The following is a 115,343-nucleotide window of genomic DNA, read 5'->3' as shown; positions in this document are numbered from 1 at the left end:
CGCTTACCTTCCTATCGGAATTGGAGACCAAGGACGAACTGACTCAGAAGATACGGGGGTAACTCCAGCAATCGTAAACTATAAAAATGTCACACTCAAAACTTCTGCAAAGGTTATTTGTCTGCATACTAACCCTTCAGGAAAAGTAGTCAAAGCCGTACAAGCAGAAATTGGTGGACGCTCCTACCTTTTTATGGGAGATATTATTGTTCTTTCATGCGGTGCAGTTAACTCCGCAGCTTTATTATTACGTTCGGCAAACGAAAAACACCCCCAAGGGCTTGCAAATACTTCTGATTTGGTCGGACGAAATTTAATGAAACAATTGATGACCGTGGTAGTACAACTTACCCCAACATCTAATTCTGGATTGTTTCAAAGAACCCGTTATATTAATGACTTTTATTGGGGGGATAAAGATTTTTCTTACCCAATGGGTCATATTCAAAATTCAGGTGGGATTTTACAAGATGTAATTTTTTCTGAGTCACCACCGATTTTATCTATTGCTGCTAAATTAATGCCAGGATTTGGGTTGAAACAATTAGCCAAACGTTCAATTGGTTGGTGGTTGCAAACTGAAGATTTACCAAGACCCAAAAATCAGGTGTATTTACAAAATTCCAAGCTTCACATAGATTACACCCCCAACAATACTGAAGCACACGATCGCCTGATTTATCGCTGGATTGATGTACTCAAAGCTGTAGATAAACATCGACAGAATATCTATCCCCGTGGCGAAACGCCCATTCAAGTATTAGCTCATCAATGTGGTACCTGTCGATTTGGAGAAGATCCAAAAACTTCAGTCCTTGACCTCAATTGTCGAACCCACAATCTAGATAATCTTTATGTTGTAGATAGTAGTTTTTTCCCTTCTAGTTCTGCAACTAGTCCCGCATTAACAGTTATTGCGAATGCTTTGCGAGTGGGAGAACATTTGATTGAAAGGTTAAAAGGTTAATTAATTGGTTAATGGTAATTGGTAATTGGTAATTGGTAATTGGTAATTGCTCTTTTTATTACTTATTACTTATTAGTTTTTACTCATTACTCATTACTTATTACTCATTACCAACAAAATTAACGGGGGCGTCCCAATGTCGTAATATACAAAACAACTTCATCCCCAGGAATACCTAATACTTCATTGACCTGGTCATCAAAGAAACCACCAATTCCACTCACACCCAAATTCAGGTGAATTGCAGCTAAATTAAGTTTTTGTCCCAAATGACCTGCATCCATATGCAGGTAGCGGTAAACGCGATCGCCATACAACGAAACAGCAGTTTTTAGATCCGCAGTGTGGAACAAAACTACCGCAGCATCACGCCCTAAATTTTGTCCCAGACAAAGAAAATGTAATTCTCGACGGAAGTTTTTAAAACGGATTTGTCTTAATTCTTGGGCTTTTGGTGCGTAATAGTAGCACCCTGACTCCAATCCTTCCACACCAGAAACAGCAATAAATGTTTCTATTAAATTCAGATCGCAATAATCGGGGGAAACATCTAAATTTTGAGCCGTGTAGTTTTGTGGCTGGTAAGTAAAATCTAGCAGAGCTTTGAGTTCGTCAAGTTTTAAATTATCACCACTGTAAGCGCGGGTAGAACGGCGCTTAAGAATAGTGTTTTCCAAACCTGTAAGTTTTGTAGCCCAATTGATAGGTTGTGTTGTAGCGGTAGAAATTTTTTGACAGAAAGGAAAATTATATTTATCCTCCGAGGGATTTTCTTTCTTGACAAAAGGTGGCTCAGTCTTATCTGTTTTACTTGCTGGGATGTAAGTAGCCTGATGAAAATAAGTTAATAATTCTCCATCAGCAATTTTGGGATAGTCTGTTTCAGTTGCTGAAGATAAAGAAGTTCTGGATGGAGTTAAATGTTGGTTACTGTCAAGTAAATCTGCTAAGGGAATAACTGCAGTTGACCCCTCTTGACTCGTGTCAAGATAAAGTATTTCATTTACTGCTTCATCAGCAAATCCGGCAATTAGGTGTGGACGATAATCATTCATCGCACTTGCCAGTTCGATATTACCCAATAAATGCCCAGTATCGAGAAAAATTCGCCGATAAGCCCTATCTTCATAGCGCCACGCCGAACGATAGAAAACAGCAGTTAAAATAATTGCTATTTCGGTTTTTTCTAAAGCCTCATGCTGAAAACAAGCTTCTTGTAAAGATTGCCAAACATCACTTTCCCAATAATGCATCAGGGAATGATTGCGAGATTGGTAGTTATACAATCCGGGTGGTAATAATCGCGTTCCACGGGATACTAGATATACTTCTGCTGGATATAAACCCCCAGCGCTGGGGGCAGCACGCAAGTATACAGCACTACCCATGGAAGGCATTCTGGCGGTTACTCCATAACTACAATGAAGTAACCGCGATAACCTCCGCCACCATAATTCATCAGGTCGATCCAACAACGCTTCTGGTTGTTCTTGAAGATAAGATTTTAGGTCGAAAGACGAACCAATTTTGTATTCTTTAAATGGTACTGGTTGTTTTGACCAGTCCAAACCTTGATTCTTTGCAGCTATAGTTTGCGGATCGTACTTTGTCCGCTCATGATAATGCTGCGCAATAGAAAGGCGTAATTCTGGCATAGGAGTTCAAATACGCGTCTGGTACATATCTTGGCATTCATTAGCCTTGTCATTTCGTTAGAATTCGTACAAACTGCCAATAATGGTAGTGTATGATTCTCAAATGATATTTGCACTCAGCGCTAAAAAGTAGCATTTTAAATATAGATTGGCTTTTCTGTCATCTGCCAAAATTTTAGCTTGAATTTACAAATACACAAGTGTTTTGTATCTGTTAATACTTTGCTTCTCAAGGTCTGATCTAGAGTTAATCTCGCAAGTAATATAATTCAAAGGTTATGAGCCTCATTATAAAAACTTTTGAAATATAACTAAACTTTTGAAATCTAACTACTGAATTTGAACTCTTTTAAAAACAATATCCTAAGGACAATAATTTATTAGAAAATGGTATATGTTTCCCATGTGAGTTATTGAACTTTTGGTGGGGGAAGAATCTTGCTGAAAACTGTTAAACAGTTAGTAGCACTAGAGGTTTGCGACAAATATGGAAATTAAATACCCACAAAAAGCTGTGACCACCCCTATCAATATTGATTTGAGTACCACATTTGTATCTGCATCAACAATACATCGGGAGTCTATTGAATCTAAATCTATCGAGTGTTAGCAGTTCTTCGTAATTCTCAATGTTATTGTCTAACGTTGACAATTCTCTAAATGTAAATAAGCCTAATTTCAGCAAAATAGCATAATAATACTGAGTTGAATGCGTAGTATTAAATCGTACCGCCAAATTCTATATCACCCTCTATTACTTGATTGGGGGTGGTTCTTTGCTTTTTTAGTAATGTGTGTTTTCAATGGTTGGTTGTTAAGAGTAGCCGAAGCAGGGTGGTATTTAATAGCTTTATTTATTATCTTTCCTCTATTCTTTACTTTTGGTCTTGTTTTCAAGAATAATCTGGCACTGATAACTTCTCTTATCCTTCCCCGTCTACTTTTGGCTGTAACTCTTTGTTTTTTCGTTAAGTTCTCTGATGTTCAATTTTCAGGAGTCACATCTTTTACGATCGCACTTTTTTGTATAAACCTTGTTTTCTTTACCTTTGTAGCATATTTTGTAGCACGAACGAGAGGGATCCTCGTTCCTGCGCTAATAGTCACATTAGCAATATTCCTATGGATTTCAATTGGTTGGGAAGTGGTCTTTGACTTAGTGTGGTACTGCAATTTTATGATTACTGTTAACAAAGCAGGAAGAAAGCTACGCCAAACTTTTGATAGTTTTTTCGGTGCAATGATAGCTCTTACTGGAAGTAGTGGGTTGGGAATATCTCTTGGTTGGATTGCAGCGAATTTTAAGCTATAGAGTTTTTACAATTATCAGTTAAAGCCTGATTTTGCGGTAAAATCATACCCTTGCAATGATATCAGGATGCTTGCTGACAGGAGAAGCTTCTATGGCTCGGATGTATTACGATGAAGATGGAAATTTAGACCTTTTAGCTGAAAAAACTATTGCCATAATTGGTTTTGGCTCTCAAGGTCACGCTCATGCTCTCAATCTCAAAGATAGTGGCATGAATGTCATTGTGGGGCTTTATCCTGGGAGTAAGTCGGCGAAAAAAGCAGAATCTGCAGGTTTAACGGTCAAAAATGTGGCAGATGCTGCAGCTGCTGCTGATTTTATTATGATTCTTTTGCCTGATGAGGTACAAAAAACTGTTTACCAACAGGAAATTGCACCCCATTTAAAAGAAGGAAATATCATCGCTTTTGCTCACGGTTTTAATATCCATTTTGGTCAGGTGGTTCCACCGGATAATGTTGATGTGGTGATGGTCGCACCTAAGGGTCCCGGTCACTTAGTTCGCAGAACTTACGAGCAAGGACAGGGAGTTCCATGTTTATTTGCGGTGTATCAGGATGCTAGTGGACAAGCACGCGATCGCGCGATGGCTTATGCGAAGGGTATTGGTGGTACTCGCGCAGGTATCTTAGAAACTAGTTTCCGTGAAGAAACCGAAACAGATTTATTTGGCGAACAGGCTGTTCTTTGCGGTGGTTTGAGTGCTTTAATTAAAGCCGGATTTGAAACTTTAGTAGAAGCAGGCTATCAGCCAGAATTAGCTTACTTCGAATGTTTGCATGAAGTAAAACTAATTGTTGATTTGGTCGTTGAAGGTGGATTGGCGCAAATGCGTGATAGTATCTCCAATACGGCTGAATATGGGGATTATACTCGCGGACCTCGCATTGTGAATGACCAAACCAAAGCCGAAATGCGGAAAATTCTCTCAGAAATTCAATCCGGTCAATTTGCACGGGAATTTGTGTTGGAAAACCAATCTGGTAAACCTGGATTTACCTCTATGCGTCGTCAGGAAGCAGAGCACCCAGTTGAAGAGGTAGGTAAAGATTTGCGGGCGATGTTTAGCTGGTTGAAAAAAGTGTAGAATTTTACTTCCACATCTAATTCGAGAATATCGATCAAGAACTAAATTATCCAATTAATTCGATTCTGGTAGGAGTATTATATCGCTCCTACCTTTGGATATTTTTTTAGTTTGTGCTTGTATCTTTTTCTAATTTCTCCAAAGCTTTCCTGGTACGTTCGTGGGGTTTTTGTTTCGGTTGCCAAGCAGGGAATAAACCAATAGTAAATTTGTTTATAGTTGTACGAGTATTGTAGCTAGCAGTTTTTAAGGGTTCTGGTAAAACTGAATCGCCGAGAGCAGTAAATAATAAAAAAGCTAGCATTAACAGGAAAATACTGGGTTTTATATTCATTTTTTATGTTTTATTTTTAATTTAAATTTATTTTGCTTTTAGGTTACCCAGCTAATTTGAAAATATTTCGTTTGTCTCCCACTTATTTTTAACCTGGGAAGCCAGCTTATTAATCAACTACAGTTGGTACTGATTTCAGTTGTCTTGGTAAACCAAGATTGTCCTTTTTTGGCGGTTACTAGTTGCAGGTACAAAATTATACTTAGGGCTTGCTGAAAAAGTAGACTTTCGCGACTCTAGAAGCCACAAAGCTTGCAAAATATTAGTTTCATCCCGCTTGTTTCTAATTTACCCAGGGATATCGGGGACTAAAGTGCAAGGTTTTTGAAACTCTAAACGTTATTTCCTTGCATCTATTTGGGATAAAAAAGCTTAAAATCCTTGCCTGCTATAGTTTTTAATTTAATTCAGCAAGCCCTACTTATAAAATTACTGCAAAAACATATGCTCAAGTTATTAACTATTTTGCTCTTCCTTTTACCTCTTGGTTTAAGTAACCCAGTCAAAGCACAATCGCAGAACACAAAACTTTTACCATTTTTCGATAATGTCAATAACCCAGTTCCCGTGGGTTTTCCTCCAGGAAAAAATTTAGATATTTCCCCTCCTGCACCCAAGCTAAATTCCTTCGATCTAGCAATACTCAAAACCTGTGGGGCAATTGGAACACGAGTCAAACCCAAACGATTTAAACAACTTTTATCTCAGTATCCAGATGTAGTAGAAAAACTCCAACAAATAACAGCGGGTGAGTTACGTCCAGGTCGCCGCAGTAGATCGGAGTTTATCAATGATCTAACCGATATTTGGTTTAAACGTAAAGGTTTTGAACATATATTTTGTGGTGAAATTTATAACCAAAATGATATTGGTGGCTTGCATTTTTACGGTAGATATTTGCAGCTGCAACAACAAGAAATCGGTGGAAGATTACCAAACAATACTCGAAGACAGGAAGTTGTCCCAGGTATCATTTACACCATGGGTGTAGTAATTAAGCAAAAGGGTCGTACCGTCACAGATGTAATTAAAGGTTACGGTTATTTGAGTAACGCCTTAGAAATTCTTTTGGACGTCACCCAAATTCATAAACTTCAGGAAAATTCTGAAGGTGCATGTATTTACCAGGTTCGCGATCGCGATACGGGAAAAACTTTTCCAGCGGTATTTGTTAGAAGAGAACAAGCAATAATTACTTTTTACCCGGACGCGACTCCTAAAGGAAGACAATGTAAAACAAAAAGCAAAATATGATCATAAATTTAATTTGTTTACAAGCTTATACTTGTGATTAGTTCTTGAAATTCTTTACTTGTTTTAATAGCGTCAAAATCTGAATCTGTTTGAGCAAAACTCAGAAACTGTCCAGGACTTATGTGAAGAGTTCGTTCTAAATAATCAAGTGCTAAATATTTTTTACCTTGCAACGCTGCACAACAAGCACAATTGTACCAAGCATATTCATCTTCTGGATTCAGTTTTACTGCTTTTTGGTAACTTGCGATCGCATCTTGATAACGTTGGAGAAATCTAAAGGTATCTCCCTGCTTATAATGACTCCAAAAATCATCCGGACGAATTTCTAAAGCGCGATCGTAACTGAGTATTGCTTCATCATATCGACCCAATTTTCTTAAAGCATCACCACGTCGAAACCATCCCCAATAATCATTACCGTAGCTAGATAAAGCTTGATCGTAACTGGCGATCGCTTGTTCGTATTTACCCAAATGTCTTAAAGCATCCCCAAGGCGAAAACACGCCCAATAGTCATTTTTGCGGATAGTGAGGGCATTCTCAAATGCTGAAATTGCTTTTTCAAATTCGTCTAAATCTTCTAAGAATATGCAGCCTTGATTGTATCGACTCCAATAATCATAGGGACGTAACTTTAAGGCTTTCTGAAAACTAGTAATTGCTTCGTGATAATATCCTAATTCCCGTAAAGCACTACCTCGGTCGTACCATAACCAATACTCATCAACACCATTAGCCACTGCTCGGTCGTAGCAAATTACCGCTTCTTCATAAAACCCTTTTCGCTCCAGATTTTTACCTTCTTGATACCAAAAATAACGATCTCGACCGATTTGAGGTAAACTACCTTGCATATTAACAGGACTAGCTTTAACCATATTCAATTCCCCTAAATAGTTATCCTCGCTACAAAAAAGTATATTCTTTTTTTGTTTGAACGACAGTCAGAGATAATAACGACAGTCAGAGATAATTTTGAAATGCATCACATCACAAAAATTCCCCAGTTATCCAACTTAAAAAGGAATTATTAACCTCTGAAATCATACGAGATAAGGCTTCTCTTGCTTAGATATGTTTCCTAATCAGTTTAGAAGCCCTATCCCCTGAAAAAAAATAGGAGACTTAAACAAAAATTATCGGTTTTGGTCGCGTTTACAGTAATTAAAAATAGTTTTTAAGGTTTAAACTGCTTTACTCCTTCCCAAGCAGAATTTACTTCCTCCTCGAAGAAGTCTGTTAAGGAATGTCCCCAACTGCTTCGAGAATGAATGGGACGCATAAACGGAATATCATCAACGTCTGGTTCTGTCATTGCAGGATAAGTACTTGGTTCGTAATTTGGAGTAGGAGAAGCTGCAGGTTCAAAATTTGGTTGGGGAACGTTCCCAAATTCATTATTTCCAGGACTTGGTGTTGCAGCTGGTACGGGACTATTAAATGTTGGTTCGGGAGATTTGGTTTCAAAAGATGTTCCAGCTGATTGTGCTGCAAAACTAGGATTTGCAGCAGTTGGCGACATATTTTCCATTCCTGTTGCTGTACTAATATTTGCACCGGATGTTAAGGGATAAATACGTTGCACTGTCAGTTCAGCCCGTTTTTCCTTAAAACCTTCGGGACGTTGAATTGTACTCATTCCCAAACGTCCTTCCAAGATCACTCGATCGCCTTGATGATAATTTTGTTGGATTTCTTTGGCTGTATTACGCCAAGCAACCACTTTTAAATTAGATGGACTTTCTCCTTCTCGCACAGATGCGAACTGCACCATCATCTCCATGACTTCCAAGTTATCGGAGGTGTAGCGTAGTTGTGGTGGTTGAATAATTTCCGCCATTAAAATACAACTATTCATGACATTAGCCCTGTTTTCAAATCGATTTGTACTAGTTCCTTTGAGCCACTCATTTACTCTCAAGAGAGGGTTAAGTGTGGAAGATTAATAATCTTCCTAGTCCTCTTAACCTAACAAAAGCGGATATTATTGTACGAAGAAACATTATATGATTCCTTTTTTGTTCTTTCCTTTTGTGATTTTTTTTAACATCAATCCTTAAAATCATTCCAATCCATGTAGTACCTTAGTACTATTTAATCTTAAATGCTCCGCTTACAAGAATAAAAATTAGGACTCACGCAACCTGCACATTTTTCGTCTAGGGTGCGTGACAATTGCGTAAGTCTTGAAGATATGAATTAATAGCAGATTACAGGATATTGCTTTAGCCATAACGCACCGCGAGCAAAGCTACAACAGCCCATAACTTTATAATTTAAATTAAATTGCTTACCAATAAAATATTTGACTAAAAATAAATTATACGGCTTGCAGACTCCTACTATATTATGGTATTCGTATCCTCTAAACTCTATCTTTAAAGGGTCTCAATGGTAATCGTAGTATCTTGACATCTAAAATGAAATCATCTTTTCAGTAAAAAATGTATCTATAGGTAAAATATTTTAGTCAGTAAAATTAATTTATGAGCGGTTATTGGTTATTGTTTGCCATCGATACATACTATTAACTGTTTTTAGTCATAATTAACTAATGTTCGAAAGCTAAAAATTATCTTAAATTCTTGTGGCGCAAGTTATTTTAGAAAATATTTACAAAAGTTTCCCCCGACGTAAAAGGGAAGCTAGTATTTCTCCATCAGGCTCGAAAGATCTAACAAAATATAATAGAGATTATTCAAATGGCAATCGTAACGAAAATGTTAGTGTATTGCGGCGAATTAATTTGTCAGTAGCTGATGGCGAATTTATGGTGTTACTTGGTTCTTCTGGATGTGGTAAAAGTACACTTCTACGTCTGATTGCTGGGTTGGAACCGATCGCAAGCGGTAATATTTGGGTAGGGAAGGATTTAGTAAATAATCTCTCTGCAAGAGAAAGAGATATTGCAATGGTCTTTCAAGACTACGCTCTTTATCCCCATATGACGGTCTTTGATAATATAGCTTTTGGTCTCAGACTCAAGGAACAACCAGAGAAACTCCAACCCTCAACAAATTTTTGGCAAAATTTACTGTCAGGTGGGGCAAAAAAAATGCCCGAAGAATTACATCATAATTCTCATAATTCTCGTCAAGAAAAATTCATTATAAAAAAAGTTTATGAAGTAGCCGAATTGCTACAAATAAAAGAATTATTACATCAATTCCCCAAAGAACTATCTGGAGGACAAAAGCAAAGAGTTGCATTAGGTAGAGCGATCGCGCGCAACCCTAAAGTATTTTTGATGGACGAACCACTTTCTAATTTGGATGCAAGATTGCGAGCAGAAACCCGCGCCCAAATAGTTAAACTACAACGTCAATTAGGAATTACAACAATTTATGTGACCCATGATCGCACCGAAGCAATGACAATGGGCGATCGCATTGCAATTTTAGATCGCGGACAAATTCAGCAAGTAGCCCCTCCACTGGAAATTTACAACCGTCCAGCAAATTTGTTTGTAGCAGAGTTTATTGGATCGCCACCGATGAACTTTATCCCTGTAATTTTTCGCGCACCGTTATTAATCACTCATGGTGATTTTCGTATGACTTTACCGGCGACATGGGAAAATGCTTTACAAAAATATGATGGATGTAGCTTAATTTTGGGTATTCGTCCAGAAAATTGGAGTATTGGGGTACCTGCAACCAAAAATTTGCCCGCACAAGTCGAATTGGTGGAAAATCTGGGAAATGATGCTTACATTTCTTTTAAACTTTTACTTTCAGACTCTCCAGAACCTGACTTTTCCAGAAGAAATAATTTGCTACAAGCGCGAATCTCTCCAGAGCGCATACTTCAACTTGGTGAAGAAGTTTGGTTATCAATAAATCCTGAAAAAATTCATTTTTTCGATCCTGAAACTAAATTAGCAATTTTCCCTCGAAGCCGTTCCCTATCTTTGCCATTTGAAAGCTAATATTTTGCTCATTTTCAGATATATTGAAGAATTTTTTGGGAAAAATTTTTCCCTTCTCTCTGCTCTCTTACCAGAAAATTAACATATCTAAATCCATACAACTTATACGATAAACTCCAGTTTTAATGCTATGAATACAAGTCATTACTTGAATCTGATGCATCAAACCCACAACTAAATACGGTGTAACCACTCCGCAGACTAGTCATGGGTTTTTGCTAGGATGCATCGAGCAAAAAAGCTTATCTCTAAGCCATTCTTGCTTTGTTTTCTGTCAGATCCAATAACATAAAAACTGGAGTTTCCTTGGAAGGAAATGCAGGATTTTGGCAGGTTGATTTTTATGCGATCCACCAACACAGTAGATACAATCGGTTTAGTTTATGGATTATATTTTTTAGTTAGTCGCTTTTCTGGTAAATTCAGCTTTTTACGAAACTGAGGACTGTACACAGCTTTTTCCCAGTTTTTCGCTTGTTTAATTTGTTCCGGAGTTAAATTAATTGCTTCTCCTAATGTTTTGTCCCACAATGTGGTGTCGCTAAGGTCTGCGTTCAAAAGTTTGGCTCCACTAAGATCTGCACTTCTAAGATCCACACCACTAAGATTTGCATTTCTGAGGTCTACACCACTGAGATCCGTAGCTATAAGCTTAGCCCCGCTCAAATCAGTGTGCATTAGCTTCGCTCCACTCAAGTCAACTCCGCTAAGGTCAACACCACTGAGATCCACACCACTGAGATCGGTTCTTCGAAGTTCAGTATGTCTGAGTTCTATATGCTTGAGGTCTTTGCGTTTGAGATTCCTACCACCCAGTTCGAGAGTAGTAAGTTCTGGATTATCTAACTTTACATCGGTGATAGTAGCAACACCAAATAAAACAGCTATAACAGCAGGAATTCCAACTAAAGCGTTCAATCCTAAACTCGAATATTTTCTTGCTTTGACCTTAAACTCTTGCTCTAAATCCAGCCCCCCAAAGCTTAAAATATCCTGGTGAATCTTACTTGCTGGTTCTCCCATAATATTTTCCATAGCTACAAGATATTCTTGGTAAGCTGAATCAAAACCTTCCTCCCATAACTGCCAAGAAATATCAATATTCGTTTTTGGTCTTGACAAATCCCTATTAATAATCAGGGTTCTTTTTTCCCTAGCTTTTTCAACTTTTCTTCTTAAGGAGTCGCTCATTCCCATTCGAGCTATCCTTGCCTTACATCCATCGGAATGCTTTTTAATACCCTTAATTAATGCCTTATAGTATTCATTTGATTTTGTCATAAAACCTCACAGGAGTTAGGAAACCATCCATTCTAGGAATGAGAAAAAAGCGGTCAAACCGAGAACAACTTGAGTTGCATTCGCTACAGCCACCTAGTTACTGTTAATGGGTATCCTAAGGTGATAATGCTGACCAAGAGGAATGAGAAGTGTTTCTTAAGCGTCAGTTAGTTAATTGTTTGATAATTTGTACCAGCAAGAACGTTCTCACTAGGGCAAGTAACATAAGCTAGAATGGAAACCCGAACCTATCAGATTTGAGAACGACATAAGCTGACTTAACTGACGATACAAACAAAACATTTAAAACTCCTAGCCAAGGCATTTTGAAAACACACAATTTGCAATTAAACTGTAACTCTTACCCCAATAGAGTTTTAGAATCATATACTAGGAACATATTCCTTTAGTGAAAATGGGGTTTTTACCCTCATTTTTAGTTACAGTAAGTCGTCATTTAAACGACCTAAAATAACACTCTGAAGCTGGATATGTTACTAAAAAGTTCGTCAATTAAACGAGCTTTTGAGTCAAACGAATGAAGAGTATCTTAGCCGAATTATATACCAATACATTTTAATTAATAGCGTGCCTGCCATCAGGATGTATCAGTTTTCTTTTATCACTCTCTAAAGAAAAAATAAAATCTTTGCAATGTAAGACTTTCAGGCAAAGCTATAGTTCTAGTAAAATAATCAGAAAATAAATCAATAAACCCTTGCTAGTTTCGCGGGCAAAGATTTTTGATATTTATTTTATTTGACTGACCAAACATAGTTAATTACCGCTTATTTGCAAGCAGGTATATACCAAATTCAAAATTTATACCAAATATAGTGAAATTAATAAATCTTGATCCTATTATTTTATTTTAGGGACTAAGTTTTTGTTTTAAGGCAAAGCCGTGTGACTAACGTCACGCTGTCGCTAACATCGCAGACGCTTCTAACGCTAGACGCTAATGACTTGCTCGTATCACTATTTTCCCAACCTCACTTTTCATAGGGACGTAGGATCCTACGTCCCTAAAATTATTGGCAATAGTAATTATTGCAACAAGGCACTACACTTGGTTTTCCAACTAGGTTTAGTTTCTAAACTTCGGTGGTTACTTGTTCTTCTTCTTTCTCAACAAATTCCTGTACGCGGGCGCGATATTCTCTTAGAGCTTCATCTGCCCATTCGCGATCATTGCCATTTACATACAAATGTACTATTGGCTCGCTAGCATCCGGTAGAACTAATACCCAATTATCTTCGTAGGGTTGACAAATCTTCACTCCATCAATCAATTCAAGGTTTTGGGCTGGATGAGTTTCTACTAAATAACGCATTAATGCTCCTTTAGCAGTCCAGGGACAACGAATGGTGTAGTTTTTGTGCATCAAGCGAGGTAACTCTGCTCGTACTGATACTAAAGATCTTTCTTGAATTGTCAGCATTTCAACCAACTTGGCAATGCAATACATAGCATCAAATCCCGGATGTAAGTCAGGAAAAATGAAGCCTGTATCACCGCTACCACCTAAAACTACATTGGGATTTTTCTGTGTTGCTTCCATCAAAGCTGTGGGGTTTGCCTTGGTGCGAATGACTTTACCATCATGGCGACGGGCTATTTGTTCCACAGCAGAGGAGGCATGAACTGGTACAACCACGCTTCCTCGAGGATTAGCTGTAAACACCATGTCAACCATTAATGCTGTCAGCATTTCACCACGAATCGGCATACCTGACTCATCTACTAGAATCAGCTGCTCCCCATTGGCAGATACCTGAACGCCAAAATTTGCTTTTAGTGCTTCCACTACGTGACCCAACTGAGTTAGTAGTGCTTCCCGCTCATCGCCTGAGATAGCAGTTGTATTTAAACTAGCATTTAGTACAACTGCATCTGCACCAAACTTATTTAGCATTTGTGGCAGAACAGCACCAGATACTGCGTATACATAATCAATAACCACCTTCGACCGACTATTGCGAAGGGTATCAACATGCAACAGATTTTCAAAGGCGTTACAGTAGCGATCTATAACTTGGCTGGGATAGGACACATTACCTATCTCATGAATTTGCGATCGCCGCATATCCTCTTTGAAGTAAGCTCCTTCAATTTTCTTTTCTTTGGATTTGGGAATATTAATTCCCTTTGCATCCATAAACTCAATCAGAATATAGTCGGGGCGATGGGGATGAACGCGAACGTGAATACCACCAGCAACATCTATCATTGGTATGACGGTTCTGGCGATCGGTATAGCCGCAGCATCTAGGTTTTGAATATTTACACCTACTGACATCAAGCCAGCGATTAAAGATCGCGTTACCATTCGTGAAATATTACGTTGGTCACGGGAAACTGTTACCTGAGAACCAGGTTTTAAAGTAGAACCAAAAGCGGCTCCCAATTTAACTGCAAATTCGGGAGTAATATCAATATTGGCTAAACCTTGCACCCCTCGTTGTCCAAACAGATTTCTTTGGGCCGTATTACCCCAAATTAAATTGATATTTAGAATTGCTCCAGATTCAATTTTCTTACTGGGCCATACCCTTACAGAAGGACTGATTTGCGCTTCTTCTCCTACGGTTGACAGGGAACCGACAACTGCACCTTCAAGAACGCGAGCGCGTCTGTCTACACGGGTACCACGGGAAATTACACAAGCTGACAACTGAGCTTCTTCACCAATAATTGCCCCATTCCAAACAACCGGGCGTTTGAGATTGGCATCGGCACCAATGGTTACATTATCGCCAATTACCGTTCCCGCTTCGATGTGAACTCTGGCACCAATTCGACAATTATCGCCAATGATTGCTGGCGCTTCTATTTCAGCACTAGGATCGATAAAAGTATTCTGACCGATCCATAAGTCAGAAGATTCATCTTTTTTATAGGCAAAATCAGCTTCTACTTTACCCGCTAAGATATCGTATTGTGCCTCACGATATGCTTCCAAATGACCGACATCACACCAATACCCTTGGGCAACGTAGCCATACATTGGCTCTCCTTTCTCCAGCAGTAAGGGAAATAATTCTTTGGAGAAATCACATTCTTGGTTAACAGGTAAATATTCTAAAACCTCTGGTTCAAGGATATATGTTCCTGTATTGACAGTGTCAGAGAAAATTTCACTAGTAGAAGGTTTTTCTAAAAAGCGATTAATCCGACCTTCTTCGTCAGTAATAACCACTCCAAACTCGATTGGGTTAGGAACACGGGTCAAAATCAATGTAGCTTTTGACTTTTTCGACCGATGAAAATCAATTGCTGCTTGGAGGTCAAAATCTGTGATACTGTCGCCACTAATAACCAAAAAAGTATCGTCGAGAAGCTCGGCAATATTTTTGACGCACCCTGCCGTACCCAAAGGTTGGTCTTCCTCTACCGCATAGGTAATTTGTACGCCGAAATCACTGCCATCTTGAAAATAATCTCTCATCGAGTCGGGCAGATAATGTAATGTTGCAACAATTTCTGTAATATTGTGCCTTTTGAGAAGATTGATGATATGTTCGGCGATTGGTCGGTTGAGAATGGGCACCATAGGTTTGGGCAGATCGCAAGTTAATGGACGCAGTCGTGTTCCAGAACCGCCTGCCATCAGTACTGCACGCATAAATCCTCCATGTAACAGTTTGCACCATTCGATGCCATTTGAACTATAGGATATTTGTATCCCTATATATTTAGTGTCCTATGAATGAGGTTATTTGAAACACTTAAACAACATTCATTACTCAAAAAATTTGCTGGACATGTCCGCTACCGTAACTTGTTTCTTGATAAAAAACCAACTCGATAAAGCAATCGTGGCTTATAAATCTTTGAGATTTAAGTTTCTTTTTCAGAATAGTTTCGGATACGATTAATGAATCAAGAGTGTGAAAAAAATAATCAGGAATCGAGATATTGATGAATAATGTACCGAGCCTTAGCTGGAAATTTGATATTATTTTGGAATAAATTTTCCGATCAATAGGTTAAAAGAACAGGATTCAAGGACTAAATATTTTTTGGCGAATAATTAACTAATTGTCTCTGTTTCATGCTTTCCCATATATTTCACTGTCTTAGTAAATATCACTATGACCAGCACATCACTGAAAGTAAAAGTAAAACTATAAAATATCCTTTCATTTTGCCAATAAATATCCCAAATACTGAGAAAATGTTATTTGCCTGGCTTTTTTCTTAAATGTTCAATACAGTTAAGTCAATTCGGTATTAAAAGATTTAACTATTCAGGGAGTTGATTTTATGAGCCAAATTATTGCTATATTATTAATCATTGGTTATTTTGTTGGTGCGAGAAAATTCTGGAAAGGATTTAGAAATACAAATTTTTCTCCTGAGACAAATCGCCTTTTTTTATCATTGCTTTGGCCTATTTTATTTGTGGCAAATAAATCTTATCGGAAGAATTTTAAAAAGGCATTAAAAGATTAGAGAATCTATCCACTTGGCAATCAAATACCTTCCACTCATATTGAAATCTGAACAATACTCAATTCGTAGATATTTATTAAGGATTTGCAAGGAATATGGGTTTATACCCTGCATTTGACTTGTGATCAACAGTTAAAATGCAGGGTTTTGCTGTGGGCTTATTGTTATTTAATCTTGGCAAAATTTCTTGGTAAAATTTGAAGGTACCCTTTTAATGTGCCCTTTGAAAATATCCATTGTAATTTTCAAGCTGTGTCCTGAAGATAGAGCGAACATCCGGAGGATACAGCCAGTAATGCTTCAAAAAGCCTGAATCCATTCTTTGACAGTGTACTCAGTCCAAATACCGTTTTTCCAATACGGATCGTTTTCCACTAATTGACGCACAGTCCCTTCATTTTCGGCTTCATAAATTCCAAAAACTTGAGTCGTATCCTTTGTGGGACCAAGGGTAATTAATACTCCTTCTGCTTTTTGTTTTGCAAGTCCATCTAAATGTGCTTGACGATAGGGAGCACGTTTTTCCAGAACATTTTCGCAGTAGCTTCCCCACATGATGTATTTAGCCATGGCTTTTTTCAGTTATCAGTTATCAGTTATCAGTTATCAATTATCAGCTATCGTTGGTTGTTATCCAAAAAACTCTACTTCTTCTGGAACTATAAGCTAGTAATGGTTCCCTAGACGAGGTGTAAATAAATTTCAGTCGAAAAAGGTGCGACAAAAGCTTATAACTGATAACTGATAACTGATAACTGTTAACTTCTCAGTTCGACACCAAACTTCTCAACTAAAGTATCGCGAACTTTTTGATGTACTGGTTCAACTTCTGTATCAGTTAAAGTTCGATTCTCTGCGCGATAAATCAAGCGAAATGCTAGACTGCGTTGTCCTGTGGGGACATTTTCCCCACGATATTCGTCAAATAATTCTACGGAACTAAGTAAACCTTTACCTGCTTTAGTAACTGCTTTTTCGATTTCAGCAACTCTGATATTCACAGGTGCATAGAAAGCTAAATCGCGATCGGAAGTGGGATAATTGGAATAATTTTGGAATTGTGGAATCAGAATTTCATCGGAGTCAAGAGCATCCAAGAGTACTTCCAGATCCATCTGAAAAACATAGATCTCATCTGGTAAGCTGCGTTCTTGTCTAAATTGGGGATGCAGTTGTCCAAAAATACCCAGCTTGTTACCACCCAACCACAGGGAAGCTGTACGACCTGGATGAAAACGACCATCGCTACAATCAGGTTGATATTCAACCTGCAAACCCATTTTGTCAAAGACGCTTTCTAAAACTCCTTTAGCTTCGTACCAAGTCATGGGTTCTCTGCGATCGCTTCTAGTCCATCTACTGGAAGTAGTATCGCCACCCATTATTCCAGCGATTGCTTCTTCTTCTTTTAAGCCATCTTCTGTTTCGTAGAACAAGCTCCCAATTTCAAAACCGTTGAGATCGCCGTTTCCTTGTTCTAGATTGTACTTATAAGCATTAACTAACCCAAAAATTAAATCGGTTCGCAATGCCGAATATTCTGAAAGCAGGGGATTGGCTAGTACTATTTGTCTTGATTCCCCTGGCTTGACCAAAGAATAGTGCATTAATTCCGTCAATCCTTCAGCACGGAATGCTGCGCGCAAGCAGCGTTTTAATTCTTGGTCTAATGGTAAATAACCAGCTTCTGATTCCTCTGGTAGGGTATCGCAGAAGTTATCGTAACCATATAGACGAGCAATCTCTTCAATTAAATCGATTTCTCGCTCCAAATCTCGATAACGATAGGAAGGAACGGAAACCATCCATCGTCCTTCATCTTCTAAAGTTAATTTGCAACCCAATGTGGTAAGAATTCTTTCTACATCTTCGCTAGTTACTTCTGTATTTTCCTCTTGGGAGTTGGTTGGTCCTAAAATTTGATTTACCCGTTCCAAACGTAATTCAATGGAACGAGACCAACTAGAAGGATCTGGGCGACTGTCAGAAACAGCTTGGTAAACAATATTTCCACCAGTTAACTCTTGCAATAACAATAAAGCTCGATTGCAAGCGATTTCCAATTCTGCACGATTTACTCCCCGTTCGTAACGACCAGAAGACTCGCTGCGCAAACCAACACTGCGGGAGGAACGACGAATCGGAACATTATCAAATAATGCAGCTTCTAAAACTAAATTTTGCGTACCTTCATGAACTTCTGTTTCCTCTCCACCCATAACACCCGCGATCACAACAGGTTGATCGCCGGCAGTAATTAATAAGTTTTGGGTAGAAAGTTTACGCGTTTGACCATCTAAAGTTTTGATTTCTTCCCCTGCATTAGCAAAACGTACGCCAATAGTAATATTTTGCTTTCCACCAGCTACAACCTGCAAGCGTTCTCGGTCGAAAGCATGTAACGGCTGTCCCCATTCCAACATTACATAATTAGTGATATCCACGACATTATTAATCGGTCGCACTCCAGCTGAACGCAAGCACTGTTGCAACCAATCAGGAGATGATGATATTTTGACATTTTCAATGATCGTACCAAAATATGCCGGACAAGCTTTTTTATCCTCAACATTAACGTCCAAAGTGCTTATATCTTGAGAAAAAGCAACTTTTCCAGGTAGGGGTAAACTGAGTTTTCCGCCAGTCAATGCAGCAACTTCCCTAGCCACACCAACCATACTTAAAGCATCAGCTCGATTTGCTGTAGTAGTTACATCCAAGACAACATCATCTAAACCCAAGAGGGGACGAACATCACTACCTAATTGCAAATCTTCCCCAGTAAAAATATGAATTCCGTCTATATCTGCAGGTAAACCAAGTTCCTTCAAGGAACAAATCATCCCGTAAGACTTAACCCCGCGTAATTTAGCAGGTTTAATTTTTAAATCTATATTGGGTAAGTAACAACCCACAGTTGCAACTGGTACGTATATATCTGAGCATACGTTGGGAGCACCGCAAACAATATTTAAACTTTCACCAACACCAACATCAACTTGACAAACACTCAACTTGTCTGCGTTTGGATGGGGTTCTCGTTCTATAACTTTTCCTACTACTACACCATCAGCCCAAGTCCGACGATCTTCAATATCTTCGACTTCAAACCCTGCCATTGTCAGAGTTTCAGCTAATTCTTCTGGGTCAAGCTTTAACTCTACCAGTTCCCGCAGCCAATTGAGAGAAATACGCATAAAATTTGCTGGCTCGTTCTAAAAATTTTAATGATTCCTCTAATTGTATGCAGAATTCACTACTCATTGGTTATTTGTCACTGGTCATTTGTTCCTTGCTATTTTTAGGAGACAGTTGTTCGCGTATGACTAACTATTGGCATTGGAGAATCTAAAACCGATTTTAATGCCTGAATTAATTCTTGTTTGCTGAAGGGTTTAGTTAAGTAGATATCTGCGCCCTGTCTCATTCCCCAAATTTTATCTATTTGTTTGTTTTTGGAACTGCAAATGACGATTGGTAAATTTTGGGTGACTGGGTTTCTTTTTAATTGGCGACAAAATTCAAAGCCGCTCATTCCGGGCATTACAACATCAGTTAGGATAATATCCGGTTGATAATTTTCTGCTTTGAACAATGCATCTTTTGCATCGCTAGCAGTAATAACATGATAACCACCATCTTGTAAATAAACATTCATCAACTCCAACTGCGATGGAGTATCATCGACAACTAAAACTGTAGCCATACAAGTACCCCCAACAAATCATTAAAATGGATAATTTTTGGACATCAATAATGTTGATGAACTTACATGTTCACCCAAGAATAAATACTTATTAGTATTCATCTTTAGTAATATATATTTCTCAACTTATCATTAAAATTAAGCATTAATCATGAAATAATCAAGCCCAAAAATCATCAAGTCAAATGCATGAATACCATTTTTAATAAATCGGCTCGAGTGAAGGGCTTGGTTAGATATCCAGATGCACCTACAAGTCTTGCTTTGACTTTGTCAACAATTCCCTTACTACCAGTAACCATAATAATGGGAGTTTTCTTAAACATGGAATTATTACGAATAATTCGGCATAGTTCATACCCATCAATTCCTTCCATGTGCAAATCTAAAAGAATCAAGTCTGGTTTGTAGCGAATGATCAACATCACAGCTTTAACTGGGTCATTAATCGTAATCACAGAGAAATTTTCATCTTCCAAGAAACGACTAATTTCTTTGAGAAATGTGGGACTGTCATCTACCGAAACGATAGTATAATTCTTTTTACCAGTATTTTTTGCGTGCTTGCCTTTTCGAGAACTATTGCTTGGTTTAGTTACTGTAGTAGAATATTTAATATTTTCTTCTTTTGAAGGAGAAGGTTGAACTTCTTCTTCATTGGTAACTAAATTAGTAATAGGTAAAATTACATTATTAATGGGAGTTACTTTATTTTGTAATTCCTTTATATTGACAACTTGATACTTATTCAATTGATGATGATAAATTTGTGCTTTTAATCTTTCATCAAAAGTTTTTGGTAAATTATCAAAAGGAGGATCTGGTTCGTGTAATAAAATTGAACCATTAAGAATGTAGGGATACAAACTGTGGGTTAACTGTACTTCATCTTGGTTCATAATTACTGCAAGATGTCGCAAGCTAAACCCTTTCATCCAGTTAGCTAATTTCTGTTGAATTCCTGGTAAATTTCCATGATTGCCATCAGCCTTCATAAATAAATAGGGGCGTTGAAAGGGAGATGTAATTTGGGGAGCAAAGGACCGCCAATGCTGTAATCTCTCGTGTGAATAGACAAGCAACTTATCTATACTCAGCTTACTTAAAACTGGAACTATACCATCAAAAAGAGTCAGTTCATATTTACCTTCTTTGATTAAAAGAAATGACTCTATAACTTCTTTAACAAGTTCTTGAATGATTAAAGCTGCTTGTTTCGGTTGTAGATATTTTTCGCTTACCAACCAAGAAATGGCTTCATATTCTGGATGAATTAAAGGTGGAATGTGGGTCTCTGATTCGAACTTCAGCCGAACTTGTGCTCTTAATTCATTATCTAAGGTGGGAACTTGATAACTCAAACGACGCAGATGACGTTCCAACCTATCAAAAGGTTCTACAGAATGAGTTGCGTAGATAATTTTCCCGTTTTCGATATAAATCGTCCAAGTAACTGATTGACTGAATGCTTGCAAACAAACATTTTCAGAGGCATTCGTTAGGTGTCTTAGCAAGCTCGGCGGACGCAGTTTCGTAAATGTACCTAAATTTTTCATCTACTTAAAGGTTATGATTATAACTACAAAAAAAGCCAAAAAATATACATAGCTACGAAACAGGACTTTGCGTTTCCAAACATCACAAATAAACACACTATCCACAAACGCACCCACAATAAAAGTTATATCCGATTATCTTTTTAACGGCTCGTTCCCACTACTAACTTTGTTAATTTTCAATTTTTTTTAAATGTAAATACTTAAAATTATATTTCTGTAGTACTCAATCTGGCTATATGAATTCCAGTTAATTAGTTCATGCAAAATCAGTCTTTTCTACACAGAATCTTTAAATACATGTATGAACTAAGTTGTGAGGCTATTGTATTCTATATTTGTGTATAAATTACCGTGAATACACTATCAGAGAAAGTAAATTTATCTGTACTATTCACTTTTATACAAACATATTTTCATTAAGATTTCTTTAAAGTGTGAGGTATTCCTGTAGTATTATTTTTTTTTAATGAAAAGTAAGTTAATAAGGGACAAGCACCAAAAAGATTTCATCAGATTGGGGCTTTGAAATTATATACTTTTATCTGAAGGAAATTAAGCTTTGGAGTTTAATATAGCAGCACAAAGTTATGCTCGACACATTAAAACTTGATGAAGTAGTTGAATTTGCTGAAAATCCAGAGCCACGTTGTCCTTGTGTCTTGTTACTAGATACATCTGGTTCGATGCAGGGAATGCCTATCGAAGCTCTGAATCAAGGTCTGCTCAGTTTCAAAGATGAGTTGACTAAAAGTTCTTTGGCGTCCAGAAGGGTCGAAGTAGCTATCATAACTTTTGATAGTAATGTAAATGTCGTCCAAGACTTTGTGACTGCCGATCAATTCAACCCACCCATACTTACCGCTCAAGGACTTACAACTATGGGGTCAGGGATTAATAAATCCTTGGATATAATTCAAGAACGAAAAGCTCAATATCGTTCTAATGGTATTGCCTACTATCGCCCTTGGGTTTTTATGATCACAGATGGGGAACCCCAAGGTGAGATGGATGATATCGTAGAGCAGGCGTCGCGTCGCTTGCAAGCGGATGAAGCAAATAAACGCGTGGCATTTTTCACTGTAGGTGTTGAAAATGCTAACATGACGCGTTTGAACCAAATCTCTGTACGTACACCTTTGAAACTAGAGGGCTTAAATTTTGTAGAGATGTTTGTGTGGCTTTCAGCTAGTATGTCGACGGTATCCCAATCAAAGGTAGACGAGCAAGTAGCACTACCACCTATTGGTTGGAACTCGGTATAACATCAAGTTCGCGACGACCGAATGCACCCACAACTGTTAGAAAACTGTTTATGGAAATTTCGGAGCAAATACTTAATTGGCGGGTAGTTGCTGCATCGGTATGTGGTACTAGTCACGTAAAGAACAAGCAGTTGTGTCAAGATGCTCATCATTGGCAATTGTTGCCAGATAATATCTTGGTAGCAGCAGCGGCAGATGGTGCTGGTTCTGCAGTCCAAGGTAAAGTTGGAGCAATGATTGCTGTAGAAACTGCAGTCGAGAGTATCTCAAACAAGGAGATTACTCAAGAAACACTGATTGATGATGCGCTAGTGCGATCGGTTTTGGCAGAAGCAATGCTTTCAGCAGCAAAAGCTGTGGAGGAAGAAGCAGTAGCTTGCGAGAAGCAGCCAATGGATTTGGCGACTACTTTGATTATTATGATTGCTACGCCCGAACTTGTTGCTGTGGCGCAGGTGGGTGATGGTGTAGCAGTAGCAAAAGATGAAGGGGGTAATTTACTAGCGCTTACCATCCCTGATAACGGTGAATATATAAATGAAACCACATTTTTGACCTCTCCAGCTGCGTTAAAAACTGCACAGTTGAAGATCTGGCGTCAACCGATAGTAAATGTTGGCATGATTACAGATGGGTTGGAAATGTTAGCCATGAACATGGCTGTCGGTGCACCTCATAAACCTTTTTTTATGCCATTATTTGAGTTTGTCGCCAATGCTCAAGATAAGTCTGTCGCTCAAGAACAACTAGTCAAATTTTTACGCTCGGATAAAATAACCCAGCGTACCGATGATGATTTAACTTTAATCATAGGTGCATTGAGAGACTAGGTAGTTTTTGAACTATGAGAATAATCTATTTTTTATCTTCTGTTTAAACCAAATCATATCATGCAGGTACTACGTCGTCTTCCTGACAATAAGAATATTTCGATTAATCTCACAGTCAGTTTAGGACGTGGTGGGGAAGCTTGTGTTTATGCTGTACCCACAGATAGCAGTTCGGTGGCAAAAATTTATCATAAACCAACCGAAGAGCATGGGCACAAGCTTGAAGTAATGATTGCCCACCCCCCAGACAACCCCACGGCAAGTTTGGGGCATATTTCTATTGCTTGGCCTACCGAGGCATTATATTCAAGCCATGGGAATGATCGGATTGTTGGCTTTTTGATGCCACGTCTGAGAGGAATGCGCCCAATTATCGATTTTTATAATCCCAGAACGCGACGACAACATTGTCCTTTATTTAATTATCAGTATCTGCTCCGTACTGCTCGTAATATGGCAGCAGCATTCGCGTCATTACATGCAAGTGGTTATTGTATTGGCGACGTTAATGAGTCAAATATACTTGTGAGTGATGCTGCTTTGGTTACAGTGGTTGATACCGACTCATTCCAAGTTTCAGACCCCAGCCACAAAACTGTTTATCGCTGTAAAGTAGGTAAACCGGAGTTTACTCCACCAGAACTACAGAATAAGAACTTTAGTCAGCACGAACGTAGCGAAACTCATGATTTATTTGGGTTGGGAGTGTTAATCTTTCAGTTATTAATGGAAGGAACACACCCATTCTCCGGTATATATCAAGGTACTGGAGAACCTCCGGCTTATGAAGTCCGTATTGCTGAAGGTCATTTTACTTACAGTCAAGGACGGAGAGTCCCATATGTAGCTACCCCAATTGCACCAAACTGGGAAATTCTCCATCCGACTTTACAGCAACTATTTGTTCGTTGTTTTGAAGATGGTCATTACGACCCCAAATTACGTCCTAGCGCTCAACATTGGTTATTAGCACTTGCAGAAGCGGAAGAAGCTTTAGTTACTTGTTCTAGTAATCCTCAACATATACATAGCAACCATTTACATAAATGTCCTTGGTGTGAGAGAACTTCACGCTTGGGAGGACGCGATCCATTTCCATCACCAGAAGCAATTGCGGCTAAGGAGCATCTAAAACCTAGAATTAAGTCTAAAAGACCTTCCTATCAGCCTCAGAGGTTACCACAGAATACCATTCCTTGGAAGGCAACAAACTTTCCTCAAAGGGGAAGTGCTCAAAATGTTCCTTATTATCAACCAATCAAAAAGCGTCGCCTATATCCAATGATGTTTTGTTTGGTTGGCTTTGGTCTTTTAGGTTATCTGGATTGGATGATAAAACTCACTAATCGTCCATTTATTTCTCAGAGTGCTTACACGCAACAAGTTTTAAAACAAACTCAAGCTGCAGCTAACAATTATACTTTTGATGACTACTACAAGCAGGGTCATGCTCTGTATAAAATTCGAAATTATCAAGAAGCCGTAGAAAAGTTTAGTAAAGCAATAGAGAAAAAAAGCGAGCATTCTAAAGCTTATGTGAATCGAGGGAATGCTCATTATAACCTCAAAGAATATCAAGCAGCTTTAGCAGACTATAACAAAGCAATAGAAATTAACCCGTCAGAAATTAAAGCCTATGTCAACCGGGGTAATGTTCATCATATGCTGGCTGAATATAGCACCGATCCTGATGAAGAATATAAGCTAGCGATCGCAGATTACGATCGGGCATTAAATATAAATCGTAAAGATGCTGAAGCATTTATCAGACGGGGAATAGTACGTTCCCAGATGGCAAAATATAGTGGGGATTCACAAAATGATTTTAAGAAAGCAATCAATGACTTTAATTACGCGATAAATATTAATCCAAAACGAGCAGAAGCATACTATCAGCGTGGTTTACTCCGCTATCAAATTGCACAATATAGTAGTAGTTTTGAGTCTGAGTATAAACAAGCCATTAATGATTTTTCAAAAGCCTTGCAAATTAACTCTCGTTTGGCAAAAGTTTACTTAAAACGTGGCGTCGTTCGTTATGAACTTGCACAATATGGTTTAGCTAAAACGGGTAAAAACCATAAGAAGGCAGTTGATGATTTACAAAAAGCTGCGAAGATTTCCTTAGAACAGGAAGATATGGATAATTACCAACAAGCACTGAGCAGTATTTGTGTGGTTCTAGAAAATAGATGCGATACTTTCTTCCAAAATAGTAACGTACTTGGTAAAAGTAGCTAGTCAAAACAGTTTGTGAGAATCTTACTGCCACTCGTATATTCTCATGACATTTTCATGGGTGCTTTCTATTCATTAGAATTTTTATTTCATAGTTCAAATATTAAATATTTTAGGTGTTCGGGATAAAATTTATGTAACAATATTTTTTTGATTTGAATGCGACAGAGAGAAGCTATATCAGCAAAAGTTAAAAATAAATTTAGATAATATTTCAACATCTTCCGCTTCCCTATTTTGGAAAGTGGATTTTTAATAGATTTTGTTTTTCTTTAGAAATTAGATATATACTTACAATTTCAGGTTAGGAAATTTCCTTTTCCCTGCTCCCCATTCCCTTCTTCGCAAAATATAATGTCCTAAGCGAAAAACATAGCAATACACGTGTAACAAAGTTTTCTATTACTTGATGTATAAATAGGGCTTTAACCCTTAGTTAAACAAACTTTAGTGTTTCTCAAAGTACCTTGCAATAAAAATAAATATAATGATGTATGAGAGTTGATTTTGACTCTTAGCAAGGGATTAGCATGACAGCATCAATTGTTGCCAAGGCAAAAATATAACTAAGTATTTTTTATATTACCCAATTATTGTATAAGAATATTAATACAAAATCATTTTATACATTTCAACATTTTTTCTTAAAAAATACCTATATATTTCGAGCTTAATTAAGTACTTCAGTGTTAACATCATATGTATTATATTTTTAGTAAACTTTTTCTATTTTTTACACGCTGAACTATTTTATTTACCTTTTCTTTATCCCTGTGGATAATAATATAGTTAAATTTATTACTAACAAAATTAATATTTATTTTTGTATTGTAATAAAAATAAGCAGTTTTATACTAACCTGCTCAACATGCAAATAAAATTAGAGGTAGTTTTATGAAGGTAGTAATTTTAGCAGGGGGTCTTGGTACTCGCCTCAGCGAAGAAACTAGTGTCAGACCAAAACCAATGGTAGAAATTGGTGGCAAACCAATTTTGTGGCATATAATGAAAGTCTATTCAGCCCATGGCATAAATGATTTCATTATTTGCTGTGGTTATAAAGGTTACGTCATCAAAGAGTATTTTGCGAACTACTTCTTGTATATGTCAGACGTGACTTTTGATATGCGTTACAACCAGATGAATGTTCACTCTGGTAATGCAGAACCTTGGCGAGTTACTTTGGTAAATACTGGCGACACTACGATGACAGGCGGACGCTTAAGGCGGGTCAGAGAACATCTTGGTAATGAAACTTTCTGTTTTACCTACGGTGATGGTGTAAGCAATATAAATATCACAGAAGCAATTAATTTTCACAAACAACAAAATACTTTAGCAACATTAACGGCAGTTCAGCCACCAGGACGCTTTGGTGCTATTGTCTTAGGTCAAGAACAAACAAAAATTACCAATTTTCGTGAGAAACCGGAAGGTGATGGAGCGTGGATTAATGGTGGGTATTTTGTATTAGAACCAGCAGTTATCGACTTAATTGCTGATGATAGTAGCGTTTGGGAAAGAGAACCATTAGAAAAATTGGCAGAAATGGAACAGTTGTCTGCCTATAAACATTATGAATTTTGGCATCCGATGGATACCTTAAGAGATAAAAGATATCTTGAGGGGCTGTGGAATAATAATCAAGCTCCCTGGAAAATATGGTAACCGATACAAATAATTAATTCATTATCTGAGTAGGGATTGGGAATATTAAATAAGCAGGGGAGTAGAACATTAATGTACGATTTTGCAATTATTGGTGGTGGGATTGTCGGTCTATCCATCGGTATGAAATTAAGCCAAACTTACCCAGAAGCAAGTATATTAGTTTTAGAGAAAGAAAATCAATGGGCTGCCCATCAAACTGGCAATAATAGTGGCGTAATTCACTCTGGTATTTATTATAAACCTGGAAGTTTCAAGGCTAAATTCAGTCGAGATGGTTGTCGTTCAATGGTTGAATTTTGCCAAGAGCATAATATTGACCATGAAGTTTGTGGCAAAGTAATTGTTGCAACAGATAGTTCGGAATTACCCCGTCTGGAAAATCTTTACCAACGCGGTGTAGAAAATAGTATTGAAGTCAAAAGAATTAGTCCACAAGAAGTTAAAGAATTTGAACCCCACGTTAATAGTGTTGGTGGAATATATGTAGCATCAACTGGCATTGTTAATTACAAGCAGGTCTGCTTGAAATATGCCCAAATAATCGCAGAGGGTGGTGGAGATTTACGTCTTAACACCAAAGTTCAAAAAATCTTAACTCGGGGTAATTCTCAAGTACTTGAAACTAATAATGGTGCATTTGAAGCGAATTTTATAGTTAACTGTGCTGGTTTATATAGTGATCGCGTCGCTAAGCTCGGTCACGTCAATCCTCAAGCTAAAATAGTACCTTTCCGCGGAGAATACTATGAGTTAACTCCAGAAAAACGTTATCTAGTCAAAGGATTAATTTACCCAGTACCAAATCCAGATTTTCCTTTCTTGGGTGTACATTTTACCCGCATGATAGATGGTAGTGTTCATGCCGGTCCCAACGCCGTTCTTAGCCTCAAACGTGAGGGTTACAAAAAATCAGACTTTAGTTTACGTGATTTTGCTGAGGTAATGGCATATCCTGGCTTCTGGAAATTAGCAGCCAAACATGCAGATGAGGGCATCAAAGAAATTATTCGCTCTTTCAGTAAAGCGGCTTTTGTGCAAAGCCTGCAAAAATTAATTCCTGAAGTTCAAGCACAAGATGTGATTCCAACCCATGCAGGGGTTAGAGCTCAAGCATTAATGGGAGATGGGAAATTGGTGGATGATTTTTTGATTGTTCAAGGTCAAAATTCAATTCATGTTTGCAATGCGCCTTCACCTGCTGCAACTTCTTCTTTAGAAATAGGTAAAGCCATTGTAGAAAGGATTAAAGAACAGTCTTCGTTACAGCCTGTATTGAGTTAATTCTCTCGTAAGTATTGCTTGCGTCTGACAAACAAAAATTGGCGCAGGCACATCTAAATGATAAGTGGGTAAAATAATTTTTAATTATACATCTATTACATCATTAATAGCAAGTTTGGGAGATAGTTTATTGGCACAACAAAAACAGCTTAATTGCTTGTTGTAAAACTATATTGCCTGGAGAAAAATATCATTCTATTCGGCTTGCTGATACCAGTTATTGCTTATGTAGTCAGTGTTATGCAAACACACTTTCTGAAACTTTTATCAAGAAACATGGATTGTAAAAATTGTGTCAATAAATACTATTAACATTTAAAATTTGTTGACATATGGGTCGACTAAAAGTTAGTCTAATCGCCAGGTAAATAGCTTGACAAAAGCAAAAATAGAACTGAACAAATTAACTAATAGGAATTGGTATCTATGAAAATTCTTGTCACTGGAACCGAGGGTTACCTAGGGTCATTATTACCTCCTTTATTATTAGAAAAAGGTCATGAAGTAATTGGTGTAGATACCGGTTTTTATAAATCTGGTTGGTTGTATAACGGTACTACACTAACAGCCAAGACCTTAAATAAAGATATTCGCAATATAACCAAGGAAGATTTACAGGGTGTAGAAGCAGTAGTCCATATGGCAGAGTTGTCCAACGATCCAACTGGACAACTTGCGCCAAACATTACCTATGAAATTAATCATAAAGGTTCTATTCGTCTTGCTGAATTAGCAAAATCAGCTGGGGTGCGTCGATTTGTATACATGTCTTCATGTAGTGTTTACGGGGTAGCAACTGAGGGTGATGTCACAGAAGAATCTCCAGTAAATCCTCAAACAGCTTATGCGGAATGTAAAACTTTGGTAGAAAAAGATATCCAGCCAATGGCGGATGATAACTTTTCCCCAAGTTTTATGCGTAATGCAACTGCTTTTGGTGCTTCTCCTAGAATGCGCTTTGATATTGTTCTCAATAACTTAGCTGGTTTGGCATGGACCACCAAAGAGATAAAAATGATTAGTGATGGGACTCCATGGCGTCCTTTGGTTCACGCTTTAGATATATGTAAAGCTATTGTTTGCACCTTAGAAGCACCTAGGGATATTATCCACAATCAAATTTTTAATGTTGGTGATACAAGTAATAACTATCGAGTTAAGGAAATTGCTGAAGTTATTGCGAGTGTATTTAAAGGTTGTGAATTAAGCTTCGGCGATAGTGGTGGAGATAATCGTAGCTATCGAGTATCCTTTGAAAAAATTAATACTAAGCTGCCTGGTTTTAAATGCGATTGGAACGCTCAGCTTGGCGCTCAGCAGTTATACGATCTATTTCAGCAAATTGATATGACTGAAGACATGTTTCAATTTCGTGGCTTTACACGCTTAAAGCAGTTAGAGTATCTTATTCGCACTCAACAAATAGATGAAAATTTCTTTTGGAATAAGAAATAAGTATTAGTAATGTCCCAGGAACAGTGTTTAATGCTCTGAATCAGGAAATTTATGATTCAGAATAGCTGTGTGTGGCAAGATTGTTTGAACGAGAGGGAATAATAAACAAGGTTTTTTGTCGTAAAAAATGCTGACAGTTAATCATCAGCCTATGAATAAGGTTATTGATTATTCACCATTAACAAACAAATTCTTGAAACTAACAGTAATGCACTGTTTGCTGACTCGGCTAGCGAAATCATTGTTCTAACATAAATGCTCAGAAGTAAATACTCAGAAGTTTTATCTGATATGGACTTACTTAAAAAAAAACTTCATTGATTATTTATCTGTCTGGGTTCGAGGATAGTAGTTGTCTGTGACAGAGCATACGGTGGTAGCTTGTTTCAGACCAGTTTTTTATCAAGAATTAAACAGTGATGCTGTGAAAAATCTTTGAGTAATCTCGCTCACAGATTACTCAAGTGCTGAGTAGTTATTTTTGTGGTTGTCCTGATGAATAAATTATTAACAATTGCAATTCCGACATTTAACCGTGCGGAATTATTGGATAGACAACTAGCATGGCTGGCTGGTGCAATTAAAGGATTTGAATCAGAATGCGAAATTTTGATATCCGATAATTGTTCCACCGACCATACTGCCAAAGTGGTTGAAAAATGGCAATCAGTTTTTGAAAAGACTAATTTCATCTCCAAGCGCAACCAAGAAAATATTGGTGCAGTAAGAAACATCGCATCATGTATCCAGAATGCTACTGGTAAATATGTGTGGACAATCAGCGATGATGACAAAATATTTGATCAAACAGTTGCTTATTTAGTTAAGGTTTTAAAAAAGTCTGCTGATTTAGCATTAGTGATTTTAAATTTTTCTAAAAGTGATGCCAAAACCGGTCAAGTTTTTGAGCCGTATTGCTTTGATGTTGATAAAGATGAAATAACCAGTAATGGAATAGCCTTGTTTGAGAAGCGTTTGGAAGAAAGTATTGGCGGAGTAGGACTGACAACAGCTTTAGTGTATAAAACACAATTGGCACAACGTGCAATCGCTAAATGGGAAACAGGTCTGGAAAATCTAGCAGTTCAAATCTATTGGACAGCTTTTTGTGCGAGTCAAGGTACTGTTTGTCTTACTAAAGAGAATTACCTAGAATGTGTTGCTGGTACCCATTATTTTATGGAAAATCCCAAACTCTTAGTTACCCTAGAGTATGCCGATATTCCAGAAGTTTTAGCAAAGTTGCCAGAAATAGGTTTTTCTAGCAGTTTTAGTAGAAAAATGGTTCTGAGCAGATTGATTCACTTTAACTGGAGAGTATTATTTGGTGCTTTGAGAAGATGGCCTTTGATAGCTATAAAAGCAATGTTTACTTATTTATTTTGTGTTTATCAATGCACTTTGGGTAATATTTTCCATCCACCTTTAAACCCAAGACAACTCAACCTAGAAAATAACTAACACAAATTCACAACTTTTTACTTTATCTCAGACCAGGGTTTTATTAAACTTACAGTCAAAATCTAGAAAGCATCACAATCCCAATATTTACTGCTTGAGGTTAACCATGAAATTTACTGAAACAAAACTCAAAGGTTCATATATTATCGAATTGGAAGAGAAGCCAGATCATCGTGGTTTCTTTGCCCGTACTTTTTGCGCCAAAGAATTTGAAGAGCACGGACTCAAACCAGTAGTAGCACAGTGTAATTTATCTTATAACCATAAAAAAGGTACGATGCGGGGTATGCACTATCAAATTTCCCCTGCTGCTGAAACTAAGTTAGTTCGCTGTACTAGAGGTGCTATCTATGACGTTATCATTGATATGCGTCCAGAGTCTCCTACTTATCTGTCCCACGTTGGCGTAGAGCTAACTCAAGATAATCGTAAAGCTTTATATGTACCAGAAATGTTTGCCCATGGCTATCAAGCACTTACAGATGGCGCAGAAGTTGTTTATCAAGTAGGAGAGTTTTATACACCTGGTTACGAGCGGGGTCTACGCTATAACGATCCATTTTTTAACATTCAATGGCCTACAGAAGTGACTGAAATTTCAGAAAAAGATTCTAATTGGCCTTTAATGACAATGATGACAGTAGGGGGTTAGAAGTTAAATTTAAAGTTGTCACTTTTCAAACTCTTAGAAGTTATAATTCTTCACTCTGTTAATAGATCGCAGAAGTTTAAGCCAAATTATATTGCGTGCAGAAAATCAATAGATATAGTTGTTGCACAATCTCCGGATTATTTTATTAACTACCTGAATAGAAGAATACGATTTCTGCCATGGGTAGTTAAGATAAATCCTTTATTAAATTTATGGACGCGAAGTAAATTAACAATACTTATTGGCAACATTTCTTCTACGGATAAGTAAATTAATCTCAGTGAAAACTAAACGTTTCGGGAATGCCAATTTTCTATCTTGTCAACACTGTGCTCTTGTTAACGCTGAGCGTCCCCTAATATATTCCGCTACAACGTAAAATTATTGCTACTAAGAGTGTGAAGAATAATTTGTGAAATTTGTGAAAAATTAATCTTCTACGAAACTTAGAAAAAATATTAAATCCTAGTTAACTGGAAAATTAGTGTTTAAAGGAAATTCAAATCCATGATTATTGTAGATCGTGCTTTAGAAGCTCGTGCCGAAGAAGGTAATCCAATCAAAGTTGGGATGATTGGAGCAGGCTTTATGGGTAGGGGTATTGCCAATCAGATTGCTAACTCAGTTCCTGGTATGGAGTTAGTTGCGATTTCTAATCGCAGCATTGACGCAGCTAAACGAGCTTATTCCGAAGCAGGAATTGAGGATTTTAAGATTGTTTCTAGGGTCAGCGATTTAGAAGCTAGTATTGCTAATAACGGCTATGCGATCGCTGAAGATGCAATGTTGTTGTGCCGTGCTTCTGGTATTGACGCTTTAATTGAAGTTACTGGCGCAGTAGAGTTTGGCGCTCATGTAGTCATGGAAGCGATCACCAATGGCAAGCACGTAATCATGATGAATGCCGAGCTTGACGGTACAATTGGTCCCATCCTCAAAGTACATGCGGACAAAGCTGGAGTAATCCTTTCAGCATGTGATGGCGATCAGCCTGGGGTACAAATGAACCTTTATCGTTTTGTCAAAAGCATTGGTTTAACTCCCCTGTTATGTGGAAATATCAAAGGTTTACAAGACCCCTATCGCAATCCCACAACCCAAGAAGCATTTGCGAAACGTTGGGGACAAAAACCTCATATGGTCACTAGTTTTGCTGACGGAACAAAAATTTCCTTTGAACAGGCGATTGTTGCTAATGCAACAGGTATGAAGGTTGCTAAGCGTGGAATGTTGGGTTATGACTTCAAAGGTCATGTGGATGAAATGACCAACATGTATGATGTCGAGCAACTTAAAGAACTAGGTGGAATTGTTGATTATGTAGTTGGAGCGAAGCCTGGTCCAGGAGTATTTGTCTTTGGGACCCATGACGACCCCAAGCAACGTCATTATCTTAATCTATATAAACTAGGGGAAGGTCCACTCTATAGTTTTTATACCCCTTATCATCTGTGTCATTTTGAAGTACCAATATCTGTAGCTCGTGCTGTTCTCTTCCAAGATTATGTTTTAAGCCCCTTGGGAGGTCCAATTGTTGATGTAATAACCACAGCTAAAATCAATCTTAAAGCAGGTGAAACTTTGGATGGTATTGGCTACTATATGACATATGGACAGTGTGAAAACTCCGACACCACCCAAAAGCAAAATCTTCTTCCAATAGGTTTAGCTGAAGGTTGTCGCCTCAAGCGAGATGTCCCTAAAGATGCAGTACTAACCTATGAAGATGTTGAATTACCGGAAGGTAGATTGTGCGATAAGCTCAGAATGGAGCAAAACACTTACTTTGATTCTTCTAAAAACTTAGCAATGGCGAGGTAATAGCTGAAATTACTTTATATTGCTTTTTATCCCACTGTTGTGATTTGTTTGAAACTTGTGAGTAAATAAAAAACAAAAAGAGTCTCTTGCCTTTTTTCGGGGTATAGAGATTCTTTTATCCCTAATAAAAACTAAATTTTACTCTAAAGGAGACAGAAAAGTATTCTAAAACTATACTAATGTTGCGATCGCAGTCTAATGTATTTGATTTGCATTTACCTTATTTGAATTAGATCTACTAACGTTGCGTTCGGAATAATCTTGTAAATTGCTCATCATTTCCGAGCGAAAACAGTAAGGCAGTGTAGTGCAAAGTAATCAAGTTATGATGTTGGTTAAGTCTGAAAGCTATAACTCAGCAAACTTTTGGTCGTCAGTCCGTTAGGTGAAATTAGTCAGAGCCTGCGGCGTCGGCGGATCCGTTCCGCAGATAGCGAAGCTAAGGTAACGTCTCCGTAGGTAGCTTATAGCCTCTAGGCGCGGTTCATTCTGACCTGTGCGTAGCACCGTAGTTAAGTTTCCCCCCCAATAATAACACGGGTGCTGAAAAATAATAGGGTGGGTATACTCCTCAGGAAATATAGCAACCACGTAATAAGTTTAGGACATTGGTAAATCCCGCCGCAAAGCTATGATTTGTAAGCTTTTTGTCGCCGGAACCGCATCTTGTGATGTTAGTAATAGGCGCGGTTTATTTTTACTTTTTACTTTTTACTTGCGTGTAGCGCTATATCAGGTACTAACCTCAACTATAGTACAAGTGTTTTTAAATGGTGGAAATTAAGCACTTCACTATTGGCAAACTTAGAAACTTAAAATTTACCTGGACTATCTGTAAAGTACTTGATAGGATTAATCGTCCTAAATTAACTTTGTAACATTTTTATTCCAAGTTTTGTATAAGTTAATTGCCTTCATACTTAAACTTAAGAGGAGAGATATAAGAAATCCACTATATAAACCATCAGATCTTATTCTCTTAAAAAAGTAAGGCTTTGTGTATAAGAGAACTTTTATTAATGCGTAAGTTTTAAAATAAACTTATCGAATTAGTTAAACCTACATTCCAGGTATGTAAAAAATGCAAATCAATATTGTTAATCGCATTACAGATAGCGTCAACCTAGTCACTTCTAAAATCCAAGGTCGTATTGAAAGAAGACGAATAATATCTCTTAACCCACCTCAAAATCCGATCGGTAATGTACTGATCTCTTATATTCTTACTCCTTTCCTCTTAAAACCTGATGAGGAGATGCCATTATCCCACACTCACTTTTGGGAATGCTTGCAAATGGCAAAAACTTTTCTGGATATGGGTTATTGCGTTGATGTAATCAGATTTGACAACGATGTATTTATCCCACAAAAAAAATATGATTTTTTTATTGAGACTCGATGGAATTTACAACGAAGTGCACCTTACTTAGATCGAAATTGCATAAAAATACTCCATGCTGACGCAGCTCATCTAATATTTCATAATGCTGCAGAAGCTAATAGACTCTTACAATTACAACAAAGAAGGGGATTAACTTTAACACCCCGTAGGTTTGAGATGCCGAATAAGGCCATAGAACATGCTGATTGCGCTATCGTTCTAGGGAATGAATTTACCATAAGTACTTATAAATATGCAAATAAACCTATTTATAGAGTACCCATTTCAACGCCAGTACTTTACCCTTGGTTTGAAGATAAAGACTTTTCCACCTGTCGTCGACGTTTTCTCTGGTTTGGTAGCGGTGGTTTGGTTCATAAAGGATTAGATTTACTTTTGGATGTCTTTGCCCAAATGCCAGATTATCATCTAACCATTTGTGGACCTATTAGTAAGGAGAAAGACTTTGAGGCTGCTTTCGAAAAGGAACTTTATCAAACTCCCAACATCGATACTATTGGTTGGGTTGACATAAGTAGTAAAGAATTTTTGAAAATTCTTAACAGTTGTGTTGCTGTTATCTATCCTTCATGCTCGGAAGGAGGAGGAGGATGCGTCATTACTTGCATGCATGGAGGATTAATTCCCATTGTGAGTTATGAATCGAGTGTGGATGTGAATGAAGATTGTGGGATTGTATTGCCAAATTGTTCTTTGGAGGAAATTAAGAACGCAATTCGTACCCTTGCAGATTTTCCAACCCAAAAACTAGAAGTAATGGCAAGAAACTCTCGAGAATTTGTCAGAGAACACCACACTCAAGAAAATTTTGCTCGGGTATATTCTCAAACTATTGAGCAAATTATCAAAGACCGCACTCCGAAAGAACAGCTAGCCAGTTATGTCTAAATTAACCTTGAAAAATCGGCTACAAATATTCACAGGAGAAGTAATTCGCAATATCAACTCAAAAGTACTTTTCCTGACCGCAAAATTTAAAAGCCAAAGAATTAAGGCTAATAATAAAACAGCTATTGTATTTTCTCCACATCAAGATGATGAAAGTCTTGGCTGTGGAGGTACGATTGCAATTAAGCGCTCTTTGGGGGTGCCCGTCAAGGTAGTTTTTCTGACTGATGGGCGCTACGGTAGACCAGATTGGATCGAACCAGAAGACATTATCCAGTTTAGGCAAAAAGAAGCAGAAACTGCTCTTAATATTTTGGGAGTCGAACCATCTGATACATACTTTCTTGGCGAACCTGATGGTAGTCTTTCCCAACTGTCGGAATCACAAAGATATGACTTAATTTCTCGTTTAAGCGAAATTTTAAAATCATCGCGCCCAGAGGAAGTTTATGTGCCCCATTGTCAAGATGGTCACCCCGATCATGAAGCTACATTCGATTTAGTTTTTGCAGCGATCGCCCACTCCGGTCTGGAAACAGAATTATTCCAGTACCCAATTTGGGTATTTTGGCAAAATCCTTTAAATTCTAAACTGCATCGAGAAAATTTAACAAATGCATACCGTGTTTCTATCGCTGCAGTTAAAAAGCAAAAAAAACAAGCTATTGAGAGTTACAAATCCCAGTTAAGATACTTACCCTATGGAGTTTTGGCATCTTCCCTGAACTCAGAGGAAATTTTTTTTAAAAGGTAAACATAAATTATTCGAATAATTAACAAGACTTTCAGGAAAATTTATAAAGTCTTGTGGATCTACGTAGAGAATAGAGTATATCACTCAGTTAATTCAACTAGTTAAAACAATTAAATCTAAACCTCCATCTCTACATATATCAATCGATTATTAAACAAGTACTTGTATACCTTAAACCTATCAAGAACCCATGAAAATTGCTCTAGTACATGACTACTTAACACAAAAAGGTGGCGCAGAGCGCGTATTCGAACTCTTATGCAAGCGTTTTCCTGAAGCAGATATTTTTACATCTTTATACGATCCCAAAGCCACTATAGATTTAGGCGAACGGATCGTAAACACTACGTTTCTACAAAAAATTCCTGGTGCTGCGAAATATTTTCGAATGATGGCACCTTTGTACTTCCCGGCATTTCGGGCCTTAAATCTTCAGGAATACGATTTAATTATCTCCAGCAGCACTAGTTTTGCAAAAGCAGTACAAAAAAAACCAAATGCAAGGCATATCTGTTTTTGTCACAATGTAACCCGTTTTTTGTGGGATACTCAAACTTACCTTAGAGAATATGGAGATTATAGATATTTCGCACCTCTAATTGAAAAAATCTTTGACATGATGAGAAAGGTAGACTTGAAATATGCTCAAGAGCCTGACCTTTACATTGCTAATTCCAGCGTAGTAGCTCGTAGAATTAAAGAAATTTATGGCAAAAAAGCCATAGTTATTAACTATCCCATAGATACTAGCAAATTTAGTTTTTCGCAAAATAAAGATGAATACTATCTTGCTTCAGCCCGGATGATTAGCTATAAACGTCTTGATATAATAGTCGAGGCTTTTAATTGGCTGGGTTGGCAATTATTAATATCTGGGGACGGTCCCGAAAAAGAACGTTTGCAGTCTAAAGCTTTAGATAACGTTAAATTTTTGGGTCATGTTAGCGACACCAAGCGTACTCAGTTGTTCTCAAAAGCCAAATCCGTAATTATTGCTGCTTTAGAAGACTATGGACTAGTTCCTGTAGAAGCAAATGCTAGTGGGACACCAGTAGTTGCTTATGGAGCTGGCGGTGTTCTCGATACTCAAATCCCTGGCAAAACCGGAGTATTTTTTAAAAGACAAACTCCCGAATCACTGCAAGGAGCACTACTAGAAAGTAGAGAAATCTCTTGGAATTATGACAGTATTCGCAATCATGCAGTGAAAAATTTTTCAGAACAAGCTTTTTTTAATAAAGTAGAGCAAGTAATAGAACAATCTTGTAGCACACAAAAATCATTCACCTGATTTGTTCATTCAAGGATAGTAAACGTGATTCAAAACAGTCTGAATCCCAACTTAAATCCATCCCCTGAGCCAGAACCAGGGTACGGACAACTGTTTGCGATTTTAATTCGTAGATTTCCTTGGTTTTTAGTAGTGTTTAGTGCTTCTCTGGCGATCGCGGGCGCGATTACAGAAAGAACCCCTCCTAAATACAAAAGCTCTATGGAGCTGTTAATTGAACCTAATTATCAAGGAAAAGGACAGCCTACTGACGAAAATAAGTTTAGCGATCCATCAATTGAAGTAGATACGGCGACTCAGCTTAAATTGATGCAAAGCAGTGGACTTATTCAGAAAGCTGTTGATAGACTCAAGCCAAAATATGACGATATAACTGTAGAAGAAATCAAACAGTCTTTATCTTTAACTCAATTAAAAGAACCAGAAGATAATACTCGCACAAAAATTATCCAAGCAGAATATCAGGCAACTGATCGCAATAAAACTCAAGATGTACTATTTGCTGTTAAAGAGGTATATCAGAATTATAATATTGAGCAGCAAAGAGAACGCTTGCAAAGAGGTCTCAAAGTAATCCAAGAACAATTAAATCAAGCAGAAAGGGAAGTTGCTACCTCTCAAAAACGTTTAGAAAATTTTCGTCGGAGTCAAAATTTAATCAATCCAGAAGAGCAAGCACAAGCATTAGAAGATGCACTGAGAAAAATTCAAGCTGAACGGCGTACTACTCGCAACCAATACGAAGAAGCAAAAGCTAGTTTCAAGTCAGTGCAAGCACAACTTAATCGGACACCTCAAAATGCTTTGGTTTCATCTCGCTTAACCCAGTCTCCGCGCTATCAATCTTTGCTAAATGAGATCCAGAAAACTGAGCTAGCAATGTCTCAATTGAGCTTGCGCTTCACAGGTAATCACCCAGATGTAGTTAAGTTAAAAGATCAGCTTAGAGACCAAAAACAGCTTTTGCAACAAGAGGTTAGACGTGCTTTGGGGGGACAAACTCAAGGTGCTAGTGTATTGAAAGGTAATATATTAGACCAGGGTCAGTTGGGTCAAATAGATATAGATCTTGCTGCTAACTTAGCGCAAACACAGACAAATATACTAGCGTTAGCGGCACGAGATCAAAGTTTAGAGAAAAGAGAACGGCAATTGCGTAATGAGATTAAACGTTTTCCTGTTCTACTCGCAAAGTACAGCTTATTACAGCCACAGGTGCAACGAACACAAGAAAGATATGAAAATTTATTAAGAGCAAAGCAAGAGCTACGACAAGAGCTTTCCAAAGGTGGATTTAATTGGAAAGTTGTCGAGGAACCACAACTGGGTTATTTTGTTGGACCCAATCTCCGGCAAAATCTTTTATTAGGCGGGGTAGTGGGGTTAATATTGGGAGGTATTGTTGCCTTTGTACGGGAAGCTTCCGATGATGCGGTACGTACAACTGCAGAACTAGAAAAGCAAGCAGCCTTACCATTATTGGGAACTACTCCGAAATTACCCCCAGCAAGGCGTAAGGATTCGGTCATTAAATTACCCTTTGGTAGACCACAACTCCTTGCTCCTTGGACTATCCAAGTACTTCAATCACCTCCACGCTGGGAATCTCTGGATTTAATTTATAAGAACATAGAACTTTTAAATTCGGTTACTAATTTAAAATCGTTGATGGTTACCTCAGCCTTGGCTGATGACGGAAAATCAGCTTTGGCTTTGGGTTTAGCGATGAGTGCTGCACGTTTGCATAAAAGGGTATTGCTGATTGATGCCAATTTGCGGGATCCTAGTTTGCACAAACAACTTAACCTTCCCAATGAGCAAGGACTGTCTACTCTGCTTGCAAGCGACGAAAGTTTACCGGAACAAATTAAGATTCAGTCTTCTGGTTCCTCATTTATCGATATTTTAACTGCAGGACCACTTCCAATCGATCCGGCGAATCTGTTAAGTTCTCCTAGAATGGCACAATTAATGGCATCTTTTGAAGAAGATTACGATTTAGTAATTGTTGATTCTTCTCCAGTTTTAGGATTAGTTGATGCTTTGCTAACAGGTTCATCTTGTCGAGGAGCTGTGATGGTGACAAGCATTGGTAAAATAACAAGAAGCCAGCTTGCCCAGGCTACAGCAATGTTGAGCAAGTTAAATTTGATTGGCTTAGTAGCAAATGGAGTATCAAAAACCAGCAGTTCTTATATCCCATACCGACAGAATCAACAATTAGCGCTGGAGCAAGCTGTAGAAAAGATAGGAAATGGCAAATTTGAAAAAGAATTTTAGTCGCTTTTCCAAAAATCATTGCTGCCTAGAGACGTAGTATTTTGTGTAAGGTCTTCTGGGTGTTTTCAAAAGCTATTTATTTTACTTTGAATAGTTTAAGCTTAGGTTTTTAATCACCCTATATTCTGTAGATAAAATTCCCTTACAGAAATTTGATTATACTGGTAAAACAGATAGAATTGATTGATTAAATAACTAACAATATACACTCTAGGGGATTTATCTTTAGGGTCATTTCTAAATTTTATATTTGCGGCTGATTGTATAAATGTATTTTCAATTATTAATCAGTCGCTTTTTTGTCTAATAATACTTTTAGCTCTAAATATTTAAATAATGCAATATTTTTTATAGTAAATAAGTAGCTTTCTATTTTTTATTTACGCTCAAAAAATATTTACACTAAAGTTCCCCTTTGACGAAAAATGAAATCTATGTATAGCAATGGTTGCAGAGATTTAGCGCCCGTTCTTACTGGGTACAAATGAAGTGAATACCAATAAAATCTGTTGAGCTTTGTTGTATGTTTGTGCGTTCTATAATACAGAACCACAATTATTTCATATTTTCATACTTCAAATATTAAGAAAGTATTAAAATACATAGGTACACCATTTGAAGGATAAAATTCCCAAACCCTTATTTGTTAAAGCTTTGACCCCTGTTTAGTAGATATGCTCCGGGGTAACTTCAGTTTACAAATTGATAGACCTACTTGCAAACAAGTAGTTAGCTTTTCCTGCGATTCAAATTATTTGAGCTTATTAGTTTCAGGTGTTATACCAAAAATCTGATTTTTAAAATCCCTTTATATTTTTTGGGATTTCCCCCCACATTCCCACACTTCTTGCTCTCATTCTTAAAAGGGGTAATTAACCCGAATTTGGTATTATTCTTGGGCATTTTGCTTTTACTAGTACATTACATGTTAAATACACTACAAAATTATTTTAACGCTGACAACTTAGTCACATAAGTTTTATTAATATACTTATTCCATTTTTCTTGCAACTATTTAGGGCTTGCTATTTGCGTAACATAGCGTTAGCTAAAAAAGTAGAGTTTCGCAGATGTAGAAGCCAAACAGCTTGTTTTTATGGTAGTTTCATCCCTTAGTTTCTAATTTAACTAGCGATATCGCCGACTAAAATACAAGGTTTTGGAAACTATAAAGCTTACTATTTATCTATAGCAAAACCATATCACTTTTCTATATTTCTGCAAATAAAATCCTTAACTGAATGATATTTACACATAAAAAGATATCAACAATCTTCTCTAAATTTTTTTCTGATAATAGTTATAGAATTTATTATATTTAATAAATACATACACTATTAGTGTAAGCATTTTAATAAAAATACTAGCTGAAAAAGCCACAAGCTCAATTTAAGCAACTCAACATTGTCAGACGCTGCAGTAATTTTATAAAAATGTTACAAACAATATTAAAAAGCTGATTTTTTATTCAAAGGAAAGCAAAAACATGCTAATCAGTCTGTGACTTAAATCACAGTTTTTATTATATTTTACTAATTATTTGGCTTATACAAAAAATATATACCCCTAATCTCATTGTAAGCATTGATAATGAGTAAAATTATTATTAAAAACAGAAAAATGACAATTAAACTAATTATTTATATGGTGCTATTTCATCACGGGAAAAGTACATTAATGTAAAAAAATCAAAATCTAACGATAGAAGTAATTATGTTTATTTAAATAAATGTGTTTTCCTTATTGCAAGTTTTTTTTTAGCTTTTTATCCTTTAAAGCATTGCTATATATAGGTTTTTATATAGTGATTTTATTTCTAATTATCAGTGATAGGGTATAAATTAAATTTGTACGAGATAAAGAAAAATTAATGTTTTTTGTGCGCATATCATTTTGTAATTACTAAATAAATAAAAAGATATCCAGATATTTATTATTTGTAAATAAAATTTGCATGTGAGATAATACATATCTATCAAATGCCCTGAGAAATACTTAACTAACAACCATATTTCATGAAAAATATGGGATTTACATATCTAGGCAATTCATCCTATCTTAATAATACTTAGGTAAAATATCTTTTTATTTAAAGAGTAAATAAAGAATCGATATAAAATGTGATTCTAAGTCAGCTTCCTTATATCCTGTATATAAGATATCAATATAAGTGAATAGTTGATACATTATTAAGAATTAGAAATGAGAATATAAAGCTAGTATAAAATTTTCTTGAAAATTTGTTTTGGAGTATATAGATTATTGTTAATTTATTAGTTTATATATTTTTTATTTCTTAATAATTTAATTATTGTTCTTCTTATCCACTAATAAAAATAAAGAGGAATATACTTCCCAATCATAGTTCCAGGTGGTAATTCGAAATTTATTTAAGAGTAGATACATATGACAGTTTCATTAATTCCTTCAGCCAACCAAACTCGTTTTTTGATTCAGAAGCCTTCTCAAGAAAAGCAAAAGAATAATTCTGCATACTGCAGCATCCAGTGGCGACAGGGTCAACTGTTGGTAAAAGAACCCGGTCATTTAAAGCAACCATTTATGACTCCATTAGAGAATCAAGAATATTTAGTAAAGTGCTTAAAACATTCACCAGTGAATTTGGTTCGTATAGATCCGGTTTTAGGTGAAGCAAAGCTTAAACTGTGGGCTGATGCATGCGAACAAGCAAAAAAATCGATGTTTCTGTATGTGTCTCCTCAAGGACGAGAAAAAAAATCAAGTCACTTAATTTGGCAAATACTAAGACGAGTCAGTGAATGGTTGACTGCTTTAAGTCTCCTAATTTTATTAGCTCCATTAATGTTAGGAGTAATGGCGTTCATTCGTTTCAATTCCGAAGAATCACTATTTGAACGAAAATGGCATATCGGTAAAAGAGGAAGATTGTTTCGAATCTTTAAGTTTCGCACTTGCACAATTAATGATTCAAGTACCGATAGTAAATCCATCGACCATCAAGGAAGTTTCAATAAATTGCTGTACAAGTACGGTTTAGAAAATCTACCCCAACTTTTCAATGTAATTAGAGGAGAAATGATTTTGTTTGGACTCCCCTCTGTAGCATTAGAAGAAGCAGTGCGTCTCACTCCCCAAGAAGAATATAAATTAGATAGGTTGCCTGGAGTTATTAGCTCTTGGAATTTGGAATCAAAATTAAGCTTGTTGCAATTGGATAGTCAGATTAGCTAGTCCGACTCAAAGACTTGCGTCTCTTTTTTTAGTGGTGCAGCTGAACTATCTAAATTATTTGAACGAAAGGAATTGTTTTGCTGCTAATTGAACTTATCAATAACAACTCGATCGCGGTTATACTGATACTTGAGTGCTATATGTAAACGGAAGCAATAGCCTTTCAAATCTTGTCTTTATATTATTGTATTTGTGTGTAAATCCTATTATCAATAGCTTTTCTCAGTTGTTCGTGCAGAAATTTTTATTGTAATTTCGCACGAACTTTAGGCTGATTGATTTAATTTGATTTAATTTAAGCTCTGTATGGCTTTTATGCCTTAATTACAATCAAAACTTCTATGTCTCTTAAAATTACTAAGCCAGCACGTAATTTAATCAAACAGCTAGTAAAGGCTACCAGCTTTTGGCAAGATAATTATTTAATTCTAAGGGAATTTAAATCATTTCGTAGAATTACGATTAAAGCTATATTTTTCTCAATTATCGCGGCAACTTTTGAAGGCTTTAGTATCGGTTTTTTACTAAACTTTTTGCAGCAATTAACTAGTAATGGAGCGTCAGAAACAGGTATTGCATGGTTGGATATTCTAATTCAAAATTATGCCCCTGGAATCGACCCCATATATATAATATCTTTTTTGATTCTCCTCAGTACTTGGATTCGCGCGACAGCTAACTATTTTGGTGGAATATATACAGAAACTGCACAACTAACACTTGCAGATCGCTTGCGAAAGAGAATTTTTGACCAATTACAAGCTTTACCACTAAGTTATTTTACCGAAGCTCGCTGTGGAGAACTGGTAAATACAATGACCACAGAAATTGAGAGGTTAAAACAAATTTTTGGTGGTAGCTCTTTTGTTTTTACAAGAGCTTCAGTTGTGACTGTCTACTTTATTATTATGTTCAGGATTTCCTGGGAAATGTCCATATTGTCAATGATGATATTTGGACTTTTAGCCGTAGGAATTTCTACTCTTAATCGTAAAGTTAGAGAAACCAGTTTTGGTATTTCTGATGCTAATGGTAAATTAAACTCAACATCATTAGAGTTTATTAACGGCATACAAACAATCCATGCCAGTGCAACGCAAGAATTTGAGCGCCAACGTTTTTATAAAATTAGTCATCAATTACTTGATGCTTCAGTTAATGTTGTGCGAGCTTGGGCTGTTGTAAAGCCTATCGCTGAAAGTATAGGAATTACTGTCTTAATTAGTTTAATTGTTGTTTCTCTTTCTTTATTTACTTTACCGGCAGCCTCATTATTACTATTTTTCTTCATCTTGGCTAGAACAGTGCCAGCACTCCAAGATATTAATGGCACCCTGGCATTAATCAGTACTTTAGGTGGGTCGATGGAGAATATTAAAGAACTATTGAGAAGTGATAATAAAATTTACTTTGAAAATGGTAAAGTGCCTTTCACAGGATTAAAACGATCTATAGACTTAGTTGGTACTGATTTTAGTTACGATTCCCGTAATCCTGTATTGCAAAATATTTCTCTAGTAATTGAACGGGGAAAAATGACTGCTTTAGTTGGTAAATCTGGGAGTGGAAAAACTACATTAGCAGGTTTAATTCCCAGATTTCACGACGTTACAGGAGGACAAGTATTATTTGATGGAGTAGACGTACGGCAATTTGATGTTGATTCCTTACGTCGTAAAATGGCTGTAGTTAGCCAACATACTTTTATTTTCAATACTTCTGTACGTGATAATATTGCTTATGGTGTATTTGACGCTACAGAAGAACAAATTCGGGAAGCTGCGAGATTAGCGAATGCCCTTGATTTTATAGAAGAAATGCCCAATGGTTTTGATACGGTGTTGGGCGATCGGGGAGCACGCTTATCAGGGGGACAGCAACAGCGAATTGCGATCGCTCGTGCTTTATTAAGGAATCCAGAAATTTTGATTTTAGATGAAGCCACTAGCGCCTTGGATTCAGTCTCAGAAAGTTTAATTCAGGAATCGTTAGAAAAATTGGCAGTTGGGCGCACAGTAATTGCGATCGCTCACCGCCTTTCAACAATTGCCAAAGCTGACAAAGTGGTCGTACTGGAGCAGGGACATGTTGTCGAACAAGGTAGTTACCAAGAACTACTGCAAGAACGTGGCGCATTATGGGAGTATCACTGCAAACAGCACGAGCTAAGTCAAGCCAGCCTCTAAAAAATTGATGTACGTGTATTGTTACTTTTTAAACCCGAAGCCTCGATCTGGCGTTCGGTTTTTTTGGTTAGCAAAAAGTACATAGTTTTGATATATGTGTGCAGTCAACATATGATGTTGCTGACATCTTATATTTTTTGTGTTGCAACACGATCGCAGATAATCTACAGAATATAGGACTACGCAGTTGGGCTAGAACATTGATGAACCCTGTTTGTCCTGCTGACACGACGCGTTTAGGCTAACGCCGACGCCGCAGGTTCTAGCTGCGCTACCTACGGATCCGGAGCCGCTAATGACTTGCACGTAGCGCTATATTATTTCTTCTGAGCATTTTTGGCATAATTATCATGCGAATTGTCATTAAAAATTTTGTCTTCGGAATAATATTTATAGAAATAAATCCTTCGTATGTTAAAGCTTTTATCAAGAAGATTGGGCTTTAAATTTTAATTTAAAAAAGACAAAGTAAATATATCCCGTTTTATATTTGACTTTTGATATATATGTAGAAGGTATTTTAAGGGTAATCAAATAAGCTCCTATAGTTTTGATTCTCTGGAAATTATTTCTATAAAAGAGTTAGTTTAAATTATTTATTTAAAAGCTATAAATAGAAATCGCTAACAAGATTTTTATTTCTGTTGTTACCCTTAAAGTATCGTATCATGATTTTTGATTAAGACTTAAACATATCATATATAGCAATCCTATTTTAAATGTGAACAATTATTACCTTCAAACCCAAGCCCAGAGATAATTTCTGTTTATAAATAATTTAGGATTACTATATATTCTGATTTAGTTTTGAGTACTTGAACTAAGAAAGTACAAGAAGTTTACATGTTCAATAAATAAGTGTACTCAAACCAACTTTCTGAATTCAAAATTGATAATAATTAGTGTTCCAAGGAATTGATAAAAATGAAGTTTTCTATAATTATTTCTAATTACAATTATGCTCGATATCTGAATGCTGCTATTGAATCGGTGATCGCCCAAAGCTATCAAAACTTTGAAATCATAGTAGTAGATGATGGGTCTAAAGATAACAGCCGAGAAGTTATTCTTAAATTACAAGAAAAATATCCAAACAAAATCAAGGCGATTTTTCAGGAAAATCAAGGACAAGGTGGTGCATTCAATACAGGTTTCCAAGCTTCCAGTGGTGAGATAATAGCTTTTTTAGATGCTGACGACGTTTGGAAGCCAAATAAATTACAGCAGATTGTAGAAGTTTTTCAACAACCTGAAATTGTAGGAGTAATGCACCTTTTAGAGGAAGTTGATTCTGATGGAAATCTGCTTACAACTAAATCTCCCAAAAGGTATAAACTGGGCGAAGATTTAGCAAAGATCGTGATACAAACAGGAAATGCTTGGAATTTTCCTCCTACTTCAGCTCTAAGCTACCGTCGCAGCATTCTCGAACAAGTATTTCCTATCGATCCCGTTAGATGGAGAATATGGGCGGATGGCTGTTTGATATACAGCACTGCTTTTTTGGGAAAAATTAAAACAATTAATTTAGTTCTTGGAGGTTATCGCATCCATGGTGCAAATAATCATGCTTCTGCAGAGGTGACAAGTGAGCAAATAACCAAAGCTCTATTGGGTGTAGAAATGACAAATCAATATGTTAATGAATTTTTGGAAAATATAAATTATCCCCATAGAGTAGATTTATCTCGTAATCTCCAGCTGCGGCGAGAGCAATATTACCAACAAAAAACATGGAAATTCGGTGAAATTTGCGCGATTTCACGCTTAATACTTGGATGGAGATTCTACTATTGGTATGAAAAAATTTATTATTTGATGCGTTTTTGGGCAAAAAATTTGAATATATATTTTCGGAACAACTTTCTTTACAGTAAAAAGAACACAAAACAGTTTGCAGAATAGTTTTTTTTTTGGGATTTACTCACTTGTGTAATTTTCAATTCTAAATGTATTTACTTTTTTCCCTTATATATTCCTTGTTTTTGAATAATTACGTAATTCCTTAAATTACTAATATGATATAAAAATCACAGAAGTTCGGAATATATAATTTAAGAAAGGAAGAACTATATGTACACTATCAGAGAATTTTTAGCAAACTTAACTTAAGATCGATAAGGTTAACTTTGCTGCAAGCAGGGAACTTACAAATTTCGAGTTCAATATGACTGAGGATATCAAATCATCACAACCACTAGTAAGTATTGTGACTCCTACTTATAACCGACCAGATTATTTGCTGGTTGCTTTGAAAAGTGCGGTTAGTCAAACATACCAAAATATTGAAATTATTGTTTCTGATAACTGTAGTCCAGAGAATCCCCAAAAAATTATTGATTCCTTTCAAGATCCAAGAATTCGTTTCTTCCGTAACGAGAAAAACTTGGGTATGTTCCCTAATACAATGAAAGCCTTTAAAATGGCTCGGGGAAAATATGTTGCAAGTCTTCTAGATGATGATATGTGGGGGGAAGAATTTTTGGCAAAGCTTGTCCCTCCACTAGAGGCAAATCCCAATTTATCATTAGCTTTTTGCGACCACTATATCATTGATGCAAATGGTGAGGTTGATATTGCTGCAACTAGAAGATGTTCTAATTCTTATAAACGCAACAGTCTTGCGGAAGGGATTTATCAACCTTTTTTCCAACAAGCTTTATTGGATCGCTCAGTTTCCACTGCAACTGCAGCAGTAATGCGTCGAGATTTTATTAACTGGGATCTCATCCCTGCAGAAGTGGGGGGTTCTTGGGATGTTTATTTAAACTATTTGTTTTGTCGCTCCGGTAATGGTGCTTATTATTGTCCGGAAAAACTAACTTTTTATCGCGAGCACGAGCAAACGGACACTATGCAGAGTGGGAAGCTTAACTTTAAAGCCAAAATTCGTAAAGCAAAAGCTGATATTTTTTGCTACGAACAATTTATGGCTGATGAACGTCTGCAAGAATTTAAACCTCATTTTCAACAGCAATGGGCACAAGTAAGCACTAATTTGGGTATTGGTTTAATGCGTTCCCAAGAACTTGAGGCTGCACGTCCTTATTTTTGGCGTTCATTAAAACAAAAACTTCACTGGCGGACTATGGTTGCTTTAATCCTAAGCTTTACTAGCCCAAAAATAGCTACAAAGTTTTAAGTTTATTTTCTATTTATTGGTATTTTTTGATAAATGATGGGGAGGGGTTAGATAAATTGAACTTAAGAATATATATTTTGCGGTTTTATTGTTCCCATATGATTTCTAATGAAAACTAAAAAAATACGTTAAATACTTAGTATTGTGAGCAATAGTATGATAATAAATGAAATAATTATGGAGAGTGAATAATATCAAATATATTGAATTTATCAGTTAACTCTTAATATTTATAAGTCCGGACTTAGACACGAATAATTTATATAGCGATTGATTTATTTTGATGAGGTAAAAATAATGCGAATATCAGCCTGTATTACAACAAGAAATCGTACTCACAAGTTAGATGATTGTCTAAAAGCATTGTGGGACTCTAGTGTTAAGCCCGAATCAGTAATTGTTTCGGACGATTCTCCTACAATTGAAGTTCAAAGGCAAAATAAAGAAATAGTTGAGAAATACCCAGGCACAATCTATATTATTGGTCCCCGTCGTGGTGTGTGTGCAAACCGCAATAACGCTGTGAATGCTGTTGGAGAATCTGAAGCTGATTTTGTCGCTTTCGTTGATGATGACATTTGTGTAGAATCTGATTTTATAGCTTCTGCGATTAAGGAGTATGAAAAACTTCCAGAAACTCAAAGAAAATCTACTATACTCTCTGGAATTAGTAAGTTTGGTGATACTGATGGAGCACTTTTACCATCCAAGCTAAGTTTTCAAGGATATTTTCAAGCTAGTGATATTCCAGAAACTGTTGTCATTCATGCAGCAATATTCCCAAGACATTTCTTTGTTGAAGAACAGTGGGATGAAAACATATATTTTGGCTATGAAGATGCAGAACTATGTTTGCGAGCGATTAAGCGTGGTTATAAAATACTACCTTGCTCTACATTAATAGTGAACAGCACTATCGAAGAATCTAGTACTCTTTATAGCCCTGGTATTGGTGCTGTAAGTAATTATGAATTACATATAGAAGCCGCTAGACTTTATGTTGGTATTAAGCGATACAAAAACTTATTTCCTAATACTTTTAAACTAATAGCCTTTGTTGTATTTTATTTCATACATATGACTGGTTACTTGTTCAAGAAAGGTGCGATTCAAGCTTGGCCAGAAATTATTCGTCGTGCAGACATTGGTAAACTATGGAATCCATCTTCTGTTTAATTTTGCATCAATAAGTATTTGATTATTAAATATAGTTGGGTATTCCAAATATTTGGGCATTAAAAATATATTTTCGTTGTTATATGTCTGTACTTTTGCAATCGTAAATAAAAGATTCAGGATAGATTAAGTGTGAAGCTGTGTATTGTTACCCATAGTGTTGTAAAAGGTGATGGCCAGGGTAGAGTAAATTATGAAGTTACTCAAGAAGCACTCGCGCGCGGGCATCAAGTTACTTTAATCGCCTCCCGAGTTGCACCAGAATTACAAGAAAACGATCTAGTTAATTGGATTCCAATTTATGTTAAAGGCTTACCTACGGAATTATTTCGTAACCTCCTGTTTGCTTGGCGCAGTAGTAACTGGCTTCAAAAACATCGTTCTGAAATAGATTTAGTTAAAGCAAATGGTGCTATTACCTGGGCTAAGGGGGAGGTTAATGCCGTACATTTCGTTCATAGTTCTTGGTTAAAATTTACCACCAAAAAAACTGAAGATTCATCCAACAATCAACTAGTTAATCCCCGAAAAATTTTCTACGATTTTTATCAGTGGTTTTATACCGCATTAAATTCTCATTGGGAGAAGAAAGCTTTTCAAGAAGCACAAACAGTAGTAGCAGTTTCGAATAAAGTTGGTGAAGATTTATTAGAAATTGGCGTCCCACAAGAATCAATAAGGGTGATAGCTAATGGTGTGGATCTACAGGAATTTACGCCGGGAAATTGCGATCGCCACAGGTGGAATCTACCCCAAGAAGTTCCGTTAGCATTATTTGCTGGGGATATCAGAATCAAACGCAAAAATTTAGATACAGTGCTACGCGCTTTAGTAAAAGTCCCTGAATTACATTTAGCAGTAGCTGGAGTGACTGAGGGTAGCCCGTATTTGGACTTAGCAGCATCTTTAAACTTAAGTAAGCGAGTTCATTTTTTGGGTTATCGACCAGATGTTCCCCAATTAATGAAAACAGCCGACTTTTTGGTATTTCCTTCCCGCTATGAACCTTTTGGGTTAGTAATAATAGAAGCAATGGCTACAGGTATACCAGTAATCACCGCCAGTTCAACAGGAGCTGCAGACTTGGTAAAACCAGAGGCTGGAATAGTAATATCAGATGCCGAAGATGTTGAAGCATTGACAGAAGCATTGCAAATCCTAACGAGTAATCCCGAGCTAAGAAATAAAATGGGACAAGCAGCCAGAGCAATTGCCGAAAAACATAGCTGGAAATTGATGGCGCAGAACTACGTGGATTTATTTGAGGAGATTGAGCATTAATGAGTATTGCGGTTATTGTACCTACTTATCGCCGCCCAAAAGATTTGGTGCGGTGTCTGGAAGCCTTGCAAAAGCAAAATCGACTTGCTGATGAGGTTATAGTAATAGTTCGGGATACGGATGCTAATACTTGGTCTTTTTTAGAAAACTTCGACCCCAATGTTTTACCATTACAGATTGTAAAAGTTACTGTACCTGGGGTGGTTGCTGCTATGAATGCTGGAATTGACAATGCTTCATCTGAAATTATTGCTTTTACAGACGATGATGCAGAACCACACAGTGAATGGTTAGCAAAAATAGAAGCTCACTACTTAAAGGATGATCAGGTTGGTGGTGTTGGTGGACGTGACTGGGTTTACCATGGGAACGACCTAGAAGATGGTGCTTCTAATAAAGTTGGTCGTTTGTTGTGGTTTGGCAAAACTGTCGGAAATCATCATATTGGTGTTGGGGAACCCCGAGAAGTTGATATCCTTAAAGGGGTAAATATGAGTTTTCGCCGCGCAGCCATGGGAGAATGGCGTTTTGACAAGCGAATGCTTGGTAGTGGCGCGCAAGTACATTTTGAAGTTGAGTTTTGCCTGAAGCTAAAAAGGGCTGGTTGGAAATTAATTTACGATCCTAATATTGCGGTTAATCATTATCCTGCTCAGCGTTTTGATGAAGATAAGCGTAATTCTTTTAATAGAAGGGCTTTAGCCAATGCTGTACATAATGAAACATTAGCTTTGTTAGAACATTTGTCGCCCCTACGAAAACTAGTGTTTTTACTATGGTCGATACTTGTAGGAACCCGCGACTCAATGGGTTTTGTACAATGGCTGCGCTTTTTACCTACCCAAGGTTTACTTGCGAGTCAGAAATTGCTTGCATCTTTACAGGGTAGATGGGAAGGCTGGCAAACTTGGCAAGCAACAAAATTTTGATAAGTTGTTTTTAGCTAGCATTGTTTCCAATTACCACGTTGATTATTAAAATTACTTCTACCTGGGTATAAACGATCCCAAAACAAAAATATAATCTAAAAAAATACATCCAAAAAAATATCTAGCAAAAACATCCAGATAGTGACATATAAAGCCTAATTGCTAAACAATTTCGTCGTGGAGCAGATGTAGAGTGAATCACAGCCACACACCAGGAAACTCACAACCCCAAAAAAAATTCCCCTTCGGTTTAGAACCACCTTTAGCCTGGGCAGCGATTTTCTCGTTTATTTTATTCACAACAGTATGTACTTTAGCCGGTGCTGGAAGTATTCTCCGTCCGGGGTACGTTTTATTTTCTTTTGCTGTGGGTATTCTGTTATATTTACGATACCCCATGCTCTACATCAGTTTTACTTGGTGGCTTTGGTTTATAACGCCTTTTGTTTCCCGTATGATAGATTTAAAGGCTGGTTGGGATCCCAGTCGCTTTATGCTGGTTTCTCAATTTTTAGTTACTTTAATCACCCTTCATACTGCTTTGAAATACCTACCAAAATCTCTCCGGGAAGGTGGTTTACCATTTGTATTGGCTTTTATCGCAATATTTTATGGCTTTTTCATCGGACTAATTAAAGCTCCTTCAGTCATGATTGCAACTAGGGGACTTTTGGACTGGTTAACTCCGATTAGTTTTGCCTTTTATTTATTTATTAACTGGCGTAGTTATCCCGAATATCGGAAGAATACTCAACGTACTTTTCTTTGGGGCGCACTAATCATGGGGCTTTATGGTATGTACCAGTATTTGGTCGCCCCGGATTGGGATGTATTTTGGCTTGAAAGTACTAAGTTAAATTCGATGGGTAGTCCAGAACCTTTAGGTCTGCGTGTGTGGAGTACAATGGCATCTCCAGCTCCCTTTGCGTCAGTAATGATGGCTGCTTTGATTTTACTTTTCAACAATGATAATAAGGACTTCTTCCGTTTACCTGCAACTGCTGCAGGTTATGTTGCGTTTTTGTTGACCACTGTCCGTACTTTGTGGGGTGGATGGTTTGTTGCAGTAGTTTCTTTCTTTGGTTCCCTTAAATCAAACTTACAAATACGCTTAATCATAACCTTCCTAATCATGGCATTGTGCGTACTTCCACTGCTGACTGTTGAAGAGTTTTCTGAACCAATCTTTGATCGCTTTGAAACTTTTGGTAATTTGGAGAATGATAATAGTGCCCAAATTAGGCAAAAAATATATGAAGAAGGTTTAAATAAAGCTTTGACCGATCCATTGGGCAACGGTATTGGCAATACATATATTATTAACAAAAAAGGTTTACTAGAACAGCTAGTAGTTGATAGTGGATTTTTAGATACATTCTTCACCCTGGGTTGGTTTGGAGTTACTTTTTACCTAGGCGGACTTTTGTTATTAATTTATAAAATATTTCAATTTACGGAAGTACGTTTTGATTCATTCATGGCAGCTGCTAGAGGTATTAGTACTGGTATGGTTTGTACTCTTTTGGGTAGTAGTGGAATGCTAGGAGTTCCTGGTATGGTTATGTGGGGTTTCTTTGCAATGGTTTTAGCTGGGCATAAATATCATTTAGCTCAACGTTATTCTCAATTCAACCACCATCAGTACAACAACCACCAGTATAATAATCATCAGCAATCACAATAAAAATAACGAATTTCAGTTAAGCCAGATACAGCTAAAACACTAGAAATTAAAGTATTAGAAATCAAGGTAAAATACCCTACTTATAGCTCCTGACTTCTTAAATCCACTAAAATAATTTTTCAGAAGATTATATTCAAATAAAAAACACTTGTTGTAAAAAAGAGAAACAAGTGCAGTCAAAAAATTATTGGGACTTAAAATAGTTTATAGCTCTAAATTCCAGAACCATCTAAAAATTCTTCTATAGCTTTATCTTCCAAATCACAACTTGTGTGATCGTGTTGTAAATGATGACCTTCTTCAAATAAATGAGTTTGAGATAAATGCGATTGATTTAAAGTTGTTGTAGCCGTTGCTAAATAATTCTTTGAAGGGACTGTTTGTGATTCTTGCAGTAACTGGACTTGCTCCTCAAGATATTCAATTTTATCAACTAATGCACGAATCACTTGTGCTTCTGCGTCTGGGAGTCTTCCATGTTCTAATGGATCTACACGCTCTCCAGAACGATAAACAATTCTTCCAGGAATCCCAACAACTGTACAGTCAGAAGGGACATCGCGTAGTACAACGGAACCAGCACCAATTCGCACATTGTTACCTATTTGAATATTACCTAGAACCTTTGCTCCAGCTCCCACAACTACACATTCGCCTAAGGTTGGATGGCGTTTACCACATTCTTTACCTGTTCCACCAAGGGTTACACCTTGATAAATGAGTGCGTAATCTCCTACGATCGCAGTCTCACCAATAACTACACCCATTCCGTGGTCTATAAACACGCCTTTCCCAATGACAGCTCCTGGATGAATTTCAATTCCAGTTAGTAAACGAGCAATATGGGAAATGAATCGGGGAAGAAATGGTACGCCAAGATGATATAACCAATGGGCTAGACGATGGAATAGCAGAACTTGTAAACCGGGATAGCAGAATAATATTTCTAGCCAATTCCGTGCGGCGGGATCGCGTTCAAAAATGATGCGAAAATCTGCAAGCATTGTAGATAGCACAATACGGTACCGATAAATTTTGCTAAATAAGCTATGACTATCTTAGCGCTCTGAGGTCATTTATTTAGAAAAACGAAAAATCAGACTTTTCAGGCTAATTTTACTCAAACAAATGAGCATTTTCACAATAATGAGATCGGTTAACAGTAAAGTTATAAGTAAAATTAGCGTAATTTTACCCAAAGCTTATGGGGAGAAAATAATTCTCCCACTAATATTTCACTTGATTTTTTACTTCAGATTGTGAAGCATTTGGGAAGAAACAGCAGAGGGACTACATCGATTTTGCCACCAATTTAAAGCTTTATGATGCAGTTCCTCCAAGCGTTGTGTATCTCCTAGTAACGATTCTAAAAGCTGAGGTAGTTTGTTCCAATCATTCAGATAAATAGCTGGAGAATCTTTATAAAACCAATAATTAGGCACAGGCTCAGATATTAAGATACATCCATAACGCAGGGCTTCAAAGTAACGAAAGGTTTCCAATGAAGTTCCCCGAGGGGATAAACAAATTTTTGTATTCATCAACCTTTCAGAATAATCTCCAAATTCCGAAGTTTTTTCCGCATGGGGAAAACTGGATGTCAATCGCACGTCAACATTATATTGCTCAGCACCCTGCCATTTTGAAACGCATGAGACCATCGATTGTCTAGATACCATTTTCGGACTTTTAAAGAACCCAAACATTTTGAGCAATCCTTGTTTAGGCGAATTTTTCAGACTACCGATAAAGGACACATCACAAGTTCTTTCCAAAATGGGAACAGTTGGTAAGTCGGACTGTCTAAAATAACCAAGAGGAAACGGAAAAACATTTTTGCTTTTGACTCTCCATGTTTTCAGACGCTTAAATACAACTCTGATATATTGCAATAAAATCAGCGAGTTAAGATAAAGATTAGATTGATGAAACTCAAGGGTTGGAGTTGAGCCGTAACATTTAAATACTGCTAGTACATCGGATGCATAACTTGGTGTTCTACACCATTCATCTCCCAACAAAAAAACAATCAGATTTTGCAATTTATCTGAGGAAAATTGTGGTATCTCGTCCACTCTTCTGGTCAGTAAGAAATGATAATCTTTATGAGAAATATCTAAAGCCACAAAGTCTTGGATGATTTTGTAGAAATACAATAAATTAAAGTCTAAAGTGTATGGACAGGCTTCTATAACCTCTGAGAGAGGAGCAACTTCACCGTTAGGTAAATGTACTTCACAAGTTCTTATTTTCGCTATATTGCGTTGGGTATTTAAATCGAATGTCATAACTAATAGTAAATTATTATTGACTTTTGACGATAATTACCCAGAACAGCCACCTAAAATTTAAGAAATAATAAATGATTAATATAAGTCAATATCTACAGTACTTTAAGGCATAAATATTATTACTTCACTTTCTTCTATTTATTATTTTTATTTAGTATGCTGACAAATCGATACAGTAAATAAATAACCAGTTTTCTTAACAACGACCTAGCTTGTTGAGATTAAGACTTTGATGTCGTGAAAAATTATAATTATAATTATTAATTAATTTACATCCAAGATGAATTAGGAAAAGAGTAGAAAAAGCAAAAAAATTAAATTTATGTCTTATGTGAATTAGAAGCTGAAATAACCTAAATTCCTAGGAATAATCACAAACGTGATTTAAGCCGGTTCTTGAAACCCTTGATATTACAAGGCTGAATTTAATTCACATTAGCCGTAAATCAGAAGTACTTTATTTACTAATACCAAGCTAATTCTTATCTTTAGAACTCAAAAAAGAAAAAATATAAGATATATTTATTTTTCTTCTGGTAGTACAGCACCTAATTGATGTTCATCAAAAAAATTACATTACTTTAGTCGCAAGTTAATAATGCCATTTACTTATTGCTTGATTTTGTTTACATTAACTATGAAATATGGTAGCACACAAACAATCATGAATTCGGTGCTTCAATAAGTAGTTACAGTTGTTTTTATTTTTTATTTTTTGGTCTCTAATTCTTGTTCGATAAAAATGCTGTATTCACGGCGCATCCCGGACTTAAATGTCCCAATCCAAAGCTTGTATTCTCCTGATTTGAGGTTAGAGACTTCAACACTAGCATCTTTGCTATCCCCAGTGTCATCACCACAAAAAACTTCTTTATTACCTGGTCCTTGAAGCAACAAGGTGGTGTCATAACCGCCACTATCAACTTGAAGTGACAACCGGGAAAAATCTTTTTCTAGAACTAAAATATGGTCTGGCTTTGTATCAGCAAAACCAATGCATAAGTTTCTATCGCGATCGCGGTTGCTAATAGCTGATAGAGAGTAAGAACCACCTGTGTGCCCTGTTACTTTCATTTTTCCAACGGACTTGAAGTCAGGTGATAAAGTTAATTTACCAAAGTGAGCAGTATCTGCAGACACTGGATTAAAAGTCCATATTGCAGAAAATACACTGAGGAATAACAAATAATTTAAAGCCTTGTATTGCTGTAAACGAAGGCGTAAACTCTTAATCATAAACCTCCGCTGCATAAATTAATTAATGTAGTTTTTTATATTCTAGTATTTTAGCTAAAAAAGTAATAAGAATTTAACAAGATGTGTCACATTAAATTTTGCACATCTTGTTGGGCTTTAGCTCTGAGAAACTGGAAACCCCAATTAAGCTGAGGCTTTAGTTGGTGTCGCTTACGAGGCGTCCATTTGGAGTATCACTTTGCTTTGAAGAGTGTCTGAGTTGTCACCGTAATTACTGATAGTCAGTGAGTGTAATTTCTGGAAAAATGGTTTGCCAACAATTTCAGCTAAGCGTAGTATTGGTAACTGATGCTCTAAAATTTCTCGACTTTTGCTCCAATCAATATAGAGATAACCTTGGTTTGATTCAGGAATTTGGGCAATACTATCTTTAAAACTTTTATCATCGATCAGAGAGTTTTCCTTCCCTGCTAATGCTTGATCGATAGTTTCAACAGATGAGGCAAAAATTTCATAATTATCTACCGTTGTATGCACTCCACGAACTTTTGTCTCAATTGCAAAGTTTTGTGGTTTTGCACCTGTGGATAATTCAGTATTTGCTGTTAGCTGCGTCCAAGCATAAATTTTTTGTTCTCCGAGAAGAAAGGGATTGATGCTCAAATTATTAGCGCGAGCAATTTCATCCAAACGAGCAATCCCTTCAGAAGTAGATGGTGATTTTTCTGCAACAAAAATCCAGTCCGGCTCGATTTTTTCTTCCGAAGGTAACAAACAATAAGCAAATTCACCTGTTACCCAACTAAATATATCCTTCGATAAATTCAATCCCCAATTGTTGCTCAGATTTTCCAGGGGTTGAACTAATCTAGAAATTCTATTTTCTGGCGATGGGGAAAAAGCAAGCCGTGTTTGTTGCCAAAATTGAGCAATATTGGTGTGATTTAAATTACTTAGATCAGTGCCGGTAATGGCTAAACCTGCGGCTTTAGGGATATATTTTAATGCTGCAACAGGTTGAGATAATTGGGGTAAAGTTGCCGAAGTCTCTTTATTTGCAAGCAAACTAGTCTCTGCTATTAATTGTTGAGAATTAAAATTTAAAGAAATAATTTGACTATCATAGACAAAATTTTTTAGCTCTAAATCCTGCCAATTTGCAATTTGAGAAAGATTCAAAAAAGCCATAGCTGCTTTTTCATCAGATAATTTATTTAAAGCTTGATGATATTTTTTAGAACTCACTAGATTAACATTAGGAGCCTGAACATTATTAATTGCTTGACGCAAAATTTTTGGTGTATTGGAAAATAATACAAAGCGATCGCCAACTAGTGCTGTAGCCAAATTACTTTTTATTTCAGATTGAGAGTTTGTTTGTTTGGATTGATTTGGATCTCCGGTAGGATAAAATGAATCTGTCTGCAATTCATCATAAATTAGCTTTACACCTTGATATCGCTTTACCTTCAAGGTTGTACCTGCTAAAACCCGTTTAGAAAATAATATTTCTACAAATTCACGACTTTTTTCCGGCTCTTTAGTGCTTAAAACCATTAGATAACCCGGTTGTTTACCATTTTCGACCTCGCGATCCAGATCCGCAGTCATCACAGCAAGGGTAATTTCATCCCCTAACCAAGGTTCAACATCCTTTTTGAAACTTATATCAGTATTAGTAAATAAATTTTCTTCGATGATTGAGAATTCTCGATTACGCTTTACTGATTGTAAACGCTCCTTATTTAGTAATATTGACAACATAACTGGAGCTTGTTTTGAGACAAAAACTGCTGATATTGGTTGTTCTGGATTATTTTTTTCTATCTTTGGACTGGAAGGATTTGCACTCCCCAGGTAATTGCAACCACCACTAAAAATCAATAGCATTATCATAATGCTGGTTGCAATAAACTTAAATAACGGGCATTTAATCATAATTGCGACTCATAATTATTTGTATAGGAATTCAATAATTCTGTTCTGGCGATAATACTAAATAAATAGGAATTGATGACGATGGCTTTAGGATAAACAATAACGACTAAATAATGATGAAATAAACAGTAATTTCAATTTCGGTGTACTCTGATAGCTTACAAAATAAGACATTCAAATATCTAAATTCAAATATCTCAAAAAAATACAAATATTTACCCGTGGATAAATTAACATTTCCGAGTACCAATTCAAGAAATACGAAAAAATCGGTCAACACAAAACCGCTTCCCAATCAAAGAAAAGCGGCTTCCAGGTTAAATTAAAATTCTTAGGTATAATTTATAAAAATTAATTTACACCATAATACTTTAAGTATATAAGTAGACTAATAATTTAATGGGCAAAAATTAGTATTTGTTTACTTTTGCTGTCCTACTTCAAGGAAATTTTATCAAAAACTACATACCAAATTAACTTTATCTTCAGATGGTATAGTCAAATATACGTATTTAAAATTAAAGATTTGTTCAATTTTAGTTAACTTATTCATGCGTCTACCCATGCTAAAGCGAAGTTTTTCTGTCAATATGATAATTACTAAGATTGTTTACAAAACCTCATGTCTGGGAATTATTTTGTTCAACCTATTGGTCAAATTAGTGTAGAAGAACTGGCACAACGTCTTAAGACAGATACTCCTCACCTCCAACTCTTAGACGTCCGCGAGCCTCAAGAAGTCGAAATTGCTAGCATAGAGGGCTTTGTTAACCTCCCGTTAAGCAAACACGATAAGTGGGCACAACAAATCCACGAAAATTTGGATCCCCACGTGGAAACACTGGTTCTGTGTCATCATGGAATCCGTTCTGCTCATATGTGTCAATGGTTAATATCTCAAGGATTTACAGAGGTAAAAAATATCGTTGGCGGGATCGATGCATATTCTCAAAATATAGATCGTTCAATACCACAATATTGAAGTAATAATAATTTCTATTAATCTTGTTTTTGACGATTAACTGCCTGCTATCGACTTTAAAAATCCCAGCAGCGAGCATTATTTGCTATTTTTGAATCAATACTGAATAACTCTAGAGTAATAACTGCAATTTTTGCTACTCTTGAGAATAGAATGTATTTACAAGTTACTTTTCAGTTACTAAACATACAACCACAAAGCAAAAAACATGGAAAAATACGTAGGTAAATCGTTAATGAGGCTAATCAAACTAGAATTTTGGCGTAAATAACAATGTGTCATTTTTGGCGCATTAGCATGAAAAAGCAAGATTTTTGGTTGGAGTTCTCTAAGCACTAAATGTTCGCGGTCTTACGTATTTAATTAAATATTTATCAACCAAGACTTTTTCAATTTTCAAAAATTATTTCTTAATTCTCATCTTGTCATTTTTTTAAGATATCCAAATAAAAATTTGCTTTTGGTAAAATACACCCTATGGAAGTCCGGCTCAACGATAGACAACAACATATACTTTGGGCAACCATCCGTCACTATATTGCCACGGCAGAACCTGTAGGCTCCAAGACATTAGTTGAAGAGTTTGACTTAGGTGTAAGTTCAGCCACTATTCGTAATGTGATGGTGGTGCTGGAAAAATCTGGCTTGCTGTATCAACCGCATACATCTGCCGGACGTATACCTTCAGACTCTGGCTATCGCATTTATGTCGACCAATTGATGACTCCTTCTGAAAGCTCTGCAAAACAAATGGAGTTAGCTTTACAAAGAGGTTTGAAATGTGAAGATAGGAATTTAGAAATATTACTTGATGGTGCGGCTCAGATTTTAGCTACTCTGAGTGGATGCATAAGTTTAATTACCATGCCGAAAAATAATACCGCAATGTTGCGACATTTGCAACTGGTACAAATGGAAGCAGGACAAGTACTTTTGATTGTGGTTACTAATAGTTTGGAAACCCATTCTAAATTGATGGACTTACCGGCTTCAAAAGAAGGAAACCAAGCAGATGTAGAAGCAACAGATCGTGAGTTACAGATAGTTTCTAACTTTTTGAATGCTCATCTGCGGGGAAAAAGTTTATCAGAAATTGCTAATCTTGAATGGAGTGAATTAGACCGAGAATTCCAGCTTTATGGTGAATCTTTGAAAAAATCACTAATGCAGTTGGAACGTCATACTTCTCAGTCTGCTGCAACTCAAATAATGATAAAGGGAATGGCTTCTGTTTTACGCCAACCAGAGTTTGCTGAAATTAACCAAGTACAAACCATTGTTCAATTATTAGAAGAAGAACAAGACCAACTTTCACGTTTAATATTTGACGAACCAGATGTAGAGGAAATAGAGAATAAACCAAGGGTTACAGTTCGTATTGGTTCAGAAAATCCTCTTGAACCTATTCGTACCTGTACTTTGATTTCTTCAAATTATCGTCACGGTTCAATACCACTTGGTAGTGTAGGAATTTTAGGTCCCACACGCATGGATTATGAAGGTGCTATCGCAGTTGTTACTGCTGCTGCTGATTACCTTTCCGAAGCTTTGAGCTACATTAATTATTTCAAAAAAATAAAAAATTAATAATTTATCCCAAAAATATGTTTAGAGACGTAGATTTCTACGTCTCTAAATTTTTACAGTTTTCTCTGCTTGACACTCCCGTGAATTATTGGATAAACCAAGCGTTTTACTCGCAGTTTAAAGAGTCAGGAGAGTGTCAAAAGGTTAGTAGACTGAGAACAATACTACAAATTTCTCTGCTGATTATATGCCCAGAAAAGTTGCATTTTGGTTGGTTTGGATTGGATTGATTGTTTATGCTTTTTTTCTCGCCCCTCCGGACAGCCCTAATACATTCAAATTAATCGAGAATCTCTCAACCGGACATTGGCAAGGAATTAATCCTTTAATTGTTACTTTATTCAATGTTATGGGCATTTTACCCATGATATACGGTTGTTTTATGTTCATCGATGGTATTAACCAGAAAATACCGGCTTGGCTATTCGTAAGTGCTTCATTTGCAGTGGGTGCTTTTGCTTTGTTACCTTATTTAGCTTTGCGTTCGCCAATTAGTGGTATTTCTCAAGCCCCAAATCAAAAAATTTCCTACCAAAACAATGCTTTGGTTAAAATTTGTGATTCTCACATTACTGGTGTTGTTTTAACTCTTGCCGTAGTAAGTTTGATGACTTACGGTTTTAGCACAGGGGAATGGAGTGACTTTTTCCAACAATGGAAAAGTAGCCGCTTTATCCATGTGATGAGCTTAGATTTTTGTGTGCTGTCCTTATCAGTTGGTGCACTCTTAGGAGATGATATGGCATGTAGAGGAATTAAAAAATCCTGGATATTTTGGCTGACAACATTAGTACCATTATTTGGTCCCCTAATTTATCTTTGCTGGCGTCCATCACTGCGAACAAATCATACAAAAGTAGTAGAAATTACCTTGCAAGGAAAAACAAACTAATAACCCAAAACCAAAAACCCAAAATCTTAATACTCAATATCAAGAATATTCGCGGAGCATTTGTTCGAGTTCTTCACTATGCTCTGCTTCTTCTGTAACCATATTACGAGCAAACTCTTCGAGGTAAATATTGGAGTCCTTAACAGCATCAAGCAAATTTTGATACAAAGATATCGCTTGTCGCTCAAACTCGTGACTTGCTTGCAAAATATCTTTTATGTTCATGCTTTCTGCTTGAGTGACAGGTGAGATTTGTGGTTGATTATAACCATTGATTTTCACTAAAACATCTCCTACTTTCTGGGAATGCTCTAACGACTCTTTTGCTTGCTCCTTGAGAAAATCTACGATATCTGACTTCTCATTATCTACAAGTGCAGCAAAATTCGTGTATCTAATTGCTCCTGATAACTCAAATTCGAAGATAGTTTGTAAGAGATTAATTGCATTATTTGATTCGAATTCTTTCATTTTTGGTGATTCCCTAATTTTTAATAGAACATCCATTTTCACACACAATAAATTTGGCTTCCTTACTTATGTAAAAGCCAGATTCAAACTATCTGCAATAAACTATGAAAGTACTACAAGCATTATCTTTGACAAGCTAATCACACAGAATTCGTTGTTTATCTTTCACAGAATAACAAACTGTTTTAACTTTTGGTATCTCCTTTTGGACATTCTTTATGATTATAGTTCGCAAAGTCAATTTTTAGAGTGACGTTTTTCCTAGATAATTTTATTAAAATTATCCGAAGGTAAAGTAATGTTTAATATTACATTTATTCTTGTGTTTAAGAATGGATTAAGAATAGTTTAAATTGTATTTTTTTGTCGTTTAGACAACATCATATGCTGTGATATCACTGCGATTCACAACATAGTTAATAATTTTATTTTTAGTATTTAAGACAAGCCTAATATTTTCTATGAACTTACGTGTTCTTAAGAAGTGTTTTCAAGTATGTAGCTGATACTATATTTTTCTATGTAATTTAATATTAGGTATTGAAAATTATTTGTTTATTTATTCGTGCAATGAGTTTATTTTAAAAGCTGGGTTGTTTTTGAGAATTAATATTAACAGTGATAGTAATAATATGAACATATAAATTACTAACAGTCAATAAAAAAATAATTTTTCAATAAAAAATTATTTTTACTCCAGCTTATACTTAAGATAAGAATCGATTTATTTTTGAACGCTGGCTTGTTTTTGAGAATTAATACTCACTGTCGTAGTAATGCTACGAAAATATAAACTACCAACAGTTAATAAGAATGTTAAGTATCCCACAGCTTGAACAACATAGAGATTTTGTCTATAACCAAACAAAGCTTTGAGAATCACGCCAGGAAATTGATTATCGGGCAAGATATCACTAGTGTTCCATACCATAGGACCTAAAATACAAGAATGAATTGGGGCGGATTCTTGGTAGTAAAAACAAAGACTCTGGGATGCATTATTAGCCAATGCAATAGTAGCGATCGCAGCATCAAATTTTCTTAGGGCTGAAATAACTAAGCCAGCAACAATTAATACTAAGAAAACCCCCATAAATTGGAAAAACTGTCGAATATTTATCTTGATACCCCATTTAAATAAAAGTGCTCCGACAATTACAGCACCTACAAGACCTGCGAGTGCGCCAATAGTTGCAACTACTCCTTGTTGGAAATTAGCAGCAATAAATAGTACCGTTTCAACACCTTCGCGAATGACTGCGATCGCAATTAAACTGAAAATTCCCCAGCCAGCATAAGCATTGTGCTCGAGGGCACTATTAACAGCTCCTTCTACTTGAGCTTTCATTTTTTTCGCTTGCTGACTCATCCAAATAAGCATCCAGCTGAGCATAATAATTGCCAATAGGCAAAATACTCCTTCCATTAATGGTTTGACAACTGATGCATATTGGGGATTTATTTGTTCTGCAGCTTGAATGATTCCAGCAAATAGGAAACCAATTAGAACGCTAACGATAATTCCAAAGCCCACACCGGAGTATACCCAAGTATTAAGATCCGATTTTTTGGCTTTGTTGAGTAAAGCCAGCACAATTCCCACAACCAGAGCGGCTTCGACGCCTTCCCTGAGGGTAATTACAAAGGTAGGTAAGGCAGCACTAAAATCCATGGCAATTTTAATAATTATTAATACTCTTCAAGTTTATTTTAAAAAATATTTTGTCCTCAAACAGGATTACCATTATTAGAGTTTGTTTTGCTGTACTTACGCCTCATTACATTGTCTGTACTGATTTGTGCGTAGCCCTATATCAGCAGCGGAGGTTATGCAAAAAGTCGAATTAGTGCCGTTGGAGATAATTGGGAGGTATTGAAAAATCAATATAAATTAAGCCAAATGCAAATAATAATTTACTCAAATTTCTTTTATGGCAAAAATAAAAGTTATGATGAAGCAAACAAGGCACTTTCAACTCAATTGTTATTTTTATTCTTGTCTGTCTTTAATTAAAGATAATAAACAAATCGGTTTAGAGGGAATTGTTCAGAGTATTCCTCAATTTTGGAATAGATTTGCTGGATATGAGAGTAAAGAGAAGCTAATGTATTTACTTTCTCGCTATGCAGGAAAAGCAGATTTAGATACCCTTGCAATTTCTGCTAAGAAGGAGCAAGAAATATTGGAAAGGGCAGAAAAAGTTATCAGCACATGTACTCAAACCCTAGATTTTCAGGATACTTTCCAAATCTTTTTCTTTCCCACCTCCTCAAATTTCACACTGGATTATATGAAAGGTATATCTGGTTTTGCGAGTTTCAAAAATACCTTTCTGATTTTTGTCCATCCTCAGTCAGATTTATCATTGCTGGAAGCAACAATTGCCCACGAGTACAATCACGCTATCATTTTAAACAAGATAAGGTGGTTAACTCTCGGCGAAGGAATTGTAGCTGAAGGTTTAGCTGAAAACTTCAGAGAAGATGTAATAGGGGGAGATGATACTCCCTGGATTAAAAGTTTAAATAAAAATGAATCTAGGTACTGGTTCAAAAAAATAGAACCATATCTGAAAGAGCAAAATCGACAGCGATACAGAGATATATTCACCAACTCTGAAAGTGAATATCCTCACTGGGGAGGTTACGTTATAGGTTACTGGTTAGTTAAACAATACTTAGAATTAAATCCTCATATAACTTGGGAACAAGTCATGGATAAAAGTATGGGGGAAATTATTGAGAAGTCTATGTTTGGCTTAAATTTGGATATAAAAATGCCCGTATTTTAGAAATAAAAAATACGGGATTTAACTCAAAATATGTCAAATGAGATAGCTTAGCATCAGAATTATCTATTGCTTGCTATGTCTCACATGATTACGCTTAAAACAAAATATTTTCCAAGAATTTGCTCTGATTACAGTCTCAAAATGACTTGGAATAGACTTTATCAACCAAAATCACGTAGCATTTTCTTAAGTTCGAGATTGTGTAATTCTTCTTGCCCAATCATAGTTCGAGCAAATTCTTCTAAATATATGCTTGCATCTTCAACTGTATCTAATAACTTTTTGTACATTGTCAAAGCATTCTTTTCATGGGCCAAACTTTCTGAAAGAATATCTTTGACTGAATGCTTAGAAGTTTCTTCCATTGAGGCAATTTTGAGGCTGGGATGACCTTCTAAGCCTGTAATTAACTCTCCTACCTGTTGTGCATGAAGCAAAGATTCATTTGCCTGGGCTTTAAAAAAATCTACGATAGGAATTCGATTGGGACCGGTTACCATTAAGGAATAATGAGTATAACGAACTACTCCCGCCAATTCAAATTCCATAATGGCATTTAGTAGTTCAATAGTTTGTTTTTGGTCTAATTCTCGCATCAGCTTTTAATTACCCTTTGAAGTGAAAACTGAAGAGTTTGATCTCGGAAACCAGACTTTGGCGGCTATAAACCACACAGTATCTTGACACCTTAACTCCAAGCTTATTCAACGTTTATTTTGCTAATTTTAAACCCTTCTTAAACTATTCGCTTTCAAGAGTAACTAAAATAATTTTTATTGTCGATGCTAAGTATTATTTTTAACTACTGATTATACTTTGAACATTTTGTTCGATGTTTTTAACCAGTTTGTTAACTTCATCAGGTGATTTAACTGGCTTCTCTGGAGCAATAGCAGTAGGCCAAGCTTTAATAAGATCTGTCATTGCTGTTTTAATTTCTTTATTCGCTTGGGGATTATTTTTAGTCATTTGTTCGGCGATACCATCGTACAATTCCTGGGCATAGAGAACAAAACCTCGAGAATCTTGATACTCAATATCTTCAACGATTTTGTCCTTGGCGATCGCTGCTCCATATTCGGAATTTGCTGTATCTAGCAAACCATTTATTGTCTGTAAAATAAATGCTGGATTTTTGCGTTTGTCTTCTGGTAATACCGCGATCGCATCGTCTATTGCTTTCATAGAAGAAGCAAAATTAGTCGCAATTTCAGGGTCGCTAGGTTTTAATTTGACTAAATTGTGTAAATCATCAAGCCCCGTCTTAAATTCTTTTACTTGGCGTTTTTCTAAATCCTCTTCTATATCGGCATATATTTCTTCAACAGGATGTCCGATATGAGGCTCGGCTTGTTTGGGTTTATTGAGATCCAGCAATTCTTTCCCAACTATCATATGACCTTTCATCAGACCCAATTTGGTCATATAGTCAATATCTCGTGCTTCCTCATTTTTTGCTGTTTCCAAAACTGGAGTTTCAGAATTAATATTCGGTGTCGGTGAATTATTAGCTGCTTGATTACCAAAGTTACAAGAACTCAAACCAACAACAGCAAAAGCCACAATAGCCAAAAAAACATAACGGATTTTAATCATTTTTCCTTCAAATACTATTTTTGATGGTCATACTTCGAAGTAGTAAAAATTAGCGCTAGCCCTGGTTTGACAAACTGTCGTATTTTAAAGACGCATATTATTAATCTCATGAGATTTATTATCAAATATGATAAATTCTGTATTTAATAATTTTATTTATAAAAAGTAGAATTTATTAGTAATTAGTAGCAAATAATAGCTAAATTGTTTTCGAACTTAGATTGGATTGATTTTGAGGTAAAACTTCAAATTCACCCATGCAACCATGTTCAGCAATCAAATCTTGATGGGGGTGGAACATATATTTGCCGGTGTATTCATAGCTAAATTCCAAGATATGTCTCTGTGCAGTTCCCATAGTAATAACATCAGTTTCATGGGTAGGTTTCAAAGTCATTCCTGTGGGGTAAACCTGAAAAAAATTAGCATGGAGGTGAAAGGTTGCTGCAACATCAAATTCAATCATATTCAAAACATATAACCGCACCAACTGATTCTGATAAATCCGAATTGGATACCTTGAGTAATATTCTGGATAACCATTGAAAGCATATAGTTCGTTGCGATCGTCATCATTGATGTCATAGCCACCCATAACCAATACCATCTCATCGGCTGGAGGTCTCGGTTGGGGAGGGTCGATGATAAACATTCCATACAAACCCTTACTAATATGGCGAGTTACTGGTTCGATATGACAGTGATAAAGTTGAACACCATAAGGTTCGGCATCAAATTCATAAATTGTACTTTTCCCATTAGTTACTGGACGAACGCCATCCGCAGTTGCCGGATGAGTACCATGAAAATGCATTGAATGGGAATGTCCGCCTTTATTTTCAAAAATAATTCGGATGTGATCGCCTTGTTTAGCTCTCAGGGTCGGACCTGGTATGCGATTATTGAAAGTCCATGCATTAAAACTAACAACGTTATTGAGTTCAATTAGAGAATTTGTTGCAGTAACTTTAAATTCTCGAACTGTTCGACCATTTTCTTGTTTGAGAGTTCCATAATCAAAATCCCGCAGTAAATGCATGGGTTCAAACAGATTGTTAGCTACACTTGCGTCAATTGGCGGTACTCTTACTGGTAAGGAAGCACGATCATTTACAAATTTCCATAATCCCGCACTCATCGTTACGGCAGAACCCACAAGTCCCATCTTTAAAAGCTTACGACGCGTCCAGAGTTTCTCTTGACCCAGGACAAAATTTTTGGACATGGCATTGGCATAATCTCTTATTAGCTTATTTTATTAGTTGTTTTTATTAATAAATTTTTCTAACAAATGTAAACCATAAGGAATATTATTATTGTATTTGATAATACTTGTCAATTGTTGTTGAGATAAAATTTTAACAAGCAAACAAAACACATAAATTAAGCGTTTGCCAATATCATTCATGTTCGTCTTCAAATAAAAAATAAAAATGGGCACACTAAATATGCCGATTAAGGTAAATCTTTGACTACAAAATTTACGACTATAAAAATTATGAGCTTGTAAAAATTCAGATGTTTTTCAAGTTTTATTTTTAGGCTTTACTTTCAAGTAGGTATTGAATTTTTTCTGGTGATAATTCTTGGATGTTACTTAAAACTGTTGACGCTCCCGCATCAATCAATGTTTGAATGTAAGCTTCCCTTGTAGCTGCAGTTTCTTGAGTATGAGGTGGAAGAATGCCAACAGCAATCCAAGTCTGTTGGGGAAATAAAGATTTTGCTTTGTTTACAGTATGCATATCAGCGACCGTATCCCCTACATAAAATATTGGGCTTGCAAGCTCATTCGCTTTCAACCCTAAGGATTCTATCGTCTTAAAAAGTCCAGTGGGATCTGGTTTCCCAGGTGCATCCTCCATTGCAACTAATGTTGGCGATCGCAAACCTAGACGTTGTTCTAATACATAACTAGCAGAAGCCCGTGTCGCACCACTAAAAAATCCCCATGAGATCCCAGCATCTGTCAAATTGTCCCAATACTTAAGCTCCACCAGCAAAGGCTCATGGCAAATATAACCACTCCAGTTATCGGGATCTTCTCCTCGGTAGCGTGACTGAAAAAACTCAACAATATTATCGTAATTAAGTTTTAATTCATTTCTTGAATTACCTTCAGATTCAAAGAAACGATAAATCAATTCTTGGGATGCTTCCCAGTCATTATTCCACAGACCTTCAGACTTTAATCGATCAATATCGTGTGGTGTTGGACGATAACTTCCATCAGTAAAATGCTCTACCGTATCAGCCAGTGCACGCCTATAGGAGCCCCCCACATCGCGAATCACGCCGTCAATATCAAACACTGCGACCGCAAGAGGTGAATTTTCGTTTGTCATATCCGATAATAATCTGAAAGCAATGAATAAAAATAATTGTGCAATTTATCTAATACAATTTGCAATTATCGACGTTTTTATTCAGCAAATTTTAATTCTATATCTACGGTAAGTTATTTTTGTGCAATAATTTTTGTGCAACATAGTGTTTGTCACGTTAAAATAGTCAATCGCTGTTAATGTAACCCGGATACTCCCCGGAGGTGTGCTTGTCCAAGTTTATTTTGAAAATACTTTGGTTAGATGAAAATGTCGCTTTGGCGGTAGATCAAGTTGTTGGTAAAGGTACTAGTCCTTTGACCAAATACTATTTTTGGCCCAGAAGCGATGCTTGGGAAGAGTTAAAACAAGAGTTAGAGTCAAAACACTGGATTACTGAACTTGATCGCGTCGAGTTACTCAACCAAGCAACAGCAGTAATTAATTACTGGCAAGAAGAAGGTAGAAGACGTCCAATGAATGAAGCACAGGCTAAATTTCCGGAAGTCGCCTTTACTGGTAGTAACTAAATTTGTCCTATTAAATCCTTTTGCTCTTTTTCTTTTCCAGAGCTTAGTTCTGTTTTTTAAGACATTTTTTATTTTTCAACCGTCTGTGTATAACTTTAAATGTTATGCTACAGACGGTTTTAAATTGTTTGAACTTAAAATTATTTGAACTTGAAATTGTCTGAGTTTAAAATTATCTGAACTTGAAACCGTCTGAACTTGAAACTGTCCTAACTTAAAACTGTCCTAACTTAAAACTGTCCTAACTTAAAACTTTTTTGGTTTCACATTACCTTTATTAATCTCCAACAACGAAAATTAATACCTGTAACCAATAATTAATTTTATTCATTGATTTTATAATTACATGTACTTTTAGTTTTATTTGGCAACTACGGGCAACACTAAACAATCCATAAGTAGGGCTAAAAATCATATCTAGTTAAGACCCATTAGTGTTTTTTTTCTAAAAGTGTTGTATTTTTTTATCAACATTAATTTATAAGTCCGCATTGAAAATCTCAGGGTACTTATAAACAACGTGCTGATGTAGTAATGGAGTTTAGAATTAATTCTTGTTTTCTCTTTCTTAATTCCTTTTTATAAATATATTTCCAGAATCAATATTTCCAGAATCATATTTTCCAGTATCCCATTGTAATCAATTTTTAGATTGACTAATAATTCCTTGCCTGCTCTGTCTACCGTGTGATAATAACAATACACGATACAGCATTAAAACATTTAGACTTAAATTGGGGCAATAATAACCTTGTCCCGAAAGAAAATCCCCTCAAAACTTCATAGGAGAACAGATGAATCAAATCATTGTAATGGTCTTAATTCTCATGGGTTATGCCTTGAGTTCAACCAAAATGATTAATGAAGGGAATGAGGCTTTGGTAGAACGCTTTGGAAAATATCGTCGAAAACTAAAGCCGGGAATAAACTTCATTTTTCCTCTACTCGATCAAATTGTCATGGAGGACACTGTCAGAGAGCAGGTTTTAGACATTAAACCCCAAAATGTGATTACCAGAGACAACGTCTATTTAGAAGTAGATGGAGTTGTTTTTTGGAAGATCATAGATATGGAAAAAAGTTTCTACAAAATCGATGATATTCAAACAGCTCTGACAAACTTAGTAACAGTGGAATTCCGGGCGAGCATTGCTGAACGTACTTTGGAAGAAACAATTGCTTCCCGTAATGAGATGAACCAAGCCCTATTAGAAATACTTAATGGTACATCTAGGGACTGGGGGGTAGAGATTATCAGGGTAGATATTCAGGATATTAAACCTCCACAGAGCGTACAAGAATCAATGGCAGAGCAAAACGCAGCTGAGATGAAAAAACGGGCTGTGATTGCTGAAGCTGAAGGGGAGCGTCAAGCGGCTATTAAAAAAGCAGAAGCTACTAGAACCTCTATGCAAATTATTGCTGAAGCTTTACGTAGCAATCCAGACACCAAAGACATTCTTCGTTACCTTGTAGCTCAAGATTACGTAGATGCAAGTCAAAAACTCAGTGAGAGTAAAAATGCCAAGATTGTGTTTATGGATCCCATAAAATCAGGTGAGGTCTACAATCAAATTATTACTGAAGAAGTAGTAGAAGAAAGTCTCCATGGAGAATCTGAAAATGGTAATGGTGCTGCTTAATTAAGCGAAAAAATAACCTCAATCTATGTTCGCGTTCTCATCAGTGCGTCGGCGACCAAGGATACCTCACGCATCTGTTGAACATCATGAACTCGTAAAATATCGGCACCTTGAAAAATTGCCGCACAACATGCCGCAGCTGTTCCCCAGACTCGTGCCTTCGGGTCTGGTTGATTTAAAATTTTCCCAATGAAGCTTTTACGAGATGCTCCAATTAAAATCGGACAGTTAAGTTTTTCAAATAAAGGCAGTTTATGGAAAATTTCTATATTTTGCTCGTAATTTTTAGCAAAGCCAATTCCGGGATCGATGATAATTTTTGATGGCTCAATACCAATTTTAATCGCGAATGTAACTTGTTTCTCTAAAAAATTATAGACTTCTTGCAGTAAATTCTGGTAATTTGTCAGCTTTTGCATTGTGGTAGGATTACCACGAATATGCATTAATATGATCGGTACTTGGGCTTGAGCAACTAAAGGTAACATTTCTGGATCGAAGGTACCACCAGAAATATCGTTGATTATATCCGCTCCAGCTTCAATTGCTGCTTTAGCGACTGCGGCTCTGGTGGTATCAACTGAAATTGGTAAATTTACTTCTTGACGTACAGCTTCTAGGGTACTTAGTACCCGATCAAGTTCCTCAGAAAGGGAAATTTGTTCTGCTCCAGGTCTAGTTGATTGACCCCCAATATCGATGATGTCAGCTCCTTCTGCAACTAGGTGATGGGCTTGGGCTAGAGCTGCAATCGGTTGATTGAATTCACCTCCGTCACTAAAACTATCGGGCGTGACATTTAGTACGCCCATTATATAAGTTTGCTTACCCCAGACAAAGCAGCGATCACGAACGACTAGTTTTTTTAGATTTTGCTTTTGGTATGGCATTTATTCAGGAATCAGGAGTCAGGACAGAACACGCTCTAACGAGCGTTAGCGTTCGCCGCAGGCGCGGTCTAGCGGGGCGTAAGCACAGCAGGAGTCAGGAGTTAGGATTGAGTTCTGTTCGCAAATCTGCAGAGCGTTACTACAGCAATTAATTAACACGAAAATATACTTCACAAAAATCGAGATCGTTGAGGGATTAATTAACGAAACGAAAAAGAAGACAAGGAAGAAACTAAGAGTTTCTCCATCTTCTCTATCTTCTTGCTTCCTTCTATAATTTCTTCACCTCAAAAGGAGATTAACATCCAAAGCTTATAGTTTTTTGTGTTGCTTGGGAGTTTAGATTTTACTCATCAGTTATTCATAATTCACAATTCGAGCAAAGCTTTTTGCTTCCAGAGAAGCACCACCAACCAAAGCCCCATCAATTTCTGGTTGGGCCATGATATCATCAACATTGCCCGGCTTAACAGAACCACCGTACTGAATTGGTGTCTTAGGGTTATTTAGTTGACTGCGAATTAAACCAATAACTCGGTTAGCTTCAGTTGCTTCACAAGTATCGCCAGTACCGATAGCCCAAATGGGCTCATAAGCGATCACTAAATTTTCTTGGTCAATACCTACTAAGTCTTTTTCTAATTGGGAAGCAATTAGTGCCTCTGTTTCTCCCACATCTCGTTGTTGTTTAGTTTCACCAACGCATAGAATTGGAGTTAAGCCATATTTTTGGGCAGCTTTGAGGCGTAGGTTAACGGTGGCGTCAGTTTCTCCGAAATGTTGTCGTCGCTCGCTATGACCAACAATAACGTAGCGCACTCCAGTTTCTTTTAGCATTGGTCCGGAAATTTCACCCGTATATGCACCCTCTTCTTCCCAATGGATGTTTTGTGCCCCCAAATTGACGCGAGAGCCATGTAAATTCTTTGATAAGACACTTAAATCAGTAAAAGGTACACATAGTACTACTTCTCTATCTTGGGGGGTTTCCTCCAAGCAGGGCAGAAATCCTTGTAAAAATTCCTTGGACTCTACCTGGGTTTTGAACATTTTCCAGTTGCCAGCAATAACAATTTTTCGCACAGGTGATTTAGTCAAGACTCATTAGCTACACAATGCATTTTTAGTTTATGACTTTTTTGAGCCATTAGTCATTGATTACGAGTAATTAGTAACTGTTAGTTGCTAATTGATAGTCAGTAATGAATTTACACAGATACGGAAAACAGCAATGGGAAATGACAAAAATCACTACGATGGAAAGAGGAGCCAATCTAAAATCTAAATCTGAATATATTCATCTAAAATATAAAGTAAAATTGGTATGACTTCGAGATTACCTTCACCCGAACCACAGGACAGCAATTCTTCCCATGGCAATAAAAACATGCCAAATTGGGATGAAGAATTAGAAAGTGCTATTTTTAACTTTGAAGAAATTCAATCGGAACTTAATTACAAACAAGCCAAGAAAGCCCTACAAAGTTTAGTTACAAACCTGGATCTAACTTCCCAGGAAAAACAGGGGTTAGAAAATGAAATTTCTGAATTAGAAACCATGCTCGATAAACTGGAAAGCATGGTGGTACAAATTGCGGCTTTTGGTATGGTTGGAAGGGGTAAGTCTTCTCTTCTTAATGCTTTGGTGGGTGAGGAAGTATTTGAAACAGGTCCATTGCATGGTGTTACTCAGACTGCACAACGAGTTAATTGGTCGTTAACAGAAGAAACCATTGGCAGCAATGAAAGGGCTTTGCGAGCGACTTTTCCTGCAAATGATAAATCTGGAGCGCAGGTGGAATTAATTGACACTCCAGGATTAGATGAGGTTGATGGAGAGACCCGTACTGCTTTAGCAGAAAAAATAGCTAAACAAGCCGATCTAATCTTATTTGTTGTTTCTGGTGACATAACAAAATTAGAATACATTGCTCTTGCTCAGCTAAGAGAAGCAGGTAAACCTATTTTGTTAGTTTTGAACAAAGTAGATCAATATCCCAAAACTGATCGTTTAGCCATTTACCAGAAAATTCGTAATGAAAGGGTCAAAGAATTATTATCCCCAGATGACATCGTTATGACATCTGCATCGCCGCTAGTAAAAACTATCACTCGTAATGCAGATGGTACTAAAGGTATAAGATTGGCTCGGGGTAAAGCGAAAATCGGTGAATTAAAACTGAAAATATTAGAAATTCTTCAACGTGAAGGTAAGGCTCTAGTAGCACTCAACACAATGGTTTATGCAGATAACATCAACGAGCAATTACTGGAGCGTAAACTAAGCATTAGGGATGAATGTGCCGAAGAACTGATTTGGAAAGCCACAATGACTAAGGCTATTGCCATAGCACTCAATCCTCTGACAGTTATTGATATTCTTAGTGGTGCTGTAATTGATATTTTTATGATTCTTGGGTTGTCTAAGCTTTATGGCATTCCTATGACTGAAACAGGAGCAGTTAAATTATTACAAAAAATCGCCCTCAGTATGGGTGGTATCAGTGCTAGTGAATTACTTGCCAATTTAGGATTAAGTTCTTTAAAAACTTTACTTGGTATATCTGCACCTGCTACAGGAGGTATTTCTTTGGGTCCCTATGTATCAGTAGCGTTAACACAAGCAGGAGTAGCTGGCGTTTCTTCCTATGGTTTGGGACAGGTGACCAAAGCCTACTTAGCAAATGGAGCCACCTGGGGACCCGATGGACCGAAAGCCGTAATCAATAAAATCCTAGGAACCTTAGATGAACATTCAATTCTCAACCAGATTAAAGAGGAGTTACAACTAAAGTTTGTTGCAAGAAGCTAAAAATAAAAAGTGGGAGCGAACAACCCCACCGAATAGGTGATGGGGCTTATGTAATAATAGGCAACTGTCGCAAACTAATTAGTTAATAACAATCCCTCTTCATTATTTACTCTTAAATGAGTTAAGCCATTCTTGAACTTGTTGAGCAGCGATGTCGCGACCTCCCAAACCAAAGGCTAAAGCCAAAGCTACTGCAAGTGCACCAAGTAGTAAACCAAAGGCTAGTTGAACAATGTTTGGAGCAACGCCAATTTGTTGCAATGCCATTGCCGATACCAGAGCAATAATAGCAATTCTTGCGATCTGACCTAATACTCTTGCTTGAGGATTGCCAGAACTAGTGATAATGCTAAAGGCTAGGTTAGCTAGGAATAGACCTATTGCAAATACAACTAAACCAGACAAAATCTGGCCGAAAATCACCAAAATACCTTGTACTAAGGTTGTCAGTGCAGGAATTTGCAGAATATTGAGTGCAGCTACCGTCGCAAACAGCATAATACCTACTTGGACGATAACACCTAAAACTTCCGAAGGTGTGCGAGTTGTTACTGCAGGAGCAGTTTCACCCTCTGAGGTAGCTTCAGTTCTTCTTGTGGGTGTTGGTAGACCTAAAATGCTAAATATATTGTTGAAACCCACACTTGTGAGAATACTGGTCACCAATTCGGAAATAAACCGACCCAAAAAGTAGGAAATTAGTAAAATTGCCGTAGCTGTGAAGATTAATGGTAGAGCATTGAGGACTTGTTGCAACATTGCGATCGCCGGTACGGAAATCGCTTGAATTTGTAAAGTACTCAGTGCAGAAATTGCTACGGGGATCAAAATTAGGACATAGACGATTGTACCGACAATACTTGATAAAGATTGTCTTCCAGAAGCTGGACTTAAGCCAAAGCGACTTCCCAGATTATCTGCGCCTGTTGTTGATAGCAAGTTAGTAACAATTCGTCGCACTATGTTTGCAGCAAACCAACCCACAGTTCCAATAATTACTGCTCCCAAAATATTTGGTAGCAAAGTCAGGATCTCGGTAATTAAAGTCTGTACTGGTAGTAGTGCTTGTTGTAATCCTAAAGTATCTAGTACTGGCGTGAGGAATAACAAAAAAATCAACCAGTACAAAGAGCTACCAATTGTCTCACTGAGAGATAACTGATTTAAGCTAGGTGCAGATTCAGAATCTTGTGGTTGTGCGTTTAATTTCTCGTCTAATCTAAATGCATTTAGTGCTCTTACTGCAAGCATTTTGACTAGAGTCGCCACTACCCAGGCTACCCCCAAAAGAATACCCGCCCCAATTAACTTAGGTAAGAAATCACCAATTTGAATTAGAAAAGCATTTAGTGGTTGAGAAGCAACCTTTAGTTGGAGCTTATCTAAAACGGCTACTACCGTTATGAGCAAGATAATCCAGAAAACTAAACCAGATACAAAGCTTTCTACTTCGGGTACGTCATCGCGACCAGTTAAACCAGCAGCAATTCGATTATCTAAGTTAGTTCGCTTGAGAATTCCCTGAACTATTGCTTTAGCCAGGATTGCAATTAGCCAACCAACCACTAAGATTGCAACGGCTCCAAGCAAACTTGGTACTATTTCAATAACTTGCCCAAAAGATTTGTTAACGGCATCCTGAATTCCATCTGCCTGGGAAACAGGAGAAATAGGCACTTGTGCCAAATATCTCTCTGTCTTGGTAGACAAACCCATTGCCATCACTTGCGTTATATTTTGCCAAATTGTAATCATCTTTTTCCATTAATAAACTTAAGTGTTATGGCAAAACGATACATGAGATGCTGACGGAGTAGATTGCTATATTCAATCCAACACCCCGATAACTTCGCCAATGTTTCGCACTTTAATTTACCAGTAAAATCCCACAATTAATCAATTACAAGAGTGATTTTTACTTTTTTACTCACTGTTGCTCTTTTTCGGCAATATGATTATGAGTTTGCATACAGCAAAAACTCATGGTATCAAGAGATACCATGAACTGACAATGAGCCTGTTGAATTTAGTTATTACTACTGTATTTGAGTAAAACTTATATTTTTAAAGCAAAAAATCCAAGATAATGGACTTAAAATGACGAACTCAAAACAAAAAATTAGTAGGGAGTCAGTACTGGGATTGTTTGATACAGCCTAGTCTATATGCAAGACTATCATCAATTCGCTCAAGGGGACGATTAATGAAAAGATAGATTAATTATGAAAAGATAAAATTAAGATTTTAAAGTCACTAGTATAATATGCAAATTTTTGAACAATCAATTCAAATAAATGCTGCAACCACGGTAGTTGAAGAGTGCATTACCAATTTACAACTGATGCATCGTTGGCTTAATCCTGTTTTGTACTGTAAGCCTGTTGGTGAATGGAGTACTGATATTGGTTCTGAAAGTTTATTTATCATTCAAATTCCTTTTTTAAAACCTACTTTGAATAGCGTAGTAGTTGAAAGGGGAGCAGGTCTGGTGGTTTGGGAATTTGAAGGTTTTTTTCGAGGTCGCGATCGCTGGGAGTGTAGACCAAACTCAACAGGAACACATTTAACTAATCGTTTTGAATTTAATATCCCTAATGTTTTGGTTGATTGGGGATTTAAAACTTTTGCTGCACGGTGGACAAAATCTGACATGGAAAGTCAACTCTACCGCCTTAAACAAGTAGCAGAATCCTTACAAAGAGGCTAAATAGCCCACAAAGTATAAAATAAAACTTAACATACGAGGTGTTAGTTTCAAAACTAAACAATATTCATTACCAATTACCTTCTCCCACTCCATCAATTATCAATATTTTTATGAAGCTGAGAAAGTAAAGAACGAATTGTTGAGACATCTTCAGAGTTGGGTTCTATTTCCAAATAAGTTTCCAAATCTCTGATCGCTTGTGGAAAGTAACCAAGCTGAAACAGTAGTAAACCACGATCTCTTAGTTCAATATGAGCATCTGGAAATAACAATAACTTCCGCTCTACTGCACCTAAGGCTTTTTCTATCTCTTGTTGATGAACGTAGATAATTTTTAAATTATCTAGTATTCTTGCCAGAAACTGTTTTTTAGTAACTGCTGCTAAATACTCTGGCTTGAAAACGATATTTTTTTGATAAATTTGGTTAAGTCTATCTTGACAATCCTGTGTGAATATAACTTCACCATGATTAAAAGTATCGACGAAGATTTCCATTTCTTCAATTTCAGGGCGAATCAAGAAATGACCTGGCATCCCAACTCCAACCATGGGAAAATTAATTCTACGGGCAATCTCCAGGTAAATTAAAGACAAAGAAATAGGAATTCCAAGTCGACGTTGTATAACTTTATTTAAGAAACTATTTTGGGTATCATAATAGTCACTGTTATTTCCATTAAAACCCAAATCATCGTAAAGATATTGGTTAATATTTTGAATAATTATCAATGGGTATTTACTTGCAGGTAATCGTTTAGATAATTCCTGTGCCATCCCATCTAGACTTTGGATATAGACTTCTGGATCGATTTCTGGATATTCTTCTTGAGCTATATACAAAGATGCTCTGGCTAAGTCTATATCTTCGTCAGGCTTTTGAGTCTCCTGATAAAATTTTTGCCGCACTGACGATAAATTCATAAGCAAATAGTAAGTTTATTTTATGGATGATATTATTTTAATAATTGCAAATTCTTGATTGCCTGATTTTATATTATAGATATTTGTTTATTTAGGTAATAAAGTTTCAGCAAAGATTAATTACGACTTGTATACCCCTAAAAAGTATAATTTTTATTAAATTTTAAGCTAATCATATATCTAATTATATATATTTTTATACCACTACTAATTAAAGATATTTTTGTTTGCAAAATAATTTATAAAAAGCAAGGAAACTTTAAATAATATTGATTATGTTTATGCTAGATTTTTATATTTTATTTTCAATACATGAATAATATATTTTAGTGTCAGTTATTAGTAAAATAATTAAAAATATTCAGGTAAAAATATTAATTATATCTTTATAAAGAAATACATAGTCTCTTTATTAAAAATTTTAATAAACAATATATTCATCGCGTATTTTGTATTTTTGTGTAGCTTTGACAGTTATTATAGTAATTATATTCTTATCCATTATCTAGAAATGCATATTGGGAAAAATCTGTATTCTTTCATTGTTTCAATTGTTATCACAAAATATTACATAATATCCTCTAGGTAAAATTGATTTCGATATGCAAAATTCTTTAAAATTTAGAGTCTTCTGGATTTAGATATATTTTAAGTCTATTCTGTTCTTCAATTTTGTTAGTGAAGAACGACATAAAAAATAAGACAACATTATGTCACGGTTTGTGCTTCGAAGTGTTTTTACTTACTACGGGCGAAAATTTGCTTGGGATAGGAAATTTGCATGAAGTAATTTAGTAGCAAATGAGCCAGTAAACTTGATAACTGTTTGCTTTTGTGAAGACAAATAAAATGAACAATATTCTAGCTTTATATCTAAAATTTCATTTAAGTTCATAATTTTACGAAATGACGTGAAATGCTTGTGAATTTGATATTTAAGTCAAATGGCATGGTTTTGTTCTTCCTGATTTGCTCGGGAAGAACAGTTTTCTTTGGGTGAATACAGATTAAATCGGGAAAAGTAGGCATTTTATGTTCAACTCATATTCAAGTCACAACTGATGAGAACAGAACAACATATGAAAAATTTAAAATGCATATTTTCAGTTACATAATCCCATATCCCGCGCCACAAAAGCTCACTTCAATTTTGGCGAAAAATCCTAAAAAAGTTCATTTGGTAATACATAAAGAAAATGCTCCTCACAGAATACTATCGATCGCTCGTAGGTGTGACCCTGGCGCATACATCAGGAAAATTCAGTGACAAAACATTACTGAATAAATTGAAAAGTCGGAAATTTTCTTCTCTGTGTCGCGCAGAGATTAACTAAATTTCTCAAACAAATGTATAGTTTAGCGTTTGATCGAATCATCATTAATATTTCCGTGTTTGATGAATTTAATGGGTAATTTAGTTACAGGGATCGATATAATCGAATGAATTTTAGCCGAACAGTGGCGTCGTTCAGTGCTAATCTTGAAGATGACATAAGTTAATCTTAGTCTCTACAATCCTATCTGATAATTTATAGCTTCAACATATAGGCTCAGCATGGTCACCACCGCAGAAAAAACAAACATTGGCTACATCACTCAAGTCATTGGTCCCGTTGTAGACGTGAAGTTCCCCGGTGGAAAAATGCCACCAATCTACAATGCTTTGACCATTACATGCACAAACGAAGCTGGACAGGAAGTTTCTGTTACCAGTGAAGTGCAACAATTGCTGGGCGACAACCAAGTACGAGCTGTTGCAATGAGTTCTACTGATGGTTTAGTTCGCGGTATGGAAGTTACTGATACTGGTGCTCCTATCAGTGTCCCTGTTGGTAAAGCTACTTTAGGTAGAATTTTCAACGTTCTGGGCGAACCTGTAGATAATAAAGGACCTGTAAATACAGAAGAAAAGTCTCCCATTCACCGTGAAGCTCCCAAGCTCACTGAGTTAGAAACCAAACCTTCTGTGTTTGAAACTGGGATTAAAGTTGTTGATTTGCTCACCCCCTATCGACGTGGCGGAAAAATCGGTCTGTTCGGTGGAGCAGGTGTGGGTAAAACCGTAATTATGATGGAGTTGATCAACAACATTGCTACCGAACATGGTGGCGTGTCAGTATTCGGTGGCGTAGGTGAGCGCACCCGTGAAGGTAATGACCTTTACAATGAGATGATCGAATCTGGGGTAATCAATGCTGATAACCTCAACGAATCGAAAATTGCTCTAGTGTACGGTCAAATGAATGAGCCACCCGGTGCAAGAATGCGGGTTGGTTTATCAGCACTCACAATGGCTGAGTATTTCCGTGATGTTAACAAACAGGATGTATTACTATTTATTGATAACATCTTCCGCTTCGTTCAAGCGGGTTCGGAAGTATCAGCACTTTTAGGAAGAATGCCCTCAGCAGTAGGATATCAGCCAACATTGGGTACTGACGTAGGTGCATTACAAGAACGTATTACCTCTACTAACGAAGGTTCTATTACTTCGATTCAGGCTGTTTACGTACCTGCAGATGACTTGACTGATCCGGCACCTGCTACTACCTTTGCCCACTTGGATGGTACTACAGTATTATCCCGTGGTTTGGCTGCGAAAGGAATCTATCCTGCAGTAGATCCACTTGGTTCTACCTCCACTATGCTGCAGCCAGATATTGTTGGTGACGATCACTATCAAACTGCACGTGCAGTACAAGCTACCCTGCAGCGTTATAAGGAACTTCAAGATATTATTGCAATTCTCGGTTTAGATGAATTATCTGAAGATGACCGTCTGACCGTAGCACGCGCTCGTAAAATTGAACGTTTCTTGTCCCAGCCATTCTTTGTGGCGGAAGTGTTTACCGGGGCTCCTGGTAAATATGTGAAGTTAGAAGAAACCATCAAAGGTTTCAAGATGATTCTTGCTGGTGAATTAGATGAGTTACCAGAACAAGCTTTCTACATGGTTGGTAGCATCGAAGAAGCCAAGGCTAAAGCAGAGAAATTAAAGAGCTAGTCATTGGTTCTTGTTCTGTGAGTCCTTAGTTCTTGGTTCCCTAACCAAGAACCAAGGGCAAATTATAACCATACAATTACAAAGGACAAAGGACGAATGACATTAACCGTTCGCGTAATTTCCCCAGATAAAACTATATGGGATGACGAGGCACAAGAAGTTATTTTGCCCAGCACCACAGGTCAGTTAGGTATTCTTAGCGGTCACGCGCCACTTTTGAGTGCTCTAGATGCAGGTGTAATGCGAGTACGTTCTAGTGCAAACCAAGATTGGGTTGCGATCGCATTAATGGGAGGTTTTGCCGAAGTTGAAGAAAATGAAGTCACAATTTTGGTAAATGCTGCTGAGCGTGGTGATGCAATCGATCTAGAGGAAGCTCGTAGCGCTTACAGCGAAGCTCAAGAGCGCCTAAGTCAGGTAGAACCTGATGATAGACAAGCCCAAATTCAAGCAAACCAAGCATATAAACGTGCCCGCGCTCGTTTCCAAGCTGCTGGTGGGATGGTGTAAAATCCCTAAAATCCAACTCAATTTGGATTTTATCGATGTATTTTTTCTCTTGAACTTAAATTTCAAATCAAAACTAGATTTTTGTAAATATTTGTAGAGGTGTATTTTTTTGCATCTCTACAAGTTTTAATAAATACTTTATCCCCAACTGAATACTATTGCACATGAAATTTCAAGTTAGGCATTAATCTTTGTAAATTTTTAACTAATTTTATTTGCCATAGCATCTGTTGAGAAGCTTTTATATTTATTTGAATTTTTTTACGTTTGCGAATACCAATAAAGAATTTAGAAAGCATATTAATTCCTGAACTGTTAAGGAGTTCTAAATCCTGTATATCAAGGGTAAGCATGATATCCTCTTTATCGACAATTTCATCGAGAAATGTAAGTATTTTCGTGTATTCTTCCATCCCTCTGAGGCGAATTTTCCCATTAAGATTAATAATTTTGCTATTTTGGTCGTAATAAATGTGGTAATCCTGACCTTTAATCTCTATTGTATCAGCAGCACATTGAACTACTGTTTGTTCTCGATCTTCGAGTCCCAGCCTCACTATAGTGGTTACTGTCATTAACTCTGGACTTTGCTCTAATATTTGAAATTTCCAACCTAACTTAGCTGAATAATCAGTTATCATGCTGATAAATCCCAAGCCAGAACTGCTAGAGTTCTCATCTTCTGCATTTTTTTCAAGTTGCTGAATATAAAGTTCTTCTGGATCAGAATTTAGTAGCTCTTGAATAAAAATTTGAAATTCGCTTGCAGTTGAAGGAATAATACTATTTTTTAAAAATAACCTGACTTCATTTGCGACAAATTGAATATGAAAAGTAATTGGGTAGGATGCTTGTATATCGCAATATTTCATCGCATTTTCTAGCAACTCATTGGCAATATAGTTAACTGCACTTTTTATTTCTAGTATTTGATTTTTTCCAGCGTCATCAACATAATTAGGGAAAATACTTGTTAAGAATTCTGAAATATAGTCAGCAGATATTCCATTATTACGCCAACGTTGCTGGAGTGGTAAAGAAGAAGGAGAAAACCCGAGACTAAAGTCTTCTCTATATAAATCCGTTTCTATAAAATCACCAAATATTTGCACCACGGTTATATTTACCTTATTTTTATAATGTGTGAAATATTAAATCATTGGAACAGAAAACTAACTAATGATGTTTAAAACTATTCAATAGTTAGAAAAAACTAAATTTTAAATTTTTGCAATCTTAAACTCTTATATTTATACTTCTACAATATTGAGTATAAGGGTCAGGAAGTTCTAAATTATCTCAAAAAATAAAAGGAAAAAATTTCCTAATTAAAAAACTTATTGTTATGGCTCTGTTTGACGAATATTTAGCTTTCAGAGGTCTAAATTATAAAAAATGCATCTTAAATTCTTAGCGAGCATCATTATCAATATACATGCCTAAATATTGATTAAACGCTCATGGTTTGAAAAGTTTGAGAGTTTACTATTTCAAGTGAAGGACTAATATCTTTTTGTTTTAAAACAAGCAAAGTAATATCATCAAAAACTTGTTGTTCGCCTATATGTTCTCTAACATCATTTACTATGGCATTTTTTATTTCCTCTGCAGTTAAATGTCGATTTTCTTTGATAGTGTTACACAGTTTTTCCAAACCATAAAGCTCACCACTAATATTTTCTGCTTCAGTTATCCCATCTGTAAAGAGGACAGCTATATCTCCAGTATTTAGACTAACTCTTTGTTGATCGACAAAATCAGCAATTTCTTCATCAAGTCCAATTGGAAAACCAAGGTCTGAGGTATCAACTAATTCGACTTTTCCAGAAGAGCGTACCACAATCATTTCTTCATGTTGTCCAGTAAGACACAATTGTCCTTGCTGATAGTCAATTAATGAAAGAGTAAGATTCTTACCTGAGTTCATGCGCTGAATATTCTTATAAATGGTACGATTTAGCGCATCCATAAATTTAACCGGATCTGTTTCTTCAACTTCTTGAAGAGTTCTTACCGCAGTCTGTACCATTAACATGAGCATTCCACTTTCTAACCCATGTCCGGTTACATCACCAATCCCAATTTTTACATTTCCGTCGATATTTAGAACGTCGTAATAATCCCCTCCCACTTCATCTGCTGCTTCCATAAAACCAGCGATATCTAAACCATCCACAGATTTTAGTTCCCACGATTTTGGAAGAATCATTTGCTGTAAGCGTCTGGTAATATCCAATTCGCTACTCATACGGACATTCTCAGCTTTAAGCTGCTCGTTTAATTCAGAAATCTTGTCGTGTGCTATCTGAATATCTTTGTCTGCTTTTTGTAGACGCGTCAAAATATTAAACAAAATAACAAAGAAGTTACCCAGAGCTAAAGCCATACCAACTAACTGAATTATTTGTAGATACTCGGCTTTTTGTTCAGCGATTCCCTCTTGTTCATTTGTTAAATCACTCATTAATCTCAAGAGTTTAAAATTATTCTCGTTACCATAGCCAACTGTACTTCTCAGCTGTTTATATGGAATAACTTTTTCTGCTACTAAAATATTCTGAATTTGTTCTTTATAGGGATTCCAGATAACAAAAGTTTTTTTAAGTATCTTTTCAGCTTTCTTAGTTTCTACAGCTTTCAAATATATAGATTCACCATCATTGTTTTTTACATATCCCCCTTTCTGAAAAGCATTTAAAGTTTCATCGAATAATTGAGATGATATGAGCAAATCTGTTTTATATTTATCGATGCTATAGCCATTTTCACTAGCATTTTTTAATTGTAGTAAAGATTTTGTTATTCTTTGTGACAAAGTTCTTTGTCTTCCTGCTAAGTTAATACTGATAGCATCTTTCTTTAATGATGTAGAAAACAGAAAGTTTGGGATTAAAATACCAATATCAAAGAGCAAGAAAAAAAAGATTGATATCAATATTGGTCGATATTTTTTTTCGACAAGTAAATTTTCAAAAGGGTTTTTATTAATTCTCATAAAAAACACAGAATTTTGATTTTTTTTAAAAGTGAAAATTGATAATTAAAAAATAGATAGCAAACTAATATCTTAATTTAGGAAATTATCAAGCAAAGGATAACTAAAAGATAGCTAAACAGGTTAAATTTAAAATATATTTACTAACCAATGATACTTCACTCAATATTTCGTTAATTTTAGTTTGCTACCCAGTTTAAATAATATATTTTGAGAATACTATTCTAAATTTTAGTCATCAAGGTGTATGAGGCAAATAAATACGATTTACCACCATAATCATTACTTATTTTATTCCATTATGACTATTGACTTAAAAAACAATAGATAGATTTATAACTCTATTGAGAAGATGATATTTTGATAAAAAATCTTGCCATCTTTCCTAACTCATCTTCTCTATTTAAAAATTCTTTAATACTATCTAACTCAAAAGAATTATTCTCTATTTCTGAAATTGCAGCAGCGAGTCGCTGCACATTCTGAATGTAAACAACCATTTCCTGGTTTTTGTCATGTAACTGATTATTAACTTCACTAGAATGCTCAGCAATTGATTCCAGCATTATTTCTAAATCAGATTTTTCTTCTTTGAGTTCCTCTATATCTAGCTTTAAATTTTTGATTTCTGACAATAGTTCTTGTCTGGATAATTCTTCAGTTTGCATGGTGCATTCTTCCTTTCACTTGTGATATTACGATTACTCAACTTACCTACTGTAAATCTAGTCTTAAACCAGGCATTAATCGTTGTAAGTTCTTCAGTGATTTACCTTGCCAAGGTATTTGTCGAGAACCAAGCACCACCACTTCAATAGATTTTCTTTTTCTCATACCAATAACAAACTTTGAAAGCATACTAATTCCCGAGCTATTAAGAAAATCGAGTTCTTGAAGATTCAAGATAATTTTTGAAGGTTCCCTATCCGCAATATCATTGAGCAAATTTAAAATATGCCCGTAATCTTTTAAGCCCGTTAATCTTAGAGCACCTGAAAATCTTACACTGCAAGTGTTTTCATCATAAGATACATTGTAGTTTTCGCCTTTGATTTCCATATTTCAAATTCTCCTTTGTCAAGTTAGTTTTATTAACGTATTTACTTCTACTTCAAACTGGTAATTCAACCATAGTAGTTACTGCCATTACCGGTGAAGCTTGCTCAATAGTTTGGAATTTCCAAGCTAATTTAGCAGAATAATCAGTCATCATAGTAATAAAACCTAATCCAGAACTAGTAGTATTATCATCCTGGTCAGCATTTTTTTCCAACTGCTCAATGTATAGTTCATTTGGGTCGGAATCTAAGAGCTCTCTGATAAATTCCTTAAATTTTTCAGCCCGTGCGGGAATCACACTATTATCTATAAAAAGAAAGATTTTATCAGTTTCTAATCGAACGTGAAAAGTAATAGGATAAGAAGCTTTTTCATCACAATACTTCATCGCATTCTCAAATAATTCGTTGGCAACATAACTTACAGCGCTTTTAACTTCCAAATGATGATCCTCAGAGGCACCACTTTCGTCATTACCTGGGAAAAAAGTACACAAGTAATTAGCAACGAAGTCAGCTGATAAACCATTATTCCGCCAGCGCTTTTGAAGCGGGATTGCAGATGGAGCAAAGCTTAAAGTTAAATGCTCTTGATTGGATGGCTTATCTACAAAGCAACCAAACACATGTGCTTTTTCAATCTGTTCCTGATTAAATAAATTTTCTAGAAACTTACTAAATATTTGAATCACAGTTATTCTGCCCTCGAGAAAAATCATTTGATTTAGCAAGTTCAACTTGAATCAAATGACAATCAATATTATCTCAGTTTCAAATGTGACATGCATCCCTACAAAATTTAACTAAATGACAAGTAATACATATATCTTAATATTTAAGTTAACTAATTAAATACAGTTAGGATTACAAGTCGACTTTATTTTGTTGTTCAGCAATATTAGCACTTTTGAAATTTATATCAGTGTTATATTACCAGACTATTTCCATATTTAAGTCATTTTATAAATGCATATTTAAGTATTTGCAGGTTCTAATACTACCCATCAATATGTTTGTTTATGAGTTCACGTAATGTATATTATATTGCACTTGTAAAACAGTTTTTAGCTTCAGTGATTACACTAAAATACGTTCGGACAATAAATTCAATCTTAAGTGTTTGCACCAACAAATTACTTACTTTAAAACACTTATCTTTATGTATAAAAAGTCTGCAAATACTAGTATATATCTTAACTCTTAACAACTAATCACGTAATAATAAATCATTTATAGGCATGAAAAAAGCTGATGTTTGCAGCTCCTATGATAAGAAGATAGCCAGTTAAAAATAAAAAATAATTTTTTACAAGTTAATTTTTAATCAAATATTACTAATGCAAAATATATTAATTTTAGGTATTCAACTATCAAAATGAGATTTTAATAAAATTTACCATCTAATTTAAGATATGTACTTAAAAACGGACTATAAGGAAAATTTACTCACTTAAAATCTAATTTTTGATAAAGAACTTAATTCTAGACTTATTTAATTATTAAAAAAATAATGAGAACATATATTTATTTCCATTAGCAAACGATAGATACTAACTTAAATACAGCAAATATAATAATTATATTTTTATATTTTTGAGTCTTACACAAATAAAATTCGGCAATTAACTTTTTTGATTTTGTGACTATATGATTTGCTGATTTTAAATAGATACATAAATACCTAACATCTATCATTAAGATTTGTATACTGTTTTACTGGTGACTATATATTTATTCAATTTTTACTGTGTAGAATTATTAAATATATCTAGTAATGAAAAATCAATAATTATTAGCATAAATACAGCGTAAACAAAGACTTTTTTTAATACGCTTGGTAGCACTTAGTAATTTAAGATACTTTGCATACAAAAATTATACCCTTGAGGGTAGTGACAAAAGATATAAGCATTAGTAAAGTATATTTTGTTAGACAAGTAATAGTTATTTTGTATAACACTTAACTGCAATTTTATAATATAAATGTATAAAAAGCCTAGATTCAATTTTTTTAAAGCAACAATTTTGCAATAAGTCTGTTAGGAAATAACCAAATAAAGTTTGTATTTGTACTTTTGGGCTTGTCTAATATGCTGATTTTGAGTATTTGGAGAGAATGATCTCCATATACACGATCCAAAATTCCAATGTTATAACTTCAATAGGATTACAAAAAATATATTTGTAAGCCATAGAAAACTATCTGAACTTAGAAAAAGCTAAATTCTGGAAGTTTATTTATATAAAGGAACTATTTCGGATTAGCTGCAAATACAATCCATCATTGGAAGATTATAGAAACGTTCGTAAACTTATGGATAAACAAGTTATTCTTGTTCTCTAAAGTCAATTTATATCTGACGAGAATATAACTTACAAGAATATATCTGGCAACTACTTGCCATAGGTGAGGCTTTCGTTGGTTATTTGCAATTTATCGCTGCTTGGTGAAGAGTAATGAATGAAGCTGACATCCCAGAAAACGAAAATTTGATAGAATCCTGTAGTCTTGGAAATTCCCAACAACTGGATAAGGAAAGTTGTCCTTTTTACTCACTTTTGCCCAATGAAGATCCTGAAATTATTTCTAATGAAAATCTGGTAATTCCAAAGTTACCATCAGCAAATTCTTCGGTTTCAGCAATACCCAATGATCGAGAATGGGAAAATAATGATTGGGAAAATGAAGTATCTTCCCCAGAATCGAGTATGAACATTGGTGAGGAAGACCAAACAAATAATGATTCAGAATCATCTAATGGGATTTTGGAATTAAACAGCGCCCAGTGGGAAAGTATTCCTGATTTGGATCTTTCAGAGGATGAATTAACAAGTAAATCAGAAAAAGATTGGGTCGCAGAACCCGAAAGTGAAAAACAAGCTGCTGTTAATTCAGAGTTTCAGCAACTGTTGGAGCTCAATCAAGAGTTGCGTTCAGCTAATGATAACTTGTATCAACAAGTAGAAGAACTTACATCTGCTCTTGCAGATAACCAGAAAGCTCTACAAAAACAAAAGAACCGCTCAAGTATTGCGGAGTCCATGCTCAGTCAGCAAACCCAGGAAAGTATCGCAGACAGAGAAAAGATTGAATCACTATTCCAGGACTTAGAAAATTCGACACAAACGATTAAGCGTCAAGAAAGTCTAATAGAAAGTTACAAATCTCACTTGGAAAGTAGTCAGCAAAGATTGGCTCAATTAGAGCGTGAATGTACTGAATTACATAGTAGATATACTGAACAGTCCTATAAATTATCGCAATTGGAAAATGCTTCTCGAGAATTACGTACAAGGCTAATGCGTCAGCAACGGCAAAATTTACAGTTTAAAGCTGCTTTGAGTAAATGTTTAGATACACCAGTTCCGGGGGATCTAGAGGATAATGAAACAATTAACAAGGCGAGGAACTTTACTCGGCAATCATCTACTATTAATAGTAAACTTCGGTCATTTCTAACTAATGCTCAACCCATTCGACCCTGGTCTGAACAACAAGCAGATACATTCAATGATGATGAAGTAGCATACGCTCAAGAAGAAGATTTTGCTGGTTCTCAAACTCGAATGTGGCAAGAAAGTGTTAATGAGTTTTCTGGTTGGGACTCTACAGTTAAGGAAAATATATTCACTACGAACGGATCTTTTATCGGTCATTCTCAATCTGAAAAAATAGATTGTGATGATTCAGCCCAAGTTTACATTTGGGATACAAGCATGGAGGAAAATTCGAATTTTTCAATTTCCCATGAGGCTGACAGTGAAGTATCTATTTGGGATATTGAAGCAAGTGAGGAAGATATTTCTCCACAACAAACAACAACTGATTTCTCTTCAGAAAGTACAGAGCAAGAATTTATAAATCAAGATATTGCAAAAGAAACTATAGATCGAGAAATTACACCAGAAACTATTTCTTACCACGAATCTTCTGATTCGGACGAATATGATTTAGAAAAATCTGACTTAGAAGAAGCCAAATCCAAAGAATCTGAATTCAAAGAATATGAGCTTAAAGAATCTGATTTAAAAGAAAAATTGGATAGCGTAATTGAGACGTTTTTCCGCAGTCAAGGAATATCTCAAGCGTCTCAATCTGAAGATGTAGATGATGTTCATAATCCTGATAACACTGTTTGGGAACCTGTTGCAAATTCAACTGACAGCAAACGCCTTGATGATAAATTTGGGAATCGAAAAGATTCTTCAGAAAATACTTCTTCAGGAGATATTTTTTCAGATGATTCGATCTGGTCTGAGGGTAGTTTTGAAAGTGATTTTAATTCAGAACAATTTACCCACTACAACAACGATAATTCCCCATCACCAGTAGTTTATCCAGAACGTCGTCGAAATCCAAAGAAGTCTTTAGCTTCTGTGGAATTACCAGATTTCCGTTCCCATTCAACCTCAGAATAATAAATGTTAGGTATTGGGTGTTGGAATTAGGTTTGTAAATATCAAATCTAATTACCAATTACCAACTACCTATAATGCTGTAGACACTTGGTATTTGTGCTTGCGTCCTGCTTTGCTAATGCGTCATGCTTACGCTAACACCAATCACCCAGTAACTTTCATTTCACTACGTTTAATTTTTAACTGATAAGTAAGGTTTTGCTTTCGTATTTTACCTGCGGTTAAAGCATAAGCAAGAGATAACAAACGCAACCACAAACCTGGATGACGCCTTTCTAACCAAGGTTGAATCAGGTGGAGAGATTGAGGTAACCACCAGTTAAGTAAAGCAACTGTGAGTGCATGACGAGAAAAGTTTATGTAATTACCTACCCATCTAATTAAATCTTTGGAGCCAGCTAATTCCCAAATCCAGGGTAATAATGCGGGGTTTTTACGCGCTGCTTTCAGGGCTAATCGATTGAAGGTCAACCAATCAAATCTGTCTTTAATAAAGTTATCTGCTACTTCTTGGGGTTCTGCAGCTAATAACCCAAAGAAAGTATTGAGCATTGCATTAATTCTTTCCGGAGGGATAAATTTACCGGTAGGAACCATCATTCCCTTGGAAAACATCCAAGTTACAGCAATGTTACTTTGAAATGCACGAATTTGGTTAAGATTTTGCCAAGAAAGCAAGTCATGTTTTAAAGCTGTATCTAATAAAGTCGTTAGGCGTTCTAAATTCCGAACTAGGGAACCAAAACCAGTAAACACTAAAGGAGACTGGAGTGATGCTGCATCACCGATCGCAATAATTCGGTCATAAGCTACAGTGCGATCGCGACTATTCACACTAAAATGTCCCGGAATATAACCGAATGTTGGTTTTTTCCATATCAATTTGTCCATATCGCAACGGCGATATTCGGGCAAAATAGTAAAAAAATCTTCATACATCTCTAATAAGGAACCCGGATTCTTACTATTGACCTGGTGATAGTGGAATAAGTAAATAGTCAATTCTTCATCTGCTCCAGGAAATAATTCCCAAATTAACTGCCTTCCTCGAGAGATATCCCCGTGGGAATTAAGTACATCTCCATATTGGGAATCCCAAACTCCCGGCTCAAAACCACTCTCCACTACAGCCCCAACCGTAGGACAAACACTATCAAAAGTACGACCACCGTTTAACTGCCATGCGATCGATGATGCTGTTCCCATCGCGTCTACTAATAATCTACCGCTAACTTGTTTTTCAACTTGCGTCTTTAAGTCTTGCAGTGTTACAATCAGCTTCTGTCTATTTGATTTTTCGCCAGATTCTGGAAGAATATCGGCACGAACAAACTCCGTCTCATCAAAAATTTCTCCCCCAGCTGCAACTAATTTCTCTCCGCACATTTGCAGCCACTTCTCTGAATCCAAAGCTACATTTAACACTGTAGGTGTGTGTAATATATCAGCTTTTAAGTTGAGTGAATTATTCCCATCGAAAAACTTATTGAAGCCATCTTTATATTCACTGGCAATAATTGTTTCTAACTCTGCAGGAGTAATCAAACCAATATTAATTAAACTTTGGATTTCATCGCGAGAAATATTCCATTCTCTGTTCATTCTTCCAAAGGGCAATCTTTCAATTAATAATACTTTGTAACCCAGTTTTGCCATTGCCGCAGCATGAATTACACCCAGAGCACCACCAACATAAATTAAATCGTAAAAAGATTTTTTTTCTTCTACATTGAGATTAAATTCATTACTGGATTTTGTGTGAGAAAATACTACTTGCTTCGGTTGTTGCGGATTGCGCACCCCTTCACGCCAACGCTTCTCCCACCAGTAGACTCGTTTCAAATCGTACTCACCGTTAGGCATTTTTTGAAAATATTTTACAGTCAAAGGATAATCTTGCTCTAAGGCAGTAAAAATTGACTGTTTTGACAGGTCAATCGCAGGTGGTTCTGGGTAATTGTGGGGAAAGCGTTTCCTGATACTAACCGTTAAATGCTTGAGGAATTTATGTTCTTTGGGAACAGCTTTTTCTGACCAACGAAATACTTTTAAATATGTAGTCCGTTGTAACGACCAAATAAAAATTGAGAGTTCAGCTGGCAAATTTTCCGGAACACTTACTGTTTCCACTGTAGTGTCATTTACTTTAAGGCAAAAGCCTTGGGCAGTGATAACCTTCTTGCCAATTTTTGGCTGGAAATCTGCTTGTAGCCAAGCACACACTGCATTTGTATCTGGTGTTGGAATCTCCAAATAAAGTATTTCTTTCATTTTTGTTTTGTTCTCTCAAGATACTCATTAAGGCAGATTTTACCCAGCTATGAATTACGCTACACTCCGCCCTATTAGTAGAATAAAGATTTGGTAAACAAATATTAAGATTTCATCAAATCTATCATTCACTAATTATTCATCAGGTGTTTTTGTAAACTCGCGCCATGAATTATCCCATCCCAGACAGTACGCAAGAAATAATGAATTGGCAACAAAAGCCAGTAGTTGACGAAGAAATGGTTGCTGCTGCAATTGCAGGAGTCATCAAAATCGTCAGTTCCCAGGGTCAATCCTTGGATGAATTAACGGCTCAAGTGCTCGCCGATGACCCTTTACTGAGCAAGCAACAAAGACGCTGGTTAAGTCAAGTAGTTACACAAGCATGGGACAGCTTTGCTTAAACAAAAACAAAGCTTTGCTTAATGTAAAACTAAATTGAGTCCTTTTGACTAATATGAAAGCGTTATAAGCGTTTCAAATTACTATCAACTGTCAGTTAAAACAGATTGCCGATCGCCTGTTTGGGTGTGGGAGTGAGAAAAGTTAATCTGTCTGGGATTGGCAATTTGTCTGACACTTAGATCGACTTACCAAACATACTTGTTTGGTGTTGGATTTGATTTTGAACTGGAAACTAACAGAAAATTAAGTGCCCGCTTAGAGCACTTGTTTCAAATCTGTACTTAATACTCACTTTTAAGCTTGACAATTTAACTGGATGTACCTATTTCTGTTTGAGTTTGAGAATGGAGCATTAAACCGTATTCCAATCCATCCACCACTGCTTGATAGGAAGCAGTCAAAATATTGCTTGAAACTCCGACAGTTGTCCAACGCTGACGACCATTACCGGATCCAACTAATACTCGGGTTTTCGCTGCTGTTCCCGTATGTCCGTTGAGAATCCTGACTTTATAATCCGTCAATTCAAACATTGCGATCTGGGGATAGAAGTTTGTCAAAGCTTTGCGTAGGGCAGCGTCGAGGGCTGCTACTGGTCCTATACCTTCCGCCGCTTCTAAAATATCTTGACCGTTCACAGCAATTTTGACAGTTGCCAATGCATCCCCATTTTCTAAACTCTTTTCTAGGTGTTGAACTAGATCGCAATGGACTTGAAAGCCTTTGATCTGAAAAAATTGTCGCCGTTCTCCTAAAGCACCGCGTAGGAGCAACTCAAAACTTGCCTCAGCAGCCTCAAATTGATAACCTTCATGCTCTAGTTGCTTGAGATTGTGCAAAATTTGTTTGGTTGCAGGATTATCTTTTTCCAATTTAATCCCAAAGCTACGAGCTTTCGCCAAAATATTACTTGCTCCTGATTGCTCGGAAACTACAATCCGACGAGAGTTACCAATTCGTTCGGGTTCAATATGTTCATAAGTAAGGGGATTACGTTCCACTGCGCTAACATGCATTCCCCCTTTGTGAGCAAAAGCTGAATTACCAACAAAAGGAGCATGTACGTTGGGAGCCAGATTTACAACTTCACTTACAAATCTACTGGTTTCCGTTAGCTTGGAGAGCTGGGTATTTTCTATACAGTTGTACCCTAATTTAATTTGTAAATTGGGAATTACAGAACAAAGATTGGCATTACCGCAGCGTTCGCCATAGCCATTAATTGTACCCTGTACCATATTTGCTCCTGCCGTCACCGCAGCCAAAGCATTAGCTACCGCAGTATCGGAATCATTGTGGGTATGAATGCCAAGCTGAATTCCAGTAGGAAGAGATCCAACAACATCCGTAACTACTTGAGTAATCTCATTTGGCAGTTTTCCACCATTTGTATCGCATAATACTAACCATTCTGCCCCAGCATCAAGAGCTGTTGTTAGAGTCTGGAGTGCATAGTCTGGATTATGCTTGTAACCATCAAACCAATGCTCCGCATCGTATATTACCCGACGTCCTTGAGAAATTAAGTATTTTATTGTATCATCTATCATCCCTAGGTTTTCTGTTAAAGTAGTCTTAAGACCTTCTTTGACATGTAAGTCCCAAGACTTACCAACAATTGTCACCCAACGAGTACCAGCAGCAATAATTGCTTGTAACATTGGATCTTTGGCAGCAGTGATATTGGGACGCCGAGTAAAGCAAAAAGGAACAATTTCTGCCTGTTCGAGCGGTTCTTCTTGTAACTCCCAAAAAAACTGTACATCTTTAGGATTTGCTCCAGGCCAACCGCCTTCAATGAAAGGAACTCCTAAACGGTCTAGGCAACGAGCAATACGTAATTTATCTTCTATGGAAACTGATAGACCTTCACACTGCATACCATCCCGAAGGGTGGTGTCATAGATCCAAATTTGGCGCTCAGAATTTGCACTCATAAGTTAAAAGATGGGTGAAGAGGAAAAATGTGGGTAAAGTCAAGGATGGATGATAACAAAAGTTAAAAAGGAATGTGTAGGTACACAAAAAGCAATACAACAAAAAACTCTTACAAAACTCCCAAGTGCTAGTTGTAATAACTTAGGAATAGCTGGTTGAATGGGGTACTTCGAAGGATTTTAGCTGGTGGCATACAGTTGTAGATAATCTCCGTAAAATTTTGGTGCAAAACAGCATTGAACTTTACAATCAAAACGCTAAAGTAATAAACTATGAGTATGCTATTATCTGCGGAACCCGTATAGTAAAACCAACAGGTGAAGTGCCACAGGCGGATTTTCCCACCTCCCCATTCTCCTGAATCAGACTTTTGTTTGTGTATTTCAAACTAAGGTGAGAGTTAATTTAACTAATTAATTACGACACAAATAGATAAATTCTGGGGACGAGGTTCCCAAAAGAATGTTTGTACAATCTTTGGCTAGAAAAGGAAAAACAGAAAATGGGTAGATGGACACCACTGGTTTTAATGGCTGGAGGCTTAGCAATTTTACTCGGGACCCTATTGGGAATAAGTTTTCCAATGGATGGACGTAACGCTCAAGGTCCGAAAACGTCTGATAAAGAATCCAGCGTTCTCCCAGCCAATATTAATGTTAATAGCACAACAGCTAAGCAATCATCTGGAAATGCTAACAATGGTAGCACTGTAGCTCAAAAGCCCTCTAGTACAGATCCTTCTGTTGAAGTAAGCCAGAATAACAATACTTCCGGCACCCAACAAAACCAAGAGAGCAATCAAACAACTATTCAAGATGGAAGCGCTCAAGGAAATGGTGAAGGAAATGATGGGGGAGTTAGCGGTGACGGAAATGGTGAAGTAACTAATGGTGGCGATAATAGCGAACCAATTCGTGCCTTGTGGTAGTTACCGCTTATTAGTTATAAGTTGTTAATTATGAATTAGTTATGAGTTATTTTACCAACGTACTAATAGCTCATGGCTAATAATTAATTATTAATGACTCATGAGCAGCAAAATTTTAATTATTGGTAGCGGCGTAATTGGTTTAGCGATCGCGGTAGAATTACAGTTACGCGGTGCCCAGGTCACATTGGCAGGTCGTGATATTAACGGTGCTGCCACAAACGCTGCTGCAGGTATGTTAGCACCTGGAGCCGAACAAATTCCTGCCGGTTCAATGCAAGATTTGTGTAGGCGTTCGCTCTATTTGTATCCCGAATGGACGCGTAAAATAGAAGAATCAACTGGAGAAAATTCTGGCTATTGGTGTTGTGGCATCTTAGCACCTGTTTTTAAAGAATTAGAAAATAGTAAAAAAAATATTAAATCTCTAGAGACGTACCACAGTACATATCAAAATTTAGGGGTTGGAAAGCAAAGTGATGATTCCGGTTGCTGGTTAAATAAAGAAGCAATTCACCAATATCAACCTGGATTAAGTACAGAAGTAATAGGCGGTTGGTGGTATCCAGAAGATGGACAGGTAGACAATCGTGCTTTAGCAAAAGCACTATTAACTTATTCCCACTCATTGGGAATAGATATTAAAGAAGGTGTCATAGTAGAAGGCATTCAACAACGCCAAGGTAAAGTCACTGGGATTCAGACAAATATTGGTACTTTGTCCGCCGAACATTATGTTTTAGCTGCAGGTGCTTGGTCGAACCAAATACTTCCTTTACCTGTAAATCCGCGCAAAGGTCAAATGTTGAGCCTGCGAGTACCGGAATCCATAACAGAATTACCTTTAAATAGAGTTTTATTTGGTGAAAATATTTACATTGTTCCCCGACGGGACAGACGAATTATCCTGGGAGCAACCAAAGAAGATGTAGGTTTTACTCCTGGAAACACTCCTGTTGGAATTCAAAACTTATTACAACAAGCAATTCGACTTTATCCTCAGTTAAAAGATTATCCCATTCAGGAATTATGGTGGGGATTTCGTCCTACCACCCCTGATGAACTCCCAATTTTGGGTAGTAGTCCCTGTGAAAATTTAACTTTAGCTACAGGTCATCATCGCAATGGTATTTTACTTGCGCCAATAACAGCAAAATTGATTGCTGATTCAATTTGGGAGGAAAAATCTGACCCCCTCCTAAGTGATTTTCACTTTTCTCGTTTCCTTGAAAGGTCATCTACTAATATTTCTATGCTTACTCATCCGTCTAACTTTTCCTCCAATTCAGCGATCGCAGATCGGCAAACTACCCAATATTTAGAGGACTCAACCCTCAAAATTGCCGGAAAAACATTTCAATCTCGCTTAATGACTGGAACGGGTAAGTATCGCAGTATAGAAGAAATGCAACAAAGCGTTATTGCTAGCGGTTGTGAAATTGTCACCGTGGCGGTGCGCAGAGTACAAACCAATGCTCCCGGACATGAAGGTTTAGCCGAAGCTTTGGACTGGGAAAAAATCTGGATGCTACCCAATACTGCAGGCTGTAAGACAGCAGAAGAAGCAGTACGCGTGGCGCGTTTAGGACGAGAAATGGCTAAATTACTCGGACAAGAAGATAATAATTTCGTCAAATTAGAAGTAATTCCCGATCCTAAATATTTACTTCCCGACCCAATCGGAACTCTTCAAGCTGCAGAACAATTAGTTAAGGAAGGTTTTGCTGTTTTACCTTACATCAATGCCGACCCAATGTTGGCCAAGCATTTAGAAGAAGCTGGTTGTGCTACAGTTATGCCTTTAGCTGCACCCATAGGTTCCGGACAAGGACTGCAAACAATTGCCAATATCAAAATTATTATTGAAAATGCTCAAGTTCCGGTTGTGGTTGATGCCGGGATTGGTTTACCATCTGAAGCTGCCCAAGCAATGGAATTAGGAGCAGATGCATTACTAATTAATAGTGCGATCGCTTTAGCTCAAAACTCTCCTGCTATGGCAAAAGCAATGAAATTAGCTGCAAATGCCGGTCGGATTGCATATCTAGCAGGGAGAATGCCAATTCAAACTTATGCTATTGCATCATCCCCTGTAAGTGGAAGGATTAACGAATAATTGCAAATCAATCAATTACTCAACATTGGTATTGCAAATTTGCTGCAAGCAAAAGTTGTTTCCCATTTCACCTGATAATGTTCTTGTGGTAAATTGAGCAACACCAATGTAAAGATTCTTATATAATGGTGAGAGTATATATACTCTGTGTGTAAATTTCTCTAAAAGAAGAAGGGAGTTATTCTATGCCTTACACCACCGAAGAAGGCGGTCGTTTAAATAATTTTGCTCGCGAGCCACAAGTTTATCAAGCAGAACCCCCATCATCTAAGCAGAAACGCAATTACGTCATTTTTGGAGTCTCCGGTTTAATTTTGGTCGCTGGCTTGATTTTTCTCACCTTCTCCATATCCAACCTTAGTTAATTCAAAAACATAGTTAATTAACATAACTTAAAATAAATTCACATTATTTAAGGTTCCGGATATTTTTCTTCGGGACCTGATTTATGTTTTTTTAAAGACATTAAAACAATTAGTATAATGAGTTACTTTGTTTAAATTGATTTATTGGAAATTTGATTTATCCTGAAAAGACTCCCAGATAAGGGAAAGTCATATTCATGATTAGTATTTAAAACTAGTTTTATCAATTTTTGAAGAGAAAAGTTCCTGTAAAAGCCCTTAAGTTTTAATGGCTAAGATTGTTTCTTTCATAACATTTTTTCTTATAAAAGAAATTAATTTCGCAAAGTAATTAGAAAAAAATAAACAATGTTCTCAAGCAGATGCTTTTCTGAGTAAGTCACTGTCTTGTGAAACTCCTTGATTGGTAAATGTCCTTTGGGTCTACCATGAATCCCATAGAGTCAATTACTAAAGCACCGTTAATAAACGTAAATCTTTATAATTGCTATAATACTGCTCCCAGCAGCCATGAGTGCAAACGAAACACCACATTCCGATAACACTGCTTGGAATCGACAAGTATACCAACGTCTCAAACTAGCCCTTGGTCTCGGTTTGCGACGTCAAATTTTTATAGCGGTATGCGATGATTTAAACCTGAGAAATCAGGTTGCAGCGCGCTTACACTCTAACTTAGCGTATCCAGTCGGACAAGTTTTATCTAATTCTCAAGAAACCAGCACCCCAGCTTATCCGAGGCTGGTTACCTTGAGATTAGATTTAGTCCAACCAAATCCGATAGTGCAGATCGATCAATGGTTAAACAATTATCCACCACCTGTGGTAGGAGGTTCAAAAGATAGCCCGGGTAAAGCATTACCAATACCGGCGTTTCAGATTGTGGGAATTGAACAACTTACGAGACAACCGGTAGCAACGCAGCGTCTATTTTTGCATAACCTCAGATTAATTGAACAACAACTATCTGGCCAAGAGTCGAGTTTACTAATGTGGTTGTCACGCCCTTGGTTATACGCAGTTCAGCAGTCTGCACCTCAATTTTGGCGCTCTCGAACAGGTGTATTTACTTTTTCTGGCGAACCTACGCCAACAGCTAAAAATCAAGCTTCCCCAGAACGTCTTTCTAGTTCTCGGAATATGAATGTAGATCATCTAGAAAAATCTATATTGGAAGAATCCGTTGGGCTAGCAAAAGAAGATTTTGATTTTCAGATTGAAGCACCTATAAAGAGTAGCAGCCGATTACAAGATAGTTCTCTTTCCAAATCAGAATTATTTATACCCAATCCTCCACAGGAGGAAAGTCATTTGAGTATTTGTGAGACGAATCAAGCATCTTCTTCTCTGGCTTTGTCCCATATAAGCAAAGAATTAAGCGAGTTAGTAGTAGCAACAATTAACAGTCAAATTGATCTTGAATCAGAGGAGAAATGGCAACCGCAGCAGATTTTAGCAGAAATTGAGGAATTACACTCAAAACAAGCAGGAAAAACAACTTTAGCTCTCGCCTATCACCGTTTGGGTAACTTATATCGTCAGCGAATCGAACAAGGGGATTCAAATTTAGAAAGTTTGATGGTAGCAATTCTTGCTTATCAAGAGTCGATTACCTATGATGATAACTCACCTCACGTACCAGATATTTTAAATGATTTGGGTACCCTTTATTGGATGCTTTATCGCACTCCACCTAATTCAGAAGAAGGTCAAGCTTATATCGAACAAGGAATTGAGTTTTATCAATTGGCGTTAAAAATGATTTCGCCACAAACTCACCAAGAAACCTATGCTCGCATTCAAAACAATTTAGGAACTGCTTACGGTGATTTAGCACGGTTTACTAACCCATCGGAAAATTGGCAAAAAGCTGTTTCTGCTTATTGTGAAGCACTTTATTTCCGGACTGCAGAAATGGAGCCATTAAAATATGCTGCTTGTCAAAATAATTTGGGTACTGCTTATTGGCATTTAGCACAATATAACCAACCTGTAGAACATTTGAAAAAGGCAATTAATTCTTATCAGTTAGCCCTAGAACACTATACCCCGGAGGAGGAACCGCTCAAATATGGCATGATTCAAAATAACATTGGTACAGCTTTCTGGAATTTGGCACAATACGAGCAACCAACCCAAAATTTACAGTTTGCAATTGATGCTTACCAAGAAGCTTTGAAATATCGAACTTCTGCAAATCTTCCGGTTGCTTGTGCTGCAACTCAAAATAATCTTGGAACTGCTTATTGGCATTTAGCAAACCAAACACAGACACCAAAAGAGTTCCGAGCAAAGTTTTTGAATTTATGTATCAATGCATATAAAGAATGTCTTGCTTTAGCTCATTCACTTAAAGGTGCACCTCTAAGTTTTGATGTTTATGCGACTCACAATAATTTAGGATTAGCTCACTATCAACTAGTGACAGATTCTTATTTCAAGGGGGATAAAAATATTCGTTCTGAGCATCTAGAAACTTCATTGGAAAATCATTTGAAAGCTTTGAATGGATTAAACAAACAACCCGATGCTTATCAAACAACTCTAGCTTATGTAGTTAAAACAATTCGTGCATTCCACAATGAATTAGGCTTGCAAGGACAAAATTTAGCTTTATCAAAAGTTCCAGGTCAATTATTGCCAGAAATATTACCTAAGTTGTGATTTTTAGGAGTCAGAATAGACCGCGCAATACCTACGGTACGCTACGCTAGCGACGCGTTAGCATAGCGGGGCGTAAGCACAGCAGAAATCAGAAATCAGAAATCAGAAGTCAGGAGTCAGAAGTCAGAAGTCAGAAGTCAGAATTCAGAAGTTTATTACTCACAGTTCGCTTTATATTTTTATTGCAGATAATAGTCGTTCGCTAATTAACCAACGATTTGAATCTTTTTTAATCCAACGTTTTTCTTTTTCGTTGAAGTCACGCTGCTCGATTAAAACTGATTTTAACTTACTTTTTTGTTGGAGTTCTAACCGATAAAGCATACTTTCCATTGCTCTTAACCCAACTGTCTGCTCAAATGCACTTTTTGAATTACTGATTAGGTCCAGTACTAAATCGAAATAAATCGCTTTACCAGACCATTCAGCAATGGAAAGCCCTAATAGTCTGTGACCTTGGTCTTCTGATTGCAAAAATGTATTGACTTCCGATACAGGAAAATTAACTATTTCTGCAAGAGCGCGCATTCTACCAGCGATCGATTCCATCTCGAATGTTCTCTGTGCGCCAGAAGGCATAGATTTTCTAATATCTTTGTAGCGTTGGGCTAAACCTTCCAACAATTGCTTAGCATCAGATACAGGAATTTTTGAAGAATAATATCTTTGCCATTCCTGACGGATTTGCCGCATTTCCTGCTGTTGTTCTGGTGGAGCAACTTCTTCTGCTAATTTTGTTTGCTCAATTAAGAATCCCAGAGAATCTGCGCTCAGGGATTGCAACATATTTATCATTCCTGAGCTATCAAACTCTCCTGCAGGTGTTTTTAGAACGCCACCACTCAAAGCAAAAATTTTTAGTACTGCAGGTAACCACATTAGGGTTAGGAAAATAGCAGTTGTATTTTTAATTGCAAATTTATAAGAAAAATCTTTACCCCACGTAATTTCAATAGTGCTCAAAATAATAAAAATCAGGTTGATAACCAACCAGCTTTTTGGCAGAACAATGATTTGACGTAACAACCACTCTACTGCTTCTTTGGAAATCTGATTATTAATAATTTTGTCTTTGACTTTACTACTCATTACTCCAGACCTGCTTATTTTGTTAGACAGGTGCTAATCAATATAAAAGTATATTTAGACAATAGATTTAATCCAATAGAATTTAAGCCAATAGAATTTAATACTTTGGAATACTAATTGAATAACTACTGATACCACTCAATATTAAATCCTAGCAACGATGCAAACTAAATATTATTCTTAGATATAAAAATTAGGATAAGTATATTTTTACAGGAATCAATTCTGAAATATTTAATCATGAAGTACTTAATTATGAAGTACTTTATTCTGAATTATTAAGTTAATTACCTGTAGCTGCAGGTTTTAAATTCTTATTTGTAATTACTAATTTGTACAAATTTTTAATTACTATCTTGTAATTACTCGGCTGTAAACTTCACTATTAGATTATTTTCTTCTGCAGCCTTATATATTAATCCTCTCAACTGCTTATCTTTTAGAGATAATACATCTGTATCTGGATCGTAGGTAAGGTAATCTTTTGCGCGCTCATAAAATACGATAGAGTCTTCATTATTGTGAGCACTTCTGTAAATGATGCCATCAATTTCTGAATATATCGCTTTTTCTTGGTAAAAGCATCGTGACCAAGCCTGAGTGATATTTCTTCTATCTGTTTTTGCTAGACTAGCTTCATTTGCTCCAGCCCGCATTGCACCTTGGTCTCTAATATCTAGAAGCATTAAATCGCGCTGAGCAGTCAATAAAACAACCTGGTGGTCAGTTATTTCTATCAAAGGTAATGTTTGACTAAATACTTCCACTAAACAACATGAAAATTTAAGTGCAGCGTATAGTACCCCCCTATGTGGATCGTAATCTCCTTTGATTTCCAGTTCTTGATGACAAGGAAAACATAAACCACCACAGTGGTGGTCAAATCTTGCACAAGGTCCCCAGTAACGAAATGTTAGAGGTTTTGGATAGTATTCTGGATGGGGACGAAAAATTCTGCAAATACTTTCACCTTGGTTAAGAGTATAGTGCAGTGGTTTAGCTCGAACTAAATTTTCAGGCGAGGGAGATGCTATTTTTACCATCTTCAAAATTTCTCAACTGATTGACTGAAAAAGCTGGTAAGAATTAACTTGGATTATCAATTCAGTATTCATAGCTTTTAGTCTTGACTTTGAGATATGACAAGACTATAAAGATATATACTTTAAATATCAAGTTAATTCCGGAATTTCACGTCCGACGAAGTTATCTTCCATACTTATTTCAGTCAATCAATTAGCTTCAAGAAAAAAATAAGAAGTAATGGTAGTGGGTAAAATATAAAAAATACTTATAAGACTAATGTCGATTTAGATTATTCCCACACATTTAGCTTCAGCAACAACCCGATCTTTTTCACCTTTTTGTAAAGCAGCAATCGGAGTTATCCCTCCCAATTCTTGATTTGTTTTAGTCAACCAACTTATTTTTGATAAAGCAGGAACGTTAAGAGTTTTTAGTACATCCGGTAATCCATCAATTACTCCATCAGGTCCTAAGTGGTCAAATTGCCATTTAGGAAACTTCCATTTACCTTCATCCTGAACTGCAATTAAAGTATTTTTTTTCAAGCGATCGTGTGGTGTTTGACGGCTTGTATTCAGTAGCGCAGCAACTTCTGGAGCACTCAAGGAATCTTGAAGTAACTCTTGTCTCCACTTAAAAAAGTTGAATAGTGCAGTTTTTTCTAAACTATAGTTCTCTTCACTGCTGATTCGATCTGCTCCTAATTTTGCTGCAAGAGGATGTAAATTATCTTTTTCATCCATACTTGTAGAGTCTGACTTTAAGCCATACACTAAATCTTTAATTTCTTTAGGATCTAACCAAGCCAGAACTTTTAGTATTTTCCCAATATCTTTCAGCGTTTTTTGGGTTAATGGTTGTCCTGGAAGAGTAATTTTAGTTTCTATTGGTTTAACAGAAGAATCATCACAAGACGCAATTATGCTTAAAACTTGTTTGGGCGATTTTCTGTTACCTTTGTTGTGACTTTGTCGTTCTGGGATTGCGAATGCGGTCATAGTGGAACCTCGGTCGGGGCTTTATCTAATAAGGTTAACAGCTACAATTTGACATCTCTTACATAAAGGATATTCGACTAATGTAAGAGATGTCAAGTTTGATATTTAAATATTCATTTACTTCTGATGACTTTTCGTAAAGGCAGATAAAGCCCTACCAACCTTTGTTAGAAACTTTTTATACGGTTAAAAATTTAAAGCACAAATAATAATAAATTTTATTGCACTTCGCTAATGGAATTAATAGCAGCAAATAATGATGAATAATCTGCATTCGCAAAGGATATTTTTATTGCTTTTTCTATAATTTTTCTTACTCCTTCTATGCTACTAACATTCAAACCAATATTTTTAGCTTCATCAATAAACAAATCAGTGTCTTTTAGGAGATGTTTAGTCCTAAAATTCGGGTTAGCAAAATTCTGATTTTCCATTCTTGATAGTTTTCGATCAAATATTGGGGCGTAAAGAGGACTTTCACGGAGAATTTGCATTAACACCTCTACGTCCACATCGTAGCTTTTGACAAAACTTAAACTTAAAGCAAAAGCACTAGTAAGTGAAGCAGTAAGTTGATTTAATGCTAGCTTCAAAGCTGCTGCAGTACCAACAGGACCAATATGCACTGGCTCAGGACTAAAATTTTTGAGTAATTTTAAATGACGTTGAAATTCTTGTCTTTGGGAGCCGACCATAGCAATTAATTCCCCTATTTCGGCTTCTCTAACACTACCAAGTACAGGTGCTTCTAAATACTCTCCACCGGCTGAAATTACAGTATCTCTAATTTGTTTACTTTCAGTAGGAGTAATAGTTCCCATTTGAATTACTGTACGTTCGCTTAAGGTGCGCCAACACATATCCGAAAGTAAAACACTATAAATTGCAGCTGCATTAGTCAGCATCAGAATGATACAATCTGCCGCAAGAATTGCTTCCCGTGGTTCGGTTGTCACTTGTGCGCCTGCAAATTTAAGTGGTTTTAATTTTTCTGGGGTGCGATTGTAGGCTATCAAATCAATGTTATTTTCCAATAACCTGGTTGCCATCGGCAGTCCCATTAATCCAGTCCCCAGAAATGCCACCTTCATACTTTTTCTTCCTTTGGCATAGCAATAAGCAATCAAATCGATTGTATGGTAGTGGGGAAAATAAATCGGTTATTGCTAAGCTTACGGATTTTTTCTAATTTTGTAAGGATTTTGGTTATGTTAATTAACCCTGGGGAATACTTTAAGCACTCCGCCAGGAAAAATATTTGTTCTTTCTAACCACCAGCAGCAAAGCTAAGCATAATTGCAACCGAAAGTAAAATCCCGGGAACAAGTAATACAACTAACATCAACAATTCATGACTACTCATAGTAATTACCTATTGTTTATCTAGATATTTTCTTGAATCATTGCTTATCTTAAACCAATCTTTTTAAACACAGTATTGGTTAAATAGATTTTTAATTTTGTTCGAGTGAAAATATAAGGTTTAAGTTAGTTGCGGTTCATAAAATCCTTGGAGAGGTTGATTTTTTTCTGTTTCCGAAAGTCCTTTATCTTGAATGAGAACGCCGAAACCGCCTAGCCCTAAAGGATCTAACAGTTGCTGTAATGAATCGCGTCTTTTTATTAGTTTCGGTACAGATTTGTATGTGTAAGAAAGTTCTGAGATCCGTTTCCCCAAACCCAAAGCCATGAGGAATAGACCTTGTTGGGTAAAGCCGGTTTTGTTTAATCCGTAGCGCTCGCCCCAAATTTCTAAAGCTGTAAAGTCAATATGGGCGGTAATATCTTGTTTACCAATATTTATGTAAGGATTATTATGACGCTGATGTTGCCAGTAACATTGTAGTGTTCCCTGCGATCGCCTGGGGTTGTAATAACGATTTTCTGGGTAGCCATAATCGATTGTTAATAAATATCCTCTCTGTAATTTATTTGCGATCGCACTTAATACATCTAAAGCATTCAAGTTGACTTCACTACGATATTCATCTGGATAAGTTGTTATATCCACACCCAATATTTGAAAATATTCTTTGATTTGAGGGGTGGACGGTGTGTCTGTTATTTCTTGAAATAAATTATTAAATTGATTATTAGCAAATTGATTTTGTGATTCGTTTCTATTTTGTGGTGCTGCGGTAGTAACATAAATTTCTTTCAGTTCCCCCTCACTCACTGTAAATTGATGGACTGGTAAAGCATCAAATAATTCATTAGAAAAAAAACAGCCAGTAATTTTATTTGCAGGTAAACTTTCTAATTCACACCACTGCACAGAAAATTCCTGTAAGCGTTGCTGTTGGTTTTGTTTTAATCCTGGGGATTTTTCAACAATTAAATATTCTAATGCAGCGAAAAAATCCGGGTGGTGTTGCTGGAGATATTTAAGAATATCTAATGCAAGGTATCCTTGTCCCGCTCCTAATTCTACGAGGGAAAAGTGTTTGGGTTTTCCTAGGATTTCCCACATTTGCACAAATTGTACCGCTAGCATCTCACCAAAGTCAGACCCAAGGTGTACAGAAGTAAAAAAATCACCTTTTTTACCCAAGCTTGCTGCTTTTTGGGAGTAATAACCATGCTGGGGATGATACAGCACTAAATCCATATATTCGGCAAAAGTAATCCGGTTTTGGGGTGTTTTTGTGATGCGGTTAGTAACTTCTGCTAGTAATTCTGAATTTAATATTTCTGAACTTGATATTTCTGAATTTGAATTCATAAATCAATTTTAGGAGTCAACTCTTAATACAGAGAATAATGTCTCATCATTTAGGCTCTACACAAAAATGTAAGTATTGAGATTTTACTTTTATGTATTTTGAGGGACTAATTAACAGTCCACTTACTCAAGTGAAATTGTAATAGATCGATATACAGATAGTATTATGCATTTTCAGGTAACATTTTCAGAGACTTGGAGCAAAATGAAGTTTTTGTATATTTAAGTACTGTACAATCGGAAACAGATTTCTATGTATAAGTGAAATTAATGTTTATGACGAGAAAATTAGTATTAATAATACTTTTGAGTTTATTGGTAGCTTGTTACAACAGTAACTCAGTATCAGAAATAGACTCAACAAAACGAGAGACTCCTGGAGAAACTGTACCAAAAAAAACTAAAGCAGCAACGGAAAATAGTCCGCGAAAAGACACTTTAATTATTCCCGGAGAACGAGTTGGTTCAATAACACCACAAACCACCCGTGACGATTTAGTCAAAATTTTTGGAGAGTCGCAGTTAAGTGATGAAACAATTTCTGGACCAGAAGGTATAGGAAAAATTCCTACAACTAAAGTCAATTTAGGTAAAGGACGTTCTTTTACTGTGAATTGGGATAATAATCGCCAAAAAATCCAATACATTAGTAACCTAGGTCCCGAATGGGAAACACCCGAAGGAATTAATGTTGGGACTTCATTAGAACAATTACAGCAGATACTTGGAGAATTTAACCTGACTGGTCTTGCATGGGACTATGGTGGTTATGTGAACCTGGAAAATACCAAGTTATCAAAATATCAAGGTAAACTTTCTATTCGCGTTGATGCTCCTGAATATGTTATTAATAAATACCCTAAGCAATATCAAAGAGTTACTGGCGATAGCCAATTTTCTTCAAATGATCCAAATTGGAAAAATTTAAATGTTCGAGTATCACAAATAACTGTTCAATTTTGATAGCTACCAGGAATTAAGGAGCAAAAATTGGGGATTTTTTAAAAATAATAAAATAAAAAAGACTTTAACAATTCTCCATTTACTGAGTATGTATTTCAGTAGATGTTGTTAAAGTCTTTTGAGATATATAATTTTCTTCAGATATATAGTAAACAAAAATATTTGAGGTTTCGCTGATTTAATTCAAGCATTATTGAAGTGGTAGATACTTTAAATCAGTTGATGTTTAATCTGATATCTGAGCATTAATAAAAAGAAAAAGTAATGAACTGATTTTTTTTAATTCCCTTAAGTAAAAAGCTGATTTTGAATATTAAATTAGCATTTTACTTACTTGCTTACTTATTTTTCAATCTTTCTTTTTCTTCTTATAAACCTTAACTTCATATTCTTCATCTGGCTCTTGATCTGATTTATCTTCTCCTGGAAATAGAATAGCAAGTAAGGTCACAATAATTAATAGTGCAAGTATTTCCATCAAAACACCTCTTTTAGAATAAGTTTTTTTCGTGTTTTGTTGCTAATTTTAATTACAGTCCGAAACATACAAGTTTCGGATTAATATTCTAATATTTACCAAATTAAAATTTTCAACATTTCTAAATACTGAAGAGGCTATATTTGATTTATTTTCATAATAAAATATCTCTTTTAAAATATTATTTTTGATAATTGAAGTTTTGATTAATTAGGTTGTTTAAAACACATTTATATATCACAAATAGAGTGTAATTTAAACTAACTTAATTAGTGTAAAGTAAATTAATAAAGTCAGAAGTGTAAAACATTTCAATTTTATTTGATATTTGTGACTAATAAACTTCTCATAAATTCTGCATTTATGTGTAGAAACGTACGAGTAGAAGTGGTAATAAGGTGATGATTTTACGTTTCTACAGATAAAATTAATCTATATCCTTTTTCCTTTTTGATTAATCTAAATTTTTTGTTGCAAGTTTATCTTCAGTTACATAATCCAGTAACCAAGGTGTTACAAAATTTTCTGGTTTTTCAGGTGGGTAATTTCTTTCCCATTCAAGAGTTGATTTTAAAGCTTCGTGCAGTGGAATAATTTCTTGATACCCGAGTTCCTCTCTGATTCGACTGGAGTTTACTAACCAGTCTTGTTTAGTATTTAACATCAATTTCCAGTCGCTGGGCATTTTCTCTTTTGGTAAAGTTAAAATTTTACCTTCCCATCCTGCTAAATCTCCAATTTTAGATATACGTTCGCTTTCTGAAAATGTCTCTTTTTCTGCGACGTGATAAATACGATTTTTGGCTTTTTTATTCGTAGCTGCTAATGCGATCGCAAACGCTACATTTTCTACATATCCATAGGAACCGCGTCAATTAGCAATGCTCTCTTCCAAAACTATGATGGGACGTTGCTCCTTCATTCTTTGTAGGTATGGGAATAGACGACGCAAAGGATCGTTGACACCATAAACCATTGGTAATCTCACAATAGTTCCAGGTAATTCGGGATCTGACATTACCACCCGTTCGACCAAAATTTTCTCGTAATCAGCAGGAGCATTTAAGGGACGATATGGTATTTCTCGAAATGGGTAAAGCGAAGAACGTAAAGGTGAATCTTCAGTTAGTGGTAGTGGGATAATATCTGATTCTTTACCCCATAAAACATCATAAACACGATAAACATCGATGCTACTAATCGCAACTACATTTTGAGCTATACCCTTAAAAGTTTTCATTAATTTTTGAGCATCATCTTGGGTATAAGCAAACATATCTAGAACAACTTCAAGACCAAGCTGTTCAAATTTGTTTTTAAAGTCATTTAAATCTCTGCGATCGCCTAATAGATGATTTACTTGTTCGGGTAATTCTGCTTGGGTTTTTCCACGATGGAAAACAGTGACTTCATGACCCATATTTATGAGATGACGAATCACAGGTGGACCGATAAAGTTAGTACCACCAATTACGAGAATGTTCATGAAAAATTTTTCTTGGTATTTGTTTACTGAAGCTTCATTAAAGATATTTACTACTGAAGACTCTTTAATTTTTCACTTTCTCACAATGGAATCAATCAAACCATAGGCTTTTGCTTCCTCAGCACTCATAAAGAAATCCCGTTCCGAGTCAGCTTCAATTTGTGTTTGGGATTTCCCTGTATTTGCTGCAAGCATTTGATTTATTTTTTCTCTGAAATACAAAATTTCTTTAGCTGCAATTTCAATATCACTGGCTTTTCCTTGCGCACCTCCCGAAGGTTGATGGATCATAATTCTCGCGTTAGGAAGAGCATATCTCTTTCCCCGAGTTCCAGAAGATAACAAAAATGCACCCATCGATGCAGCAATTCCGGCGCAAACTGTAGATACATCGGTGCGAATTTGATTCATTGTGTCGTAAATAGCCATCCCCGCAGTTATAGAGCCTCCAAGACTGTTGATGTAGAGGGTAATATCTTTTTCTGAGTCGTCAGCATCGAGAAATAACATTTGTGCAACTATTAAATTTGCCGTTTCATCAGTTACTTCTCCTTGAAAAAAGATAATTCTTTCTGCTAATAACCGAGAATAAATATCTAAAACGCGATCGCCTTGAGCAGAAGGCTGAATTACAAATGGAATATTTGGTCGAGTAGGTGAATTCATCTCTATCCTCCATAAATTATATGAATAGATCGATTACTATCAGTTTGTAGTTAGGATTTAGCCCTCTTTAAAATCTTGAAAAAAGGGCTTACTCAAGCACAAGTAAAACGACTTGAAATTAATATCAAATACCACTAGTTTTAGTAACGCTACGATTATTGATGAGAATATCGGCGAGTTGAGCGGGACGAGATAATTGTAGATAGTGTCCCCCTGTTATTTCTATCGGATCGATTCCCAAACGTTTGCGTGCAGCATATCGCGACCATGCAGGATAAAGTATTCTGTCTTCAGTACCGAGAATATAGCTATACTCTACATCGGGTAATTTTTGCAGGGGAAACATTTCAGTTAAATGTGCTGGCGATCGATGAGTTCGTAGCTTAGAAATAGCCCATTCTGCTATATCCGGTTGACAATCGTGGAAGTGAAATTTCATTACTACTGCTCGGTCTTGTACGGGGTCTTTTCCTCGTAAAGCAGAATTCAACATATGGGGTTCGTAGCGCAAATGCTCGAATTTACTTTTTACTGGATTGTATTCTTCTGCTTTGAAAAGATTTGCAGTAGCTTGAAATTCACACTGTTCGAGTGTGCTCATCCCAGGGTATGGGATAAGTGCGCTAAGAAATACTAAACGACTAATAGGAATTTGACTAGCAACTATGGGAATTACAGTACCAGCCATCGAATGACCGACCAATACTATATCTTCTTCACTCTCTTGGAGTGGATCGAGTACAGCTTGTGCGAATGCAGATAAATTTGCTTCGGGGTTTTCAATTGGTAAATCCATCGCAATCACTTGATGTCCCCGTGCTTCCAATTCGTTAATTAGATATTTCCAAGACCAAGCACCCAAACAAGCACCATGGACTAAACAAAAAATACTCATAATAATTACTCAAGATTGAAACTTGTTTGACCAAAGCTGGTACTTATTCATAGCTTCCGTCGTGTCTACTTGTGGCATATGTTTTTCTACCAAGGTGAATGTCTCTTCAATCAATTCGTCCAGTTGATTTACCGCTGTTTTGGGTTCTTCTTGCAAAATCTGCTTCAAACGGAATGAAAGATTGGGTGGAGCAATTGTCATCTTGTTAATCAACTTATCTATCCCCTTAAATGGTGCAGAATTAACAGGATGATAGAAGCGATTTAAACCCAATAGAACCCCAATAATTTTCTTGACTGCTTGCTGTAGTTCATTCGCTAAAAATAATACATCACCTCGCTTTATGGCATAGTTATTCAGCACCCATAAAGGACGAAATTGCATATGCTTTTTCACCATTGCTTGGGCTAATCTATCAGGATAGTTTGCTACCTTTGCTTTCCATTGTTCAATTAATTCAGCACCATGTAATGGCACCATATCAACAATGCCCTCAAGTACTTTTAGCATGATATTTTCCGGGTGACATTCTTCCAGCAGCTTTTTTATGTCACCCTCAAAACGCTCAATCGTAACATGACCAAAATCGCATTTAATGCCCTGAACAAAATATTGTTCAACTAATGCTCCATCTTCGTGTTCGTCATCGTAAACTCTGTAATCCGTCCCTTGATTTTGTTTATAGGCTAGTTTAAGTTCCTTCTCTTTTGGTAGTTCCTCGTAATAAATACTCATATCAATATCTGAGTAAGCATCAGCTTCTCCACGAGCGACAGAACCAGCAATTCCAATTGCTCTGACCTGGGGAATGGTTATATATGAAGCTGCATTTTGACGCGCTAAAGTAAGCCGTATTTCATTGGCTTCATTCATTTTGCAATTATGTTTTATTTATTAATAAAAAATTTCTTAGGAGACTTAGGAATGAGAATTTAATAACTTGTAATTTTGAAATTTGGAATGGTGCATTACGCGATGCTCACAGAACCTTTTGTACTTTATTTAATCCACATTCCTCAGGAGACGCGACATGTCGCGTCTCTACAAGTTTTTCACATAACTAACTAAGACTTGTGGTAGCTTTTTATTTAGTTTATAGTTCCACTCACCATTAAGAAAGAAATTGAGAACGAGATAGTTTAATCTTTCGTATTTGCGAACGGGAGTTGACTGCAATGGAAGATTATGAGTGACTGGCGTTATTAAAGTCTGAGTAATCTGCTGTGAATCAGACATAAAGTGATTCTGCAATGGCTGAGAATATCTTGGTTGCTGGACTTCAAACGAAACTGTCCCTAAACTTTTATGCTGTAAACGCAAGCGAGTACCATCTTCAACTGGTTCTAAAGTCCAAGTAACAATAGAAGGCTGACACATTAAACTATCTTTCCAGGTGTAAGAAATTCGCTTGGGCTCATCAAGCTCAATCACTTCACAATCAATAGTTACATTAGTTCCCGGTAATGCAGTGTGCTTAAATTGGAATCTATGTCCAAGCTTTGGCTCAAAGTTATTTTCCATTAACCATGCAGCTAAAGCACGACTATCTGTAATTACTTCCCAAACCCGTTGTGGCTGATGGGGATAAACAACATCTAAATTCAAAGTTTTGAGCATTAATCCTCCTCCAAATAATTACCAAGAGCATCAAGTTTGTTTTGCCAAAATTCTTCGTAACAGGAAATCCAATCAGATACTTGTTTCAAGGGTTCTGGGTTGAGTCGATACAAGCGTTGTCGTCCCGATTTTCGCATTTGCACTAAGCCTGCTTCACACAGAATCTGTAGGTGCTGAGAAATTGCTGGTAGACTCATTGCAAAAGGTTCGGCTAATTGTTTTACTGCTTGTTCCCCAGTACGCAGCCGATCTAATAATGCTCTACGCGTTGGATCGGCAATAACTTGAAATATATCTGCACTGGCGCATGGTCTACTCATATCAAGTTTGGTCAGTTATCATTTGTTGCTTGTCATTAGTTGTTATTTTCCTTGTTATCGATAGAATAAAGATTTCATAGAGCAAAATATTTCACACCATGGAAGCAAGAAACCCACTTTTTAATTGGTTAAGGTTTCTCAACGACAAAAATGATTAAGCTAATACTTAAGTATTACTAATATAGTTAAGCATTTACTTAAATGTCAACTTAGTTCTCACGGCTCGCCCATTTGAAATCGAGATAGAAAGAGCCGAACGATTTAATTAACCTGAGTTCGGGTTAAGCAGATTGAGGTAAAAGCCAATCTAAATGAAGGTTAGGCTTTTTAGGTTGGTGACAATAAGCGATTAATCCACACAGAACATTAACGCAAAAATTGACAGGACTTCGGTGC

General features: G+C 36.4%; 89 protein-coding genes (1 of these 89 running past the window's edge). 45 read left to right on the top strand and 44 right to left on the bottom strand.

Annotated elements, in window-relative coordinates; all coding sequences use genetic code 11:
• On the top strand, window positions 1-967 hold the 3' portion of the coding sequence (locus QNJ50_RS05980; RefSeq protein ID WP_300633169.1) for a GMC family oxidoreductase. 527 nt of this gene lie to the left of the window's left edge; the window shows 967 of its 1,494 coding nt (coding positions 528-1,494); its start codon lies off the left edge, out of view; it ends in the stop codon at window positions 965-967.
• 119 nt (window positions 968-1,086) lie between these two features.
• On the opposite strand, the gene QNJ50_RS05975 is transcribed toward QNJ50_RS05980, so the two are convergent.
• Window positions 1,087-2,622, bottom strand: a complete 1,536-nt coding sequence (locus QNJ50_RS05975) for a SagB/ThcOx family dehydrogenase (protein ID WP_300633167.1) — start codon at window positions 2,620-2,622, stop codon at window positions 1,087-1,089.
• Window positions 2,623-3,331: 709 nt separating this feature from the next.
• Between QNJ50_RS05975 and QNJ50_RS05970 the strand changes: the two genes are divergently transcribed.
• Both QNJ50_RS05970 and ilvC read left to right on the top strand, forming a co-directional pair.
• Window positions 3,332-3,934, top strand: coding sequence for a hypothetical protein (locus QNJ50_RS05970; RefSeq protein WP_300633165.1), 603 nt, complete (start codon window positions 3,332-3,334; stop codon window positions 3,932-3,934).
• 91 nt (window positions 3,935-4,025) lie between these two features.
• Complete coding sequence (gene ilvC, locus QNJ50_RS05965) at window positions 4,026-5,021, top strand: ketol-acid reductoisomerase (protein WP_300633163.1); 996 nt, start codon at window positions 4,026-4,028, stop codon at window positions 5,019-5,021.
• 106 nt (window positions 5,022-5,127) lie between these two features.
• Here ilvC and QNJ50_RS05960 read toward each other — a convergent pair whose 3' ends face one another.
• Window positions 5,128-5,355: a hypothetical protein gene (locus tag QNJ50_RS05960; RefSeq protein WP_058183799.1), complete on the bottom strand. Its 228-nt coding sequence runs from the start codon at window positions 5,353-5,355 to the stop codon at window positions 5,128-5,130.
• Window positions 5,356-5,799: 444 nt separating this feature from the next.
• Between QNJ50_RS05960 and QNJ50_RS05955 the strand changes: the two genes are divergently transcribed.
• On the top strand, window positions 5,800-6,609 hold the full coding sequence (locus tag QNJ50_RS05955) for an EndoU domain-containing protein (protein ID WP_300633159.1): 810 nt from the start codon (window positions 5,800-5,802) through the stop codon (window positions 6,607-6,609).
• A 17-nt stretch (window positions 6,610-6,626) separates the two neighbouring features.
• Here QNJ50_RS05955 and QNJ50_RS05950 read toward each other — a convergent pair whose 3' ends face one another.
• Window positions 6,627-7,490 (bottom strand): tetratricopeptide repeat protein, encoded by an 864-nt coding sequence (locus QNJ50_RS05950; RefSeq protein ID WP_300633157.1) that lies wholly within the window; start codon window positions 7,488-7,490, stop codon window positions 6,627-6,629.
• Between the two features lie 299 nt (window positions 7,491-7,789).
• On the bottom strand, window positions 7,790-8,470 hold the full coding sequence (locus QNJ50_RS05945; protein ID WP_300633155.1) for a single-stranded DNA-binding protein: 681 nt from the start codon (window positions 8,468-8,470) through the stop codon (window positions 7,790-7,792).
• A 729-nt stretch (window positions 8,471-9,199) separates the two neighbouring features.
• Here QNJ50_RS05945 and QNJ50_RS05940 point away from each other — a divergent pair.
• A complete protein-coding gene (locus QNJ50_RS05940; RefSeq protein ID WP_300633153.1) occupies window positions 9,200-10,540 on the top strand; it encodes an ABC transporter ATP-binding protein in 1,341 nt (446 codons plus the stop codon).
• 381 nt (window positions 10,541-10,921) lie between these two features.
• Here QNJ50_RS05940 and QNJ50_RS05935 read toward each other — a convergent pair whose 3' ends face one another.
• Window positions 10,922-11,821 (bottom strand): pentapeptide repeat-containing protein, encoded by a 900-nt coding sequence (locus QNJ50_RS05935; protein ID WP_300633151.1) that lies wholly within the window; start codon window positions 11,819-11,821, stop codon window positions 10,922-10,924.
• Between the two features lie 1,094 nt (window positions 11,822-12,915).
• The gene (locus QNJ50_RS05930; RefSeq protein WP_300633150.1) at window positions 12,916-15,447 is read right to left on the bottom strand and encodes a mannose-1-phosphate guanyltransferase; all 2,532 of its coding nucleotides are present in this window, start codon (window positions 15,445-15,447) and stop codon (window positions 12,916-12,918) included.
• A gap of 641 nt (window positions 15,448-16,088) precedes the next feature.
• On the opposite strand from QNJ50_RS05930, the gene QNJ50_RS05925 reads away from it, so the two are divergent.
• The gene (locus QNJ50_RS05925; RefSeq protein ID WP_300633149.1) at window positions 16,089-16,277 is read left to right on the top strand and encodes a hypothetical protein; all 189 of its coding nucleotides are present in this window, start codon (window positions 16,089-16,091) and stop codon (window positions 16,275-16,277) included.
• Window positions 16,278-16,577: 300 nt separating this feature from the next.
• Here QNJ50_RS05925 and QNJ50_RS05920 read toward each other — a convergent pair whose 3' ends face one another.
• From QNJ50_RS05920 to QNJ50_RS05905, 4 genes are all read right to left on the bottom strand, one after another.
• Window positions 16,578-16,847 carry a YciI family protein gene (locus QNJ50_RS05920; protein WP_300633147.1) on the bottom strand — a complete coding sequence of 90 codons (270 nt, stop codon included), beginning with the start codon at window positions 16,845-16,847 and terminating at the stop codon, window positions 16,578-16,580.
• Between the two features lie 188 nt (window positions 16,848-17,035).
• Window positions 17,036-19,474, bottom strand: a complete 2,439-nt coding sequence (gene pheT / locus QNJ50_RS05915) for a phenylalanine--tRNA ligase subunit beta (protein ID WP_300633145.1) — start codon at window positions 19,472-19,474, stop codon at window positions 17,036-17,038.
• A 104-nt stretch (window positions 19,475-19,578) separates the two neighbouring features.
• On the bottom strand, window positions 19,579-19,983 hold the full coding sequence (locus QNJ50_RS05910) for a response regulator (RefSeq protein WP_300633143.1): 405 nt from the start codon (window positions 19,981-19,983) through the stop codon (window positions 19,579-19,581).
• Between the two features lie 176 nt (window positions 19,984-20,159).
• Window positions 20,160-21,539, bottom strand: a complete 1,380-nt coding sequence (locus QNJ50_RS05905; RefSeq protein WP_300633141.1) for a response regulator — start codon at window positions 21,537-21,539, stop codon at window positions 20,160-20,162.
• Between the two features lie 590 nt (window positions 21,540-22,129).
• Between QNJ50_RS05905 and QNJ50_RS05900 the strand changes: the two genes are divergently transcribed.
• The 21 genes from QNJ50_RS05900 to QNJ50_RS05800 all read left to right on the top strand — a co-directional run bounded on the left by QNJ50_RS05900 (window position 22,130) and on the right by QNJ50_RS05800 (window position 54,439).
• Entirely contained in the window at window positions 22,130-22,804 is a 675-nt protein-coding gene (locus tag QNJ50_RS05900; RefSeq protein WP_027840267.1) for a VWA domain-containing protein, read from the top strand.
• 50 nt (window positions 22,805-22,854) lie between these two features.
• Window positions 22,855-23,634, top strand: a complete 780-nt coding sequence (locus QNJ50_RS05895) for a PP2C family serine/threonine-protein phosphatase (RefSeq protein ID WP_300633137.1) — start codon at window positions 22,855-22,857, stop codon at window positions 23,632-23,634.
• Between the two features lie 60 nt (window positions 23,635-23,694).
• Complete coding sequence (locus QNJ50_RS05890) at window positions 23,695-25,875, top strand: tetratricopeptide repeat protein (RefSeq protein ID WP_300633135.1); 2,181 nt, start codon at window positions 23,695-23,697, stop codon at window positions 25,873-25,875.
• A gap of 891 nt (window positions 25,876-26,766) precedes the next feature.
• On the top strand, window positions 26,767-27,540 hold the full coding sequence (gene rfbF, locus QNJ50_RS05885) for a glucose-1-phosphate cytidylyltransferase (RefSeq protein ID WP_300633133.1): 774 nt from the start codon (window positions 26,767-26,769) through the stop codon (window positions 27,538-27,540).
• A 72-nt stretch (window positions 27,541-27,612) separates the two neighbouring features.
• Window positions 27,613-28,824: an L-2-hydroxyglutarate oxidase gene (gene lhgO / locus QNJ50_RS05880; RefSeq protein WP_300633131.1), complete on the top strand. Its 1,212-nt coding sequence runs from the start codon at window positions 27,613-27,615 to the stop codon at window positions 28,822-28,824.
• A 426-nt stretch (window positions 28,825-29,250) separates the two neighbouring features.
• Window positions 29,251-30,279 carry an NAD(P)-dependent oxidoreductase gene (locus QNJ50_RS05875; protein ID WP_300633129.1) on the top strand — a complete coding sequence of 343 codons (1,029 nt, stop codon included), beginning with the start codon at window positions 29,251-29,253 and terminating at the stop codon, window positions 30,277-30,279.
• Window positions 30,280-30,774: 495 nt separating this feature from the next.
• Window positions 30,775-31,740, top strand: coding sequence for a glycosyltransferase family 2 protein (locus QNJ50_RS05870; RefSeq protein WP_300633127.1), 966 nt, complete (start codon window positions 30,775-30,777; stop codon window positions 31,738-31,740).
• Window positions 31,741-31,846: 106 nt separating this feature from the next.
• Entirely contained in the window at window positions 31,847-32,392 is a 546-nt protein-coding gene (gene rfbC / locus QNJ50_RS05865; RefSeq protein ID WP_300633125.1) for a dTDP-4-dehydrorhamnose 3,5-epimerase, read from the top strand.
• Between the two features lie 507 nt (window positions 32,393-32,899).
• Entirely contained in the window at window positions 32,900-34,213 is a 1,314-nt protein-coding gene (locus QNJ50_RS05860) for a Gfo/Idh/MocA family oxidoreductase (protein WP_300633123.1), read from the top strand.
• 1,081 nt (window positions 34,214-35,294) lie between these two features.
• Complete coding sequence (locus QNJ50_RS05855; RefSeq protein WP_300633121.1) at window positions 35,295-36,503, top strand: glycosyltransferase; 1,209 nt, start codon at window positions 35,295-35,297, stop codon at window positions 36,501-36,503.
• Window positions 36,496-37,257 carry a PIG-L family deacetylase gene (locus QNJ50_RS05850; RefSeq protein WP_300633119.1) on the top strand — a complete coding sequence of 254 codons (762 nt, stop codon included), beginning with the start codon at window positions 36,496-36,498 and terminating at the stop codon, window positions 37,255-37,257. Before QNJ50_RS05855 ends, QNJ50_RS05850 begins: the two co-directional genes overlap by 8 nt.
• Window positions 37,258-37,447: 190 nt before the next feature.
• On the top strand, window positions 37,448-38,548 hold the full coding sequence (locus QNJ50_RS05845) for a glycosyltransferase (RefSeq protein WP_300633117.1): 1,101 nt from the start codon (window positions 37,448-37,450) through the stop codon (window positions 38,546-38,548).
• A 24-nt stretch (window positions 38,549-38,572) separates the two neighbouring features.
• On the top strand, window positions 38,573-40,828 hold the full coding sequence (locus QNJ50_RS05840; protein WP_300633115.1) for a polysaccharide biosynthesis tyrosine autokinase: 2,256 nt from the start codon (window positions 38,573-38,575) through the stop codon (window positions 40,826-40,828).
• Between the two features lie 2,406 nt (window positions 40,829-43,234).
• Window positions 43,235-44,041 carry a heterocyst development glycosyltransferase HepC gene (gene hepC / locus QNJ50_RS05835; protein WP_300633113.1) on the top strand — a complete coding sequence of 269 codons (807 nt, stop codon included), beginning with the start codon at window positions 43,235-43,237 and terminating at the stop codon, window positions 44,039-44,041.
• A 341-nt stretch (window positions 44,042-44,382) separates the two neighbouring features.
• Window positions 44,383-46,227 (top strand): heterocyst formation ABC transporter subunit HepA, encoded by a 1,845-nt coding sequence (gene hepA, locus QNJ50_RS05830; protein WP_300633111.1) that lies wholly within the window; start codon window positions 44,383-44,385, stop codon window positions 46,225-46,227.
• 924 nt (window positions 46,228-47,151) lie between these two features.
• Window positions 47,152-48,132, top strand: coding sequence for a glycosyltransferase family 2 protein (locus QNJ50_RS05825; protein WP_300633109.1), 981 nt, complete (start codon window positions 47,152-47,154; stop codon window positions 48,130-48,132).
• A 262-nt stretch (window positions 48,133-48,394) separates the two neighbouring features.
• The gene (locus tag QNJ50_RS05820) at window positions 48,395-49,369 is read left to right on the top strand and encodes a glycosyltransferase family 2 protein (RefSeq protein WP_300633108.1); all 975 of its coding nucleotides are present in this window, start codon (window positions 48,395-48,397) and stop codon (window positions 49,367-49,369) included.
• A 297-nt stretch (window positions 49,370-49,666) separates the two neighbouring features.
• Complete coding sequence (locus QNJ50_RS05815) at window positions 49,667-50,545, top strand: glycosyltransferase (protein WP_300633107.1); 879 nt, start codon at window positions 49,667-49,669, stop codon at window positions 50,543-50,545.
• Between the two features lie 132 nt (window positions 50,546-50,677).
• A complete protein-coding gene (locus QNJ50_RS05810) occupies window positions 50,678-51,826 on the top strand; it encodes a glycosyltransferase family 4 protein (protein WP_300633105.1) in 1,149 nt (382 codons plus the stop codon).
• Entirely contained in the window at window positions 51,826-52,755 is a 930-nt protein-coding gene (locus QNJ50_RS05805; protein WP_300633104.1) for a glycosyltransferase, read from the top strand. Before QNJ50_RS05810 ends, QNJ50_RS05805 begins: the two co-directional genes overlap by 1 nt.
• 193 nt (window positions 52,756-52,948) lie before the next feature.
• Complete coding sequence (locus QNJ50_RS05800; RefSeq protein ID WP_300633103.1) at window positions 52,949-54,439, top strand: O-antigen ligase family protein; 1,491 nt, start codon at window positions 52,949-52,951, stop codon at window positions 54,437-54,439.
• Between the two features lie 212 nt (window positions 54,440-54,651).
• On the opposite strand, the gene cysE is transcribed toward QNJ50_RS05800, so the two are convergent.
• The 4 genes from cysE to QNJ50_RS05780 all read right to left on the bottom strand — a co-directional run bounded on the left by cysE (window position 54,652) and on the right by QNJ50_RS05780 (window position 59,817).
• Window positions 54,652-55,455, bottom strand: a complete 804-nt coding sequence (cysE, locus tag QNJ50_RS05795) for a serine O-acetyltransferase (protein WP_300633102.1) — start codon at window positions 55,453-55,455, stop codon at window positions 54,652-54,654.
• Between the two features lie 231 nt (window positions 55,456-55,686).
• Complete coding sequence (locus tag QNJ50_RS05790) at window positions 55,687-56,727, bottom strand: hypothetical protein (RefSeq protein WP_300633101.1); 1,041 nt, start codon at window positions 56,725-56,727, stop codon at window positions 55,687-55,689.
• Between the two features lie 711 nt (window positions 56,728-57,438).
• Window positions 57,439-57,966, bottom strand: a complete 528-nt coding sequence (locus tag QNJ50_RS05785) for a hypothetical protein (protein WP_300633099.1) — start codon at window positions 57,964-57,966, stop codon at window positions 57,439-57,441.
• Between the two features lie 171 nt (window positions 57,967-58,137).
• Entirely contained in the window at window positions 58,138-59,817 is a 1,680-nt protein-coding gene (locus QNJ50_RS05780) for a DUF3352 domain-containing protein (protein ID WP_300633097.1), read from the bottom strand.
• A gap of 670 nt (window positions 59,818-60,487) precedes the next feature.
• On the opposite strand from QNJ50_RS05780, the gene QNJ50_RS05775 reads away from it, so the two are divergent.
• The 3 genes from QNJ50_RS05775 (at window position 60,488) to QNJ50_RS05765 (ending at window position 63,326) form a co-directional block, all read left to right on the top strand.
• Window positions 60,488-60,847: a rhodanese-like domain-containing protein gene (locus QNJ50_RS05775; protein WP_300633095.1), complete on the top strand. Its 360-nt coding sequence runs from the start codon at window positions 60,488-60,490 to the stop codon at window positions 60,845-60,847.
• Between the two features lie 477 nt (window positions 60,848-61,324).
• Window positions 61,325-62,434: a heat-inducible transcriptional repressor HrcA gene (hrcA, locus tag QNJ50_RS05770; RefSeq protein WP_300633093.1), complete on the top strand. Its 1,110-nt coding sequence runs from the start codon at window positions 61,325-61,327 to the stop codon at window positions 62,432-62,434.
• Between the two features lie 187 nt (window positions 62,435-62,621).
• The gene (locus QNJ50_RS05765) at window positions 62,622-63,326 is read left to right on the top strand and encodes a DUF2834 domain-containing protein (protein WP_300633091.1); all 705 of its coding nucleotides are present in this window, start codon (window positions 62,622-62,624) and stop codon (window positions 63,324-63,326) included.
• Window positions 63,327-63,365: 39 nt separating this feature from the next.
• On the opposite strand, the gene QNJ50_RS05760 is transcribed toward QNJ50_RS05765, so the two are convergent.
• Entirely contained in the window at window positions 63,366-63,797 is a 432-nt protein-coding gene (locus QNJ50_RS05760; protein WP_300633090.1) for a ferritin-like domain-containing protein, read from the bottom strand.
• A 724-nt stretch (window positions 63,798-64,521) separates the two neighbouring features.
• Entirely contained in the window at window positions 64,522-65,469 is a 948-nt protein-coding gene (locus QNJ50_RS05755) for an FTR1 family protein (protein WP_300633088.1), read from the bottom strand.
• Window positions 65,470-65,728: 259 nt separating this feature from the next.
• On the opposite strand from QNJ50_RS05755, the gene QNJ50_RS05750 reads away from it, so the two are divergent.
• Entirely contained in the window at window positions 65,729-66,589 is an 861-nt protein-coding gene (locus tag QNJ50_RS05750) for a DUF2268 domain-containing putative Zn-dependent protease (protein WP_300633086.1), read from the top strand.
• A 161-nt stretch (window positions 66,590-66,750) separates the two neighbouring features.
• Here QNJ50_RS05750 and QNJ50_RS05745 read toward each other — a convergent pair whose 3' ends face one another.
• From QNJ50_RS05745 to QNJ50_RS05730, 4 genes are all read right to left on the bottom strand, one after another.
• The gene (locus QNJ50_RS05745) at window positions 66,751-67,185 is read right to left on the bottom strand and encodes a ferritin-like domain-containing protein (protein WP_027840296.1); all 435 of its coding nucleotides are present in this window, start codon (window positions 67,183-67,185) and stop codon (window positions 66,751-66,753) included.
• Window positions 67,186-67,387: 202 nt separating this feature from the next.
• A complete protein-coding gene (locus QNJ50_RS05740; protein ID WP_300633083.1) occupies window positions 67,388-68,185 on the bottom strand; it encodes a hypothetical protein in 798 nt (265 codons plus the stop codon).
• Between the two features lie 199 nt (window positions 68,186-68,384).
• On the bottom strand, window positions 68,385-69,410 hold the full coding sequence (locus tag QNJ50_RS05735; protein WP_300633081.1) for a multicopper oxidase domain-containing protein: 1,026 nt from the start codon (window positions 69,408-69,410) through the stop codon (window positions 68,385-68,387).
• Window positions 69,411-69,723: 313 nt separating this feature from the next.
• Complete coding sequence (locus tag QNJ50_RS05730) at window positions 69,724-70,530, bottom strand: TIGR01548 family HAD-type hydrolase (protein ID WP_300633079.1); 807 nt, start codon at window positions 70,528-70,530, stop codon at window positions 69,724-69,726.
• A 203-nt stretch (window positions 70,531-70,733) separates the two neighbouring features.
• Between QNJ50_RS05730 and QNJ50_RS05725 the strand changes: the two genes are divergently transcribed.
• Both QNJ50_RS05725 and QNJ50_RS05720 read left to right on the top strand, forming a co-directional pair.
• Complete coding sequence (locus QNJ50_RS05725; RefSeq protein WP_268768240.1) at window positions 70,734-71,039, top strand: 30S ribosomal protein PSRP-3; 306 nt, start codon at window positions 70,734-70,736, stop codon at window positions 71,037-71,039.
• Window positions 71,040-71,833: 794 nt separating this feature from the next.
• On the top strand, window positions 71,834-72,682 hold the full coding sequence (locus QNJ50_RS05720; RefSeq protein ID WP_300633075.1) for an SPFH domain-containing protein: 849 nt from the start codon (window positions 71,834-71,836) through the stop codon (window positions 72,680-72,682).
• A gap of 23 nt (window positions 72,683-72,705) precedes the next feature.
• Here QNJ50_RS05720 and folP read toward each other — a convergent pair whose 3' ends face one another.
• Entirely contained in the window at window positions 72,706-73,572 is an 867-nt protein-coding gene (folP, locus tag QNJ50_RS05715; RefSeq protein ID WP_300633073.1) for a dihydropteroate synthase, read from the bottom strand.
• Between folP and QNJ50_RS05710 the strand changes: the two genes are divergently transcribed.
• A complete protein-coding gene (locus QNJ50_RS05710; protein ID WP_300633072.1) occupies window positions 73,566-73,724 on the top strand; it encodes a hypothetical protein in 159 nt (52 codons plus the stop codon). The two genes, folP and QNJ50_RS05710, sit on opposite strands and share 7 nt — an antisense overlap.
• A 205-nt stretch (window positions 73,725-73,929) precedes the next feature.
• On the opposite strand, the gene tpiA is transcribed toward QNJ50_RS05710, so the two are convergent.
• Window positions 73,930-74,655: a triose-phosphate isomerase gene (gene tpiA / locus QNJ50_RS05705; RefSeq protein WP_300633213.1), complete on the bottom strand. Its 726-nt coding sequence runs from the start codon at window positions 74,653-74,655 to the stop codon at window positions 73,930-73,932.
• A 241-nt stretch (window positions 74,656-74,896) separates the two neighbouring features.
• Here tpiA and QNJ50_RS05700 point away from each other — a divergent pair, with 241 nt between their 5' ends.
• Window positions 74,897-76,384 (top strand): DUF697 domain-containing protein, encoded by a 1,488-nt coding sequence (locus tag QNJ50_RS05700; RefSeq protein WP_300633071.1) that lies wholly within the window; start codon window positions 74,897-74,899, stop codon window positions 76,382-76,384.
• A gap of 102 nt (window positions 76,385-76,486) precedes the next feature.
• Here the strand turns inward: QNJ50_RS05700 and QNJ50_RS05695 are convergent, their stop codons facing one another.
• On the bottom strand, window positions 76,487-78,139 hold the full coding sequence (locus tag QNJ50_RS05695) for a mechanosensitive ion channel (RefSeq protein ID WP_300633070.1): 1,653 nt from the start codon (window positions 78,137-78,139) through the stop codon (window positions 76,487-76,489).
• 508 nt (window positions 78,140-78,647) lie between these two features.
• Between QNJ50_RS05695 and QNJ50_RS05690 the strand changes: the two genes are divergently transcribed.
• Window positions 78,648-79,091 (top strand): SRPBCC family protein, encoded by a 444-nt coding sequence (locus QNJ50_RS05690; protein WP_300633068.1) that lies wholly within the window; start codon window positions 78,648-78,650, stop codon window positions 79,089-79,091.
• Window positions 79,092-79,183: 92 nt separating this feature from the next.
• Here QNJ50_RS05690 and QNJ50_RS05685 read toward each other — a convergent pair whose 3' ends face one another.
• Window positions 79,184-80,014: a tetratricopeptide repeat protein gene (locus tag QNJ50_RS05685; RefSeq protein WP_300633066.1), complete on the bottom strand. Its 831-nt coding sequence runs from the start codon at window positions 80,012-80,014 to the stop codon at window positions 79,184-79,186.
• A 1,555-nt stretch (window positions 80,015-81,569) separates the two neighbouring features.
• On the opposite strand from QNJ50_RS05685, the gene atpD reads away from it, so the two are divergent.
• Window positions 81,570-83,018, top strand: coding sequence for a F0F1 ATP synthase subunit beta (gene atpD, locus QNJ50_RS05680; RefSeq protein ID WP_300633064.1), 1,449 nt, complete (start codon window positions 81,570-81,572; stop codon window positions 83,016-83,018).
• 96 nt (window positions 83,019-83,114) lie between these two features.
• Window positions 83,115-83,528, top strand: coding sequence for an ATP synthase F1 subunit epsilon (gene atpC, locus QNJ50_RS05675; RefSeq protein WP_300633062.1), 414 nt, complete (start codon window positions 83,115-83,117; stop codon window positions 83,526-83,528).
• A gap of 155 nt (window positions 83,529-83,683) precedes the next feature.
• Here atpC and QNJ50_RS05670 read toward each other — a convergent pair whose 3' ends face one another.
• The 5 genes from QNJ50_RS05670 to QNJ50_RS05650 form a co-directional block, all read right to left on the bottom strand.
• Window positions 83,684-84,643, bottom strand: a complete 960-nt coding sequence (locus QNJ50_RS05670; RefSeq protein ID WP_300633060.1) for a hypothetical protein — start codon at window positions 84,641-84,643, stop codon at window positions 83,684-83,686.
• 335 nt (window positions 84,644-84,978) lie between these two features.
• Window positions 84,979-86,523: a SpoIIE family protein phosphatase gene (locus tag QNJ50_RS05665; protein WP_300633058.1), complete on the bottom strand. Its 1,545-nt coding sequence runs from the start codon at window positions 86,521-86,523 to the stop codon at window positions 84,979-84,981.
• 341 nt (window positions 86,524-86,864) lie between these two features.
• The gene (locus tag QNJ50_RS05660) at window positions 86,865-87,191 is read right to left on the bottom strand and encodes a hypothetical protein (protein ID WP_300633056.1); all 327 of its coding nucleotides are present in this window, start codon (window positions 87,189-87,191) and stop codon (window positions 86,865-86,867) included.
• 46 nt (window positions 87,192-87,237) lie between these two features.
• Complete coding sequence (locus tag QNJ50_RS05655) at window positions 87,238-87,582, bottom strand: STAS domain-containing protein (protein WP_027842823.1); 345 nt, start codon at window positions 87,580-87,582, stop codon at window positions 87,238-87,240.
• A gap of 52 nt (window positions 87,583-87,634) precedes the next feature.
• Window positions 87,635-88,273, bottom strand: coding sequence for a DUF6272 family protein (locus tag QNJ50_RS05650; protein WP_300633054.1), 639 nt, complete (start codon window positions 88,271-88,273; stop codon window positions 87,635-87,637).
• A 1,765-nt stretch (window positions 88,274-90,038) separates the two neighbouring features.
• On the opposite strand from QNJ50_RS05650, the gene QNJ50_RS05645 reads away from it, so the two are divergent.
• On the top strand, window positions 90,039-92,000 hold the full coding sequence (locus tag QNJ50_RS05645) for a hypothetical protein (RefSeq protein WP_300633052.1): 1,962 nt from the start codon (window positions 90,039-90,041) through the stop codon (window positions 91,998-92,000).
• A gap of 144 nt (window positions 92,001-92,144) precedes the next feature.
• On the opposite strand, the gene QNJ50_RS05640 is transcribed toward QNJ50_RS05645, so the two are convergent.
• A complete protein-coding gene (locus QNJ50_RS05640; RefSeq protein WP_300633050.1) occupies window positions 92,145-94,271 on the bottom strand; it encodes a flavin-dependent dehydrogenase in 2,127 nt (708 codons plus the stop codon).
• Window positions 94,272-94,438: 167 nt separating this feature from the next.
• Here QNJ50_RS05640 and QNJ50_RS05635 point away from each other — a divergent pair, with 167 nt between their 5' ends.
• Complete coding sequence (locus QNJ50_RS05635; RefSeq protein ID WP_027842826.1) at window positions 94,439-94,675, top strand: hypothetical protein; 237 nt, start codon at window positions 94,439-94,441, stop codon at window positions 94,673-94,675.
• A 309-nt stretch (window positions 94,676-94,984) separates the two neighbouring features.
• On the opposite strand, the gene cimA is transcribed toward QNJ50_RS05635, so the two are convergent.
• Window positions 94,985-96,613, bottom strand: coding sequence for a citramalate synthase (gene cimA, locus QNJ50_RS05630; RefSeq protein WP_300633046.1), 1,629 nt, complete (start codon window positions 96,611-96,613; stop codon window positions 94,985-94,987).
• A gap of 503 nt (window positions 96,614-97,116) precedes the next feature.
• Between cimA and QNJ50_RS05625 the strand changes: the two genes are divergently transcribed.
• The 4 genes from QNJ50_RS05625 (at window position 97,117) to QNJ50_RS05610 (ending at window position 102,687) form a co-directional block, all read left to right on the top strand.
• The gene (locus tag QNJ50_RS05625) at window positions 97,117-97,542 is read left to right on the top strand and encodes a hypothetical protein (protein WP_300633044.1); all 426 of its coding nucleotides are present in this window, start codon (window positions 97,117-97,119) and stop codon (window positions 97,540-97,542) included.
• A 100-nt stretch (window positions 97,543-97,642) separates the two neighbouring features.
• Window positions 97,643-99,658, top strand: a complete 2,016-nt coding sequence (thiO, locus tag QNJ50_RS05620; RefSeq protein ID WP_300633042.1) for a glycine oxidase ThiO — start codon at window positions 97,643-97,645, stop codon at window positions 99,656-99,658.
• Window positions 99,659-99,843: 185 nt separating this feature from the next.
• Window positions 99,844-100,023, top strand: coding sequence for a ssl1498 family light-harvesting-like protein (locus tag QNJ50_RS05615; RefSeq protein WP_300633040.1), 180 nt, complete (start codon window positions 99,844-99,846; stop codon window positions 100,021-100,023).
• Window positions 100,024-100,533: 510 nt separating this feature from the next.
• A complete protein-coding gene (locus tag QNJ50_RS05610; protein ID WP_300633038.1) occupies window positions 100,534-102,687 on the top strand; it encodes a tetratricopeptide repeat protein in 2,154 nt (717 codons plus the stop codon).
• A 171-nt stretch (window positions 102,688-102,858) separates the two neighbouring features.
• On the opposite strand, the gene QNJ50_RS05605 is transcribed toward QNJ50_RS05610, so the two are convergent.
• The 5 genes from QNJ50_RS05605 to QNJ50_RS05585 all read right to left on the bottom strand — a co-directional run bounded on the left by QNJ50_RS05605 (window position 102,859) and on the right by QNJ50_RS05585 (window position 108,522).
• The gene (locus tag QNJ50_RS05605) at window positions 102,859-103,776 is read right to left on the bottom strand and encodes a hypothetical protein (protein ID WP_300633036.1); all 918 of its coding nucleotides are present in this window, start codon (window positions 103,774-103,776) and stop codon (window positions 102,859-102,861) included.
• 362 nt (window positions 103,777-104,138) lie between these two features.
• Window positions 104,139-104,819 (bottom strand): RES family NAD+ phosphorylase, encoded by a 681-nt coding sequence (locus QNJ50_RS05600; protein ID WP_300633034.1) that lies wholly within the window; start codon window positions 104,817-104,819, stop codon window positions 104,139-104,141.
• 267 nt (window positions 104,820-105,086) lie between these two features.
• On the bottom strand, window positions 105,087-105,800 hold the full coding sequence (locus QNJ50_RS05595; protein ID WP_300633032.1) for a helix-turn-helix domain-containing protein: 714 nt from the start codon (window positions 105,798-105,800) through the stop codon (window positions 105,087-105,089).
• A 218-nt stretch (window positions 105,801-106,018) separates the two neighbouring features.
• Window positions 106,019-106,891, bottom strand: a complete 873-nt coding sequence (locus QNJ50_RS05590) for an NAD(P)-dependent oxidoreductase (RefSeq protein WP_300633030.1) — start codon at window positions 106,889-106,891, stop codon at window positions 106,019-106,021.
• A gap of 392 nt (window positions 106,892-107,283) precedes the next feature.
• On the bottom strand, window positions 107,284-108,522 hold the full coding sequence (locus QNJ50_RS05585) for a class I SAM-dependent methyltransferase (protein WP_300633028.1): 1,239 nt from the start codon (window positions 108,520-108,522) through the stop codon (window positions 107,284-107,286).
• A 276-nt stretch (window positions 108,523-108,798) separates the two neighbouring features.
• On the opposite strand from QNJ50_RS05585, the gene QNJ50_RS05580 reads away from it, so the two are divergent.
• Window positions 108,799-109,485 (top strand): hypothetical protein, encoded by a 687-nt coding sequence (locus QNJ50_RS05580; protein WP_300633026.1) that lies wholly within the window; start codon window positions 108,799-108,801, stop codon window positions 109,483-109,485.
• 349 nt (window positions 109,486-109,834) lie between these two features.
• On the opposite strand, the gene QNJ50_RS05575 is transcribed toward QNJ50_RS05580, so the two are convergent.
• The 8 genes from QNJ50_RS05575 to QNJ50_RS05540 all read right to left on the bottom strand — a co-directional run bounded on the left by QNJ50_RS05575 (window position 109,835) and on the right by QNJ50_RS05540 (window position 114,947).
• The gene (locus QNJ50_RS05575; RefSeq protein WP_300633024.1) at window positions 109,835-109,963 is read right to left on the bottom strand and encodes a hypothetical protein; all 129 of its coding nucleotides are present in this window, start codon (window positions 109,961-109,963) and stop codon (window positions 109,835-109,837) included.
• 454 nt (window positions 109,964-110,417) lie between these two features.
• A complete protein-coding gene (locus QNJ50_RS05570) occupies window positions 110,418-110,648 on the bottom strand; it encodes a hypothetical protein (protein WP_300633022.1) in 231 nt (76 codons plus the stop codon).
• A gap of 186 nt (window positions 110,649-110,834) precedes the next feature.
• Complete coding sequence (locus tag QNJ50_RS05565; protein WP_300633020.1) at window positions 110,835-111,449, bottom strand: NAD-dependent epimerase/dehydratase family protein; 615 nt, start codon at window positions 111,447-111,449, stop codon at window positions 110,835-110,837.
• A 72-nt stretch (window positions 111,450-111,521) separates the two neighbouring features.
• A complete protein-coding gene (gene clpP / locus QNJ50_RS05560; RefSeq protein ID WP_300633018.1) occupies window positions 111,522-112,115 on the bottom strand; it encodes an ATP-dependent Clp endopeptidase proteolytic subunit ClpP in 594 nt (197 codons plus the stop codon).
• A 124-nt stretch (window positions 112,116-112,239) separates the two neighbouring features.
• Window positions 112,240-113,010 carry an alpha/beta hydrolase gene (locus QNJ50_RS05555; protein ID WP_300633016.1) on the bottom strand — a complete coding sequence of 257 codons (771 nt, stop codon included), beginning with the start codon at window positions 113,008-113,010 and terminating at the stop codon, window positions 112,240-112,242.
• Between the two features lie 9 nt (window positions 113,011-113,019).
• Window positions 113,020-113,883, bottom strand: coding sequence for a nucleotidyltransferase domain-containing protein (locus QNJ50_RS05550; protein ID WP_300633014.1), 864 nt, complete (start codon window positions 113,881-113,883; stop codon window positions 113,020-113,022).
• 168 nt (window positions 113,884-114,051) lie between these two features.
• A complete protein-coding gene (locus tag QNJ50_RS05545) occupies window positions 114,052-114,627 on the bottom strand; it encodes an SRPBCC domain-containing protein (RefSeq protein WP_300633012.1) in 576 nt (191 codons plus the stop codon).
• A complete protein-coding gene (locus QNJ50_RS05540; RefSeq protein ID WP_300633010.1) occupies window positions 114,627-114,947 on the bottom strand; it encodes a metalloregulator ArsR/SmtB family transcription factor in 321 nt (106 codons plus the stop codon). Before QNJ50_RS05540 ends, QNJ50_RS05545 begins: the two co-directional genes overlap by 1 nt.
• Window positions 114,948-115,343: the final 396 nt, after the last annotated feature.

Source organism: Mastigocoleus sp. MO_188.B34 (assembly GCF_030065675.1).
Taxonomy (GTDB): Bacteria; Cyanobacteriota; Cyanobacteriia; order Cyanobacteriales; family Nostocaceae; genus Mastigocoleus.
This window is presented reverse-complemented; position numbering and strand designations above follow the sequence as displayed.

Coding starts and splice junctions, on each gene's coding strand:
- QNJ50_RS05975 (WP_300633167.1), bottom strand. CDS start 2,622: ATGCCAGAATTACGCCTTTCTATTGCGCAGCATTATCATGAGCGGACA.
- QNJ50_RS05970 (WP_300633165.1), top strand. CDS start 3,332: ATGCGTAGTATTAAATCGTACCGCCAAATTCTATATCACCCTCTATTA.
- ilvC (WP_300633163.1), top strand. CDS start 4,026: ATGGCTCGGATGTATTACGATGAAGATGGAAATTTAGACCTTTTAGCT.
- QNJ50_RS05960 (WP_058183799.1), bottom strand. CDS start 5,355: ATGAATATAAAACCCAGTATTTTCCTGTTAATGCTAGCTTTTTTATTA.
- QNJ50_RS05955 (WP_300633159.1), top strand. CDS start 5,800: ATGCTCAAGTTATTAACTATTTTGCTCTTCCTTTTACCTCTTGGTTTA.
- QNJ50_RS05950 (WP_300633157.1), bottom strand. CDS start 7,490: ATGGTTAAAGCTAGTCCTGTTAATATGCAAGGTAGTTTACCTCAAATC.
- QNJ50_RS05945 (WP_300633155.1), bottom strand. CDS start 8,470: ATGAATAGTTGTATTTTAATGGCGGAAATTATTCAACCACCACAACTA.
- QNJ50_RS05935 (WP_300633151.1), bottom strand. CDS start 11,821: ATGACAAAATCAAATGAATACTATAAGGCATTAATTAAGGGTATTAAA.
- QNJ50_RS05930 (WP_300633150.1), bottom strand. CDS start 15,447: ATGCGTGCAGTACTGATGGCAGGCGGTTCTGGAACACGACTGCGTCCA.
- QNJ50_RS05925 (WP_300633149.1), top strand. CDS start 16,089: ATGAGCCAAATTATTGCTATATTATTAATCATTGGTTATTTTGTTGGT.
- QNJ50_RS05920 (WP_300633147.1), bottom strand. CDS start 16,847: ATGGCTAAATACATCATGTGGGGAAGCTACTGCGAAAATGTTCTGGAA.
- pheT (WP_300633145.1), bottom strand. CDS start 19,474: ATGCGTATTTCTCTCAATTGGCTGCGGGAACTGGTAGAGTTAAAGCTT.
- QNJ50_RS05910 (WP_300633143.1), bottom strand. CDS start 19,983: ATGGCTACAGTTTTAGTTGTCGATGATACTCCATCGCAGTTGGAGTTG.
- QNJ50_RS05905 (WP_300633141.1), bottom strand. CDS start 21,539: ATGAAAAATTTAGGTACATTTACGAAACTGCGTCCGCCGAGCTTGCTA.
- QNJ50_RS05900 (WP_027840267.1), top strand. CDS start 22,130: ATGCTCGACACATTAAAACTTGATGAAGTAGTTGAATTTGCTGAAAAT.
- QNJ50_RS05895 (WP_300633137.1), top strand. CDS start 22,855: ATGGAAATTTCGGAGCAAATACTTAATTGGCGGGTAGTTGCTGCATCG.
- QNJ50_RS05890 (WP_300633135.1), top strand. CDS start 23,695: ATGCAGGTACTACGTCGTCTTCCTGACAATAAGAATATTTCGATTAAT.
- rfbF (WP_300633133.1), top strand. CDS start 26,767: ATGAAGGTAGTAATTTTAGCAGGGGGTCTTGGTACTCGCCTCAGCGAA.
- lhgO (WP_300633131.1), top strand. CDS start 27,613: ATGTACGATTTTGCAATTATTGGTGGTGGGATTGTCGGTCTATCCATC.
- QNJ50_RS05875 (WP_300633129.1), top strand. CDS start 29,251: ATGAAAATTCTTGTCACTGGAACCGAGGGTTACCTAGGGTCATTATTA.
- QNJ50_RS05870 (WP_300633127.1), top strand. CDS start 30,775: ATGAATAAATTATTAACAATTGCAATTCCGACATTTAACCGTGCGGAA.
- rfbC (WP_300633125.1), top strand. CDS start 31,847: ATGAAATTTACTGAAACAAAACTCAAAGGTTCATATATTATCGAATTG.
- QNJ50_RS05860 (WP_300633123.1), top strand. CDS start 32,900: ATGATTATTGTAGATCGTGCTTTAGAAGCTCGTGCCGAAGAAGGTAAT.
- QNJ50_RS05855 (WP_300633121.1), top strand. CDS start 35,295: ATGCAAATCAATATTGTTAATCGCATTACAGATAGCGTCAACCTAGTC.
- QNJ50_RS05850 (WP_300633119.1), top strand. CDS start 36,496: ATGTCTAAATTAACCTTGAAAAATCGGCTACAAATATTCACAGGAGAA.
- QNJ50_RS05845 (WP_300633117.1), top strand. CDS start 37,448: ATGAAAATTGCTCTAGTACATGACTACTTAACACAAAAAGGTGGCGCA.
- hepC (WP_300633113.1), top strand. CDS start 43,235: ATGACAGTTTCATTAATTCCTTCAGCCAACCAAACTCGTTTTTTGATT.
- hepA (WP_300633111.1), top strand. CDS start 44,383: ATGTCTCTTAAAATTACTAAGCCAGCACGTAATTTAATCAAACAGCTA.
- QNJ50_RS05825 (WP_300633109.1), top strand. CDS start 47,152: ATGAAGTTTTCTATAATTATTTCTAATTACAATTATGCTCGATATCTG.
- QNJ50_RS05820 (WP_300633108.1), top strand. CDS start 48,395: ATGACTGAGGATATCAAATCATCACAACCACTAGTAAGTATTGTGACT.
- QNJ50_RS05815 (WP_300633107.1), top strand. CDS start 49,667: ATGCGAATATCAGCCTGTATTACAACAAGAAATCGTACTCACAAGTTA.
- QNJ50_RS05805 (WP_300633104.1), top strand. CDS start 51,826: ATGAGTATTGCGGTTATTGTACCTACTTATCGCCGCCCAAAAGATTTG.
- QNJ50_RS05790 (WP_300633101.1), bottom strand. CDS start 56,727: ATGACATTCGATTTAAATACCCAACGCAATATAGCGAAAATAAGAACT.
- QNJ50_RS05785 (WP_300633099.1), bottom strand. CDS start 57,966: ATGATTAAGAGTTTACGCCTTCGTTTACAGCAATACAAGGCTTTAAAT.
- QNJ50_RS05780 (WP_300633097.1), bottom strand. CDS start 59,817: ATGCTATTGATTTTTAGTGGTGGTTGCAATTACCTGGGGAGTGCAAAT.
- QNJ50_RS05775 (WP_300633095.1), top strand. CDS start 60,488: ATGTCTGGGAATTATTTTGTTCAACCTATTGGTCAAATTAGTGTAGAA.
- hrcA (WP_300633093.1), top strand. CDS start 61,325: ATGGAAGTCCGGCTCAACGATAGACAACAACATATACTTTGGGCAACC.
- QNJ50_RS05765 (WP_300633091.1), top strand. CDS start 62,622: ATGCCCAGAAAAGTTGCATTTTGGTTGGTTTGGATTGGATTGATTGTT.
- QNJ50_RS05760 (WP_300633090.1), bottom strand. CDS start 63,797: ATGAAAGAATTCGAATCAAATAATGCAATTAATCTCTTACAAACTATC.
- QNJ50_RS05755 (WP_300633088.1), bottom strand. CDS start 65,469: ATGGATTTTAGTGCTGCCTTACCTACCTTTGTAATTACCCTCAGGGAA.
- QNJ50_RS05750 (WP_300633086.1), top strand. CDS start 65,729: ATGGCAAAAATAAAAGTTATGATGAAGCAAACAAGGCACTTTCAACTC.
- QNJ50_RS05745 (WP_027840296.1), bottom strand. CDS start 67,185: ATGCGAGAATTAGACCAAAAACAAACTATTGAACTACTAAATGCCATT.
- QNJ50_RS05740 (WP_300633083.1), bottom strand. CDS start 68,185: ATGATTAAAATCCGTTATGTTTTTTTGGCTATTGTGGCTTTTGCTGTT.
- QNJ50_RS05735 (WP_300633081.1), bottom strand. CDS start 69,410: ATGTCCAAAAATTTTGTCCTGGGTCAAGAGAAACTCTGGACGCGTCGT.
- QNJ50_RS05730 (WP_300633079.1), bottom strand. CDS start 70,530: ATGACAAACGAAAATTCACCTCTTGCGGTCGCAGTGTTTGATATTGAC.
- QNJ50_RS05720 (WP_300633075.1), top strand. CDS start 71,834: ATGAATCAAATCATTGTAATGGTCTTAATTCTCATGGGTTATGCCTTG.
- QNJ50_RS05710 (WP_300633072.1), top strand. CDS start 73,566: ATGGCATTTATTCAGGAATCAGGAGTCAGGACAGAACACGCTCTAACG.
- folP (WP_300633073.1), bottom strand. CDS start 73,572: ATGCCATACCAAAAGCAAAATCTAAAAAAACTAGTCGTTCGTGATCGC.
- QNJ50_RS05700 (WP_300633071.1), top strand. CDS start 74,897: ATGACTTCGAGATTACCTTCACCCGAACCACAGGACAGCAATTCTTCC.
- QNJ50_RS05695 (WP_300633070.1), bottom strand. CDS start 78,139: ATGATTACAATTTGGCAAAATATAACGCAAGTGATGGCAATGGGTTTG.
- QNJ50_RS05690 (WP_300633068.1), top strand. CDS start 78,648: ATGCAAATTTTTGAACAATCAATTCAAATAAATGCTGCAACCACGGTA.
- QNJ50_RS05685 (WP_300633066.1), bottom strand. CDS start 80,014: ATGAATTTATCGTCAGTGCGGCAAAAATTTTATCAGGAGACTCAAAAG.
- atpD (WP_300633064.1), top strand. CDS start 81,570: ATGGTCACCACCGCAGAAAAAACAAACATTGGCTACATCACTCAAGTC.
- atpC (WP_300633062.1), top strand. CDS start 83,115: ATGACATTAACCGTTCGCGTAATTTCCCCAGATAAAACTATATGGGAT.
- QNJ50_RS05665 (WP_300633058.1), bottom strand. CDS start 86,523: ATGAGAATTAATAAAAACCCTTTTGAAAATTTACTTGTCGAAAAAAAA.
- QNJ50_RS05660 (WP_300633056.1), bottom strand. CDS start 87,191: ATGCAAACTGAAGAATTATCCAGACAAGAACTATTGTCAGAAATCAAA.
- QNJ50_RS05655 (WP_027842823.1), bottom strand. CDS start 87,582: ATGGAAATCAAAGGCGAAAACTACAATGTATCTTATGATGAAAACACT.
- QNJ50_RS05645 (WP_300633052.1), top strand. CDS start 90,039: ATGAATGAAGCTGACATCCCAGAAAACGAAAATTTGATAGAATCCTGT.
- QNJ50_RS05640 (WP_300633050.1), bottom strand. CDS start 94,271: ATGAAAGAAATACTTTATTTGGAGATTCCAACACCAGATACAAATGCA.
- QNJ50_RS05635 (WP_027842826.1), top strand. CDS start 94,439: ATGAATTATCCCATCCCAGACAGTACGCAAGAAATAATGAATTGGCAA.
- cimA (WP_300633046.1), bottom strand. CDS start 96,613: ATGAGTGCAAATTCTGAGCGCCAAATTTGGATCTATGACACCACCCTT.
- QNJ50_RS05625 (WP_300633044.1), top strand. CDS start 97,117: ATGGGTAGATGGACACCACTGGTTTTAATGGCTGGAGGCTTAGCAATT.
- thiO (WP_300633042.1), top strand. CDS start 97,643: ATGAGCAGCAAAATTTTAATTATTGGTAGCGGCGTAATTGGTTTAGCG.
- QNJ50_RS05615 (WP_300633040.1), top strand. CDS start 99,844: ATGCCTTACACCACCGAAGAAGGCGGTCGTTTAAATAATTTTGCTCGC.
- QNJ50_RS05610 (WP_300633038.1), top strand. CDS start 100,534: ATGAGTGCAAACGAAACACCACATTCCGATAACACTGCTTGGAATCGA.
- QNJ50_RS05605 (WP_300633036.1), bottom strand. CDS start 103,776: ATGAGTAGTAAAGTCAAAGACAAAATTATTAATAATCAGATTTCCAAA.
- QNJ50_RS05600 (WP_300633034.1), bottom strand. CDS start 104,819: ATGGTAAAAATAGCATCTCCCTCGCCTGAAAATTTAGTTCGAGCTAAA.
- QNJ50_RS05595 (WP_300633032.1), bottom strand. CDS start 105,800: ATGACCGCATTCGCAATCCCAGAACGACAAAGTCACAACAAAGGTAAC.
- QNJ50_RS05590 (WP_300633030.1), bottom strand. CDS start 106,891: ATGAAGGTGGCATTTCTGGGGACTGGATTAATGGGACTGCCGATGGCA.
- QNJ50_RS05585 (WP_300633028.1), bottom strand. CDS start 108,522: ATGAATTCAAATTCAGAAATATCAAGTTCAGAAATATTAAATTCAGAA.
- QNJ50_RS05580 (WP_300633026.1), top strand. CDS start 108,799: ATGACGAGAAAATTAGTATTAATAATACTTTTGAGTTTATTGGTAGCT.
- QNJ50_RS05575 (WP_300633024.1), bottom strand. CDS start 109,963: ATGGAAATACTTGCACTATTAATTATTGTGACCTTACTTGCTATTCTA.
- QNJ50_RS05570 (WP_300633022.1), bottom strand. CDS start 110,648: ATGCCCAGCGACTGGAAATTGATGTTAAATACTAAACAAGACTGGTTA.
- QNJ50_RS05565 (WP_300633020.1), bottom strand. CDS start 111,449: ATGAACATTCTCGTAATTGGTGGTACTAACTTTATCGGTCCACCTGTG.
- clpP (WP_300633018.1), bottom strand. CDS start 112,115: ATGAATTCACCTACTCGACCAAATATTCCATTTGTAATTCAGCCTTCT.
- QNJ50_RS05555 (WP_300633016.1), bottom strand. CDS start 113,010: ATGAGTATTTTTTGTTTAGTCCATGGTGCTTGTTTGGGTGCTTGGTCT.
- QNJ50_RS05550 (WP_300633014.1), bottom strand. CDS start 113,883: ATGAATGAAGCCAATGAAATACGGCTTACTTTAGCGCGTCAAAATGCA.
- QNJ50_RS05545 (WP_300633012.1), bottom strand. CDS start 114,627: ATGCTCAAAACTTTGAATTTAGATGTTGTTTATCCCCATCAGCCACAA.
- QNJ50_RS05540 (WP_300633010.1), bottom strand. CDS start 114,947: ATGAGTAGACCATGCGCCAGTGCAGATATATTTCAAGTTATTGCCGAT.